This is a genomic window from Pseudoalteromonas sp. SA25, assembly GCF_011378705.1.
Taxonomy (GTDB): domain Bacteria; phylum Pseudomonadota; class Gammaproteobacteria; order Enterobacterales; family Alteromonadaceae; genus Pseudoalteromonas; species Pseudoalteromonas arctica.
In genome coordinates this window covers 1-115,343 of the sequence record NZ_WTKV01000014.1, presented here as the reverse complement: position 1 = coordinate 115,343, position 115,343 = coordinate 1, and the positions used below count along the sequence as shown (strand labels likewise).

The following is a 115,343-nucleotide window of genomic DNA, read 5'->3' as shown; positions in this document are numbered from 1 at the left end:
ATTATACCGATCCTGAAATTCAAGCACTTGCAGAAGAAACCGGCGGCTGCGTTGCCGATTCGCTAGAAATGGCACGTTTTGGTGCACGTCACGATGCAGATATGATCATCGTCGCGGGCGTGAAATTTATGGGCGAAACAGCCAAAATTTTAACGCCAAATAAAACGGTTGTAATGCCAACGCTTGAAGCGACGTGTTCGCTAGATATTGGTTGCCCGATAGACGAGTTCTCAGCGTTTTGTGATGAGCACCCTGACCGTAAAGTGGTTGTGTATGCAAACACCTCTACGGCTGTTAAAGCACGTGCAGATTGGATTGTAACCTCATCATGTGCACTTGAAATAGTAGAGCACCTTGATGAGCAAGGCGAAAAAATCATTTGGGGCCCAGATAAGCACCTTGGTAGTTATATTCAAAAAAATACCGGTGCTGATATGCTTATGTGGAATGGTGCATGTATCGTACATGACGAATTTAAAACTAAAGCCTTAAAAGATATGAAGGCGCTACACCCAGATGCAGGCGTATTAGTTCATCCTGAGTCACCAGCAGAAATTGTTGCACTTGCCGATTCGGTTGGATCTACGAGCCAATTAATTAAAGCTGCGCAAACAATGGACAATAAAAAGTTTATTGTAGCAACCGATCGCGGCATCTTTTATAAAATGCAGCAACTATGTCCAGATAAAGAGTTTTTTGCGGCTCCAACGGCAGGTGAGGGCGCTTCATGTAAAAGTTGCGCACATTGCCCTTGGATGGCAATGAATGGCTTAAAAGCGATTGAGGAAGCCCTCATAAGCCCTAAAGGTAAAGAAATATTCGTTGATATGGATTTACGCGAAGGCGCACTTAAGTCGCTTAATCGCATGCTTGAATTTACTGCGAGCATGGCTAAGTAATTTTAAAAGTATAAATTAAAACGGTTAGGTCTTAGATTTAGCCGTTTTTTGTGCCTATAGATAAGCTATTGCTTGATAAGTAAGCATTTAAAGGCTCATATTTAAAAATGCCTTGCACCTTAAGGGTCTATTTCATACTATAGCGCGCTGTTGCATTACACAATTGCAGCACTGTGGAGGGATGGCTGAGTGGCTGAAGGCGCACGCCTGGAAAGTGTGTTTAGGTTTATCCCTAACGAGGGTTCGAATCCCTCTCCCTCCACCATTATTCTTAGAACCCAGTTACTAATATCGAAAGGTATTAGTAACTGGGTTTTTTAATGCCTCCGTAATGACTAACTATTAACTAAATAGAGTGTTGATAACATGCCTACAAGTTCATGTTTTTCAATTGGCTTTGAAACGTAACCATCAAATAACTGCCTGTATATTTCTTTTTGCTCTGTAAAAACATTAGCGGTTAATGCGATAACAATTTGTTCGCTATTAAGCGCCTTAATTTTTTTACATGCCTGAAGACCATCCATTTTAGGCATTTGAATGTCCATAAAAATAATGTCTGGCTTGTGTGACTCGTATAATGAGATTGCTTCTAAACCATTGTTAGCAATAATAATGGTGGCTTTTGTAGGCTCAAGCATCGCAGATGCAACAAGCTGATTTATTTTATTATCTTCAGCTAATAAAATAGTTTTTCCAGATAGGTCAGGAAGCTCAACATTTTTTGTTATTAATGTGCTTTCATCAATCTGTGCTTGTTTTAATGGTAAGTACACATAAAACTGACTACCTGAATCTAATTGGCTGGTTACTTTAATTTCGCCATTCATTAAACCTATTAATGATTTAGTAATAGGTAAGCCAAGACCTGTACCGCCATATTCACGCGTAGTTGATTGCTCTGCTTGTTCAAAGCGCTCAAACAATCGCTCTATAGCCTGCTCAGAAATTCCAATTCCGGTGTCTGATATACAACAACATATTTTGTTTTCGTCGGTTAGCCTAAACGTTACTGTAACGCCACCTTGCGACGTAAACTTAATCGCATTAGATATTAGGTTTAAAAATATCTGTCTTAGTCTAACCGGGTCGCCCACCCAGTACTTATGCTCAATATTAATTATAAATTTAAGGTATATATTATTATCACTGGCTTGCAGGCCAAGATCAGAGTCTAAGTGGTGAATAAGTTCAAAAAGGTCGAATGATTTATATTCTAATGAAAGCTTCCCAGCTTCAATTTTAGAAAAGTCGAGGATATCATTAATAATAGTGGTGAGTGAGCGGGTCGAATAAAGTGATTTTTTTAAATACTCTTTTGATTTTTCATTCAATGGCTGCTCTTGCAGTAACTGTAATGTACCTAGTATGCCGTTCATAGGTGTGCGTATTTCGTGACTCATATTTGCTAAAAATTCAGATTTAGCTTGTGATGCCTGTTCAGCTAATTCTTTAGCATGTCCGAGAGCTTGTTCGTGATTAATTTGTTCGGTCAAATCGTATGCTACACCCAAATAGCCAACAATTTCATTTTCGTTATTTAATAAAGAGGTGACACTTATATTAACTTGTATGTGCTCGCCTGTAGAAGAAATGTATGTCCACTGATTGATATCAGGCTCTGTAGCCGTTGCTTTTAAGATAAACACTTCAAAACCAGGGAAAACAGGTTCATTTAACTCTGCACTAAGCTGTTTGGCTTTTTTTATAATTTCTTCTTTTAAATGAAAAATACCCGGGTTTTCAATTCCAATAACGTCTTGCGCTTTATAGCCTAATAACTTTTCAGAGGCGGGATTAAACAAAGTAATTAAGCCATTTATGTCGGTCGCAATAATAGAGTAACTGGCACTGTTTAAAATACTTTGTTGAAGCATACTTATATCGGCAATTTCTTTAGTACGTAATTTTACTTCTTTTTCTAATTTTAAATTTGTTTGCTGCAGCATATGCTTATTTTGTTTAGCTTTGATAATTCTTCGCTGTGTTCTTTGTGCTCTACGGTAAAAAAACAGCTGAATTATTAAAGTTATAAACATACAAATAAGGGTATAAAAAACACCATTGACAATAGCTTGATATTTACTCGGTAAGTGTAGTGATTCAATAAATGTGTCTGAAGCACTAAGTGTGATTTCCCATGTTCTTCCCATCACTTTAATTACTTTATTTAACTGATAATCAGCCGAGTTGCTTTTAATGCCGTAGCTAAAAAAGTCAGTTTTAACGTTGTTACCTATGTCGCTAATGACTAGCTTATTTTCATCAGCTTGGGAAAGAGAGTCTAAAATATTGTCTATTAATAAAGGGGAGTAAGTCCATCCAATTAATTGCTCTAAACGCTGGATTTTATCAGTTGGAATAATAATATTTTTATAAACTGGTAGTAAAATTAAAAAGCCTTGTTGCGATTTGTTATCCGCTTGGATTAACGTAATAGGCGCCGATAATTGAACTTGGTTATTAATTGCAGAATTTAATGCTGCTTTTTTACGTGTACTTTCCGATGCAATATCGAGTCCTAGAGCCCGTGAATTACTTTGCTCAGGAAATATATACTGAATAATAAAGTGCTCATCACTTTCGTTAGCTAGTTTATTTAGTTTGAATATTTGGTTAGGTCGATCGGATTTTGCAGTTTTTAAGAATTGAGCTAAGTTTTCGGCATTCACTTTTCTTATAAAACCAATACCATTTGCTCCAGGGAATTCTTGGGCGTAGTTGCGACTGTTAGAGTAATTAGAAATTGTTTGGTAGCTTAAATTATTAACGCCAATGCCGTGTATAAATCCTTTTAAACCGTATAGCCCATATTTATATAAGGCGAATCTGCTAGTAACGCCTGTTGAGAGTGAAGAAAGGCGGTTGTTGAGGGCTTCATTTATTTTGTTATTAACAGCATCTTGATGTGCAGCGTGGGCAAAGTAAGTTAATACAATACCACTGATGAAAAAAATAGCATGAGTAAGCACCGAGATTAATAACCTTTTACTAACCGGTCGTCCTGAAAACATTAACCCATCCTTTATTATTAATATACTGACAGTATATCTGTTTTATCATCGAAATAAATATAGCACTTATTATTCAGGATACAACTTTGTTATTAATTAGAATATATATATTTTATAAAGGTTTAGAGTGGATGTAATATAAAAAGTTGATTTTACTCACCAAGATAAGACGAACATGTATATAAATATAATAATTTTTATGTTTTTTGCTACTTTATAGCGAACAACAAAAGTATTAGCTAAAGGTGCTGATTTTTATATTTATCGATTTTTTAGTGAATATTAGGTGCTCAAAAAACAACGGATAGCTTTTAGTTTTTGCTTATAACTTTACTTTGTTAAGTTTAAATAAAGTAAAATTTAACCAATATTATGACGCTTTTAAAGGGAACTATCGGTATAGGTTCGAGCGAGCAAGAGACGATGCTCACCTTACTTTTATAATTCATCCGAAACAAAACAAACACTTAATATTTTATAATATGAAAATTAAAACATTAAAAACTTATATTGTTCTATATTTTAGTAGCGTGAAAGAAAACGTGATTACTTAAAATGTAATTATGACATGTTTACCGTGTAGGTCGAAAAAATACACGCTGCTATGCACTGCACAGTTAAAACTTAAACAAAACAAGGTAACGGAGATAACTATGGCTCACCGAGTATCTAAATTACTTGCGGCAACAGGCGCAGTATTAACATGTATTTCTATTCCTTCGTATGCCGCTGTTAATGGGCTGACAGAACAAGATGAATTTAATATAAAACTTAGATCAATTTATTTTGACCGTGACTACGATAACGACGCAAGTGACGATTCAACTTTTGCTCAAGGTATAGAGCTCAATTACACATCGGGTTATATAAACGATTTAGTGAGTGTGGGTGTATCGACGTACACCGTGATGGATATTAATTCTACGGGTTCAGCCGCAGGTAATATTTTGCCAGCAGGTAATGAGAGCGGTGGAGTTGACGATAGCTTTTCTAAATTTGGACAATATTTTTTAGATTTTAAATTGGGCAACAACGGTCACGTTAAAGTGGGCGGGCAAAAAACCAAAAGTATGTTGCTTAAAAGCTCTGGGAGTCGGGCTATTCCTAATACTTTTAGAGGCGTTTTTGGCGATTACAAAATTGGTAACACTAAATTATACGGTTACGTTTACGATAAATGGAGCCGTCGACACGATGATAGATGGGAAGACTTTTCTACCGATCAATCGGCAACTGGTGCTATTAGCGTAATTTGGGGCGTAGGTGCTACGCATAAAAAAGACAATCTAATATTAGAAGCTGAATATTTAAATTCGCACAATTATTTAAGTAAAATCGGGTTAAAAATCAGTTACGACATTAAGCTTGAGCAAAGTAAGTTAACCCTTTCAACTGGCATATTTACCTCACAAGATGATGGTGATTTATTTGTAACAGGCGCAGAGGGTGGTGATTTAGATGATGAAGATGCACCTGGTGCATTAACAGGTTTAACCAAAAGTGAAAACGATGGATTTGCCTATTACCTAGATGCTGATTGGAAAAAAGATATTTGGAGTGTAGGTGCGGCATTTACTAAAGTAAGTGATGCTTGGATTGAAGATAATTTCAGTGGCGACCATGGTACAAACCCATTTCCAACTCGCTCATTAATTGGTGCCGATTTAACAAACCAAAATGAAACATCATGGCAAGCTCGTTTAGGAATTGATTTGAAAGCAGTATCGCCTGGCTTAACAACTAAATTTTACTACACAGACGGCAGCGATGCTGAAAACTCTGCATTGGGTAAGTTAGGTGGTACAGCCGACGAAAAATATTGGGCTGTAGATACTCGCTATAAAGTTGAGAAAATAAAAGGCTTAAGCTTACGTTGGTTATTTGTAGATTATACAACCGAAAAATCAGGCAGTGTTGATGGTGTTAAAGGCGATAGAGCTGACCATCGAGTTTATGTAGATTACACTATTAAATTTTAACATGACTTTTAATAAGCCAATGCAAATTTTATGCATTGGTTTTGTTTCCTTTTTTCATTATCTTTATGATAAAACTAACAAATCAATAATAAAAATTAAGCTAATATATGTTTTCTCTTCAACAGTGGCAATCACAGGGTCAATTTACTCAAATTAGTGGCCATCAAATTTTTACTAAAACAGCTGGTGATATAACTAAGCCTGCGCTGCTTTTAATACATGGCTTTCCAAGTGCTAGTTGGGACTGGGAAGGTATGTGGCAAACCCTTAGTGAACATTATTTTGTAATTACACTCGATATGCTAGGTTTTGGTTTGTCAGATAAACCTAAAAATGCAGGCTATAAAATTACTGAACAAGCCGACTTATATACTCAATTTTTAAAAACGTTAAATATTAATGATATACATATTTTAGCTCATGACTATGGCGATACTGTGGCTCAAGAGCTATTAGCAAGACAAGTCGTTAGCCAAAGTGACTTTAAAATAAACAGTGTGTGCTTTTTAAATGGTGGGTTATTTCCTGAGGTGCATAAACCCTTATTTATACAAAAGCTTTTACTTTCAAAGCTAGGTTGGATAGTGCCAAAATTAATGAATAAACAAAAATTTGCCAATAATCTAGTTACTATTTTTGGTAAAAGTACACCGCCTTCAAAACAAGTGGTAGACACCCTTTGGGAGTTGCTAATTTATAAAGATGGTTTAGCCGTTATGCCTAAACTCATTAGTTATATAAAGCAGAGGCAGCAAAACAGAGAACGCTGGGTTGGTGCCATCATAAATAACAATATACCACTTACGTTTATAGCAGGCGCAGAAGACCCCATCTCTGGTAAGCATATGATTGAGCATTATAAAAAGCTGATCCCCAATGCGCGCGTACAAGAGTTTGTAGGGCTTGGGCATTATCCGCAAGTAGAAAATCCAGATGCAATTACGCAGGCTTATTTGAATTTTAGATATTGCCAATAAAAACGCGGCTACTAAATTAAGTGCCGCGTTTATAAATTTTAGAACTCTGAGTATTTAGGCTTTGAACCTTAATATTTTTGCTTTGGTGCTTTTAATTGTTTTTCAAACTCATCTGAAAACAATATCGTGCCATCATCTTCCTCTGTAGGGAAGGCAGCAATAAGTAAGTCATCTTCCTCAAGGCCTGGTGTCCAGCGACTAAACCAATCTGCAAGTGGAATTGCTTTAGCTGTGCAACCAACCCATTCGCCAGTAGCCCATGCTTCTGCAAATTCGCGAGTTGGCCAAACTGGCACACAGTCGTCATCTTCGTTGGCAAGCATAACGCAGCCATCATCATCGTTTAAAATCCATACTTGCTTGAACTGTTGTACGGTTTCGAACATATAGGCTAGGCGTTTTTTTGCTCCAAGTCCTAAAATTACTGCGTGTTCTTCGCTTAAATTTGGCGTTGTCATAATTAGCTCACTTTTAATTACTATCGATATTAATATATCTAAATTATATGCACACAAGTATATCGAGTTATATGACAGAGTGTTGAAAAGTTGCTATTTAATTTCAGCAATGCAGATCTAATTTGTAGATTGATCAGTATAATTTCTCACTAATTTGAGCGATCATTCAAAATAAGCTTGAATGTTTGTAAAAAGGCCACATTGTAGTAAGCATATACTTAATGAAGGATTGAAAAATGACAACTGATCTACTTGCTCCGTTTAAATTAAATAACACGATTGAGCTTAAAAACCGCGTACTTATGGCGCCATTAACGCGTTGTATGGCTGACGATAACTTAGTGCCAACACAAGATATGGTTGAATATTATGCTCGCCGTGCCGAAACCGGTTTAATTATTAGTGAAGCAACTATTATTCGTCCAGATGGACAAGGTTACCCAAATACTCCGGGTTTATTTACCAGCGAGCAAATTCAAGGTTGGAAAAAAGTAACTGACGCTGTGCACGCTAATGGCGGCAAAATGTTTGCACAGCTATGGCATGTTGGCCGTGTTGCACACCCTCACTTTTTTGATGGCGATGTACTTGCTCCATCAGCAATTGGCGTTGAAGGCTCTGTCCCTCGTATGCGTGAGCTTACATACATCACACCAAAAGCAGCCACTACTGATGATATTAAAAGTCTAGTTGCTGATTTCGCAAAAGCTGCTGAAAACGCAATTGAAGCAGGCTTTGATGGGGTAGAGATTCACGGTGCTAACGGTTATTTAGTTGACCAATTTTTACATTACGCTGCAAATACACGCAGCGACGAATATGGTCAAACGCCTGAAAACATGTCGCGTTTTGCACTAGAAGTAACCGATGCGGTTATTGCTGCTGTAGGCAGTGATCGTACTGCACTTAGATTAACACCGGGTGCTTACTTTAATATGAGCGAAGATAGCCGCGATAAAGCGGTATTTGATTACTTATTGACAGAACTTGAAAGCAGAGAATTAGCGTACTTACACGGCGGTATTTTTGACGACAGCATGCGCTTTGACTCGCTTGAAGGCAAAAGCATCTCTGAATTTTTACGAGCAGGCTACAAAGGTACATTAGTAGGCGTAGGTAGTTATAGTTTTGAGTCAGCAAAAGAAGCTATTAACGATGCTAAGTTTGACTTAATCGCTATTGGTCGCCCACTTATTGCAAACCCAGATTATATTAGCAAAATTGCAAACGGTGAAGAGTTAGTACCATACAGCGATGAAATGCTTGCACAATTGAAATAAATTACTATTTGTAATAAGTTCTAGAAAATAATTAAGACACCCAAAGTTAAACCTTTGTGTGTCTTTTTTTGTACATATTCCCGCCATAAATCTTCCATATTTGTTTAATTTTTATGTAAATAAAGTTCATCCTCGTTGTCATATTTAAAATTCATACTGTCCGCGTTTTCATATTTCATAATTAAAATCAAACGGGACAACAATGTACGCTTTAAAAAACAAATCGCTTTTGAGCATGGCAATTGCCATGGCTGTATCAACATCTAGTTATGCTAACGACAACACCATAGAAGAAGTAACCGTGGTTGCTAAACCAACGAGCTACGCTAACAATGTTATTGAGCCTGCAATGCTTGAGCAACAAAGTTCGGTATCGAGCATATTATCGGTTATTGATAATTTACCGGGTATTAGCATAAATGAAGGTGATGCATTTGGTGGCGACGATTGGTCTACTACAATCACCATGCGTGGTTTTAGTATTGATGGAAACCAACAACAATTAGGTATGACCGTTGATGGCATTCCCAATGGTGGCTCTAATTATGGAGGTGGTGCTAAAGCTAACCGTTACTTGGAGAGTGAAAATTTAGCAACGGTAGAAGTAGGTCAAGGTACCTCTGATATTAAGTCGGCTTCACTTGAAGCACTAGGCGGGACATTTAACTTTGTAAGTAAAGACCCAAGCCTTGAAAAAGGCACTACCTTTGCTTATACATCAGGCAGCCACGATGCCACGCGTTATTACTTTAAACACGAAACAGGCACTGTTTTTAATAACACACAAGCGTATGTAAGTTACTCGCAAACAGATACAAGCCGCTGGATTGGTTCTGGCAGTAATGGCGGTAAAGACAACCAACACGCAGAGCTTAAGTTTGTATCTAATTTTGACGATTTAACACTTACTGGTCGTTTATCTTACGATGATGTAAGCGAGACAAACTATAACAGCGTAAGCCTTGAGCAGTTTGAACAAACACCCGATTGGGATCAGCTAACATGGAATTGGACGGGAGTTCCGCACTTTGACCAAATGTTTGCAGAAGGTTGGGGAACGCTTCGTGAAAATACCTTAGGCTATTTAAAATTTGAATACGCGATTTCGCCAACTTCATTATTAACCGTTAGTCCTTATTATCATAAAAATTCAGGTCGCGGCGATTGGATCCCACCTTATTTAACAACGCCGGTTGATGAAAATGGCAACCCAACAACCGAGGGTGGCACTAATGCAGGCTCTTATGGTTTTGCTGATAGTGAAGGCAACCCGCTTGCACCAAATGCCGATTGTACGCAAAGTTTGAGCTGGCCATGGGAGTCGGGTCCTGGTTTAAATCCTGCGTGTTACGATGCAACAGCAACGCCGGTTATGTCTTACCGCCATACGCATTACAACAAAGATCGTTTAGGTGTAACGGCAAATTACCAAGCTACATTTGGTGATCACGATATCGAAGCGGGCTTTTGGTATGAGCAAAGCGAACGTGATGAATCGCGTGATTGGCACAAAGTAATTGACGCGCGTATTTATCATCACTTTGATAGCACGCCTTACTGGACACAATACAAAAACACTTTTGATACCGATACATTCAAATGGTACCTACAAGACTCGATTAATTTTGGTGACTTAACATTAAATATTGGTGCAAAACAGTATTTAGTTGAATTACAAAAGTACGACCACTTTGCTAACGAAAGATCAGATAAAGTAGATAGCGACTCAGACGTGTTATTTAGCGGGGGTGTATTGTATCAGCTAAATAACAGCACAGAATTATTTGCCAGTTACAGCGAGAATTTTTCAGCAATAAAAGACGGTGTACTTGAGCGAGATAGCTCAACACTTACAAACATAGAGCCAGAAACTGCCGACAATATAGACTTTGGTGTACGTTATCAAGCCGACAGACTAACGCTTACAGCAACGGCTTACAGTGTTAAGTTTGATAACCGCATTACCTTTATTGCCCCTGGTAGTGGTACAGACGGCATTGATTACACAATTGGTACAAATGGCTCGTACGTAAATGTAGGAGGTATTGACTCAAATGGGCTCGAGCTTGCAGCAAGCTATATGTTAACACCAAGCTGGAGCGTCTACTCGTCGTATACGAATAGCAGTTCTGAGTATTCATCCGATGATCCAAATGCATACGATTCACAAGGCGTAATATTAAGAGATGAAAGTGGTAATGAGGTAGCACCAAGCTTTAGAAAAGGCGACAGCATAATAGATTCATCAGAGGATTTATTTGTGGTATCTACCGATTACTTTAGCGATGGCTTTCGTGTTGGTTTATCGGCTAAATACACCGGTGAGCGCTTAGGCGCATGGCAAGACGAAGACACTCGCACGCGCAATAAAGTAGACGGCTACACCGTACTTGATTTCAATGCAGGTTATTCAACTGACGTAGATGCAGGCCCGTTTAAAGCCATTGACGTATCGTTTGTTGTTTATAACGTTACCGACAAAAGCTACTTAGCAGGTGGTACAGGTAACGGCTCTACTTATTACATTGGTGCGCCTCGCACCGCAGCAGTTACATTTACCGCTGACTTTTAATTAGGTTTTAGTAATTGAATTTAAATAAAGCCCGTCATTGATGGGCTTTATTATATGAAAGGGCGCAAAACGCGATGAAAACGATTTTAAAAGTAACACTATTTAGCTTAAGTGTATTAGCGAGTAATTTTGCAACAGCAGCGCAAAATGTAGTGCTGGTAACGCTTGATGGAGTACGCTGGCAAGAAGTATTTAATGGGGCTGATAATAGCTTAATTAATAATACTGATTTTGTTAAAAAGCCAGAGCAATTAAAGACCCAGTTTTGGGTAAAAACAGCAAATGAGCGCCAGCAATTACTAATGCCTTTTTTAACGCAAGTAGTGGCTAAAAAAGGGATTATAATTGGCGATAGAGCTAACGGCTCTACTATGTCGGTAAGTAACCCGTGGTATTTTTCATACCCTGGTTATAACGAAATACTCACCGGTGAAGTTGACGAAAATATAAATAGTAACAACAAAGTGCTCAACCCAAATAAAACTATTTTAGAGCGTTTAGATAAGTTACCTGAGTTTAAAGATAGCACTGCCTTATTTGGCAGTTGGGATGTATTCCCATACATTGTAAATACTAAGCGCAGTAACGTGTATGTAAATGCAGGTTTTATGTCAATTGAAGAGAATTTATTCACCGATGCGCCACTCTTAAATGCGCTACAAAATGAAATTCCCAGTCCTTGGTATAACGTACGACTAGATAGTTTTACATATCGCTTTGCTAAAGCGTATATGTTGGCTAAAAAGCCTAAGTTGTTAGTGATAAGTTTAGGCGAAACCGATGACTTTGCGCATGATGGACATTACGATCAATACCTTAAATCGGCAAGGCAAAGTGACGCTTTTATAAAAGACTTATGGGCAACTATTCAAACTACAGCGGGTTATAAAAATAACACCACACTAATTATTACTACTGATCACGGCCGTGGCAATAATGCCAATGATTGGCAACATCACAGCTCTAAACGTGCACTTGCTGAGCTAGAGCTAGGTGAAAATACCTACCCAGAAGGAATTGTCGGCTCTGAACATATTTGGCTTGCAGCCATCGGCCCCGCAATAAAAGGACGTGGCTTAATTAAAACTGAAAATGAGCTTAAACAAGTACAAATAGCAGCGACCGTTTTAAAGGCTCTTGGGCAGAATCCAAATGAAATAAATTCAAATATGGCGCCAGCTATTAGCGAGATTTTAAAATGAAGAACCTATTAAAACCATTAACCCTATCTGCCTTGGCGCTGAGTTTGGTTATTAGCGCGAGTGTTACTGCCGCGCCATCTAAAATTCTATTTGGTTCGTGTGGTCATCAAGATAAAAACATACCCATATTTAATACAATTAACAAAGAGCAGGGGGATTTGTTTATATTTTTGGGTGACAATATTTACGGCGATACCAACGATATGGATGTACTTGCCGAAAAATACCAACGTTTAGGGGCAAAGGCGGGTTTTAAAATCTTGAAAGAGCAAACGCCTATTATTGCTATGTGGGATGACCACGATTATGGCCAAAACGATGCAGGTAAAGAGTATCCGCATAAAGAGCAATCACGCCAAATTATGCTTAATTTTTGGGATGAACCTGTAAACTCAGCGCGTCGCACTCGTCCTGATGGAATTTATACCTCGTACATGTATGGTGAAAATGAGCAAACCATACAAGTAATAATGCCTGATTTACGTTGGAACCGTGATGCGCTAAACCATGTAGGTGAGCTTGAATACTACACTAAGCGCAAACTTAATAACCAAGGCCCGTATAGTCCTAGTGAAGTGAATGGCGCATCAATGCTAGGTGAAGCCCAGTGGCAATGGCTTGAACAAGAGCTTAAAAAGCCTGCTGCAATAAAATTGATTGCCTCAAGCTTACAGCTTTTACCCGATTTTACAGGTTGGGAGTCATGGGCAAACTTTCCTGAAGATAGAAACCGTTTATTTGCATTGATTAAAAAGCATAAGGTAAATGGGGTAGTGATCATCAGCGGCGATACGCACTGGGGTGAAATATCAAAGTATCAGCAAAACCTTGATTACCCATTAATTGAGATGACCAGCTCTGGCTTAACTGAAAAGTGGAAAGATGTAAGCCCTAACAAACACCGAGTAGGGAATTTTACTCATAACGTAAATTATGGTGATTTAAGCATAGACTGGCAGCAAATTGACCCCACTATTTCACTTAAATTAAAAGGCATTGATGGCGAAGTAATAATGCAAAGTGACTTTAGTTTATCAAGTATTAGCCCTTATAAATAAACTCACTACTACGCACAGTATATAAAATAGATGCTGTGCGTATAAAATCTGTAAGTTAGTTCTTAACTCTCTGATTTATTAAAGCCAATTACCCGTTTGCGCTACCCCTAATATTGAAAATATCTTACACTGGTTTTATCTCAAGCAAGGTCAGTGTTATATGCTAAATATTATTCAATCAAACCGGATGGAAGCCCTGCAAGCGCAGTTCCACCAGCTGTTAAAAGTAAACCCATTGCAAAGCCCGTTCGACAAAGAAGTAGTGCTAGTGCAATCGCCGGGTATGTCGCAGTGGTTAAAAATAGGTTTGAGCGAAAACTTAGGGGTTGCGGCGCAGGTAGATTTTCCGCTGCCGTCGAGCTTTATTTGGCAGTTGTATCAGCAATTGCTGCCAAATGTCCCTAAAGAGTCGGCATTTAATAAGCCCAACCTTGCTTGGAAGCTGTTTGCCATTTTACCCATCTGTATTGATGAGCCGCTATATTTACCGCTAAAAACCTATTTAGAGGGCGATATTGATGGGCAAAAAACCTTTGCGCTGTGCGAAAAAATAGCCGATGTGTACGACCAATATTTAATGTACCGACCGCACTGGATAGCCACATGGGATAGCGGCAAAGATGACCTTGATGACGTAGATGTAGCCATTGCCCCATGGCAACCTGATTTATGGCGACGCATTGTAAAACTAAGCCAAGAACTTGGGCAAAGCCAATTTCATCGCGCTAATATGCAAGGGCAGTTACTTGCAGCACTTGAGACTATGGACAATAGCATACTGCCACAACGCATTAGCTTATTTGGTATATCGGCGATTGCCAGCTCCCAGCTAGACGTATTTGAAGCGCTGAGTAAAAAAACAGAGGTTATATTATTCTTTTTTAACCCGAGTGAGCATTACTGGGGCGATATTATAGATGAAAAAACAGCAGCTAAAATAAGCGCTAAATACGCTAAAATGCCGCTGGTGGAAGCGCAACAAAAAAAACACACCAACCCAGATGAAGAATACTACTTTATTGGTAATCCGTTGTTATCGTCGTGGGGTAAATTAGGTCGCGACTATTTTGAGCAACTCGTACAGTTAGATGCCCGTTGGATTGACGGTTTTATTGATGTGTTTGACGACACCTTACTAGGGCAAGTACAAAGCGAGATTTATCAGCTTGCGTTTAAAGGCGAATCGCTGACCGATAACAAAGAGTGGTTTATAAACGACGAAGGTAAGTTACCAATAAGTGCAACCGACACCAGTATTACGCTAAGCGATTGCCATACACCGCTCAGAGAAGTTGAGCGCTTGCACGACTACTTACTTAACTTATTTAATCAAAACCCAACGCTTACCCCCAAAGATATAATTGTCATGATGCCCGATGTAGGCACTTACAGCCCTTACATTGAAGCCGTATTTGGCGGGGCACAAGGCAGCCGCTTTATTCCTTACGCATTGGCCGATTTAGCCATAGAGCAAGAAAAGCCTGTCCTTAGTTCATTTGCGAGTTTAGCTAACTTACCGTTTTCGCGCTTTGGTGTGTCGGATATTCTCGATTTATTACAAGTGACGCAAATAGCCGAAAAATTTGGGCTTGAAGCACACGAATACGAGCAAATTCAATACTGGCTTGAACGTGTAGGCGTTAAATGGGGTATAAACGCAGCGCATAAAAGCAGTTTTGATTTACCTGCTATCGATTTAAATACCTGGCAACACGGGCTCAACCGTTTACTGCTTGGCATTGCCATGCGCGACGAACAATGCCCGTTTAACGGTATTTACAGCGCTGATGAAGTAGAAGGCATGGCGCTTGATACACTCAATAAGCTCGTACACTTTATTGATGTACTGCAAAGCTTTAAAGAGCAGCTAACGCCGGATGACACGCTCACTAATAAAGCGCATATTTTAAGCGAGCTATTAAACGCCATATACGAAAGTGAAAGCGATGACAGTTGGGATTTATTAGTACTTCAAAACGTGCTCGAAGAGTTACAAAAGCACCACGACAACGGCGATTACAGCAAAGCGGTTTCGCAGCGTATTGTTAGTTACTTAGTTAAACAAGGCATTCAAGAAAAAGGCGTAGGGCAGCGATTTTTGGTTGGGCAAGTAAACTTTTGTACGCTTATGCCCATGCGCGCCGTACCATTCAAAGTGGTATGCATGCTGGGCTTAAACGATGCCGACTACCCGCGTAACGTACAGCCTATTGGTTTTGACTTAGTGCCTTATTCTAAAAAGCAAAAAGGTGACCGATCACGTAAATTAGATGACCGTTACTTATTTTTAGAAGCGCTATTAAGTGCTCGCGACAACTTATACATGAGTTACATTGGTCGCTCGTGTTTTGATAACCAACCGCGCATGCCATCAACGCTTGTAAGTGAGCTGTTAGAATATATTGGGCGTAGTTTTGTATTAAGCGATAAAAGTGAAAAAACGCTGCCCGCATGTCTAATTAATCAGCAGCATTTACAGCCCTTTAATAGCCATTACTATTTAGCCGATGAGCAAGCCAATACTGTGCTGAGCAACCACAGCTACAATCCAATTTGGCTGCCAAGTGAGTCAATTAAACCACAACCGGTTATTGCGCTTGATGTGAGTGTACCAGATCAGTTAGATCTTGATGTGTTTATTAGAAGTGTGTGCAGCGCACAAGAGAGCTTTTATCAACAAACATTAGGTTTACGTCTGCCACAATTTAACGAAGTAGCAAAAGACGAAGAGCCATTTAGTTTAGATGCGCTGCGCCGTTATTTTTACCTTGATGAAATACTTAAAGCCAATATAAACGAGCAACCACTGAGTACCGAGCAAATACTGCAGCGGGGTGAGTTACCTCAAGCTAATGTTGGCAGCCTTATATTTGAGAGTATGGAGCACCGAGTTGATGCGCTTGCAGGGCAAGTTAAAGAGCACATTAAAGGCGGGAAAAGTGAGCCAATAGAAGTTTTGCTTACCATTGAAGGCACCAAAATAGAGGGCTGGCTCAATCATGTGTATTTGCAAAAACAAGTGTTTTACCGCAGTGCGAGTATTAAAGCGAAGGATTTAATTAAAGGCTTTATTTATCACCTCGCAGCGCAAAGTATGGATCAACAAGTAGAAACATTGTTACTTGGGCTTGATAAGCAAATTACTTTTGCGCCAATTAATAAAGCTGATGCCGATGCATTGCTACTTGATTGGTTTGAGTTATACAAAGCGCTGCGCGCAGAGCCTGTGCCGTTTTTTCCGGTAAGTGGTTATGAGTACGTTAAAAGCGGCGGCGATATAACAAAAGCAATAAGCAAATTTAGCCCGCAATACATAGGGCGAGGCGAGGGCGAAAACCCGTATATTCGCTTAACGGTGCAATCGCTAAATGACTGCCAAGAAGAATTTATAAAATGGAGTGATAAATTGCTCACGCCTTTATTTGAACACGCAAAGGAGAGTGATCATGCAAGCGCTTAATCCTCTTACTATGCCGCTCATTGGTCAAAGTTTAATAGAAGCCAGTGCGGGTACCGGCAAAACCTATACCATTACGGGGCTGTATTTACGTTACTTACTAGGTATGCAAATAGAAGGTGAGTTAAATACGCCGCTCAGCGTAGAGCAAATCCTGGTAGTAACGTTTACCGACGCCGCCACCCAAGAAATTAAAGACCGCGTGCGCAGCCGAATTATTGCTGCACGCGACGCACTGCTTGGGCAAGACCCAAATGACGAACTCATTGAAGGCGTAATTGCCAAAATTGATGATAAACACCGTGCTTTTAATTTACTCGATGCAGCTGCTAAATCAATGGACGAAGCCGCTATTTTTACCATTCATGGCTTTTGTCAGCGGATGCTAAAACAACATGCGTTTGAGTCGGGAGTGGCGTTTAATCTCGAATTTATTTTAGATGAGCGCGACATATTACTTGAAACCATTAAAGATTTTTGGCGGGCGTTTGTATATCCACTGAATAAAGAACGCACCGATGCTATTTTAGATGTATTTGCCGCACCAGAGGCTTTATTCGCTCAAGTGGCGAGTATTTTAAACAAAGCTAATGCGCACATTACGCCACAAATAAATTTAGATGATGTATGGAAGGCGCGTGACGAGTATATAACCCGTGTACCTGCATTTAAAAAAGCGGTGTTAGAGCAAGAGTTTATAGGTGCTATTAAAGGCTCGGGTTTAAGCGGGTCTAAAACGCCAGCACGAAAAGGCAGCCTTAGTGCGCTTGAGGCATTTTGTTTAGGCGGCGATTTGTTTTTTGAATTTGGCACTAGCAAGTATTCGTTTGAAGTATGGAGTACAGAAAACTTAAGCGATGCAGGCAACTATAAAAAGAATCAGCCATTATTTGTGCATCCATTACTGAGTCAGTTTGACGAGCTTGCCGCCCTTAATAACACCATAAACCAAGGGCTTAAAATAGCAGTTATACAACATGCAGCACGCTGGGTAAAAGCCGCAATAGTTAAGCGCAAGCAAGAGCAAAGCGTGATCACCCCAGATGACTTACTGACCAATTTACACAGTGCGCTTAATAACGAGCAAGGCGACGTACTGGCGCAAAAAATTGCGCAGTTGTTTCCGGTTGCCATGATTGATGAATTCCAAGATACCGATCCGATTCAGTACGGTATTTTTAGTAAAATTTATGGGCAACAAAATACCACGCTTGCCATGATAGGCGACCCTAAACAGGCTATTTATGGCTTTAGGGGCGCGGATATTTTTACGTATATTGGCGCAAAAGAAGCTGTACGGACTGATCAGCAATTTACGCTGGGTACTAACTTTCGCTCAAGCACCGATATAGTAAATAGCGTTAATAGTTTATTTGGCAAACACGTTAACAGCTTTATTTATAACGACGCTATACCCTTTAACGCAGTAGCTGCTAAAGGCAAAAAAGCGGATGACTCTTTTTTAATTGATGGCAAACCCGCTACCGCATTCGAATTTAATGTATTTGTAGATGAAGCCGCCGATGAAAAAAACAAACCAACCAACAAAGGTGTAGGGCAAGCGCATTTAGCCACCCACTTTGCTAATAAAATAGTGACCCTGCTTGAAAAAGCAAAACAAGGGGACGCGTGCATTGGCAGTAACCCTGTAAGCGCTGCCGATATTTGTATATTAGTGCGCGACCGTGTTGAAGCGCAAATAATGAAAAAAGCGCTTAGCGAAGCCAAAATAGCCAGCGTGTATTTATCGCGAGAAAGCGTTTTTAGCCAAGAGCTTAGCCATCACCTACTTAACTTTTTAACAGCGCTGCATGGACAATATGATGAGTCATTGCTGCGCGGTGTTTTAGCTGGTCCACTATTTTGTTTAAGTTATAACGAAATACATGCACTCGCCGATGATGAAAATAAATGGCAAGACTACTTAAACTTTTTTGCACAACTTAGCCACATTTGGAACAAGCAAGGCGCTATGGCAATGCTTGAGCGTTTAATGAGCCACAATCAGCTAAGCGCTAAATGGCAAGGGTTAGGATATAACGTTGAGCGTTGGCTGACAGACTTTAGGCACTTGGGCGAAATACTTCAGCAAAAACAAATAGAGCTTGAAGGTACGCTGCGTTTACTGCGATGGTTTGCACAAAAGGTAAGCCAACAAGACGGTGAAGCAGTACAGGTACGCCTAGAAAGTGACGCCAACCTAGTTAAAATTGTCACTATGCATGCCTCAAAGGGGCTTGAATACCCTTTGGTATTTATGCCGTTTGCCAGTGGCTATCGCGAAACAAAAGAAGCGCTTTATCATAATAATGGCAAGCTAGTTTACGATTTAAGTAAAGACGAAGATGCACTGCAAAAAGCAGAACAAGAACGCCTAGCTGAAGATTTACGCCTGCTTTATGTAGCACTTACTCGCGCCGTACATTTTTGTGCGCTTGGTGTTTATAACATAGGGCAAGGACAAAGTAGCCGCTTGGCTATGCAAAGTAGTGCACTTGGGCATGTTTTATTTGCAGGGCTTGAACTTGCCAGTAGCCAAACATGGCGCACGCATTTAAGTGAGTTTTGCGACGCTAACAGCGCGATGAGCTATCAGCAATTTACCTCACAAACATTATTAGAGCAGGGAACACTTTGTCTTAATAACAGTGAAAGTGCGCAGCAAACGTTAAGTGTTAATAAAGTAACGGCAAATATTGAGCGTAACTGGCGAGCAACTAGCTTTAGTGCATTGAGCTTTAAAAAGCACAGCGACCAATTAGCCCCAGGGCGAAGTGATGAAGATCACGAAAAAGACGAGTTTGCAGTGCAAGAGGACGAACTACCATCACCTTATAGCTTTCCTAAAGGGGCAAAGCCTGGTAGCTGTTTACACGAAATATTTGAACAAATAGATTTTACTAGCCCAATAGTTCACCCAACTAATACTGAGCAAAACTTATCTGAAGTAGTTAAGCGCAGCCTTGAAAAGTACCATATAGGTGAGCAATGGCGAGAAGTGGCTGAAAAATGGGTGCTTGATGTTCTTACGTGCCCCCTAGATAACGGCTCTTTAGAAAACAGCCTTCTTTCATTGGGTGTGCTTACACCCAATGATTGCCTAGTCGAAATGGAATTTAATTTACCACTTGAGAGCTTAAGTGCACCAAAGCTAAACGAAATGCTGGTTAAACATTTTGGCTTTACGCAAAGTAAGCTTGAATTTTCGCACGTAAAGGGCTTGTTAAAAGGCTTTGTCGATTTAATATTTTGCTACCAAGGCAAATATTATATTTTAGATTATAAGTCTAATTATTTAGGCAGTACGCCAGCTGATTACGAAGGCGATATGCTTGAGCAAGCAATGAGCAGTCATCAGTATCATTTACAGTATTTAATTTACACCGTAGCACTGCATCGTTTATTAAAACAACGTATAGCTGATTACTCAATAGAAACCCATTTAGGCGGTGTGTATTATACTTTTTTACGGGGAATGCCAGCAGGGCAAGGCGTGTACTTTAAAAAGCTAACTGAAGAACAAGTGATTATTTTAGATGGCTTATTTAGCCAAGGAGCCATGCTATGAGCGATTTAAATGAGCAACCTGGCTTATTTGACGATATAGACGAGACACTTAATAATGAAGCCGCAGAGCCTCTTACTTCAAAAAATGTAGCACAAGATGCCCCATTAGAGGACATTGTGTTAAACAATGCGATTATCGAAGTCCCGCTACTTGAGTATTTATTAGCGCAAAACCGACTACGTGTAGTTGATGTTAAACTCGCAGAATTACTGTGTGCTAATGACATTGAGCAAACTCACAATGAACTATTTTATATTATTTTATTACTGTGCTTATCGCAGCAAAGCCAGCATAGCTGCCTAACCTTAAATGAAGTTGATTGGAGTAACCCTTTTAACTTGCGCAAAAGCGACTTTAATAAACTCGATGGCAATGTACCCAGTACGCTAAGCCCGTTTAGTGATGACTTTAATGTACACACAGCGCTTAGTTATTTACAAAGCCATGAAAGCGTAGGCGAAAATAAACCACTGCAACTGTTTAACGAGCGACTTTATTTTGCGCGCCTTGCCGGTTATGAGCAAACGCTCGCGGACAGGCTATTAAGTATGAGCGAGCGAAAGCTCAATATTAATAATGAAGTATTGGCTGAACTTTTAAATACCTATTTTCCTGCTGATTCAACAATTGAAACTAATTGGCAAAAAGTGGCGTGTGCGATTGCCGCCACCAAAGGCTTTAGTGTGATCACGGGTGGCCCAGGTACAGGTAAAACTACCACAGTGACTAAGTTGCTGGCTATTTTACAGTCACTTTATAAAACCGCGCCGCTTAGCATTAAGCTGGTGGCACCGACTGGTAAAGCCGCTGCACGTTTAAGTGAGTCTATTTTGGGCGCTAAAAATAAGCTCACAACGATTCCTGATGATATAAAAACGCTGATACCGCAAAGCGCTCAAACGATTCATCGCTTATTGGGCGTAAAACCGTTTACTAATAAATTCAGACATAACAAAAGCAATCCGCTGCATTTAGATGTGCTGATTATTGACGAAGCCAGTATGGTTGATTTATCGCTGATGGCTAAATTAATAGAAGCATTGCCTACGCACGCGAGATTAATACTCCTAGGTGATAAAGATCAGCTTGCCTCGGTAGATACCGGCAGCGTAATGAGCGATTTATGCCAAGGTTTAACACTTGGGCAAACGCCAAGCTACTCGCAAGCACGTTGTGATGAGCTAAATAGCTTATGTTTTAATAATGAGCCTAAGCTCGTAGCGCAAAGCGTGAGTGAATTTAAACTCGCAGATTGCATTGCCTTTTTACAACACAGTTATCGATTTGATGCACAAAGCGGCATTGGTCAACTCGCACTTGCGGTAAACACCAATAACACCGGTATTTTAAATTACGTAGAGCAAGAAAGTAGTGAAGGGCGCTTTAACGATGTAATTTTAGATTACGACTTTGTAGCAAAACCAATTGAAAAGCTCGTTAAAAGTGCAGCAAGTCATTATGCAAAGTACCTTAACTTAATAGCTCAAGGTGCAGATGTTGCACAGGTACATACTGCTTTTGCTAGTTATCAGCTTTTAGCTGCGGTACGAGAGGGCGATTACGGCGTTCATAGCTTAAATCAACGAATAGAGCGCGTGTTGCAACAGCAAGGTTTAATTACCGTAAGTCCTAATACTCACCACTACACGGGTATGCCTATTATGGTGAGCCAAAACGATTATCAACTTAAGTTATTTAACGGTGATATTGGTATTTTAATGCCCGATGAAAGTAATCAACTCAAAGCCATATTTATTGATGAGCAAGGTAACCAACGAGCATTTTCGCCAGCACGACTCCCTGCACACGATAAAGTATACGTAATGACTATTCATAAATCACAAGGTTCTGAGTTTAGTTACACCGCTATGGTACTGCCACCGCTAAAACAAGCGCGCATGGGTATTAACAGGCAATTAGTGTATACGGGAATAACCCGCGCTAAAAATAAGTTTGAGCTGGTGGCTGACAAAAAAGTACTACTACTTGCAATGAATAAAAGTGTATCAAGAGCATCTGGTTTGTATGAAAGGTTACAATTTTAAGCTTAGTTTGTATTTTAGATTAATAATTTAGCTTCAAACTGCTTGTTATTTATCGCGTTATAATAAATGTCTTCTATACTAAAATTAATTTTATATTGAATGTATTAGTAAGGATATTAATGTTTTTTTCTAAAAATAAACAAAACGAAATAGCTTCTCTAAAAGCTGAACTTTACCCATTACAACAAGTGTGGGAAGGGCTTTACCGAGAGATGTTAGTACTAAACATTCTTTATGATGGCCGAATTTCGCACGCCAATGATAAGTTTTTAGAAAACCTAGGCTACAGTGAAGACGATCTAACTAATAATTCTTTTGACGATTTTATTACAGATTCGTCTCGTCAATCTTCAGAATTTAAAAGCCTACAGCAAGCTATTAAAAAAGAAGGGCATTGGGGCGGTGCATTGCAAGTTATGCGCAGCGATGGTAAAGCTGAATGGTTACGTTTAATAGTACATCCAGTAAAAGGGGAGCAAGATCAGTTGCTCTATTTTTCTATATTCGGAAGTGTACTTACAAAAACAATTACGGCTTCTCGCGAGCAAAGCGATACTATTAAAGCGATATATCGCTCTATGGCGGTAATTGAATTTGATTTAGAAGGCCATGTATTAAAAGCAAATGATCAGTTTTTAGCTGCAATGGGTTATCAAGAAAGTGAAATACTAGGTAAACATCACCGTACGTTTTGTGAGGCTTCAGAGTATAATTCCCAAGAGTATCTGCAATTTTGGGCTAAATTAAGAGAAGGTAAGTTTATTGCTGAGCGTTTTAAGCGTGTAGATAAACATGGCAACATTGTTTGGCTAGAAGCGTCATATAACCCAATCTCAAATGACGCGAATGAGCTTTATAAAGTGATGAAGTTTGCAACTGTTATCACTGATCAAGTAAATCAAGAAATTGCGATATCACAAGCTGCCGAAATTGCTTATAGCACCTCAACCCAAACTGATAAAAAAGCAGAGCAAGGCGCGAGCGTTATACAAGATACAGTCGCAGTAATGACTGAGCTGGCTATTAACATGGAGCAAGCTGCAAATGAAATTTCAGCGCTTGATCAGCAGTCGCAACAAATATCGAGTATTGTACAAAGCATTAGTAGTATTGCTGAGCAAACAAATTTATTAGCATTAAATGCCGCAATTGAAGCGGCAAGAGCTGGCGAGCAGGGGCGAGGCTTTGCTGTGGTTGCAGATGAAGTGCGATTGCTTGCATCGCGTACCTCAAAAGCAACAGAAGAAATTGTAGAAGTTGTACAGCGCAACCAATCACAAACCCAAAATACGGTGGCTGTAATAGAAAAAGGTAAAGAGAAGGCAGAGCAAGGCTTGGCGTTATCTAAAGAATCTGGTGAAGTGATGCAAGAGATCCAGCAAGGTGCACAAGAAGTTGTAAATGCGATTGGGCAATTTACCAGTGAACTTAAAGCTAACGGTTAGATTAGCTTCGTCCTTATTCTAAAGCGGGCACTTTCAATGGTATCCGCTTTAATCTTACTACCCTCAATATACCCCTTGAAACCCATCTAATAATTTCAAATATAACAACTATACCTCTATTAACTCATTAATCGGTATGAAATAAGTTTCTTCTCTTCCCTAAATGATAATAAGTTGTTGCATTTTTGTTCGTTGTTCCTAATACTAGAATCTGTTGATCTTTCAAGGTTAAATTTGCAGCAGTCTGTTTGGTATTTAGGCAAGGCAGAGCCTAAGTAGTGTGGTTGTTCCCCATAAATAGGCGATAACGTAGCATTAATGCCAAACAGACGCTGCCCCAAGGGTACTTCCTAGAGGCTATTTACTCTTTGTTGCTCGTTTTTTACTTATTCTTACATGGATGTAAGCCAGTAGAGTAACGCAGGAGCAGTTACCGAGCCCACTAGGTTACAAATCTCGCGCCGTGATTAAATAGCCTCTAGTTTGAACAAATTTTAATCCGCAAAGAACAACAGACCCTAGTGAACACCTAAGCTGACAAGCTTATGTAAACCAACATGAATACCTTAAATGATAATAAAATATTAAGTACACAACATTGAGGAATTGTATGAACAACACAAAGCGCACACACAAATTAATTAAGCCAAGCCACCTAATTGGTGCGGGGTTAGCTATGTTAATGAGCTTTTCTGCAGCGAGTAAAGACTACAAAATTATATTAATTCATGGGTTACAAACTTCGCAAATAACAAATAAGTCGGGTAGTGATGTAATCAATGATGGTGAAACATATTGGCAATCGTACTGGAATAATCGTGCAGATGAGCGAATTGATTGGCCTGCTTATGAGCGTATTGAAGGTAAAATTGCTACCGATTGGGTGTGGCCAAAGCTAAAGCAAATTTCACGCTCTAATTTATGCAGTGATGGCTGTGTATTTGTAACACATTCAACAGGAGACTTAGTTGCACGCCATATTATTGATAATCAAGAAAACTGGTTAGAAAACGAAGGCTTAGAGCCGCTTAATATTGTTGCTACGTTTGATTTGGCAGGCGCGGGTGGTGGAAGTGAGCTGGCTGACGTAGCTGTTAGTGCTTTAACTGGCGCATCATGGAACTTTGCGGTCGATGCAGCACTCAAATGGTGGCTAGGAAGTGATGTAACCGAGGCCGTTGGTGTATTACACGATTTAAAAGTGAATAATGCACGTAAAATATCTCCATTTCCTGATGCACGTACGCCACGTTTACGCTTTGTTGCCGATGGAAATGCATATTTGGGTTTAACGGGTGGTTTTTTAAAAGGCAATGATGATTCGGTTGTTGCATCGCACTCTTCATGTGGTGCCAGTTCGGCTGGCTCGTTTGGAAGTTGTAGCAGCAGTGTTGATACAAATGGCCATTTAAAATCGCAAGGTGATGCAGTAAGTAGCTTTATGCCAAACCATTATCCAATGATGATGAGTGACAGTTATAGCCATAACGAAATACATAACGCGCAGCGAAAAGGTAATGTAACAATAGCCATGAATAACGTAAATGTGGAAGGTGACACTGTAGGTTTTAATACGTTTGATAAAACTACAGGTAGTTGGTTTTGGAAAAAACAATATCGTTATATTAAGGATTCAAATAATTTAAGCGCATCAGCACTTATTTATAATGTGATTCCATAACATACAAGGCGTGTAGTTAAAAACTATACGCCTTATAAAAGATTGAAATATAAAAATGAAAAAATTTTATGTCGTTGCTTTAATTATTAGCACTATTTTATTCTCGCTATGGTTTACAGGTAAAAATGATGCTCATAAAGTTGTTGAGTCAATAACACCTCAGGTTAAACACAGTGCGAGCGTAGCTGATTTATCGCCTGTAAAAGTGATCCCTATAGATGTACCTACAGCAAAAAAAACACAATCAAAAAAACAAATCGCGTTTAATGAAGACTTAACAAAAGCAGCGCAGCAAGTGGTTATGCAATATGAAAGTGCACTTAAATTTCCTCCTTATTCTCAGCCATTGAGTCCATTAGATGAAGATCGATTAAAGCCAAATCAATTCTACCCGGTATCGAGCCCTATTGATGAAAGTGGCGATGCTTTAACGTTAAGTCTTAAACAATATCGTTTTGTATACCCAGAAGAAATAACAATAAAGATAAGCGCCCAAGGGCTTGGAAAAGTGGTCGTTGAGCTTGCAAATACAGATACAAAAGAAGTGTTAAATACCCATACAGGCAATGCGCGTGACGGTGAAGCAATTATTACATTTGAAGAGGATGAAGATTACCCTCGTAGCTTACAAGTGTTTGTAGAGGGTGATGTTGCGGGTAAAAAAGTTCCCGTAGTTGCGCAAATTCAATATATGCCGCCGAGTGCAACTTTAACAGGTTTTGAAACTGCTTATGCACAAAACGAAAACATGATTTTGCCAGCTAACATAGTGGTAGTAAAAAGTGGTTTGTATCGTGTTAGGGCTAATTTATACAGTGGCGATACACCACTTGCTCATTTAGTATCTAAAGAGCGGTTAACGAAGGGAAGCCAAACTCTTAATTTGAAAGCTCATTGGTCGGTGCTACCACAAGGCATTACAGATATGCGCTTAAGCGACTTTGTTATTGAGAGAATGTCGCCAAGCCCAGGTGAGCGAAATAGCTTTGGGAATAGTGAAATAAGTCATTTTGATATTAACGATTTTTCGTACGATAGCTTGCAGCAATTACCATATCAGGCTAATGCACAAGAAAAGTTAAGTTTGGAATTTTTACAAGGCTTAGCTGAGAGTTAAAAATAGAACGCAATGCTGAATTGGTAAATTTAAGGGGATTGTACATAAATACAACCCCCTTAAATTTGTTAGCTTAGATTTATAGTAACTACACTTGGCGCTTCTTGTTCATCAAGCTCATTAGCAACAGGCACTTTAGGAATATCTGGTTTATCAAGGGCTATATCGCCACCATCAATTACTTCACCGGTTTGTAAGTTTTTAAAATCAAACAAGTCGGCGTCAGCTAAATGTGAAGGCACTATGTTTTGCATTGCCGTAAAAATGCTTTCAATACGACCTGGGTGCTCCGCATCCCATTTAGCGAGCATTGTTTTTGTATGTTTACGCTGTAAGTTTTCTTGCGAGCCACATAGGTTACACGGAATGATAGGGTAACCTTGTACAAATGCGTATTGGCTTATGTCGCTTTCTTTACAGTATGCAAGTGGGCGAATAACCATATGCTCGCCGTTATCACTCATTAATTTAGCCGGCATACTTTTTAGCTTTCCGCCGTAAAACATATTTAAAAACAATGTTTCAATCATGTCGTCACGGTGATGACCAAGGGCTATTTTAGTAGCGCCTAGTTCTTTTGCTGTGCGGTATAAAATACCACGACGTAAGCGTGAGCAAAGTGAACACGTTGTTTTACCTTCAGGGATAATATCGGTAACAATACTGTAAGTATCTTCTTCTACAATTTTGTATTCAACATTCAATTTATCAAGATACTGGGGTAAAACATGCTCAGGAAAATCAGGTTGTTTTTGATCAAGATTTACAACAACTAGGTCAAACTTTATAGGTGCTACACGTTTTAAATGTTGAAGCATTTCAAGCATTGTGTAGCTATCTTTGCCGCCAGAAAGGCATACCATTATACGGTCACCTTCTTCAATCATATTGAAGTCCATAACGGCTTGACCAGTTTGGCGACGTAAACGCTTTTGCAGCTTATTTAAGTTAAATTGAGCTTTAGCTTGATCTGAGTGTGACAATTACGCCCCCTAGTAAAACAATACAGCAAAGTTATTTGCTAAAAATAAAGGGGCGTATTATACCCAAACCACCTGAATATGCGAGTTTAGGATGTAATTAAAATTGATTTAAACATGCCTTATTAACACGTAAAAATAACTCGCTTATAACTTGTACATAAGGCTTAAAATTAATCCTTTGCCATAGGGCTCACGTAACCATCGGGTTTGAGTGCCAGTACATCACAGTCTAGGCTATCAATTACATGCTCTGCTGTATTACCTACAAGAGCGGCACTTAAGCCCGTACGGCCTACAGTACCAATAACAACTAATTCGCTATTTAACCGCTTCGCTACATCAGGGATTACATCCTCTGGCAGGCCTTCTTCAATAAAACATTGCTCTGGGTTTAAATTAAACTCTGCAGCAAGTGCATTGGTTGATTCATGATGATGCTTTTTAACTGATTCGTTATAAAGTCCTGGGTTAAACTCAGGAATTTCGATGGCAATATTAATAGGAGTTGCAGGGTAGGCATTAATTAAATTAAGTTTTGCGTTGGCAAGCTCACATAAATATTGTGCGTCTTTAATAACACGTTTATTAAGTGCTACATGTTCTTCATTTTCACTAACCGCATTTACAGCAGCTAAAATATTACCGTTTGCTGGCCATGCCATTTCTTTTACAAATAATACCGGAGCGGGGCATTTGCGTACTAAGTGCCAATCGGTCGGGGTAAAAATAACTGATTTAAGTGCACCATGTTGATGTGTGCCTTTAATTACTAAATCGTACTTTTCATCAATGACAGTATCGATTATAGCTTCGTAAGGGCGATTATGCCAAACCACTTGGGTTTCAATATTTATATCTTTGTAAGGGGAAACTAAATCGTTTAGCCATAGCTGGCGATCTTTTAGTACGGCATCGCGCATTGCTTCGCGTTCATCGCCAGATAGCATTGTCGTCATTTCGTAAGAGAAGTCGTAAACCGTCATAAAGGCGGTAATACTTGCGCCAGATTTTTTAGCTAAATCTATTGAACGTGCTAAACCGTGTTGATCATCTTTGGTGGGGTCAATAACCGCAATAATGCGTTTAATAGTGTTCATATGCTACTCCATTTACCTAACGGGTGTACATTTAGTGTAACGTAAATATAAAACAGTTAAAGGGGTAGCATATAAATTGTTGTTCTAAATCAAACTATTTAATTTAGCGAGGCTTAACTATCGCCGCTGTTTTAGCCAAGGCATCATTATCTAAAATTGTAATAAATTTACCCTCTACTTTAATTAAGTCAGCTTTTTGAAAACGACTCAATAAACGACTAATGGTTTCTACTGTTAGACCTAAGTAATTACCAATTTCACCGCGAGTCATCGTAAATCTAAATTCTTTACGCGAAAAACCACGCTCACCAAAACGCTCTGACAGGTTATAAATGAAACTAGCTAAGCGTTCCTCTGCTGATTTTTTATTGAGTAATAGCAGCATTTCTTGATCGTATGTAATTTCACTGCTCATTAAGCGCATTATTTGTTGGCGAAGCTTTGGTAATTTTCCTGATAGTTCATCAAGAGTATCGAATGGGATTTCGCACACCATTGACGTTTCAAGTGCTTGCGAAAAACTTGGATGAGTCATTTTACTTATTGCGTCAAAACCAACTAGGTCGCCCGCTAAATGAAAGCCGGTAATTTGCTCATCACCTCGCTCCGATAACGTGTACGATTTAAATGAACCAGAACGAACCGCATAAATAGCCTGTAAAGGTGCACCTGATTCAAATAGATAGTCGCCTTTATGGAGTGGTTTTTTTCGCTCAATAATTTCGTCAAGCTTGTCCATTTCTTGGCCATTGAGTGAAAATGGCAAACACAATTGACTAATACTGCAGTTATTACAGCTAATAGCACAATTACCTTTAGCGCGACTTTGAGAGAAATCCATAATTTAATCCGTTTAAATTTTTATACACGACTGCAAAATAACCTTAAAGGTTAATAATGCGAATAGATTAATGTACCAGTTTGTCAGTTGCAATAATCAATAAGTAGATACCATACCAAATTATAACACTGCCTAATACAATTCGGGTCCATGGATGGTTAATAATAGTATTTAGTTTTTGCGCGGTAACGCCTAATGTGATCATCGCGGGAAAAGTACCCAAAGCAAAGCAAAGCATAACTAAGGCACCGTCAAGGGCACTTGGGCTAGTCATCGCCCATGTAAGCGCTGAGTAAACAAGTCCGCATGGCAGCCATCCCCACAAAGCACCGTAACCTAGGGCTTTAAAAGGAGAGTTAATAGGCATTAAATATTTATTTAACTTAACAATGTGTTGCCACACTAAGGTTTTACCTATTTTCTCTAACCATTGCAAAGTAGGGCCCAAGCGCATTATATAAACGCCAACGAGGAGCATAAAAATAGCTGCAATGAACGAAAGTACTAAAGAGAAGGAGGTGTTTTGCCTTGCAAATTGGCTGCTAATACCAGCAACAAGTGCGCCTGCAGCCATATAGCTCAGTGCACGTCCAATATTATAAGCAAATGAATAGGTAAATGTTTTACGTTTGTCACTTGCCAGTTGTAATGAGCTTGCAATACCACCACACATAGCAATGCAATGACCGCTACCGATTAGCCCCATTAGAAATGCGCTGGTATAAAGAGGGTCAATCATTACTTTTGTTATGTTGCTCTTTGTCATCTTCAAACAAAATACTATGACCTTGCTTGTTTAAGTCAGAAAACTGCTCGCTTTTTACAGCCCAGAAAAACACGCCAATAGCAATAATGACGAACAAAATGGCGATAGGGATCAAAATGTAAATTATGCTCATAACTTTAATAGCCTTAGTGAATTACTAATCACAATAATTGAGCTGGCAGACATGCCAATAACAGCCATCCAAGGAGCAACTAAGCCCAACGCTGCCAGTGGTAATATTGAAGCATTATACAATAAAGACAGCGCAAGATTTTGCTTAATAATACGTCTGGTTTGTTTTGCTACATTAAGTAAGTGACCAATGGAGGCTAAATCGCTATTAAGAAGCACTACATCGGCGCTATTTTTTGATATGTCTGCACCGGTTTCCATAGCAATAGATAAGTGCGCACTAGCAAATACCGGGCTGTCGTTTACACCATCACCTACCATTGCAACGACTTCATTTTGTGAAGACCATTGCTCAACGGCGGTTTGTTTATCTTGTGGAGAACATCCAGATTGCACACTTTCAAGTTTAAGTTGCTTAGCTACTTTTTGCCCAGCATCTGACGCGTCACCGGTTAACATGTGACAGGTTAAGTTTTGCGATTGAAGTGAGTCTATGAGCTTTTTAGCATCGCTTTTTACTTTATCAACAAAGTAAAAGCGTGCAACAACTTGCTCATTTATATACAAGCTCGCTTGTGCATTTGATTTTTTGCTATTAAACCAACCACTTTTACCAATTGCGTAATGATTAGTTGCATCTTGTGCGCTAATTCCCAGCCCTGGATGTACTTCAACGTTATTAAGACTGCGGTGAGCTGGCGTAAACTCATCAAATGCACTGGCGATAGGGTGCTCAGAGTAACGTTCTAGCATGGCTGCCATATCTAGCACTTGCGCTTTTGTATATTGTTTATCGATTATATCTACTTCATCAAGGCTAAATTTACCTTGCGTAAGTGTGCCTGTTTTATCAAATGCAAATAAAGTAATTTGTGAGAGCGTTTCGAGCACATGCGCTTGTTTTATTAATACGCCTTTGCGGGTAAGCGTTGCCACTGCACATGTAAGCGCGGTAGGTATGGCTAAACTCAGGGCACACGGGCAGGTAGCAACTAAAACCGAAATAGTGATCCAAAATGCATGTTCTGGGTCAATTTGATACCAGCCAATAGCTGTAAGTGAAGCAAATATAAGTAAAGACGCAATAAACCATTGCGCTACTTTATCTGTAATTTCAACCAGTTTAGGGCGCTTGGTTAAAGCGTTGTGTTGCAAGCGTATAATTTGATTTAAAAGTGTATTTTGGCCAATTTTATTAATTTTTATTTCAATAACGCCGTCGTGGTTAACGCACCCGGCATAGACATTATGGCCAATAAATTTAGTTACTGGTTGATGTTCGCCGGTCATCATTGACTCATCAACCGTGGTTTTGCCTTTAATGAGTTCGCCATCGGCAGGAATTGTCTCACCTGCTTTAATAAGTACTACGTCATTAAGTTTTAGTTTTTTGGCTGCAATTATAAGCTCTTCGCCACTTTCGTTAATGGTGCGGGCTGTTAATGGTAATAACTTTTGTAAATTGGCAGTAAACTCGCTCGCTTTTAAACGCGCTCTAAACTCAAGATATTTACCTAATAACAGTAAAAAGGTAAACATGCATACAGATTCAAAATACACTTCGCCGACTTGCATAAATGTGGCGTAACAACTTGCACCAAATGCGCCAAAAATAGCCAGTGATACGGGTAAATCCATATTGAGCTGTTTTGCTTTTAAGCCATTTATAGCATTGGTTAAAAAGGGCAGTGCGCTATATAAAATAACCGGGGAGGCCAGTACCAAGCTGATCCATCTAAAATACTGCTCAAAGTTACTGTCCATGCCTGAAAACATGCCAAAGTACATGGCGAACGCAAACATCATTACTTGCATGGTCATTAAGCCTGCAACACCTAAGCGGCGAATATAGGCTTTGGCAGTTTGTTGCTTTTGCTTAGCTTCAATATCTGATTGAAACGGGTAGGCTTTGTAGCCAATTTTAGCTAGGGAAGTAATAACTTCACTCAATGGGGTGGTGGTTTTGTCCCATTGAATCATCGCGCGGTTGGTCGATGTATTTACATCAACACGTTTTACTGTGTTTAAGTTTAAGAGTTGTTTTTCTATAAGCCATGCACAAGCGGCACAGGTTATACCTTCAACGCTCAATAATACCTCTGAGATATTATCGTTAGTGGCTATAAATTCGTCTTGTATGTCTTCGTTGTCATAACTTTTTATAAATGCGAGTTGCTCAGGTACCAGCTGTTCGACCTTTCCAGCACGAACCGTTCGGTATTTATAATAATCGGTCATACCTTGATCAACAATATTTTGCGCAACTGCTTGGCAGCCAATGCAACACATTGGCTGGGCAATATCGTCAATTATAACGTTTGCGCTAAATCCGTTTGGCACACTTTCAAGGCAATGAAAGCAAGAGTTAGACATAGTTATTACTACTTATAATTAGGAGTAACTAAAACGGTTTGTTCAGTTGGTAACGTTATATTTTCTTTCATTTTCCAACTGCCATCGATTGGCTCAATAAAGACTGAGTAGGCGCCTTGTGTATACTCATTAAGTAATGCAGTAAATTCCTGATTGGCATTAGGAGTAAGTGTTGCTTCAAAGTCATGCGCTTTAATGGTGCGATGATAAAACGAGAGCTTTAATACATGCACGTTACTGCTGTCGCCTTTTGTAAACTTAAAGCTTACGCGGTCGTTGGTTACATTTAATTCGCCATGTAAATAAAGTGCTTTTGCTTTTTCAAACTTAGTCAGTTCTAAGTTTATTGCTTTACCTTTTTTGTAGTAGTCGTCAACAACCATATCTGGACCGTTACCTATTGCCGTAATAAATAAGCTAATACAGCCAATAATGGCAACTAACGGAAAAAAGATTAAAAACCAAGGCCAAAAATTTTTATACCACGGAGTAGGTTGCATAGTGTCTCTAAAATTAGTTTAGGAAGCGTTATTTTATAGGAATTATACGTAAAAGACTAAAAAAAAGCCTCACAGTGGAGGCTTTTTTGATCTGGATTAATCTATTGAATTAAATAAATTAATTTATAAACATTTTATTAACCGCGTGCTTATTTATCTTGCGATAAACTGTAAACATAGGCAGTTAATAAGTGAATCTTATCTTCACCTAAAATGTCTTTCCATGCAGGCATTACACCGGCACGGCCGTGGTTAAGAGTTTCTTCAACAGCACGTTGAGAACCACCATATAACCAAATGTTATCAGTCAGGTTAGGCGCGCCAAACGGTAGGTTATGTGCAACCGACCCTTTACCGTCAGCACCATGACATGCGGCACACATTGCAAACTTAGCGGCACCTGCGTCTGCGTCTTTTTGGTTAACAGTACGACCAGAAAGGCTCAGCACATGTGCTGTCATTTCTTTAACGCCTTGTTCGCCAAGAGCAGGACCCCAAGCTGGCATTGCTGCAATACGACCATAAAGAAGTGTTTCTTTAATTTTGTCAGGTGTTCCGCCATATAACCAATCTTTATCAGTTAGGTTAGGGAAGCCAGTACCACCACGTGCATCAGAGCCATGACATTGCGCACAGTTTTGTGAAAATAAACGCTGACCAATTTCAATGGCGACTTGACCATCTGTTTGCTCATGTTTATTACCATTATCAAGCGCTATTTGCTGTGCTGCATCACCTTCAAATTTAGAACTAACTAAATCTAAAACGGGTACTTGTGCAAGTTTATTAAAAATAGGACCAAAGCGCTCTTCTGCAGCTTCGTACTCTTTATCAAGTTTCACAAAGCGTCCATCCGCTTTTGCCTCTGCAACTGCTTTTTTAGATTCAGCTAAAGATGTAATACCTTGATTAGAACTAGTCCATTTACCTAAACCTTCCCAGTTGCCTAAACCTGGGAAAGCTGCAAGGTAATATACCGACCAAGCAAAAGTTGCGAAAAACATGTAAGTCCACCATTTTGGTAGTGGATTATTTAGCTCTTCAATACCGTCAAATTCATGTCCACAGCTTTCACCTTCTTCTACGCCTGCATAGTTTTTTAAGTTCCAAACTAATAAGCCAAAGATGATGCATAAGCATGCAAGGGTTAATACAATAACCCAAATACTCCAAAAGCTAGTCATTTTTCAGACTCCTTTTCCTCGTTAGAGAGCGTGTTGTCATGTTTTTTTTCATCTTCAAAAATGGCATTAGCTGCGCTGTCAAAACGAGTTTTGCTTCGCTTGCTATATGCCCATGCAACAATCACAATAAACAATACTAAAATTACCAGAGTCAAAATACCTCTGTATGTTCCGTAATCCATAATTTTTTACTTCAAGTGGGTACCAAGTTGCTGTAAATACGCGATGAGAGCTTGGATTTCTGTTGCGCCTTTGCCATCATTCATAGCATTAACTTTATCAACATCTGCTTGAAGCTCTGCATCATCGCCATAACCTAAACCCGGATGTTTTGGGTTTTCTGGGTTAATAGCAAAAGTATCACGGAAAAGTTGTAGTTTTTTCAGAGTAAGGCTTGTATCAACCGTATTCTCTGCTAACCAAGGAAAGCCTGGCATGTTTGACTCAGGAACCACAGCACGTGGATCAACTAAGTGAGCATAATGCCAATCGTCCGAGTAGCGCTTACCAACACGAGCCAAGTCAGGACCAGTACGTTTAGAACCCCATAAAAAAGGATGATCCCATACTGATTCGCCTGCTACAGAGTAGTGACCATAACGCTCAACTTCATCACGAAAAGGACGAATCATTTGTGAGTGGCAGTTAGAACAACCTTCACGCACGTAAAGGTCGCGGCCTTCCATTTCTAAAGCGTTAAGAGGGCGTAAACCCTCCACTGGTTTAGTTGTATCGTCTTGAAACATTAGCGGAGTGATCTCAACTAGTGCGCCAAAGCTAATAGCAAAAACAGTCAGAATAGCCATAAGGCCAACGTTCTTTTCTACTATTTCATGTTTGTTTTGTGAATTTTTCTTGCTCATCATCTCACTCCGTTATGCTAATTGTGCTTGCGCGTCTAATTTCAGAGATTCTTTCTCAGCTGAAATAGTGCGGTAAACGTTATAAGCCATAACTAACATACCCGTTACGATGAATACACCGCCTACAAAGCGCATGATATAGAAAGGATGCGACGCTTCTAAAGACTGCACAAAGCTGTACATTAATGTACCGTCAGCATTCACTGCACGCCACATTAGACCTTGCATTACACCTGAAATCCACATTGCAACAATGTATAAAACAACACCTACAGTGTGTAACCAGAAGTGGGTATTAACCAATTTAACGCTATACATACGACCTTGCGCGAATAACGCAGGAATTAAGTGGTAAATAGCACCAATTGAAATCATAGCAACCCAACCTAGTGCACCTGAGTGTACGTGGCCGATTGTCCAATCTGTGTAGTGAGATAACGCATTTACAGATTTAATTGCCATCATTGGGCCTTCAAACGTAGACATACCGTAGAAAGACAATGAAACAACTAAGAAGCGTAGTACTGGATCAGTACGTAGTTTATGCCACGCGCCAGATAGCGTCATAATACCGTTGATCATACCACCCCAAGACGGTACGAATAGGATAATAGACATAACCATACCTAAACTTTGCGTCCAATCAGGAAGCGCTGTGTAGTGAAGGTGATGAGGACCAGCCCAGATATATAATGAAATTAGAGCCCAAAAGTGAACTACCGATAAACGGTATGAGTACACTGGACGACCTGCTTGTTTAGGTACAAAGTAATACATCATACCCAAGAAACCAGCAGTAAGTAGGAAACCTACAGCGTTATGACCGTACCACCACTGAACCATAGCATCTACGGCACCTGCATAGATTGAATATGATTTAGTTAACGATACAGGCACTGCCATGCTGTTTACAATGTGTAGTACTGCAACAGTAATAATAAAGCCAGCATAGAACCAGTTAGCAACATAAATGTGCGACACTTTACGCTTGATTAAAGTACCAAAGAATACAATAGCGTAAACAATCCAAACCACAGCGATTAAAATATCGATTGGCCATTCAAGTTCTGCGTATTCTTTTGAGCTAGTAATACCAAGTGGTAATGTAATTACTGCTAATACAATAACTAGCTGCCAGCCCCAAAAAGAAAAGGCGGCGAGTTTGTCTGAGAAAAGACGCGTTTGACAAGTACGTTGTACGACGTAATAAGACGTCGCAAAAAGTGCACTGGTACCAAATGCGAAAATTACTGCGTTCGTGTGTAACGGACGTAGTCGAGAGTAAGTTAACCATGGTGTATCAAAGTTAAGTGCTGGCCAAGCTAATTGGGCAGCAATCAGAACCCCAATACTCATGCCAACGATGCCCCAAATCACTGTCATAATAGCGAATTGGCGTACAACCTTATAGTTATACTCAGTTTGTGATGCTACTGTTTGGCTCATTTTCTGGCTTCCGCTGCAATAAATGCGTTTAGAAATGAATTACCCACCTTTAAAAGTGGGGCCTACTATTTTCTCAAGCGTGTTATCTAAAACTTTCAATACATGAAAGCTTCAGAAAAAAAACTTGAGAAACCCTTATTTTTTGCGGGTGAAATGATAAATTTTTTGGCCTAAAAAAGATAGGTCAATTACATAAAATTATGACATCAATCAATGTTTGTGAGCTTGTTGTTTATTTTTTGATACAGTTTGTGCCTAATTTGGCTTAATAGTAACACTCGCACTTGTTATTTGCAGTCGCGATTATTAGTATTTGTTTTTCTTTAGTGCGAAATTGTTATGCTTATATATAGATTAAGTTTATTCACGGCGGTATTTTTTTTATTAACAGCATGTGATTTTTCCAAAAATACAGATGAAAAGTTTCTAGAAAATGCCACATGCACAGCCAATTTGCCTTGTACTTTTTCAAATGATGTTAAAGTATGGTTAAGCGAGAAAACTCTTTCTCCCGAAACTCCATTTACTATTTTTAGTGATTTGCCAACAAACCTTACAATTGAAGATGCCAAGCTTAAAGGCATTACTATGTATATGGGTTACATTCCTCAGCAATTTAAAAAACATGATGGCCTGTGGCAGAGTAATACCATGGTTGGCATTTGTTCTGAGCAAAATATGCTCTGGAATTTAGAGCTAACAGTTAAAGATAATACAACCTCTTTAATACAAACACTAAATTACTCTTTTTATGTAACGTATTAAAGTTGCGACTGCAAACTCTTGCATACAGCTTACATTTTTGATGTGAGTTCGTTTTCTTATACATACGATTATTTGAGTGACAAGATCAATAAAATTGCCTTTTTCGGTTTTTATACTGATAAAACTTCAACAGTGAATAAGTGCTCTCAAAAAGTTCAACTTTAATTGCGACTGAATAAAAAATCTAATCAAAAAACCTTCCAAATAGGTTAAATAAGACTATTTGAGCACCAAGTATGCATAAATATGGTTATTAATTAACATTTAGTTTTGCGGTTTTAATAATGTGCTGTGATTAAGTTGTTAATTTGTCTGTTTTTGGTACGTAGCTCGATTAATTACATTTGATTACAAAGTGAATCACTTTGGTTTCAGGTGTGTTTCTAATGTTTCTGTATTTTGTCAAGTTTCTGTTTTTAAGGTGTATTTATTAATTAACACTGAAACATAATGTAACCTATGTACCCGATATAGTTATTTCATTTTATTGCTTGATATAAATTGAGCTTCTGTTAAGTTTTCGTTCAGTTAAAGGCGCCTAAGTTGCCCATCTGACTCACTATTCTTATAACAAGTGAGCATTACCAATAAAGGTAAACTTCAACAAGTAGGGTTCTTTCATGAAAAAATCAACTCTTGGCTTAGCTGTAATTACAGCAATACCAATGTTTTCAAGTGTGCAAGTTTTAGCGGCTGACGAAGCAGTAAAATCAATCGAAAAAATTCAAGTAACGGGTTCTCGTATTAAGCGTTCTGACATGGAAACCGCTAGCCCAGTTACACTTATTGGTGCAGATGAGATCAGAGCTTCTGGCGCTACATCAGTTGATAGTGTGCTTCAGCAAATGACTGCTACTGGCGGCGCTATGACTAACCCAGGCGTAAATAACGGTTCTGGTGGTAACGCATCAATCGATCTACGTGGTTTAGGCTCGCAACGTACATTAGTACTTGTAAACGGCCGTCGTATGATTAATTCAGGTACTGGTGCAGCTTCTACAGTTGATTTAAACACTATCCCAGTTTCTATGATTAAACAGATTGAAGTACTTAAAGATGGTGCATCTGCTGTTTATGGTACGGATGCTGTTGCTGGTGTTGTGAACATCATTCTAAAAAATGATTTTGAAGGTTTAGATTTAAACGTTAATTCTGCAATGACATCAAAGCATGATGCATCAGAAACGTCGATCGACTTTACAGTGGGTACTTCATTCGATAAAGGTAATATTGTATTTGGCGCCCAGTACACGAATCGTGGCGAAGCTAGCCAAGGCGATCGTGGATTTTCAAATTGTCCTTTATTTGAAGGTGAAAACGGCCTTTTCTGTGGTGGTTCATCATTTAGTGAAGGCGGCCATATCTATAATGTAAACACCGCTGGTATTACTAACAGTGATGGTGAAGTAGAACAACAAGGTGTGGCAAACGACAGCGGTTTAAGTAACCTTGGTGGTAGTTTACATCGCTTTACTGATGAAGCTGATGCTTATAACTACGCAGAACAAAGCTACTTATACACGCCAATGGAACGTTTGAACCTTACTGGTATGGGAACTTATGAGTTAAGCGACGATACTAGTCTTTTCAGTGAGTTTACTTACACTAAACGTTGGTCAGAGCAGCAATTAGCACCGCAACCAATTAACTTTGGTTTTAACTATAATGAAAGCATGGGCGATAGCTTATTAAGCCAAACTTATGATAAACGCCAAGTTGTCGATGGTGCGTTTGTAGAAGATGCTAATGGTAATTATGTTACAACACCAACTAACTATGGTTACGGTGATGAAATTAGTTACCGTCGTCGTATGACAGAAAGTGGTGCACGTGGTTTATCTCAAACAGTAGATACAGTCCGTATTGTTGTTGGTGCAGAAGGTGTGATCAGTGATTACTCTTGGGATTTCTCTGCTAACTTTGGTCGTAATGACTCAGTAGATAAACTAAGTAACCTTCATAATGTTTCTGCTATTAATACAGCAATTGCAGCGGGAACATTTAACCCATTAGAGGAAGCTGATTGGGCTTTATCTAATGTACAAGACTACATTTACACAGAGCAAAACTCAGGTGGTAGTCAGTTATTCATTTTAGCAGCATCACTTTCAGGTGAAATGTTTGAAATGCCAGCTGGCTATGCTGCGTTTGCGGCAGGTGTTGAGCACCGTCAAGAAAAAGCATGGTACACACCAGATTCAATAGCAGCACAAGGTTTAGGTAATGATCCTCGCGTTGATGCTACTAGCGGTGGATTTGATGTAAATGAAGCTTACGTTGAATTTGCAATCCCATTACTTGCTGATGCACCTTTTGCTGATGCAGTTGAGCTAAGTGCAGCTGTTCGTGCATTCGATTACAGTACGTTCGGTTCAGACGAAACTTGGAAGCTAGGTCTAACTTGGCGTGTAAATGACGAACTAATGCTACGTGGTGTTCGTTCAACAGCATTCCGTGCTCCAACAGTTGATGAGCTTTACTCTGGTAATGCGCCATCGTACGAGCAAGTTAGTTACCCAGGTGCAGATAGCCAAGCTGAAGTAACAGTTGGTGGTAACAGCAACTTAACTCCAGAAGAAGCAGATACGCTTACTGTTGGTGTCGTTTATGAGCCAGAATGGTTTGAAGGCTTTTCAATGACGTTAGATTACTACGACATTGAAATTGAAAATGCTATTTCTACTTACAACAACCAATATGTAGTTGATCAATGTATTGGTAATGCAAATAGCAGCACTAATGCAATTTGTACAAGTACCTCAGCTGTATTCCAAGCTGATGGCCGTATTGTGTTTAACAACCAATTACGTAACATTGGTTCTGAGAAAACATCAGGTATCGATTTAAACCTTACTTATGCATTTGAAGCATTAGGTTTAAGCTGGAAAACAGGCTTAGATACAACTTATTTAGATGAGTATGTTGTTGATACCGGTGCAGTAGTAGATTACTCAGGCTTTATCACTGGTGGTGCTGGCGGTTACGCAGACATTAAATCTAACTTTAACTTAAATGTTAAAGGCGACAACTGGGATGCTACATATGAAGCCCGCTATATTGCTGGGATGGATAGCTTTGCATGTATCGGCGATGACACGTGTTTAGCTCCTACAACACCTTCTATCGTATATCACGATATTAGTGCTTCTTACATGATCAATGACGTGTTAACTGTTTCTGCAGGCGTTAATAACATGTTTGATAAAGAGCCACCGTACTACTCAGGTAATAACGATTCAAATACTGACCCGTACACTTATGACACATTAGGTCGTCGTTTATTTGCTGGTATCAATATTAAACTTTAACTAGCACATTAATCGTATTAAGGCTCAGTATTTACTGAGCCTTTTTTATTGAACAAAACAAAGGAGACAAGTACACTAAAACGATATTTTAGAAGGAGAACTGATTGTTAAAACAAGATGAAAACTTATCTTTTGTCATTGAACCAGAACTAACTCCTCGTTCTGAACAGCGCATAGATCTGTATTTTTCTATCCCTAATGAAATGGGGATTAATCCGCAAACGCTTACCGAAGAATCTTACTTTAATAACCACTTTAAATCGCATTTAGCTTACAACGCTAACAATATACACTTGCCATTAGTACGAAGCCGTTTTGTGAGTAAAAACAAAGGTGAGCAGCAAGATTACCGTCAAAACCTTAATTTATTTTGTTACCAAGTGCGTTTAGCCCTTGATGCCGACATTAAAGACGCGTTAAAAATTGATGAAGCAGAAGACTTTTATAAACGCGCTAACGAAGTATATGAACAAAGTGAAGGGCTTTTAAAAAAGCTGCGTCGCTACACACCAGATGACGAAAAACTACTTCCATTTTTTACCAATGCTGACAACTATTTAAGTTGGCATGTTGAGCAATCATTTTTAAAGCTTTTAGATGAAGGCCCACGTAGTAGCGATTATGCAAAAGAGCGTAACGATTTACTGCAGTTTTGTAAAAACGAAAATACGTACCGAGCAGAGAAAAGCTACAATTCTGAAACCACCATGCAAGACGCAAATCGAATAACAAATAAAATGCGCTTGTTACAACGTTTAATTGAGCATGGCGTTATATTACAGCGCCAAACGCGTTTTCTTAACAGCTACCTTAAACGATTAGTTAAAGGCACTGTAACAGCTGTTATCATGGCATTTGTGATGGTTGTGATACTTAATGCCCGCTCAACGTTTACTGAAGTCACCGCGACGCTTATTTTAATTTTGGGGGTCATTTACGGACTACGTGAAATATTTAAAGAAGACATTACACGTATGATCTGGCGAGCTATTGTACAAGGGCGACCTAAGTGGCGATTTAGTTTTAAAAATAGTATTACCAAAGACAAAATAGCGAGTCAGCTAATTTGGCTTGAATACACACGCTTTAAAAAAATACCTAAAGAAGTTAGATCTATTTTTTCAAAGCGTCGTCAGCAAAATAAACAAGCCGCGCAGTGGTTACACTTTGCAAGTGAGACACGTGTTAGTGCAAAAGAATTTTTACCCGGTTACGATACACTGCAACAAACACTGCAATTTAGTCTTGCACCATTTGCGCGTTATTTAAAGCGTGGTGAAGGGAAGTTATATCATTTAGATAGTAATAAAATTTCTAAGCAGGCGGTTGAACGGCGCTATCAACTTAACATGGTGCTTGTGCTAACTGAGGAAGATAGAACACTCTACCAACGCTATAAAATAACGTTAAATCGTAGTAAAATCGTTAATATTGAGCTTATCTACTCCAAAAAATGAATTTTAGTAATTAAAAAAGGGACTGATAAAATCAGTCCCTTTTTTAAATTTATTTATTAGCTAAACCATGTTTACTATATAAAGTTACTTTGTTTGATACTAGCGTGATCTCGATATTTTTTGCTTCGTCGCCCCACACACAATTAGTATGCAGTGTTTTTTCAACACAATTATCTGCACTTCCCAAAATGGTTTCAACTTCAGTCTTGTCCATACCTACTTTGATTTTTTCGTAACTCTCAAGACTTACCTTAGAACAAGCCGCAAGGCTTAGTGTAGCTGCGATGATAAGGAGTTTTTTCATTGTTATATCCTACTTAGTATTAATGTTTGAATTTTCTGATTTGGACGATCATGCCCATTCGTGGGTGGTCAAAGTAATGTACTTCACCACTTATTACACGTCTAAACTGAGAAAAGCGGGCTGACTCTATATCGCCATTTTCTAGTTTTTGGCTAATATCAAAATTAGCTGTAATGTATAAATAATGTCGTAAGTGTATTTTAAATAAACCGTCTAGTTCCCATTCTGCTTTTGATTGGTTTGGGTCGTTAAACAGTTCAGGTTGTGAGTTTAATAAACTTACAAAATCAGGATTTAAATAGCTAGGGGTTACGTTGGAATCACTTTTAAGGTGTTTACCTGCTATTAAATGCATACTTGGAGCACGCGATTTAATTGCGCCTTCAAAGCGCCAGCCAGTATGTAGAATAGGTGTTAATCCTTTGCGATCTAGCTGTCGGTACTGCGCTTTAAATTGCAGTTGTTCTGGCGCTAATAAATAAGTTTGCTGCATATCATCTTTAGCGGGTGCTAGAGGTGTTACAGGTAGCTCATCGTAGCTTTGTAGGTAGTTTGTACTGTCACCGCATACACCCGATTGTGGGTTTGAATTAACTAATGAGTCGGTAAAAGAGCGTTTTTGAAAACGCTCATCACCATCTATACAGGCTTGCATTGCTTGCTCTGTATAAAGAGGGGTCATTAAATCTAGAGAGTTTTTATCCTCAATAGCTTTGTGCTTAAGTGTAAAATCTTCTTGCAAATACGGAGCAGGGCGCTGCTTAAATACAAGCACCTCAACCTCAAACCAGCGTTCTGCAAATGCAGTGCTGCTAAACAAGCAGCATAAAATAACTAGCGATTTTTTTAGCAACATTAATGGCTAACCTTTTTTTCGAAATCTGCAATCATTGCAGTGACCATTTTTAAGCGTTCGCGAGCGTTAGCTTCACTAATTGCAAAGCGCAGTTTATTTGCGCCATCCATTTTGTACACCTTAGGCGCACTTTGTATCAAACCAATGATGAAGCTAGGGTTAACCTTAGTATCTTGGCTAAACTCAAAGTAACCACCTTTTGGATTTGCCTCAATTTTTGTTATCCCTAAATTACTTGCCTGCATTTTTAATAATTGTAGGCTAAATAGGTTTTTAGCGGCATCAGGCAGTAAACCAAAGCGGTCTATAAGTTCTACCTGTAGTTCATCCATATCATCAAGGTTAGCACAACTAGCAACTCGCTTGTACATACCTAGGCGTGCATTAACATCGTGTATGTAATCATCAGGTAATAGTGCAGCCAGTTTTAAATCTACTTCGGTTTGTTTTTTAAGTAGATCTTCAAGCGTTGGCTCTTTTCCTTCACGTAGCGCATTTACGGCTTGCTCAAGCATTTCCATGTACAAACTAAAGCCGATTGTTTGCATTTGACCTGATTGATCGTCGCCAAGTAACTCACCAGCGCCACGAATTTCTAAATCGTGTGTAGCAAGGGCAAAACCCGCGCCTAAATCTTCCAACGATTCGATTGCTTGTAAGCGTTTACTCGCGTCTTTAGAGAGTGCTTTAGGGTCACCTGTGAGTAAATAGGCATACGCTTGATGATGGCTTCGACCAACTCGTCCACGTAATTGGTGTAATTGCGCAAGGCCAAGTTTATCGGCTCTATCCATAATAATGGTGTTGGCTGTCGGTACATCAATACCGGTCTCGATAATCGTGGTACATACCAGCACGTTGTATTTTTGATGATAAAAGTCAGTCATTATTTGCTCAAGCTCTTGCTCGCGCATTTGACCATGGGCTGAGGTGACGCTTGCTTCAGGGACCCATTCACTAATTTCTTGCGCAACACGGTCAATAGTTTCCACATTGTTATGCAAAAAGTAAACTTGGCCACCGCGTTTAATTTCACGCAGTACAGCTTCGCGTATTAGTTCTACATCGCGTTGGCGTACAAAGGTTTTTACCGCTAAACGTTTAGCCGGTGGCGTTGCGATTATTGATAAATCGCGCATTCCGCTCATGGCCATGTTAAGTGTACGCGGTATTGGCGTTGCAGTTAGTGTGAGTATGTCTACATCGGCACGCAGGGCTTTAATTTTCTCTTTTTGGCGAACACCAAAGCGATGCTCTTCATCAACAATGAGTAAGCCTAAATCGTTAAATTTAATGTCATGCTGAATAAGTTTATGTGTGCCAATAACTATATCGAGCTTACCGTTTGCCATTTTCTCAAGCGTGTCTTTTTGCTCTTTAGTGGAGTTAAAGCGCGAAAGTACACCAACTTCAATAGGAAAATCAGCAAAACGGTCTTTAAAGTTTTCATAGTGCTGCTGAGCCAGCAAGGTGGTAGGCACTAAAATTGCCACTTGTTTATCATCGTTAACCGCTACAAAAGCAGCGCGCATGGCCACTTCTGTTTTACCAAAGCCTACGTCACCACACACTAAGCGGTCCATGGCTTGCTTTGATTGCATATCACCTAACACCGCTTCTATGGCGTTGCGCTGATCGTCAGTTTCTTCAAACGGGAAGCTATCGCTAAATTGGCGATATGCAGGGGCGTCTAGAGTAAACTTATTACCCGGTTTTGCTTGGCGCTGTGCATAAATGTCGAGTAATTCGGCTGCTACATCGCGAACTTTTTCAGCCGCACGTTTTTTTGCTTTTTCCCATGCATCTGAGCCAAGCTTATGCAGCGGGGCGCTGGCTTCTTCACCGCCAGAGTAACGACTCAGCATATGCAGTGCAGACACTGGCACGTAAAGTTTAGCTTCACTTGCGTAAGTAATCGTAACAAACTCAGTAATTACACCTGCAGCATCAATTGTTTGCAAACCTTGGTAACGCCCAACACCATGATCGAGATGCACAACAGGTTGGCCTTCTTTAAGCTCAGCTAAATTACGGATTAGCGCATCTTGGCTGGCTTCGTACTTGTGCTTGCGGCGTCTGCGCTGAGATACTTTTATACCAAGCAGTTCTTGCTCGGTAATAATAGAAAGGCTTGGTTTAGTACCAAGTACGACACTTTGTTCAAGCGGGCTTACTATTAAACCTACATCACTCGCGCTTTTTGTAAATTGTTCGAGTGTTTCAAATTCTTTAAATTTTAAACCGCTTGGCTTTAGAATGCTCAGTAATGATTCGCGACGACCATCGGATTCAACACTGAGTAATATGCGGCCTTTTTTCTTTTTTTGCTCTGCTACATAATTTATAAACGCGGCATAAGGTTCATGCTGCTTATGATCAATTCGAATAGCAGGCAGCTCGCTAACGCTTAAGTTTTTATTGCCCGCTTTAGTACCAAGCTTTGCAAGGGATAAACGAATACGTGCAAAATTGCCTAAATTAGAAAACAGCTCTTCAATAGGCTGATAAAGCGCATTGGGTTCAAGTAATGGACGAAGTGGGTCAACTCTGCGGTTCTCATAGCGTACATTTACATCGTGCCAAAAGGTGTCTGCCGCGTGCTCTAAATCACCCAGCTGCATAACAGTTGTCGTATCTGGCAAGTAGTCAAAAATAGTTGCTAGCTTTTCAAAAAACAACGGCATGTAGTATTCGATACCGGCAGGCCAGTTACCTTTGCTTACTTGCATGTATACAGAGTCTTGCTGCGAGCTTGCACCAAATTTTTCGCGGTAGCTTATTCTAAAACGTTCAATATCAGCGTCGTTAGTAGGAAATTCATGCGCTGGAAGTAGCTCAATTTTATCTACTTTTTCATCAGAACGCTGCGTTTCTACATCAAATAAGCGAATTGTGTCGAGTTCGTCATCAAAAAAATCGAGTCTAAATGGATGCGGGCTACCCATTGGGTATAAGTCAACGATAGAGCCGCGTATAGCGTATTCGCCGTGCTCCATTACTTGTTGAACATTTAAATAACCAGCTTGTTCTAAGTTGTCACGAAAGTTATGTGTGTCTAGCTTGTCGCCCACTTTAAAGTTTATTGTTGAACCGTAAATAAAGGAGGCCGGGGCTGTGCGCAACATTAAGGTAGATACAGGCACAATTAACACACTTTGTTGTTCTTTTTTTAAGGTATTTAAAGTGGCTAAACGGGCTGAAATAATATCTTGATGGGGAGAAAAGTGATCGTATGGCAGAGTTTCCCAATCAGGAAATACCATTACTGGGTTATCGGGTAATAAATATTCTAATTCTGTTTCAAGGCGTAGTGCGCTTGGTGTATCAGGCGTAACAATTAAGACTAAGTTGTCTTGTTGTTTAACGCCTTCAGCAATGGCAATACTTAAACCACTTCCGCTTAGCTGGCCCCATTGAATTTTATCTTTTTGAGATTTTACCCAAGGCAAGGCTGCCCATTGCTCAAACGCCATTTATTACTCCATTTATAGTTGGCTCTTAGCAAGTAAGAGCCATCTTGAGTTAAGATTTCTTAGTCTCGGTATATTTTTGTTAGGTCTTTATAGTGATCAATTCTACGGTCACGCAAGAACGGCCAGATACGTCTTACGTTTTCTGAGCGTTTTTGATCAATTTCAACAACTAAAATTTGCTCATCAGTATTATTAGCCTCAGCTAATAATTCACCTTGTGGGCCTGCAATGAACGAATTCCCCCAAAACGCAATACCATCGCTTTGCGCACTTGGGTCACTTTCATGGCCGACACGGTTACAGCTAATTACTGGTACACCATTGGCAACAGCATGGGCACGCTGACTAATAACCCACGCATCTTTTTGACGAGTTTGCTCAGCAATGTCGTCGTTAGGATCCCAACCAATAGCGGTTGGGTAAATTAACACTTCAGCGCCTGCCATTGCCATTAAGCGGGCAGCTTCAGGAAACCATTGATCCCAACATACTAGCACGCCTAATTTACCCACCGAGGTTTGAATAGGCTCAAAACCGATATCACCAGGGGTAAAGTAGAATTTTTCGTAAAAACCTGGATCATCAGGAATATGCATTTTGCGGTATTTACCCGCAATACTGCCATCTTGTTCTAATACAACCGCGGTGTTGTGATAAAGGCCCGTAGCGCGTTTTTCAAATAAAGAGGCCACAATAACAATGCTTAGCTCTTTAGCAAGCTCACCTAAGGCGTTACTGCTAGGGCCTGGAATGGTTTCGGCTAAATCAAATACGTCAACATTTTCGGTTTGGCAAAAATAGAGGCTTCGGTGTAGCTCTTGAAGTACAACCAGTTTTGCACCTTTTTGAGCGGCTTCACGAATGGCACTCATTGATTTTGCCATATTGTGCTGAGCGTTATCGGTATTGCTTTGTTGCACTAACGCAACGGTTAATTTTGCAGGGCTTGTCATTGTGCTGCTCCAGCTAAAAATCCACGAGGTAATTGCATTGTAATACAGTGCAGGCTGCCAAATTGTTCAATTATTGGTTGGCAATTAACGCCAATAATAGTGTGTTGTGGGTATGCTTTTTGAACTTGTGCTAGAGCACGTTCATCATTGGCATCATTATACGTTGGCACAAGCACAGTATTATTAATAATTAAGTAGTTAGCGTAGGTAGCCGGTAAGCGTGTTTGCTCATCGTCATAAGCGGCTTTTGGCCACGGTAACTCAATTAAGTTATATGGGGTGTTATCGGCAGTTTTAAAGGTTTTTAGTTGTTTTTCCATTGCATCAAGTGCGCTAAAGTGCTCATCAGTTTTATCGTCACACTGCACATATACAAGGGTATTATTTGGAGCAAAGCGCACTAAGGTATCAATGTGGCTGTCGGTGTCATCACCCGCTAAATAGCCATGATCAACCCATAAAAAATGTGTTGCGCCCAAGTGCTCTTTTAAAAGTACTTCTATGTCAGCAGGGTTTAAATCTGAGTTACGGTTTTTGTTAAGCAAACATTCGCTGGTTGTTAGCAACACACCATGCTCGTTTATTTCAATACCGCCACCTTCAAGTACCATATCGAGCGCTTGATATTGGTTGTTTGTGCTACTTAGCTCTTTTACCAAAGTACGATTAATTTGATTGTCTAATGCGCTTTCAAATTTATTGCCCCAACCATTAAAAGTAAAATCATATACTTTTAGTTGTTCTGGTGAATCAATAGCGGCGCAAGTAAGCGGACCATGATCGCGCGCCCAGGTATCGTTGGTAGGCGTTACTACAAAATGAACACGTTTAAGAGAGATGTTAGCGCTATTTAGCAATGCTGTAATATGCATTTTTAAGGCACTATTATGCGCCACAATAACAAGCTGTTGCTGCGTTGTTATATGCTTAGCAAGCTCAATATATACAGGTTCTACACGTGCTAAATTATCAGCCCAATCTGTGTCTTTATGAGGCCATGTAAGCATAACAGCGTCTTGCTCGGCCCATTCTGGTAAAAGTCTAAAGTTCATGAATTTTATATACTAATTAAGATGACGCTAGTTTAGCATTTTACATAAAGATGTCAGCTAATTATCACTGTTTAGGTCGGCTTGGTTTTGATCAAGTTCTTGACGTTTTTTAAGTTGACGGGTTTGAGCATGTAAACTCGCTCTAACAATAAGTTCTTGGTCAGTGGTTCTAATTGCGGTAAAGAGCATGGTGTATTGGTAATGTTCGCTATCTTGTTTTTCTACTGCCACAACTTCGGTGTAACAATAAACCGCAGAGGCTTCGTGGTGCAAAAACAGTTTTGTTCTAAATGCTTGGCCAATTGAGTGTACTTCGGGTGATGTAAAGCGAATACCGCCCCCGCCGTAGCTATCACATTGAATTGCATTATCTTGGGCTTGTTCTGAGGCCAAAATATGGCTCATTATTAAATCTATTTTACGTGACTGCGCTTGTAAAAATGTAGCTAGTTCTTGTGCTATATCGCCTAAGTTACGCAGCGGGCGTAACGAGCTTTGCTCAAGTTCACTTACTTCATTTGCTAATCTAAATAGTGGGGGGATATCGTCTTCTAGCTCAAGCTGCGATTTAGGAACTTGTCCGTTCGATACGGCGAATAAATTCACTCTTATACTTTCATTAATTTGAAAGTACTGCTCAAACTCACCTAATCTTTCACTATTCATTATGTTCTCCACCACGTATTTATTTAATAGTAGCGTTGTGAGTACTAAATTGCTAGCAGATAAAGTAACTCATAGCGGGCTAAATGCTTTGTTTACATTCAATTTTTTAACATGTTTTTTATGAAAATAAATACACTAAAATTCTAAATTATTAGGGTTAGGTATAAAAAAGCGGCCAATGTCATCCTAACATTGGCCGCTTGGGTATTGATTCATCAGCGCATACTTATTTAAGTAGAGCGGCTAATTCATGTAAATCTTTCACAACGTGATCTGGTTTTTTAGCTAATGGATAAAGTGCTTTACCTGGGCGTGCAATGAAAGTGGTTTGTAAACCCGCTTCTTTTGCGCCAGCAACATCCCAGCCATGGGCTGCAACCATCATTGCTTCATTTGGTGCTACATTTAGCTTTTTAAGTACCCATTCATAAGCACGTAAGTCTGGTTTGTAAATTTTAATATCTTCAATGCTGTAACGTGCATCAAAGTAAGACATTAAACCAGCGCTTTCAAACTGTGCCTTTACACCTTTGTTTGAAGAATTTGTAAGGCTTACTAATTTATAGCCCTGTGCTCTAAGTTTTGCCAGTCCTTCTTTAACATCGCTGTGTGGAGGAAGCGTTAAAAGAGGCGTAACAATAGCTGTTTTAGCTTGTTCACTAGTAATATCAATATTGTTATTTTGAGCAACCATAAGAAGTGATGCCACCCCAATTTGCCCAAAGTCGTGATAACTACCGCTTACTGTATCTACTAATGAATGGTGCAGCATAGTCGAAAACCAAAGTGGTAATAAATCTTCACGCCCGCCTAGTGCTTTACCAATAGAGGTACGCATTGACGTTAAATCAAGTAGGGTTTCGTTTACATCAAAAATAAGCACTTTGGGCTTTGTTTGTTCTTTTGGTTCATCAGCGACTGCATAACCAGATACAAGGCTTGTGCCTACAAGTAGTGAAAGAGTAAGTGTTTTTAACGATTTTAAAATAGACATTAGTTATTCTCCGATTCAAGTGCTGCCATAATATCAGTAGGTTCTGCGCGTAGGGTGTAGTCTTCGTTTAAAAATGCGTATGTAATAACACCTTCTTGGTTTATCACATAAGTAGCCGGTAGCGGCAATTTAAAGCTTTTATCGCCGTAGTAGTGTTCAAAATCAATACCAAATTGTGTGTATAACGCTTGAATACGCTCATCAAGTGTAAACAATAAACCAAATTGCTCAGCTACTTTATTACTAACATCTGAAAGCACGTCAAACTCAAGATCGTTTTTTTGTGCAGTTGAGAGAGTTTCATCAGGCAGTTGTGGTGATATTGCGACTAACTGAGCATTTTGAGTTTTAAATTGCGGTAAGTAGTCATTAAGTGCTTTTAGCTCTAAATTACAATATGGGCACCAGCCACCACGATAAAAGCTAATAATTACCGGGCCTTTTTTTAATAAATCCGCAAGCTCAATGTTTTCGCCGTTATGGTTGGCTAGGCTGAAGTTTTCTACCTTTTGACCAATTTGCAACGCATTGTCTTTAATATGCTGTGCAATAAGCTCTTCGTTTGTAGTGTTCATTAATGCTAAAACGTCAGCCGGTAACTTGGCATCTTTTTGTACGTTATAGGCATCTATTTGCGCTTTTAAACTCATGATTGAACCTCAATAATTAGATTATTTGCAATTATAGTGTTTTACATATTTAAATAAACATTGCAAAACTGAAAGCTTCATTCGAAAATGTTAAACATTGAAAAGTGCACAATGGCATCTTTATGTATAATTTAAGCGACCTAGAAACATTTATAGCAGTAGTTGAAAATAAAGGGGTGCTTGCTGCTGCACGAGAGCAGCGTTTATCGCCTGCAACGGTAAGCCATCGCTTAAGTAAATTAGAACGTGAGCTTGCAACAGTACTTGTTTTTAGAGATAGCCGACGAGTACGGTTATCTCCCGCAGGTGAAATATTTTATACGCGAGTTGGCGCTATAATGGAGGCGCTGCACGACGCTGAGCATAGCATTGGTGCGCGTAGTTCATCTGTGAGTGGTTTATTACGCGTGACTATGCCCCCTTGGATTTTTTCAAAATACGTAATGCCAAGGCTTAATGAGTTAGAGCAGGCCTATCCTGAACTAAAACTTGATTTTTTAATTACAGATCATTTTGTAAATGTGGTTGATGACGCACAAGATGTGGCAATTCGTGTAGGACAATTAAATGATTCCGGTTTACTGTCACGAAAAATAGTAAACAACAAACGTATACTTTGCGCAGCTCCTAGCTACATAAAAAAATATGGCATGCCTAAAAGCTTAGCTCAATTGAGCGAACACTATTGGGTTTGCCTGCCGTGGCAGCGCCAATTAAAGCTTTTTGATGAACAAGGTAAAACACATACTTTTAATGCAAGAACACGCTTTACTATTTCTAATTCCGACAATATGACTCAAGCAGCCATTGCAGGTCATGGCATTGCAATTAAATCAATGATAGCTATTCATGAAGATATTAAAAATGGCATTTTAGTTGAAGTTATGCCCGGTGTCATGGCACAAGATGATGCACCAGTTTGGTTTTTGCGTCCGCAAAATAGCTTAACTACCCGCAAAACCGATGTATTTTATGACTTTATGAAATCACTATTTTTGAGCTGCGAATAAGCGTTTAAATGAGCGTTTTACTCCAGTTAAAAACAAATAACCAGTAAGCTCGGCAAGTAAGGCAACTATAATAGCTGCAACAATGGCGGCTATAATAGAGTCTTTTTTTAAAATGATTTGACCTTCAAAGCGTTGCCACACTTGTTGCTTTACATCGCTCATGCCACTGATCATAGTAAAAATATATGGAGATTGCGCAAACCTATTTACAGCGATTTGTAAGTCTTGTTGTCGTGTGTAAAGTGTACTGATATTACTTGCACCTTTATTCACAATCCCATCATCAATATTTTTATAGTGTTTAATTAGCTTACTTAAATCATTATTAAAATACTTAGCTGCATCGCTTTTAAAAGGCGCAATGGCATTATTAGCTTCAATTAATTGGGCTGATAATGCTTGGCCAAAATCGCTTACAAATGCAGGAATTTGCACTCCAAGTAGTAAACCAAATGCAAAGAAACTAAGCCGGATATAATCTAAAAATTTACTCATTTATCTTCCTATCCATTTAAATAACCCATAATTAACATTTGAGCTTGTTTTTATATCAAAAACTCGTAATCTATTGGGGCGTGTTTACCTTTGTGGATTGAAATTTGTTCAATCTAGGGTCGATTTAATCGCGGCGCGAGGTTTGTAACCTAGCGGGCTAAGTCAAAACCGTGCAACAAAGAGTTAATCGTCCCTAGATCGAGCTCAAAGGGCAGCGCATGTTTGGCATTTATGCTGCGTTATCACCTATTTATGGGGAATAACCACACTACATAGGCTCTGCCTTGCCTAAATACCAAACGTACTGCTGTAAATTCAACCACGAAAGGTCAACACGGCCTAGTAATAAAAATAACAACAGGTGGATGTTAAGGATGACGAAAAAAGTAAAATTCACGTCAACATTTGTTGATATATCTAAACAGCTCAAACGTTTTGTATCGCGCATTGTTCAACCCGACGATGTAGAAGATATTGTGCAAGAAACCTTTGTAAAAAGCTACGAAGCTGATTTAAAGCAAGATATACAGTTTACCCGCAGTTACATGCTTAAAACAGCAAAACACCTAGCACTTAACCATATAGCTAAGTGGGACAACAAATTTAATGATTCGTTAGAAAATGATAACGAATTACCCGTATTACTTAAATCAATGAAGCTTGAGGATGAATACACATCTAAAGAGCGCTTTTTACTTTTTTGTAGAGCTACTGAGCAACTAAGCTCATCGATTCGTAAATGCTTTATATTAAAAAAAGTTTACGGCATGAGCCAAAAAGAGATCGCAGACCAAATGCAGTTAAGCCAAAGCACTGTTGAAAAACACATTGCCAAAGGATTGTTACAAACCATGTTGTACATGCGTGAACATGAGCAAAGCCCTCAAACAAACCCTAAAGCTCAAGCACACCCTATATCAGTTAAGAGGGTCGCAGAATGAGTAATGTTCATCAATTTAATTCAAAAGATTTAATTTTAGAAAAGTCATGTGATTGGATAAGCGCGATTGATCGTGGTTTAACTGATGATGAAAAAGAGCAATTTAAATTATGGATGATGCAAAGCATCGCCCATCAAGACTCTATATACGAGCTTGCTCAGCTTTGGGATGAGCTTTCGGTGTTAAATGAATTAAGTCATTTATTTCCTCAGCGTAACAATACTAAAGCATCAAAAAATAAGTGGATGTTTTCTTACTCAATTGCAGCGAGTTTATTTGCAGCACTAATGGTATGCAGCTACTTATTAATTAATTTAGAAAACGGCTATAACCAAGAGCTTGCAAAAGTTAACTACACTAAAATTTACAAAACAAAAGTAGGCGAGCAAGCAACGTATGTATTGCCAGACGGCACTATAGTGCAGCTTAATACTAATAGCTTACTAGAAGTTGCTTATAGCAAAGGCCGCAGGCAGTTGTTACTTAGTCGAGGAGAAGGGCGTTTTAATGTAGCAAAAGATGCCACGCGTCCGTTTAGTGTTATGGCCGGCGACAAAAGCTTTACCGCACTCGGTACCGTGTTTAATGTACAGCGTAATACCTCATCAGATTTAGAGCTTGTTGTTACCGAAGGCAAAGTGATGATCACCGACCCTAGTGTAGCGGTTGATGCAAATGACTTTAAAGATTATCAGCTTGCAGATAACAGCACGCAAAAAATTCGTCTAATTAATGCCAATATTGTTACCTCAGGCGAAAAAGTAATTATAGAGCAGAGTGTTACAAAGCCAATTACCCAGCTTTCAATGAACGACGTACAACGCGATTTGGCATGGCAAAATGGCATGCTTATTTTTAATGGAGAAGAGCTAAGCGATGCTTTAAATGAAGTAAGTCGCTATACCGCCACACGTTTTGAGCTTTCATCAGCCGAGCTTGCCAGTATTAAAGTAGCTGGGGTATTTAAAGCGGGTGACGTTGAAGGTTTACTAGAAAGTTTACAAACTAATTTTTCGATTGATCATGAGCGTTTAGGTGAGCATGTAGTAACGCTAAAACACCATACAGAATCATAAGTAGACGTTATGCAAATCAAACTAATGTTAGATAAAGTTGCATCAATAAAGATTGAACGTAAAAAAAATATTAAAAAAAAGAAACAAAACCATAGAGGATTTTTGTTTGTCAGCTGTTTATATAAGTTGCGCAGTAACCAAACGCATTTATTGAGTGGATTTAGTGTGCTTGTACCGGCTATTTTTAGCTTGAGTGTACAAGCAGCAACTCAAACCACTGGGCAAATGGTGCAATTTGATATAAAAGCGCAGCGAGCAGACAAAGCCTTAATTGAATATGCTAAACAAACAGAGCAAACCGTGGTGTTTTCTTATGAGTTGGCAAAGCAGTATGACGCAAATTCAGTTTATGGATTTTACACTCAGCTAGATGCTCTAGAGGCATTATTAGGTGGGACTGAACTCGATGCGGTTGTTGATCAAAATGGTTTACTGAGTATAAAACTCAAACAAATCAACAGGAATGATAACAACATGATGAAGCTTTCAGCGGTCAGTGCAGCAGTATTACCAGCTTTACTTGCAGTAAATTCGCAAGGTGTAAACGCAGCAGAAGAAGTCGCTCAAGAAAAAATTGAAAAAATTGCTATAGTCGGTAGCCGTGTAGCAGGACGTTCAGTTGAAGATTTACCCGTTCCAGTAGATATCTTAAGTGCAGAAGCGCTTGAAAATACGGGCCAAACAGAAGTTGGTCGTATGCTACAGTCTATCGCCCCTTCATTTAACTTTTCAAGCTCTGCAATTAGTGACGGTACTGATGCTTTAAGACCTGCGACACTTCGCGGTTTGGGCCCCGATCAAACATTGGTGTTAATTAACGGCAAACGTCGTCACCAAGCAAGTATTATTCATATTAATGGCTCTGTTGGGCGTGGTACCGCAGGTACTGACATGAATGCAATTCCAGCCTCTGCAATTAAACGCATTGAAGTATTACGTGATGGCGCTGCTGCTCAGTATGGTTCTGATGCAATTGCAGGTGTTATTAATATTGTGCTTAAAGATGGTAGCGAAGGTGGCAAAGCGGCTATTAACTACGGTCAATATTCTGAAGGCGATGGCGAAACCATTAACCTTGATTTTAATAAAGGCTTTGCGCTAGGTGATGACGGTTATTTAAATACAACTATCAATTACCGTGACCGTGCACCTACTAACCGTGCAGGTTTACATGGCTCTTGTCAGTTTTATGGTTGTACAGAACTAAGTGACGGCACTTTACTTGCTGGCGATCCGCGTGAGCTGACAGCCGATCGTGATACATTCAGAATTGGTGATGCTGATTCTCAGCAGTTTGGTTTAACAATTAATACCGGTTACGAGTTAGGTGATGGCGAGCTTTACGGCTTTATTACTTACTCAACACGTGAAAATGAGTCGGCTGCATTTTTCCGTCATAATGCAAATGCAGGTGGTAACCCAGTACTACAAGATAATGATGCGACGATTCCGCTAGGTTTCTTACCAAAAATTAATACAACTATCGACGATATCTCGTACAACTTTGGTTATAAAACTGAGTTTGATAACGATGCAAGCCTTGATTTATCATACACTTATGGTGAAAACAGCATTGATTACACGACAAGTGACACTATCAATGCCTCATACGCTAACTTTTTACGTTATGACCAAGGTTTAAGTGCTGCTGATATTCGTACAACTATCCCACGTGAAGCGTACGCTTACGGCATGGAATTATCACTGCAAACAATCAATATTGATTTTACGCAAAACTTTGATGATTATTCTTTAGCAATGGGTGCTGAAATCCGTACTGACGAATATCGCATTTTAGAAGGCAATGAGTACGCATACCGCGATTACGATACAACCAACGGGGTAAGTATTTACAACGGCTTAAGTGGTGGTGTTGGTTCTGAAGATGCATCAGGTGGTTCACAAGGTTTTGGTGGTTCAGCTCCTGCGTCATCAGTTGATGAATCGCGTGATGTAATTTCATTTTACATAGATGCAGAAGCTTATGTGATTGAAGATGTAATTTTATCGGGTGCACTTCGCTACGATAACTACAAAGGCTTTGGTGATACAGTAAACTTTAAGCTTGCTGGTAACTGGTCTGTAACCGACGATATTTCACTACGTGGTGCATTAAGCTCAGGTTTTAGAGCGCCTTCAATGCAGCAGCTTTACTTTAATAACGTAAGTACGCAATTTGTTGTTGGTACTAATGGTAATTTAGTTGCAGAAGAGGTTGGTACATTTAGAAATGATTCAACACTTGCGCAAAGCTTAGGTATTCCAAAGCTTAAAGAAGAAAAATCACAAAACCGTAGTTTAGGTATTGTATATAACGTTACAGATAATATTAATGTAACCGTTGATTACTACTCAATTGATATTGACGACCGTATTGTAATTAGTGACCGCTTAGGTAAAGGTTTATCTACAAGCCTTGATGCTGCACTAAATAGTGCGGGTGCTGGCGTAGGTCAGTTCTTCTTAAATGGTGCTGATACAGAAACTCGTGGTGTTGATTTTGTAGCAACGTGGAACACTGAAGGTTTAGGCGGCACGCTTGATTTTACACTTGCAGCTAACTTTACTAAAACAGATGTTGTATCGTTATTTTCGCCTGCTGGCTCAAGCCTTGAGACAGTAAACGTAGAAGATATATTTTCAGCTGAAGACATCTCTATTATTGAAGAGTGGCAACCAGAGGATCGTATTAACTTAAGTGCACTTTATCAACGTGATGATTGGACAGTTAACCTGTCACTTAATCGCTTTGGTGAGTACACAGTAGAAGACGGTGGTCGTCAAACGTATGGCGCAGAAATTTTAACTGACGTTAAAGTTAACTACTTCGTTACTGAAGATTTATCGGTAAATATTGGTGCAAATAACTTGTTTGATGTTTACCCAGATAAAAACGAAATAGGTAACTCTCGCTCAGGTACTATTGTGGATGCTAGTGGCAACACAGTAATAAGTAGCTCAGGTGTGTTTGACTACTCACGTCGTTCTGCTCCATTTGGATTTAACGGTGCCTACTACTACATAGGCGCAGAATACCGTTTTTAATTAATAACCTCCCTTTCGTTATTTAACTCAAAGGGCCGTAAGGCCCTTTTTTTGGTTTTATATTGGGCTGTTTTATTTAGAAATCAAACTTATTGAATAATCATCGTATTGCTTAATATTATTCATTACACTCATTAAAGTATTATGAGTACTGTTTTCGTCTGCGGTTATAAGTACCGAACTTATTTCATATTTAGCCGCGAATATCGCTAAATTAGTCGCAACTTGCTCTAAATCAATTAACCTCCCTGAAAAATATACTGCGTTACTTTCATCAATTCTAAATAAAGCATTTTTAACAGGCTTATCTATTTGAGGGCTGTCGAGTGGTCGGTTTAATTCAATAGCCACAGGTTTTACAAAAGATGTAGTTACAATAAAGAAAATTAGTAATATGAACACTATGTCTAACATCGAGGTCATATCTACATCAGCATTATTTTGCAGTTTAGTTAGTTTACTTTTCATATTGGACCTTATTTTTAATTAAATGCTGCGGCGCCACAGCAAGGTTTTAGGTACCTACTAACAAAATTAGCACAGCAAAAATAAAGCGTGGTTAAATAAATATTCTAATAACATTAAATATTTGTATTCATTATGTATTTAAAATGTGGCGAAATAAGGTGGTGTTTATACCAATTTGCTTATATATGGGGTCTATATGGCATCGTTATAGTGTGATTTAATTCGTTAAATTGCTTAAAGATTTATGCAGATTGGTATTAGAGGCAATAAAAAACCCAGCGCTAGGCTGGGTTGTATTTATGCGTTATGTAAGCTTACTGCTTTTGCATACGGCTCATTTCTGCATGGCAGCTTTGCATTGTTAATAATGTTTTAGCCAGTGCAGCTTCGCAATCAGCCGGTTGTGGTTTATCCATAGCGGCTTTAATTTCTACAAGCGTTTTATCTTCTACTTCTTCAAGCTCTTTTACATACGTGCTGTCGTTATGTGAGGTGAATGTAGTAAGTAAGGCTGTGTATGCACGTCGTGCTTCAACTGCGAAAGATGAACCATCTTCGCGTTCGCCTTTTTCATTAATTGCATATGGCTGCAAGCGCTCAACACTCACTTTTCGGGCATCTATCATACGCTGAAAAAGTGCGCCAATAGCAGGGTCTTCAACTTTTTCCTGTGCTTTTTGATAAAAGTCGATGCCGCTGTTCATAACTTGAATGATGTCAGTAATATGATTTACTTCTGATCCTTGATGGGTGTTCATAATGACCTCTTTTATTAAATGAATGTATAGTTCAATTTAATAAAGCAATGTATGTTCCACGTTTTTATTTTATGTAATTATTTGATTTTATTGATTTAATTTAATTGCAGAAAGGGGCTAAGTTAATGAGGGAAGTATTAACCTAGCAATTTTTACATTATATTGTGTAATAAAGTTATTTTAGCTCTTCAGCTACTTCGGCTACTTTTTGGCGTAACCAGATATGGCTCGCATCGCGATGCAACAGTGGGCTCCAAATCATATCAAGCTCAAAAGGAGGAATTGGAAACGGTGGCTCTAAAATTTTAAGCCCCGGATCATCTAAGTATATATTTGCAGCTTTTGAAGGAAGGGTCGCAATCAAATTTTTCTCTTTAGCTAAATGAATCGCTACATGGTAGTTACGCGTAAAAGTGGCAATGTTACGATGTTTACCAAAGTGGGCAAGTGCTTCGTCAACCCAACCAAGTTTTTGCACATCTTTAGGGTCCATGCCCACACCTACACCAAAACCTGTTTTACTCACCCATATATGGCGCGCTTTTAAGTAGCTGTCGAGGCTAAAGTTTTCAATAATAGGGTTGTCGGCCTTAACTAAGCAGCAAAAACTGTCTTTCCAAATACGTTTATGATGAAAAGACTGAGGTAAGTTTTCAAAACGGTTGATTGCCATATCTACTTTACCGTTTTCTACGTCATGAAAGGTTACATCACTTGGTGTGAGTATATCTAAAGTAGTATCGGGGGCTTCTTCGTGTAGTTTACTTAAGAGCTTTGGCGCTAACGTACTTGCAGCGTAATCACTGGCCATTATTCTAAATACACGTTTACTCTGGCTTGCCTCAAATTCTCTATTAGGTGCTAGGGTTTCTTCAAGCGTCATTAATATGCCACGAATAACGGGTTGTAACTCTAAAGCGCGCTCTGTCGGGACCATACCATCGCTGGTACGAACTAAAATAGGGTCGTTAAATAAGTTACGAAGACGTTTAAGGCCATTACTCATTGCGGGCTGCGTAATACTCAATTGATTAGCAGCGCGTGTTACGTTGCATTCTCGAAGCAATGTATCGAGATAAACGAGTAAATTTAAATCTATTTTACTTATATTCATTGTGTGTCCTTTGCGTCTACCAGTGATGGATAAATCGCTGTGCTGTCGGGTATGGGTAAATATGACTTACCTGCCCATTTTTTATATTTTGTTGCGCCTGCTTCCAAAAGCTAACATCTATAAGCTCTGGATGAGTGCTGAGGAAAAACTTTTTATACATAGGATTAGGCATTACAAATGTACATAACTGCTCTGGGAATACATCTTGTGGTGCAACAGAGTAACTTTGTTCATCCATTAAATAATCGTCGTAGCTCTTTGCTTTCGGTAATGCTCTAAAGTTCATATCTGTTAGGTATTGAACTTCATCGTAATCGTAAAAAATAATACGTTTGTGCTTACTTACACCAAAGTTTTTTAAGAGCATATCGCCAGGAAATATATTAACGGCAATCATTTCTTTTAGAGCTTGCCCGTATTCTTCAATCGCGTCTGCGGCACTTTCTTCATCAGCATTTTCTAAAAATAAATTGAGTGGTGTCATGCGCCGTTCAATATATAAATGCTTGATGATCAACCATTCGCCTTCAATTACCATTGATGAGCCAATTGTTTTATGTAATTGCGCAAGTAAATTACTATCAAAACGCGCCAAAGGAAATACGACGTTAGAATACTCTATGGTATCGGCCATTCTGCCAACGCGATCATGGTTTTTTACTAGTTGATAACGCTTTAATACGGTATCACGGCCGAAGGGCTTACTTTCACCAAATTTGTCTTTTATTACTTTAAAAACATAACCAAATGAGGGAAGGGTAAATACCATCATCACCATACCGGGAGTACCCGGTGCAATTGTAAACTCATCACTTGAGTGAGATAAGTGATTTAAAAACTCTCGATAAAACTCAGTTTTACCCTGCTTATGAAAACCCACTGCGTTATAGAGCTCAGCAAGTGTTTTGTTTGGCATAAGCTGATTCAAAAACCGGACAAGTGCTGAAGGTGCATGAGTCTCTACCATAAAGTAGGCGCGGGCAAAGCCAAAAATGACACGCATTTGAGATGATTTAGTTAAAAGTGCATCTAAATATAATCCGTTATCTTCATCGTGCAATACGGCGATTATAAAAGGCTGAACACCACTTTTTGAAACAACACGACCAACAATATAAGCTGCTTTATTACGATAAAAAGGTGTGTGCAAAATATCAAAGCGCATTTGCCAAGGTTGGTGATGTGTATCGGGTGCTTGTTTATAAAAAGCTTTAACAAGAAGGCGAATATCACGCTCTAAATTTACAAATGGGGCTTTAAAATCAAAATGATTAATAATGCGTTTTATTGTTGGCTTTAGGCCATCAACTACTGGAAAGTATGTCCTATATTCGGCCTCAACAGGTACTGAAGGAGCATCTTTCAAAGTTGCTTCTACAAATATAAAGTCATTATGAAAATAGCGCCTATGGTACAGCCGGCAAAATACAGAATTATAAAAGGTTTCGGCGAGTTCTGCTTGAGGGTGGAAACATAAAAAGTGCTGATATATCTTTTTAACTTCGAGCCATAGGCTTTCATCTAATTGCTCTGTTGGGGTTTCTTTTTTTAGCGCTTGTGTGGTTTCGTTAACACGATCATCATAATAGCTGATACGCAAACGGCTGATATCATTAATTGCTTGCCAATCTTTTTTTGCAAAGGCGAGAGGGGCTTTGGCCGTTGTTTTTTGAAATAGCTGATAGTGCCTTTTAAAACCCGTTAAAATTAATTCAGCAATATGGCGAGGCTGCATTTGCACTCCTTAATAGTCCCTAGAGCTTATACTCTATTGTGTTAAGGGTATGTTATTTTAAGTTTAAAACCAAGATAAATATTACTTGCTAATTAAGAGTGATTTATTGGTATTGAGCTATCTTTTTTTCGAGAATTTTAATTTGTTTAGTAATAACCAATACATCTTTTTTGTACTCTTTATTAATTATTTTTAATTTTTTAGTAATATCTTTGGTAATACGCTTTTTATCTTCAATGGCTAGAATATGATTTAACCGCTCTTGTTGTTTGTATTCAGCACGCTGCTTATTACGATCAAGTATTGTTAGCTTATGGTTATTACTGCGAAGCTCTGCCTGTAAGCCAGATAGAAGCCTTTCACGCTCAAGTTCGTTTAGTTGTTTAGTGTAGTCAACCTTAGGACCAGAATACTGATTACCCGTCGTGTTAACTTTATAAGTCGTTGCTTCGTCGTCACACGGCAGTTGAGAAAAGATTGTGCCTTTTTCTGTTACACATTTGTAGTAAGTGGTATCGCTAAAGCTAAAAAAACTGATAAGTAAAAAGCTAGAATGGAGAATATAACAAGAAGTTTTAAACATACATGTCATCCTTGGTTTTTATATCTAACAACAATATAAAACTATAACCTAGCTTGGTGGTATATCAAGCTAGGTTAGGATAACTGTTATTGGGTAAAGGTTTTGAGCTTTTTAATACTCTGTACTAAAAATGGTATATCTAAACCTTGTTCAATAGAAAAACCTTCAGCAGCGGAAATGTTTTTAAAGTTACCATCTGAATCTATTAAGGTAATCCTATCTTTTTTATAGGCTATAACGACACCCTGAGAGTAGTTCACGCCCATATCATCTTTTTTCTTGTATAAATTAACGCCCAGCATTGTTTGCTTAGCAATGGCTTTACAATTTAAATATTGGCCAACACTTGTTGCAATTAAATCGCTAGGTTGAATAAGTCCATCTACTTTAGAAATACGTTTGTCGGAGCTATATAAAGTTGATGTTGTTACTACTTCTTGCTTGTTATTGGCAAGACTAAAAGCAAAAACCTGTGTTTTATCATCTCGTACAACGGCGTTATCGCTACTTTTAATAACTCTAATTGCGCTAGAACTATGTGCTTGATCATTTATAAAACTAAGTTCTTCCACGCCGGTTACTTCAATGCTGCGGCGCTGACTTTGCCATGCGGGAAGAGTTTGATCTCTTAAAATTGCTGCTTTATAAAAAGCTGGCAAACCATACACTAAGCTAAATAGCATATCGTCGTGATTAGTTGGCTGTAAAAACTGCTCTGTTTTGTGTAAGTTTTTATTATCGGCAACAAATTTAGCGAGTTGTTGCTGGGTTTCAAATACAAAAATATCTACATTGGCTTGTGTGTAGTCTTCACACTTATCAAGCGGGCTTGGCATTTGATAACTAATGTTTTGGTTATTAATTTTTACGTTATGTGCTTGCTTATAGCTTTCTATATCAAGCAGGTCATTTTTAGCTAATAAACTTTTAGCGGTAGTAGGGTATGACAGTGGTAGTACATTATCTTGCTTCGTTACGTCAAAGTTTAAATTTGCGTCAGCCCAAATATGAATACTGTGACTAAGTGAAAAACACACTATTAAAAATGAAATTGCGTAACGTGCAAATTTATATTGTTTTAAGCGCTCAAGGTGTTGCCATGTGTAATTACTCACAAGTAGCTGAAAGCCTAAAATAAGTAATACAATCCCACTGGCTAAAATGGTTGTTAAAGCAGGTGAACTGGTTAAACGATGCCACAGTAGAGAAATAATCTCAGGTAAGGCAGATATACTTAGATGATAACCCAAATTAACGTAAACATAAGCATCAAGGGTAAGCAGTGAAGCGCCTAGTGTGGCTATAACAGCCGCCATGCCTCGTATATGTCGTGGGTAGGGGAATATTAAACTAAGCGGAAATACCGTCAGCACAAACGCTAAAAAGGCGATAAAACTAGTGTGGCTTAACCACGTTACTAGCATATAAGTAATGCCCATAAAGCTTGTTGGTGGCGAGTCGGCAAATAAGTAGCTTAAGCTAATAAATAGCGCCAAACCAATATTGGCAAAAGTAAACCAATGGCCCCAGCTTAATAGCTGACTCGCTTTTGATGAAAACTGATTGTGCTGCGATAAATTCATAGAGTTTATTTAACCGACTGTGATAGAGCTTTTGCAAAGTTCTCAGTTACGGCTTGTCTTTTCCCTGTTGGTACATGCTCTTTTAAGATATGCGTGATAGAATTTCCTAAACACATAAGGCTTAAATCTACCGGCGCATTGTGTTTAGTTAGCACATCAATAAGCTGATCGACGATTTGTTCTACTTCTTCATTAGAGTATTTTGATAAGATTGGCATCAGTTGGTTCAATAAAATAGTTATATTCTCGTATTTTAACACTAGAGGCGTGAAAAACAAAGATGACAACAGACGTTAAAAAATTAGTCGTTCATTATGTAGACAAAAAAGACGACGATACGCAAATTCACCTTCGAAATGATGAGATGGTAATTAACGATAAAGTAGCCGTTTTTATCGAACAATTACATCATGCATATAATGGTAAGCCAGGTAAAGGTTACTGTGCTTTCAGTGGTGATAAAAACAGCGTTGTAGCATCTGCAATGCAAAGCTACCGTAACGATGAGCTAGGCTTTTGGCATATGACCGAGCAAGCCTCAACGGTTTTAAAAGAAGAGCTTGATAAGTATGCATTTAGTGAAACAGGCTATTTAGTATTTTGTCATTATCAGTATGTTGCTACCGATTACATGTTAATTGCGATGATTAACATTAAAGAGCATTACTCTATGACCTCTGAGCTTGATTTAGCGGCTTCTCGCCATTTAGATATATCTCGCATGCAACTTGCTGCTCGTATCGATTTAACAGCATGGGATACGCAAGCAGAAGATAATCGTTATATTTCGTTTATCAAAGGTCGTGCGGGTCGTAAAGTTGCTGACTTTTTCTTAGACTTTTTAGGCTGTGAAGAGGGTATTGATTCAAAACAGCAAAGCCAAGTAATGCTTAGCGCAGTAGAGGATTATTTATCAGAGCAGCAGTTTGATAAATCAGAAAAAGACGATTTACGTAAACAAGTATTTGATTACTGTAATGATTGCGTAACCACAGGCGAAGATGCAAGTGTGAGCGATCTATCTGCAACGCTTACAAAAGGCGATGACAGTCCGTTTGATAGTTTTTGCAAAGAGCAAAGCTATGACTTGGAAGAAACTTTCCCCGTTGATAAAAAAACAGTAACCAGTATGGTTAAGTTTTCAGGCCTTGGTGGTGGTGTAAGTGTAAGTTTTGAACGTAAACACTTAGGCGAGCGCGTAACGTACAACGAAGCAACCGATACACTAGTGATTAAAGGCATTCCGCCAAACTTAAAAGATCAGTTACAACGTTTTATGGAAAATGAAAAAGAGTAGTGTTTAAGTACCTAAATTAAAAGAAAAAGCCGTGTTATAACGCGGCTTTATTAATTAGATAACGATAATAACTATTTGTTCGTCTTACAAGTGATTTTCAAACCAATAATTGAACTTTTCGGGTTAAAGTCAGATCGAGCATGACAGGCGAAATTACGATGAGTCCATCTCCAATTACCTCTTCCATAGCGAAGAGTGTTCTCAGTCTGGTCTTCTAATCCCATCTCCATCATTCGTTTATTGATATCAGAAAAAGTAGCATTGAAAAAGCCATTGCTATCAGTTCTAGAAGAAAAATCTTTTGTGTATATTTTCCCTTGGTAAATAATTTCACCCAAACCATTAATAAATCTTGCTGTCACACTATGGATAGGAACAGTTGAGTATTGATAACGACTAGGTGCTAAAAAGGAATGTTCAAAGTTGAAGCTTTTTTTAGGAGTTATATATTGCTGTTCAATTAAGTCTAAATTTAATAACACTATTTGGTTCCAACCCACATAGTTTAGGGCTTCTTTAATAGAATTAACCTCTTTTGGAGTCTTGTTAATTATTGGACTTTGCGAAGTGCTGTTGTTCTGTTGAGGATTGCCTGATTCATCATCTTGCTCACAAGGGATATCGGTAAACGATACTTTGCCCAGTTCGTCTTCACACTTGTATACTTTTGCTTGTAAAACGAAACTTGAAAATAAAAGTATCGTGAACATAATTTTGATCATATCAATCCTTGGTTATTATAGTGAATTTATTTTTTTTTGAATGAGTTCCATATAGCGTAAATGGACTTGGATCTCACATTTATTTTCAGCTATCTGGTCCAGCGAGTTATCAATGGCATATTTAATTGATTCATTTTTTTTATAGTACTCTTGTTGTTTTTCAAGGTGAGTTTGTAACCTCTGGTTTTCTTTTTTTAATTTTTCTTTAGTATTTTCGTGCATTCTTAACCCTACTAGGGCTTTTCTTTTTGGAGTGTCAGAATCATGGAATTTTGAACGAGTAATGCCTTGAAATATATTCCCTTTATATGCAATAAGCTTATTACAGCTGAGCCTAGCTCCTGTTCCTTTAATTATTACTTCAGAGCCCGGAATATGTTCTTCAGGCTCATCTTCAAAGCCATGAATACGGTTATTAGTTTTAACTACAACTTTTTGTACAGTAGGTGTAGATTCAATTCCTTCAACTACTTCTGCTCTTTGATCTGTTGGAACATCTGAGAAATGACGTACACCATTTTTATCGACCCAACTGTAAACTTGTTGTGAACTGGCTGTTGCTGAAAATAATATAAGACCAAAAAGTAACTTCTGTTTCATTTGGTTATTGGGCATGTTGCCTTCTTATGGATTGACTCAAATATGTATTTAATTATAGTGTTATATTAGGCTAAAAACCCATTACTATGTCAAGGAGGAATTATCAATATGAGAGGAGTTATTTATTGTTTATTGGCTACTTTTTTACTATTTGTTTGCTACAGCAAATTAACAGAGAAGAAAATAGTGAGTGACTATTACAAAATGAGCGAACAAATTCAAATTGACGCAAAGCTCAAGAGCTTAACGGCAGATCAAGAGTTCCACCAGCAAATGTTAGACGCTGGCAAGAAAAGTGAAAAGCATTTTTTACTCTATAGTATTGATCCAACCATGCCTAAAGTTGAGGAGTTAGAGCAACGCTGCACAGATCTAACTTTAAAGTCATATAGATCAGAATCTATTTATGATAAAAATATTGCAGAACTTGAATGTGATAAATATGAAGCGTACAAATTGGCGAATGAAAGCTAACTATTAATAGTTTAAGTTGGTATTAAACAAAAAAGCCCCACTATTTATTAAATAGCGGGGCTTTTTAATAAGTGTTAGTTATTAATCAACACTCAATGTTTTAGTCATTGCAGAACTTGCACGACCAGCAGGTTTGATAGAACCCGCACGTAAACCACTATCTGGCACTAGTTCACGTTTATCGTGAGCCATTGCTACAGATGTGTGTTTTACTTCGCTATCAGCTACAGGAGTAGGCTGTGCCATTGGCGCACTTGCAGACCCTTGAGTAACCGCTGTTTTAACATGCGGTGCTGATTTTTCAGTTTTCACTTTTGCTTCAACTTTAGCGGGCTCTTCAGTTACTACTGGCGTTTCAACTTTAGCTGGCTCTTCAGTTACTACTGGAGTTTCAACTTTAGCTGGTTCTTCAGTTACTACTGGCGCTTCAACTTTAGCTGGCTCTTCAGTCACTACTGGCGTTTCAACTTTAGCTGGCTCTTCAGTTACTACTGGCGCTTCAGCTTTAGCTGGCTCTTCAGTTGCTACTGGAGTTTCAACTTTAGCTGGCTCTTCAGTTACTACAGGAGTTTCAACTTTAGCTGGCTCTTCAGTTACTACTGGAGTTTCAACTTTAGCTGGCTCTTCTACAGCTTCAACTTTTGCTAAGTCTTCAACTGCAACGGCTTGTTCAATTTGCTGCGCTGCATCCACAGGTGTTTCTTCAGATTTAGCTTTAAGCTCTGCTTCATATTCTGCAGCAGCTTGATCAGCAACTGGAACAAATGCAGGGGCTTCGTCAGATTTAACTTCTGCTTCACCTTCAGGACGTCGACGACGTTGACCTGATGCACGAAGATGACGAGGAGAACGGCGTGAACGTGTACGTGTTTGCTCTTGCTCGTCTTCAGTCGTTGCTGCTTCATCGTTAGAATCAACAACGTCAACTTTCTCTTCTTTAATGTGAGCTGTTTTTTCTGCCGGAGCTTGTGTTTGCTTTTCTACAACAGGTGCTTGCTCTTGAACTTGTGGAGTATCAATAACTACAGCTTGTTCAGGTGTTTGCTCTGTTGAGTTAGCTTGCTCAGCGTTTTCATCTTGCAGACGTACTTTTTTACGTATGTTACGACGTTGACGGCGAACTTTAGGCTTTTGCTCTTTAGGCTCTACAGCTTGAGCTGGCTTAGAATCAGTTTCTACTTCTACTTCTGCTTTTACAGGGGCTTCAGTTTTAACTTGATCTTTTTCTTCGCTTTTATGCTCTGGGCGCTTACGAGAGTTAGGGTTACGACGACGCTTATTGCGGTTCTCGTTTCTCTCTTGAGTCTCGGTACTTGTTGCTGCTGGTGAGTCTGTTTTAACTTCCTCTTCAGCTGCAGGGCGCTCATTGCGTGGTTTATTAGTGCGCGGGTTATTATTACGACGACGTTGGTTGTTATTACGACGACGATTATCGTTACCACGGCGAGCGTTATTACGCGCTTCTTGCTGCTCTTTTTCTACAGCTTCTTTTTTCTCTTCTACTGTTTCGCTTGCAAATAACGATTTAAACCATTTAGTGATTGCTTCAAACAAGCCACCTTCAGTTTTAGTCTCTGTTACTACAGGCTGAGCTACTGGTGTAGGCGCTGCTTGTGGAGCCGGTGTAGAAGGCATTACAACACCTTTTAGCATTGGCTCTTCACGTACTGGTGCACTTGGTGATTTTGACATCTCAAATGCTTCAGGTTCTGGCGCAACAACTTGTCCGTAACTTACCGTTTCAAGTGTTTCGTCTTTACGTAAACGCATAACTTCGTAATGTGGTGTTTCCATATGTTGATTAGGAATAATCACTACGTCACATTTATGATGTTTTTCAATGCGATGAACACTACGACGTTGCTCATTTAATAAATAAGCAGCAACGGCAACAGGCACTTGTGCATTTACTTGTGCTGTGTTGTCTTTAATTGCTTCTTCTTCAATTAAACGAAGTATAGAAAGCGCAATTGATTCGTTTGAACGAATAGTACCTTGGCCACTACAACGTGGACATGGGCCTTGGCTTGCTTCACCTAATGAAGGACGCAAACGCTGACGCGACATTTCAAGTAAACCAAAGCGCGAGATTTTACCAATTTGAACACGAGCACGATCTGGACGAGCAGCATCTTTTAAACGATTCTCTACTTCACGCTGATGGCGTGGAGGCGTCATATCGATAAAGTCGATTACAATTAAACCGCCTAAGTCACGCAGACGTAATTGACGTGCAATCTCATCGGCCGCTTCTAAGTTAGTATTAAGTGCTGTTTCTTCAATATCGCCGCCTTTAGTTGCTTTAGACGAGTTGATATCGATAGACGTTAGTGCTTCAGTTGGGTCAATTACAATTGAACCACCAGAAGGCAGACGTACTTCACGCTGGAACGCAGACTCAATTTGGCTTTCAATTTGGTAATGCGTAAATAAAGGAGTGTCGCCTTGATAAAGCTTAACACGGCTCATAAAGTCAGGACGAAAACGCTCAATGTGCGCTTTAGCTTCTTCAAAAACACGTGGTTTATCAATTAAAATTTCGCCAATATCACGACGTAAATAATCGCGTATCGCACGGAATATTACATTGCTTTCTTGGTGTATTAAAAATGGCGCTTTAGCACTATCGGCTGCTTGTCTAATTGCTTCCCAATGTACTAATAATGCTTTTAAATCGTAGTTTAATTCTTCAAAGGATTTACCAACACCCGCTGTACGAACAATTAAGCCCATACCTTTAGGAAGTTCTAAACGACCCAATGCTTCTTTAAGTTCAGTACGTTCATCACCTTCAATGCGACGAGAAATACCGCCAGCACGAGGGTTGTTAGGCATAAGCACTAAGTAGCTACCAGCAACACTGATAAAAGTAGTTAACGCAGCGCCTTTTTGGCCACGCTCTTCTTTATCAACTTGTACTATAACTTCTTGACCTTCTTTGATCACGTCGCGAATGTTAGGGCGACCATGAAAAGTGTAACCTGTAGGGAAGTAAGTACGGGCAATTTCTTTTAAAGGAAGGAAACCATGGCGGTCAGCACCGTAATCAACAAATGCTGCTTCAAGAGATGGTTCAATGCGAGTTATTTTGCCTTTATAAATATTGGCTTTTTTCTGTTCGTGACCTGGGCTTTCGATATCTAAATCATAAAGGCGCTGGCCATCAACCAGTGCTACGCGCATTTCTTCTTGCTGCGTTGCATTGATTAGCATACGTTTCATATTGTTACTCTACTTATTTATGTCGCTGACATGACGATGTTTTTCTCGCCTGTTCAGTTGTCCCTATTTTTAGAATGTGCAGCCTCACGACTGGGTCTTTAACGGAACGGCTCTGTTTCTCGTATGCAGTATTTTAAATGCTGGCAAACAATAGCAATTATTATCGCTATTAAATTCTTAATGGTGCTAAAACTGTCGGCTTTTCAGCTACGTTTACAAGTTTTACCCAGAAGTCGGCCTGTCATATTAATCTTACTAAATATCATTCATATTAGGCGCGTAGGGCTCATTAAGTTGGTGAGCAATACATACTGATGTATCGCTAATATCCGTTTTAAGAGCAAAAATCGCTGCCGATGTTAATGAACGCTTATTTATTAGATTTTTTTAGTTCTAAATAAGCTGCTATACGGTACTACAATAATTGAGCTAGTGCTGAACGACGTTTTTTACGTCGTCACTATCAGACAAATTATCTGTTCATTGCTTTCTCTAGCACGTTAAAAATCGCTTCATGTTCAAACTTAACCAGCAATATATTACGCGCATTGCCGTTAATTGATCGCACGTGTCAACTGAGGAGGCATAAAAGCTTTGGAAAACTTAACTCGGATCTGTATGATCGGCTACCCAGAATGTGCATCACGAATGTTTTAATGTGTTAAAAAGCACCGTTGTTATTTGCAAATACTAAATATTTGCGCTGCTGATTATCCCACTATTATTACAGTGTTAGCAACTAAATTATTTTACTTAAATTAGTGATTAGGCAATGTCAGAAAAAAACGACTTACAAGTAACTTATGTCACGATCAACGAAGACCATTTAGGTCAGCGTATTGATAACTTTCTTATTACCCATTTAAAAGGGGTGCCTAAAAGCGCTATTTATAAACTTTTGCGCAAAGGTGAGGTACGCGTTAATAAAAAGCGTATTAAGCCTGTATATAAACTACAGCTTGAAGATGTACTTCGTATTGCACCTATCAGGGTTGCTGAGCGTGAAGAATTTGTTCCATCAAAATTAGACAAAGTAACTCGCCTTGAAAACGATATTTTATTTGAAGATAAATACCTTATCGTAATAAATAAACCATCAGGTATGGCTGTTCATGGCGGCAGTGGTTTAAGTTATGGCTTAATTGAAGCTTTGCGAGCACTTCGCCCAGAGGAACGTAGCCTTGAGCTAGTTCATAGGCTTGACCGTGATACATCGGGTTGTTTACTTATAGCGAAGCGTCGTTCGGTGTTAACAGCATTGCATGAACAGCTTCGCGAAAAAACAATGGAAAAAAATTACTGGGCACTTGTAGAAGGGCAGTGGGATTCTAAAACTAAAAACGTTACCGAAGGGCTGCGTAAAAATACACTTAAATCGGGCGAGCGCGTAGTACGCGTAGATAACACTGAGGGAAAACCTTCACATACTCGTTTTAAAGTACTTGAACGTTTTAATGATTGCTCGCTTGTACAAGCATCGCCTGTTACAGGGCGTACGCACCAAATTCGTGTGCATACGCAATGTAAAGGTCACCCAATAGCGTGCGACGATAAATATGGCGATCAGGGTTTTGACGATTCTATGCGTAAAGTTGGGTTAAACCGATTGTTTTTACACGCACATGATTTAAGTTTTTATCACCCTAAAAACGAAACAACGATGCGTATTGAAGCACCGCTAGATAAAACGCTTAAAAATACATTACTAAAATTACGAGATGCAAAACTGTGATTGCAGTGACTCCAATTAAAAAATATAAGCTCGTCATTTTTGATTGGGACGGCACTGTTATGGATTCAGTGACTAAAATAGTTAACTGTATTCGTAGTAGCGCCGAGTCACTTAATTTAGTGTCGCCAAGTGATTTAGCCATTAAAAACATTATTGGTATGTCGCTTGAAAAAGCAATTGACGTTTTATTTCCTAATAATGTAGCGCAGCATCAAGCGTTAATTTCAGGTTATAAATATCAATACAGTGTGGATACTACTCCCACGCCTATATTTGCTAATGTTGTCAGCGTTTTAGCTGCCTTAAAAGAGCAGGGCATTGTTTTAGCGGTTGCAACAGGTAAAGGTAGGGGTGGGTTAGAGCGCTTGCTTGAACAAAGTCAATTGCGCCATTTTTTTAGTGCAACACGTACAAGCGATGAAGCGCAATCAAAGCCCTCTCCAGATATGTTGTATCAATTACTTGAAGAACTTGGCATAAGTGCTCAAGACGCTGTAATGATTGGCGACACTCAAATAGACATGACAATGGCAAAAGCAGCTGGCATGGATAGAATTGGCGTAACAATGGGTGTCCATAACGCACAGCAGCTAAATAAGCTTAGCCCTGTTGCAACAGTAGATAGCTATCTGCAGCTGCAACAGGTTCTGCTTGGTTAATTTATTTAACTAGAACTTGTTTTGAGCAGTAAGTACATCAATACCAAACTCAGCCAGTAGCTGGCTGAGTTTAATTAATGGTAATCCAATTAAGCTGTTAGGATCGTCTCCGCTTAACTTTTCAAATAAACAAATACCCAACCCTTCACTCTTAAAGCTGCCAGCACAGTTATAAGGCTGCTCAGCATCGCAATAAGCACTAATTTGTGCATCACTGAGTGTTTTAAACGACACATTAAAAGGTTCTACGCAGGTTTTTTTAGTGCCAGTTACAATATCGTAAACACAAAGCCCAGTTAAAAATGTTACAGTATTACCGCTAAATAAATTTAGTTGTTTTACGGCATTTTGTTTATTATGTGGTTTACCTAAAATTTGATTATTAAACACAGCGACTTGGTCTGATCCAATAGCTAACCCTTTGTTAAAGTGTTTATTAGCCGCTGAGGCTTTTAATTCACTTAAACGCTTAACCAGTTTGGTAGGTGTTTCGCATTCAAGTGCTGATTCGTCAACGTCTGGTGAAAACGTATCAAATGGTAAATTAAATTTTTGTAATAAAGACTGCCTAAAAGGCGAGCTTGACGCTAAAATGAGTGGATGCTTCACGGACTGTTTTCCTACGATAATTCAGATTGAGTTAGGATAAATCAGATCCGAGAGTAAAACACGTTAAAAACCAAGTAAAAATGGTTTTTTACTTTGACTAACAAACTAACTATCTATATGATGCAGCCCCTATGCAAAAGGTGAAAATTCCCATCACTCTTCATCCAGGCAAAGCAGCGCAGCACCGTTTAAAGTATGACGGAATTGTACCGCTTGAAAAACTTACTCGTTTAGAGAAAGTTGTGCAGGAAGAAGTAGGTGAAATAGCGGTAAAAATACATTGCAAAAACGATGATCAAGGTTTCGCTGTGATTAGAGGCAATTTGTCCACACACGTTACTGTCATTTGTCAACGTTGTAATGGTGATTTAGGGTTGGATTTGGTTCAAGACTTTGCATATTCACCAGTAGGTGAAGATACAGAGTTAGATATTTTTCCAGAAGACTACGATGAAGTAGCGCTTGATGAAAATGGTGAAGTTAACGTTTTTAATTTAATTGAAGACGAACTAATTTTAGCAATTCCATTAGTGGCTACCCACAACGAAGCTTCATGCAGTTATTCAGCAAAGCCTGCCAGCTTTGGTGTATTAAAGGCGGAAGATGATAAACCTAATCCATTTGATATTTTGAAACAACTTAAGAAAGATTCTTAGGAGAAGACTATGGCTGTACAAAAAAGCAAAAAGTCTCGTGCAAGACGCGGCATGCGCCGTTCACACGATGCGATCAGTGGTCCAACTTTAACTGTAGATCAAACATCTGGTGAGACTCATCGTCGTCACCATGTGACTGCAGATGGTTACTACAAAGGCGTTCAAGTAATTTCTAAATAAGAGATTACTTATATGCTGAAAGATCTAACCATAGCGTTAGATATGATGGGGGGCGATTACGGCCCCCGTTCATCTATTCCTGCTGCCGTTTGTGCAGTAAATGCTCATGCCAATCTAACTCTCATTTTATGTGGCAATGAACACGTTATATCTAAAGAACTCGAATCCCTCGATTCTCTACCTCATCCTAGACTCATAATTCGTCACTGTAGTGAAATAGTCACCAATGCCTGTGAACCTGCAATTGCTGTGCGTTCAAAAAAAGATTCATCTATGCGTGTTGCCCTAGATTTAGTTAAATCGGGCGAAGCTCAAGCATGTGTTAGCTCAGGTAATACCGGCGCTCTATTTTTTATGGCTCACTATGTATTAAAAATGCTGCCAGGTGTTAAACGTGCCGCACTCATTTCATCTGTTCCTACAGAGCTTAAAAACCCAGTATATTTACTCGACTTAGGTGCTAATGTGCATTGTGATGCGCAAATGCTCTATCAGTTTGGCATTATGGGCTCTATAGTTGCAGGACAAGCACTTGGTTTGGATAATCCTCGCGTTAGTTTATTAAATATTGGCGCTGAGGACATTAAAGGCCACGACGACATTAAACAAGCTGCACAATTAATGCAGCAAAGCCCACATATAAATTATATTGGTTACAGCGAAGGAAGTGATATTTTTTCGGGTAAGGCTGATGTCATTGTATGCGAAGGGTTTGTTGGCAACGTAGCACTTAAAACATGTGAAGGCATTGCCAAGCTTATTATGAATAAGTTTACAACCGCGCTCGAAAAGCACCTTTTATATAAATGTATGGCGTTTATATTGCGCCCAATAATAAAAAAACTCTATAAAAGGGTGAACCCCGACCAGTATAACGGTGCTTCTCTGGTAGGATTGCGCGGTATTGTCGTTAAAAGTCATGGAAATGCGTCAGCTAAAGCATTTCAAGCAGCAATTGATGAAGCGGTAAAAGAGGTTGAACGTCAACTTCCTGATAAAATAGCCGCTATTTTCGAAAAAACACATTCTAAAGACACGGCGGTTAATCAATAATTGATGTGCCGTGTATTTCATTATTTATTTGTTTAATTAAAAAGAGCAAAGTATGGCACAAAAAATTGCACTTCTATTCCCAGGTCAAGGCTCGCAAAGCGTTGGTATGTTACAAGAACTACTAGAGAGTTCTGACATTGTTAAAGCAACATTTGCAGAAGCGTCAAATGCACTGGGTTACGACTTAGCAGAGCTAGTTCTTAATGGCCCAGAAGAAAAATTAAATCAAACCCACCGCACACAACCTGCATTACTAACTTCAAGTGTTGCTATTTACCGTGATTGGTTAGCAGCTAACCCTGATGCAGACGTTGTTATGGCGGGTCACAGCTTAGGTGAATACTCAGCGTTAGTATGTAGCGATGTATTAAGCTTGAGCGAAGCCGTAAAGCTTGTTGAAAACCGTGGTTTATACATGCAAGAAGCCGTGCCAGCAGGCGTAGGTTCAATGGCTGCTATTATTGGCTTAGGCGATGAAGAAATTAAAGCGGCGTGTGCTGCCTCAGCGCAAGGTGAGGTTGTATCTCCAGTTAACTACAACTCTCCTGGTCAAGTTGTTATCGCAGGCCATAAAGCGGCAGTAGATAGAGCATCGCAAGCATGTAAAGATGCCGGTGCTAAACGTGCATTACCACTTTCTGTTAGCGTACCTTCACATTGTGAGTTAATGAAGCCAGCAGCTGACAAGCTAGCAGCAGACTTAGCCGCTTTAACATTTAATACACCTAAGTGTGATGTAATTAATAATGTTGATGTAAAAGCTGAAACGTCAGCTGATGCAATTAAAGACGCACTAGTACGTCAGCTTTATAGTCCAGTTCGCTGGACAGAAACAGTACAAGCCTTGGTTGCGCAAGATGTAACACAAAGCTACGAATTTGGTCCTGGTAAAGTATTAACAGGACTTGCTAAACGAATTGATAAAGCAATGATCTGTGGCTCAGTAAACGACGCCGCTTCAATTGATGCAGCTAAATAAGAGTATATAAAATGTCTAATTTATTTTCATTAGAGGGCAAAATTGTCCTAATTACTGGCGCCAGCCGTGGTATTGGTAAAGCAATTGCAACAACATTAGTTGCACAAGGTGCAAAAGTTGCAGGTACTGCGACAAGTGAGTCAGGCGCTGCTAAAATCAGTGAATACTTAGGTGACAATGGTAAAGGTTATGCATTAAACGTAACCGATCCTGCATCTATTGAAGCAACACTTGCTGCAATAAAAGCTGATTTAGGCGATATTGACGTACTTGTAAATAACGCAGGTATTACACGCGATAACTTATTAATGCGTATGAAAGAGACTGAGTGGGACGATATTATTGACACTAATTTAAGCTCAGTTTTCCGTTTATCTAAAGCAGTACTTCGTCCAATGATGAAGAAAAAGAAAGGCCGTATTATTAACATTGGCTCAGTAGTGGGTACTATGGGCAATGCAGGTCAAGCTAATTATGCAGCGGCTAAAGCGGGTGTAATTGGTTTTTCTAAGTCACTTGCGCGCGAAGTTGCATCACGTGGTATTACAGTTAACGTAATCGCACCTGGTTTTATTCAAACAGACATGACTGATAATTTAACTGATGAGCAAAAAGCAGCAACACTTGCAAATGTTCCAGCAGGGCGTTTAGGCCAACCAGACGAAATTGCTGCTGCGGTATGTTATTTAGCATCTGACGCGGCTGCGTATGTATCAGGCGAAACTTTGCATGTAAATGGCGCGATGTACATGGTTTAATCGCCATTGTACCTAGATTACTACTTAATAAAGTTAAGTAAGTTACCTCAAAAACATTGAATTATTTGTGAACTTGCTTTAAACATACTTGAAATCGCTGCGAAAATAAGCGATAAAAGACAAAACACACACTCAGAGGTTTGACCAGACAATTATTTATGGTCAAATCATTGAATCAGAGAATTATGCGGCGTAAACTACGCCGCAATCTGAAAATAACGCATTGGCGTTTTTAATAAAGGAAAGAAGAATGAGCGATATCCAAGAACGCGTAAAGAAAATTATCATTGAACAACTAGGTGTTAAAGAAGAAGAAGTTAAAAATGAATCTTCTTTCGTAGATGACCTAGGTGCAGATTCTCTTGATACTGTTGAACTAGTAATGGCTCTTGAAGAAGAGTTTGATACTGAGATCCCAGATGAAGAAGCTGAGAAGATCACTACAGTACAAACTGCTATCGATTACGTTACAGCACACGCTGAGTAATTAATCGCACGTTAAAGGCAGCATCCGCTGCCTTTAATTTTTTATATCCAAACCACCTCAAAGTTCGTGATTCAAAACTTAAATCTCTATGCTCAATTTTAGCTAAAAATTAATTTTGATAGTGTTATGCGTTTTTAATCTATTTTGGGACTAGCACTTTGAGGTAGCTTGGGTATGATCATCCCCTTGTAAAATATCCCTTATTGGAGGCAAACCGTGGCTAAACGTCGAGTCGTCGTAACTGGCTTAGGAATGTTGACGCCGCTAGGTAATGATGTTCAATCAACCTGGCAAGGCTTATTAGATGGTAAAAGTGGCATTCAAACAATAACGCACTTTGATACATCAAAATTTGGTACTAAATTCGCTGGTTTAATAAATGATTTTGATGCAACTGCATACATGTCAGCGAAAGATACTAAAAAAATGGACTTGTTTATTCAGTACGGCATTGCAGCGGGTGTTCAAGCCTTTAAAGATTCAGGCCTTGAAATCACTGAGCAAAACGCAGCACGCATTGGTGTAGCTGTAGGTTCAGGTATTGGTGGGCTTACGTTAATTGAAGAAAACCACATTAAGCTATTAAATAGTGGTCCGCGCAAGTTATCGCCATTTTATGTGCCGTCTACCATTATTAATATGATCTCAGGTCATTTATCAATGATGCATGGACTTCGTGGTCCAAATATTTCAATTGTAACTGCCTGTACTACTGGCTTGCATAATATTGGCCATGCAGCCCGCATGATTGCCTACGGTGATGCAGATGCAATGGTTGCTGGCGGTGCAGAAAAAGCGTGTACCCCAATTGGTATGGGTGGCTTTAATGCTGCGCGTGCACTTTCAACCCGTAACGACGATCCACAAGCGGCTTCTCGCCCTTGGGATAAAGACCGCGATGGCTTTGTGCTTTCTGACGGCGCGGGTGTTGTTGTAGTTGAAGAGTACGAACATGCTAAAGCACGTGGCGCTAAAATTTATGCTGAGCTAGTAGGCTTTGGTATGAGTGGCGATGCGTACCACATGACTTCACCACCAGAAGATGGTGCGGGCGCTGCACTTGCAATGCAAAACGCACTAAACGATGCGCAAGTAAACGCTGAGCAAATTGGTTACATTAACGCACACGGAACATCTACAAATGCAGGCGATAAAGCAGAAACTGCCGCTGTTAAGTCTATTTTTGGTAATGCAGCTAAAGATGTAATGGTAGGCTCGTCTAAATCGATGATGGGTCACTTGTTAGGTGCTGCAGGTTCAGTTGAATCGATTATTTCGATTTTATCACTGACAGATCAAAAAGTGTCGCCAACTATCAACCTTGATAACCCAGACGAAGGGTGTGACTTAGATTATATTGCTCACACTGCACGTGATGCAAAGTTAGACTTTGCACTGTGTAACTCGTTCGGTTTTGGTGGTACTAATGGCTCGTTGCTATTTAAAAAGGTATAATCTTTTTTAACAACGAATCAAATTATAAGAGCTCAGTTGTTTAACTGGGCTTTTTTTATATGCCAAACAAAATGCAAACAATAATAGCAGTAGATCAAAACAGCACTTTAAGCACGCGTGACAGGGGCTTAAATTACGGTGATGGCTTTTTTACAACCGCTAAGGTTGTTGATGGGCAAGTACAGTATTGGGCTCATCATAAAGCGCGTTTGATTGAATGCGCACAGCGCTTGGGTTTTCCTGAGTTAGACTTTAATAGCCTTGAAAATCGAATTGCTTTGCATATAAACGCTGCACCACTAAACGTGCTTAAAATACTTGTAACGCGAGGCGAAGGGGGGCGTGGTTATGGGCTGCCAAGTGAGTGTAATGTCACTATTTTATTGAGCGTGTTGGACTACCCTAGTAATTACGAAGCGCTTACTAAAAAGGGTGTAAATCTCGAAATAAGCCCGATTAAATTAGCGGCACAGCCTTATTTAGCGGGCCTTAAAACATTAAATCGACTTGAACAAGTGCTAATTAAAAAAGCGATGCAAACGCAAAACTGCGATGATGTGTTAGTGCTTGATTACAATAACAATGTAATTGAAGCTTCAGCAGCTAATATTTTTGCGATTAAAAATAAGTGTGTGTTTACGCCATTGCTTGATGAGTGCGGAATAAAGGGCGTTTATCTACAATCGTTATGTGATAAATTGCCTGTTGAATTTAAGCGCGTGAAAGTAGAAGACTTAACCCAAGCAGACGCCGTATTTGTGTGCAATAGCTTAATGGGAGCAGTACCTGTAAAACGTATTGAGCAACAGGTATTTAATACAGACGACAGCCACGCATTACTAACTAAATTATTAGCCAAGGAGGCTGAGTGTTAAAAGTTATTTTATCGGTACTTTTTTTAGCTGTTATAACCACTGCTATTGGTTACCAGCAATTACAAGCAACAATAAATAGCCCGCTAAAAGTAGCGCAAAACACACAATTTGAAGTTAAGCATGGCACTGGCTTTAATAAGTTATGTCAGCAGTGGCAAGCTAATAACTGGGTGGAAGGCTGCTGGCGTTATCAAGTAATTGCCAAATTAGATCCCACACTTACCGACTTAAAAGCGGGCCTTTACGAGCTAACAGCCGATAGCGTTATCAACAACGTAAAAAAAATTAATCAAGGCCAGCAAATCAACTTTAGTTTTACCATAATCGAAGGGCAAAACTTACGTGAAGTACTAAGTGCTATTAAAAAAGCTGATAATTTACAAAACGATTTAAAAACTGACGAACTAAGTACTCAAATACTGGGTAATGACACGCACTTAGAAGGCTGGTTATTCCCCGACACTTACCATTATCATAATAACGATACTGCAAGCAGTGTATTAAAACGTGCAGCACAAAAAATGCAGCAAACGTTAGACGACGCTTGGCAGCAGCGCGCTGTTAATCTGCCCTACAAAACAGCATACGAAGCACTTATAATGGCTTCAATTATTGAAAAAGAAACAGGCCTTGCCAGCGAGCGTCCGTTAATTGCATCAGCGTTTGTTAATCGATTAAACACCAATATGCGCCTACAGACCGATCCAACCGTAATATACGGATTAGGCGCTGATTTTGATGGCGATATTAAACGCAAAGATTTACGCGATTATACGCCTTACAATACGTATCGTATTAATGGTTTACCGCCAACACCGATTGCAATGCCATCAAAAGCCGCTATTTTAGCTGCAGTTAATCCGCCACAAAGTGAATACGTTTACTTTGTATCAAAAGGCGATGGTAGCCACCAGTTTTCAACCACGTTAAAGCAGCATAACGCGGCAGTTAAAACGTATATATTAAATAAAAAGAATTAATTTTTATGAAATCAAAATTTATAGTAATAGAAGGGCTAGAAGGCGCGGGTAAATCAACCGCTATTTCGTTATGCCAAGACTTTTTAAACAAACAAAAAATAGACTTCATTAACGTCCGCGAACCTGGCGGCACACCGCTTGCTGAATCGCTTCGTACGCTTGTAAAAGCAGAGCACGAAGAAGAAATTGCCTTTGAAACCGAGTTGCTTATTATGTACGCAGCTCGCTCACAGCTAATGCACAATGTTATTACCCCAGCGCTAGATAAAGGCCAGTGGGTGCTTGCCGATCGTCATGATTTATCGTCTCAGGCGTATCAAGGTGGCGGGCGTGGTATTAGCTCAAATACATTAGCTTCACTTTCGTCAATGGTATTAAAGGGCTTAAAGCCTGATTTAACTATTTACCTTGATATTGACCCAGTGATAGGCCTTGAACGTGCAAAAGGGCGTGGTGAGCTTGACCGTATTGAACAAGAAGCCATTGAGTTTTTTCAGCGTACACGTATGCGTTATGTTGAACTTGCTAATGACGACAACACAATTAAAACGGTTGATGCAAACCAAAGTATTGATAAAGTACATCGCGATATAACCAATGTACTGCATTCATTTTTTGAAGGCCTAAAATAATATGCCATTGCCGTGGCTACACGATACCCAAGCACGTTTAGCGCAAAGTTATCGTGCAGAGCGTTTTCATCATGCGCAATTATTTTGTGGGCCTGTTGGCGTAGGTAAGTTTGAGTTAAGTGATGAGCTTGGTAATGCTTTGTTATGCCAAAATATAGCTAAGCAGGTAGCTGCGCAAAACAGTATGCTAAAACCTTGCGGACATTGTAAAAGCTGCTTACTTACTCTTGCGGGTACTCATCCCGACAAGCGCTTAACGCAAGTTGATGGGCAAAGCATAGGCGTAGATGATATACGCGGCATTAGTGATTTTATGAATCACTCAGCAGCGCAAAATGGCAATAAAGTAGCAATAATCGAAAATTGCGAAAAAATGACCACAGCAGCAGCTAACGCATTATTAAAAACACTTGAAGAGCCAACTAATAGCCGCTTTTTAATATTAACTACAAGTCAACCAGCACAGCTCCCTGCAACTATTTTAAGTCGATGCGCTAAAAGTGACGTAAAAATAACAAATACAGCACTTGCTCAGCAATGGCTAGAGACATTAGATATACCTAGCTATAGTTGGTTAGCACTTTTTTATAACCAACCGCTGCAAGTAAAGCATTGGCAACAGCAAGACCAGCTAAAAAATATTGATACACTGTATAAGTTTGCAACTGAGTTTAAACAAAGCCATAATTTCAAAGCGTTAGTCGATATAATAAATAAACAGCCTGAACTTGTTCGCATATTTACTTTATTTTTAAGCGTGCAACTAAAGCAACAATTGCTGCAAGGTATGAGTTTTGACGCTTATCAAAGTGCGCAAAATGCATTAGGCGAGTTTTTACAAAATAACACACAAGTACTTGGCCTTAATTTACCGCTAGCTGTATCACGATTAGCATACACATTGCGAAATTCTTAAAAGGATTAATCATGCAAGAACTACTAGTAGACATAGACGATTTAGACGAGTTATACCGTTGTTATATGCCTTACTTAAAAAAAGGTGGCTTATTTGTACGTACTAATATGCGCTACGAAGCAGGGCATTCATTAGCCCTTAGAGTTACCTTGCCCGATGCCTTAGAAGATGACGTAGTAACAGGTAAAGTGTCGTGGATCACGCCACAAGGGGCACAAAGCTCTAACCCTCCAGGTATTGGTATTAGCTTTTTAGACGATAAAACAAACCTAAACGCTAAAATCGAAAAGCTACTTGGGACTATGTTAAACTCAGTCGATCAAACATATACCATGTAGTTATAGGGTCGGTTTTTCATTGAGATTAACGCCGCCCTATATTGGGTTCTTTTAATTGCTAACATAATAAATTAAACGAACAAATTTAAACCCTGAACATAATACAGGCCTTATAGTGATTGTAGATTCTCATTGCCATTTAGATCGTCTTGATTTTGATAAATTAGACTTAAACCTTGACCAAGTTCTTGATAAAGCGCGTGCAAAGCAAATAGAGCACTTTTTATGTGTAAGCGTAACGCTTGATCAGTTTCCAAGCATGCTTGATAAAATTAAGCATTACGACGATGTTTCAGCCTCATGCGGTGTACATCCACTTGATCAAAAAGACGCCCTTAATAAACAGCAACTAATCGACTTAGCTTCACACGAAAAAGTCGTCGCTATTGGCGAAACGGGTCTTGATTACTACTATTCAAAAGATACTCATGCAGTGCAGCAAGCAAGCTTTGTTGGGCATATTGAAGTAGCTAACGAATTACAAAAGCCGTTAATTATTCACACTCGTGATGCCCGCGCCGACACAATTAACTTGATGCGTGAGCACAAAGCCGAAAACTGCGGTGGTGTACTACATTGCTTTACTGAAGATTGGGATATGGCTAAAAAAGCCATAGACATGGGCTTTTATATTTCTATTTCGGGCATTGTTACCTTTAAAAATGCTATTGAGCTAAAAGAAGTAGTAAAACAAATACCGCTAGATAGATTACTAATAGAAACAGACTCGCCTTATTTAGCACCAGTACCGTATCGTGGGCAAACGAATCAGCCAGCGTACGTAGAAGACGTTGCTTACTACATTAGCGAACTTAAAGGCATTAGCTTTAATGAACTAGCTAAAGCGACTACCGAAAACTTTTATTCTTTATTTAAATTAGCAGCTAAAGGCTAAATACATGATTACTCACACGGCAAACCTTCCTATTTTACTAATGGGGCCAATGGTGCGCCGTGTAGAGCAAACTGGAGTCTGTATTCAGTTTGCTACCTCCAAGCCTGCAAACTGCCAAATAAACTTATTAAATGTTGAGTGTTATAGTGATCAATACACTGTTTCTCTAGGGGAACATTTATACCTGCATTTCGTTATTATAAAGCCAATAGACAACAAACTCCCTCTAGATAGCTTATTAAGCTATGAGCTTGTAATTGACGACACAGCAATCGATTTGTCGCCTTGGTGCTATAGCAATCAAACAACGCCTGCATTTGTAATCCCCGATAAACTCAGTGATATTTTGCATGGCTCGTGCCGTAATGCACATCATCCAGCAAAAGATAGCTTAGTGTCTGCAAGTCACTGGCAAAATACTCAGCGTGGTAATAATACTCAAGGCGCACAATTGTTATTACTGAGCGGTGACCAGGTTTACGCCGATGATGTAGCAGGCCCCATGTTATTAGCTATTCATCAGTTAATTAAAGCGTTAGGTATCTATAAAGAGCAACCACTTGCCATTGAGCTACCGGATGATATAAATGAGCAACTTTATAATCGCCATTTGTTTTTACCAAAAACGCCTTGGCAAAAACGCTCAAAGTTAGGTGTTGGTTACTGGCTAAAAAAAGACGAACCTCATTTTTCAAGCGTAAAAGCCTACAATCACCTTATTCATTTTGAAGAATACATTGCACTGTATTTATTAAATTTTAGTGCTGCTGCTTGGCAATGCGTTGATATACAAAACACAACGTATTTAGGTCAAAGCGAGCAAAACAAAACTATTTTTAACGCTGAAAAAACAGCACTGATTGATTATGCAAAAGGCTTAAGTGAAGTAGAGCGATTGTTTGCCAATGTATCTACGCTAATGATGTTTGACGATCACGATGTAACCGATGATTGGAATCTCACCGCTGGGTGGGAGCAAGCTATAAATGAAAACCCAAGTAGTAAACGAATCATTAATAACGGCTTAATTAGTTATTGGCTTTTTCAGGGAATGGGGAACGATGCACTAAATAAAACAGGCGAGTTACTAACACCTTTTAAGCAAAGCCGTACTGCTAATAATTTATGGCAGTTTAAAGCATTTGATAAACCACTAAACGATTTTAGTTTTTGGCATTATGAGTTAACTACAACCCCAAAAGTAGTGGTGCTAGATACACGTACGCACCGTTGGCGAAATGAGCAAAACTTTAATGAGCCTTCAGGTCTACTTGATTGGGAGCGCCTCACAGAGCTTGAAGAAAGCCTACTAAGCCACGATCAGGTTATTATTGTATCGCCAGCACCCGTATTTGGTGTTAAATCAATAGAAGCCATTCAAGCCATGTTTAATATTTGCGGGCAACCGCTCATGGTGGATGTAGAAAACTGGATGGCGCACGAAGGCTCAGCCAAAAAGCTACTCGATACCTTTAGACGCACCGACACCCCAAACGAGACCCTTATTTTATCGGGTGATGTACATTACTCATTTTGCTTTTCAGTGCAAAAGCGTTTTGGCGATCATCCCAATCGAATTTGGCAACTTACCGCCAGTGGTATTAAAAACGAGTTCCCGCGTAAATTAATAAACATACTCGATAAACTAGATTCAATTCTATACGGCCCAAAAAGCCCATTAAACTTTTTTACCAAACGCTGGCACATGGAAGTAGATAAACACCAAACTATAGGTGAAGGGCAAAAATACTTAGTAAGCGACTCAGCTATTAGTTTAATAACACTAGAGCAAGGAAATTTAGCCCGCTATCAACTTATACACGGTGAAGGGCATTTAACCGAGTTTGATTTAGAAGAACAGTAAGTTGCTCATCTACAAGTCAATTGTAGATGAGCACTCTTGGTAAGGGGTTTGAAAAAGTAAGAAATAGTACTGTCTATAGAAGAAGCTGCAAATAAAAACGCCCAAAGGCTTATAAAAACCTCTGGGCTATAAAGTGACTCTAAATTGAGCCTAGCGTTAACTAAAAACTTTCTGGTTCGTTAGGGAGAAGAAGAAAGTACTTAAAACTATAGTAAAGGTACTCAATAAAGCATAACTAATTTTGCCACCTGGTTACATTTGATAACAAAGGATTAGATTAATTATGCGTAATTTGTACTTTAGTTTAACCCCAGCTTATTAACTGCGTATTTTGCACTAGATCTCGGGGTAGTGAATTTTTGATCTTATTTTTTTGCCATTTCCCGAGCCCAATAGGGCAACCACACAGTGTTAATACTACTTCACCTATTGTTTGAGTTGCCTCAGCTAAGCGTATATCTTTACCTTGAAAATAATCATTTGCTTGCTCGTTATTTAACGCGTAAATATTAGTTTTACACTCATTGCCAAATACGGTTGCAAATTCGTGCGTTAGTCTCACGCCATTTTTATGAATAATGCCAATTTGAATACCTAAACGTGCGTACTTAATTTTATTTTGCACAGCTTCAAATCCTTGTGGAAATAACCAAAGTTCTTTATCGCGCTGCATTAAGTTGCCAGGTAGGTTAGTTAACCCAAAGTGCTTTTTAAGCGATTGCATAAACGCGACGCTTTGTTTTTTATCAAACTCGTTAAACGGAAACGCACCTTTTTTAACTGTTTGATTTGGGTTGTTGCAACTTGCGTGCTTTTTAAATTTAGCAATAAAAAAGCCTTCGCTATCGAATGTTTGCGGCCATACATGCAAATAGCCTTCACTTGTAGTGGCTTTGCTGGCACCTTCAAATAAATCACTTAGTGACTCAGGCGCTATATAGTCGCCAAATTCACTCAGTAAATAATCACACACTTGTTGGTTTTCGAGCGGGGTAAGTGTGCAGGTTGAATACACTAATGTGCCACCTGGTTTTAATGCATAAAAAGCGCTTTTAATTAAGTCTTTTTGTACTTGGGCTATTTTGATATTTGATTCTATTGACCAATTTTTTAGTGCGTCGGCGTCTTTACGTACTGTGCCTTCGCCAGAGCATGGCGCGTCTAGGAGTATGCTATCAAAGCATTCAAACATGTAGTTGCCAAATATAACGCCATCAAAGTGCGAAAGTGCACAGTTACCAACCCCCATGCGTTTTAATGTAGCGCTGAGTACCTTTAAACGAGATGACGAAAGCTCGTTTGCAACAAGCACGCCTTGGTTATCCATAAGAGCTGCTAGCTGCGATGTTTTAGAACCTGGCGCTGATGCCATATCAAGCACGGTGTTATTTTGCGAGTTAGCGAGTTTAATACTTTGCTTTAATGCGATAGGCGGCAGCATTGAACTTGCTTCTTGTACGTACATCGCACCGCTTAGGTGTAAGTCGGTATTACCAAGGGCTAGGTTTTGCTCTTCATCTTCGGGACGTTCTAACCAAAAACCTTCACTGCACCAAGGTATGGGGGTTAGCAGCCAATTTTTTTCAGTTGCACGTTCTACAAATTCTTCAATGCTAATTTTTAATGTATTAACGCGGATAGATTTTCTGAGGGGCCTACGACACGCATTTAAAAAGTCATCTAAGTTTAGATGCGCTGGTAAATAGGTTTTTACGTCATCAATAAAGTGCTCAGGAATAAAAGTGTTGGCGTTCACGCGTTAGCTCATACTATAAAAATAAAGCACGATAATAGCATTTATGCGAGGTGTTTTCAGCGCTAAAAAGCGTAACATCTGATTTATTACGCTGTCGACACTTCACTGTTTTAGTCCATTTTAAACCCATTTTTATGCGACTTTAGGTTAATAGTGTCGACAATAAGCGTGTTTTTTAGCCATTGTGATGTGTTTAAGGGTTGACATGATTTTTTAATAAGCCCATAGTAACCACATTAATTGTCGACAATCTAAAAAATAACTTATGACACACACATTTTTAAACGAAGCGCCTATAACTACCGCATCAGATCAAGTATTTGTAGATATGCGCCGTGAGATTGTTGAAGGCAGTATAGTTCAAGGCAGTAAAATATCAGAGCCTGAGCTTGCCAAACGTTATGGTGTAAGCCGTGCAACGCTTAGAGAGGCGTTAAATCGCCTAGAAAGTTGCTACCTTGTTGAGCGTAAAGCTAACGTAGGTTGCCGAGTAGTTGCCCTTACCGCTGAACGCTTGATTGAAGTTTACCAAGTTCGTAGTTCGCTTGAAGGCTTGGCATGTAGGCTTGCTGCCGACAATATGGAACCCGAAGAAGTAAAAGGCTTAAAGCAATTACTTAATCAGCACCTACAAACACAGCGTGTTAAAGAGGGCGAATCTTATTATCAAGAAGCCGGCGATTTAGATTTTCATTACCGTATTATTCAAGGCAGTAAAAACGCGCATTTAATTCATTTACTGTGTAATGAGCTTTATCAACTAATACGCATGTACCGTGTACAAATGGGCATGGTGGGGCCGCGTGTATCAAAAGCGTTTGATGAGCATTTAGCTATTATTAACGCGATTGAAAACCACGATGGCGAACTGGCCGAAATGCTTATGAAGCGCCACATAAGTGCATCGCAAGCAAATATTCAAACCAAATTTGATTTATTAGCTAAGCAGAAAGCATAAGCTGTTAAAAGCTAAAAGCTAGCAAAAGCAGTCAAACAGTCATAATTACAGATTAAAACTATAAGTTACTCCACGTAGCAACCGTTCAAAGTGAGGAGAAAGTAATGTCAGCAGGATTAAAATTTAAACACGCTATTGCCAATAACCGCCCGTTACAAGTAGTAGGTACTATTAACGCCTACACAGCGATGATGGCTGAAAAAATGGGTCACCAAGCTATTTACCTCTCAGGTGCCGGTGTTGCAAACGCTTCGTTTGGTATGCCTGATTTGGGTATGACAAGTCTTGATAACGTGCTTGAAGATATTCGTCGTATTACGGGTGCTAGCGATTTACCACTACTTGTTGATGCCGATACCGGTTGGGGTGGGGCGTTTAACATTGCACGCACAGTAAAAGAAATGACTAAAGCCGGTGCGGCGGGTTTTCATATAGAAGACCAAGTAGCGCAAAAGCGCTGTGGCCATCGCCCTAATAAAGAAATTGTAAGCCAAGGTGAAATGGTTGACCGCATTAAAGCGGCGGTTGATGCAAAAACCGATAGCGATTTTTATATTATGGCGCGTACCGATGCATTTCAAAAAGAAGGTTTAAACGCCGCGATAGACCGTGCAGCTGCCTGTGTTGAAGCCGGTGCTGACGCTATTTTTGCAGAAGCCGTACACGACCTTGCTGATTACCAAGCATTTGCAAAAGCGATTAACGTTCCAATTTTGGCAAACATTACTGAGTTTGGCCAAACACCTATTTACACAAAAGAGCAGTTAAGCGATGTAGGTGTTGAAATGGTGCTTTACCCACTAAGTGCATTTAGAGCCATGAACAAAGCAGCATTAAGCGTGTATTCAGCAATTTTAAATGAAGGCTCGCAACAAAGCCAAATTGAAAATATGCAAACGCGTTCTGAGCTTTACGACTTTTTAGATTACCACACGTACGAGAACACACTCGACACCCTTTTTTCATCAAAATCTGACAAATAATAATTTGGGCGTATTAATCTTTAGTGGTTGAATTTACAGCAGTATGTTTGGTGTTTAGGCAAGGCAGAGCCTATGCTGTGTGGTTATTCCCCATAAATTGGCGATAACGCAGCATAAATACCAAACATGCGCTGCCCGTCGGGTTCTTTCTAGGGACGATTATCTCTTTGTTGCTCGGTTTTTACTTAGTCCACTAGGTTACAAACCTCGCGCCGCGATTTAATCGCCCCTAGATTGAACAAATTCCAATCTACAAAGTTCAATACGCCCAACAATCACACACAAATTTAAGATAGGAGAAGATCATGGTAGATAAAGCATTAGGCGGCGCGGGTTTACGCGGACAAGTGGCTGGTCAAACAGCATTGTGTACTGTTGGGCAAAGTGGTTCTGGTTTAACGTATTGTGGTTACGATATTAGCGAACTTGCCGAAAAAGCGCAGTTTGAAGAAGTGTCTTTTTTACTTTCACGCGGTGAGTTACCAACAACTAGCGAATTGGCTGAATATAAAGCTAAACTTAAAAGCTTACGCGGCTTACCAGATGCACTTAAAACTGTGCTTGAAAATATTCCTAAAGATGCGCATCCAATGGATGTAATGCGCACAGGTTGCTCAATGTTGGGTAACCTTGAAATGGAGCTTGATTTTAGCCAAGCCAATGATGCAATCGACCGTATGGTTGCTGTATTCCCAAGTATTATTTGTTACTGGTACCGCTTTACACATGATGGCGTACGCATTGAAACACAAACTGATGACGACTCAGTTGGCGCACATTTTTTAACACTGTTACATGACAAAGCACCTAGTGATTTATTTGCACAAGTGATGAACGTATCACTAATTTTATACGCAGAGCATGAGTTTAATGCTTCTACATTTGCGGGTCGTGTGTGTGCATCAACGCTTTCTGATATTCACTCTTGTGTAACAGGTGCGATTGGTACGCTACGTGGCCCACTTCATGGTGGTGCTAACGAAGCAGCTATGGATATGATTCAAGGCTTTACAAGTGCTGAGCATGCTGAGCAAGAAGTAATGGGCATGCTTGAGCGTAAAGACAAAATAATGGGTTTTGGCCATGCGATTTATCGCGAGTCTGATCCACGCAATGTAATTATTAAAAAATGGTCTGAAAAACTAGCGGCAGAGGTGGGCGATACCGTGCTTTACCCTGTGTCTGTTCGTTGTGAGGAGATTATGTGGCGCGAGAAAAAACTGTTTTGTAACGCCGATTTTTTCCATGCATCTGCTTATCACTTTATGGATATTCCGACTAAATTATTTACGCCAATATTTGTAATGAGCCGCGTTACTGGTTGGACTGCGCATGTAAAAGAGCAACGCGCTAACAACCGTATTATTCGCCCAAGTGCCGATTACACAGGCCCTGATGCACGTAGTTACCCACCAATAGAGTCACGTTAAAAAATGAGTGAGCACGCATGTGCTCACTTTTTTATTGCACATAGCCACTAGCGAGCAGTTTTTCTCAAACTTTTCATTAAACACGCTAGCTGTGAGCAAACACCGTCACCAAATTAGCGAACCCTTATTATGACCATAATTAATAATACCCAATACCGTAAACCTCTGCCGGGCTCAAATGCCGACTATTACGATACGCAAGAAGCCGTAGATGCAATTAAGCCAGGTGCATACGCCACACTACCTTATTCATCACGTGTATTTGCCGAAAACCTAGTACGCCGATGCGACCCTGCCATGTTAACCGATGCACTTAATCAGCTAATTGAGCGAAAGCAAGACTTGGATTTTCCGTGGTATCCGGCGCGCGTAGTATGCCACGATATTTTAGGCCAAACGGCACTTGTTGATTTAGCAGGTTTGCGTGATGCAATTGCAGCCAAAGGCGGCGATCCCGCAAAAGTGAATCCTGTGGTACCCACGCAGTTAATAGTTGATCATTCGTTAGCGGTAGAGCATGCCGGTTTTGATCCTGACGCATTTGACAAAAACCGCGCGATTGAAGACAGACGAAATGATGACCGTTTTCACTTTATCAACTGGACAAAAACTGCCTTTAAAAATATTGACGTTATTCCACCGGGTAATGGCATTATGCATCAAATTAACCTTGAAAAAATGTCGCCGGTTATTCAAAACCGAGATGGCATTGCATTCCCAGATACACTAGTTGGCACCGACAGTCACACACCACATGTTGATGCGCTGGGCGTTATTGCTGTGGGCGTAGGTGGGCTTGAAGCTGAAAGCGTAATGCTTGGCCGTGCTTCTTATATTCGCTTGCCTGATATTGTAGGTGTTGAGCTAACAGGCAAGCGCCAACCCGGTATTACCGCAACCGATATTGTGTTGGCTATTACTGAATTTTTACGTGAGCAACGTGTTGTTTCTACTTATTTAGAGTTTTACGGTGAAGGTGCCGACGCGCTTACTCTTGGCGACAGAGCAACCATTTCGAACATGACGCCTGAATTTGGCGCAACTGCAGCCATGTTTTATATCGATGATAAAACAATAGATTACTTGCGTTTAACAGGCCGTGAAGAAGAACAAATAGCCCTTGTAGAAAACTACGCTAAAACAGCAGGCCTTTGGAGCGATAGCTTAAAAACCGCAAAATATGAGCGTGTGCTTAAGTTTGATTTATCAAGCGTGGGGCGCAATATTGCCGGTCCATCTAATCCACACCGCCGTGTATCGACAAGCGATTTAGCTAAAGAAGGTATTTCGGGCGTTGTTGAAAATGAAGAAGGCTTAATGCCAGACGGCGCGTGTATTATTGCCGCTATTACTAGCTGTACTAATACGAGTAATCCACGCAATGTAATTGCCGCTGCACTCCTTGCCCGTAACGCAAATGCTAGGGGTTTAATGCGTAAACCTTGGGTTAAAACTTCATTAGCACCAGGCTCAAAAGCGGTGCAATCATACCTTGAAGATGCAAACTTACTAACAGAGCTTGAGCAACTTGGCTTTGGTATTGTTGGTTTTGCGTGTACAACGTGTAACGGTATGAGCGGTGCCCTTGACCCTGTTATTCAAAAAGAAGTGATCGATCGCGATTTATACACTACCGCGGTGCTTTCGGGTAATCGTAACTTTGATGGGCGTATTCATCCTTATGCTAAACAAGCATTTTTAGCGTCACCTCCTTTAGTTGTTGCGTACGCCATTGCAGGTACTATTCGCTTTGATATTGAAAAAGGGATACTAGGGCAAGATCAACAAGGCAACGATATTACGCTTAAAGATTTATGGCCGTCAGACGAAGAGATTGATGCAGTAATTAAGCAAAGCGTTAAGCCAGAGCAGTTTAGAAAAGTATACGAGCCGATGTTTAATTTAACCGTAGATTACGGTGAAGATAACGATCCACTTTACGACTGGCGCCCAGAAAGTACGTACATTCGTCGCCCTCCTTATTGGGAAGGTGCACTTGCGGGTGAGCGCACAATGACCGGTATGCGTGCGCTTGCAGTTCTTGGCGATAACATTACAACCGATCATTTATCGCCATCAAACGCAATTATGGCAAGTAGTGCTGCTGGTGAATACCTGACCAAAATGAACGTGCCAGAGGAAGACTACAACTCGTATGCAACGCACCGGGGCGATCATTTAACAGCGCAGCGCGCAACATTTGCAAACCCAAAACTACTTAATGAAATGGTACTGGACGAAAACGGCGAAGTTAAGCAAGGCTCTTACGCACGCTTAGAACCACAAGGCACTAATACCCGTATGTGGGAAGCAATCGAAGCCTACATGGAGCGTAAACAACCGCTTATTATTGTAGCTGGTGCCGATTACGGGCAAGGTTCGTCGCGCGATTGGGCAGCAAAAGGCGTAAGACTTGCAGGCGTTGAAGTAATAGCAGCTGAAGGTTTTGAGCGTATTCACCGTACTAACCTAATTGGTATGGGTGTTTTACCGCTTGAGTTTAAAGCAGGCACAACGCGTAAAACTCTAAAGCTGGATGGCAGTGAAACGTACGATGTAGCAGGCGATTTAAAACCAGGTGCCACCGTTAATTTAAGTATTACTCGTAAAGACGGTGAAGTACTCACTGTGCCTATGAAGTGCCGTATCGATACCCAAGAAGAGCTTTCTATTTACGCGGCTGGTGGTGTGTTACAACGCTTTGCACAAGACTTTTTAGAAGCAACGAAATCTGCATAAGGGCAAGCATTATGTTTAAACCGCAAATTAAAGTGCCTGCAACTTATATGCGTGGCGGCACCAGTAAAGGTGTGTTTTTTAATTTAACTGATTTGCCAAAGCCTGCTCAAGTAGCAGGCGAGGCGCGCGATAATTTATTACTACGCGTTATTGGCAGCCCCGATCCGTATGCTAAGCAAACGGATGGCATGGGCGGTGCTACATCAAGTACCAGTAAAACCGTAATCTTAAGTAAAAGTGAGCAAACTGACCACGATGTTGATTACTTGTTTGGTCAAGTGGCAATAGATAAACCTTTTGTAGATTGGAGCGGTAACTGCGGCAACTTAACGTCAGCAGTCGGTGCTTTTGCCATTAGTAATGGTTTGGTCGATAAAAGCAGAGTACCTAATAACGGTGTTGCTATTGTGCGTGTGTGGCAGGCTAATATTAAAAAAAGCATATTAGTGCATGTCCCCATGACAAATGGCGAAGTACAAGAAACCGGCGACTTTGAGCTCGATGGCGTTACTTTTGCTGCAGCTGAAGTAAAACTTGAATTTATTGACCCCGCTGATGGCGATGGCGCGTTATTTCCAACAGGTAACGTAGTTGATGACTTAGAGGTTCCAGGTGTTGGTACTTTAAAAGCAACAATGATAAATGCAGGTATTCCTACCATATTTATTAACGCCACTGATATTGGTTATACCGGCACAGAGCTGCAAGACGATATAAATAACGATGTTGCAGCGCTTGAAAAGCTTGAAACCATTCGTGCTTATGGCGCTGTTAAAATGGGTTTAATCACTAACATTAGTGAAGCGCAAGCTCGCCAACATACGCCTAAAGTTGCGTTTGTTGCATCACCTTTAGATTACAAAGCATCTAGCGGTAAAATTATTGAAGCTGCAAATATCAACTTGTTAGTACGCGCTATGTCGATGGGTAAACTGCACCATGCCATGATGGGCACAGCTGCTGTTGCTATTGGCACGGCCGCAGCAATCGAAGGCACACTCGTAAATATAGCCGCTGGTGGCGGCGCATTGAGTGAAGTTAACTTTGGTCATCCGTCGGGCACGCTAAAAGTAGGTGCTGAGGCTAAAAATAATGCTGGCAACTGGCTAGTTACCAAAGCGAGTATGAGCCGAAGTGCACGGGTATTAATGGAAGGGGTTGTAAGAGTCCCTCAGTAGTTCCTCATTAATAACTATCGTACAGCCATCGCATAAGTATTGTGATTAATTTACAGCATCAAAATACTTATGCGCTTTGTGCTTTCTTTATTGTCATAATTAATAACAAAACAGCACTAACTCATAGTGCCTGAATCTAGGTAGCTGCCAATCCCGAGTGTGAACATCCATATCCCCCATAAACTATGCTCAATAACACACACGACGGTTGAGCGGCTTTGTGCATAGGTATAAGCAAACAGTAAGCCACCTAAAAATGCTAAGGCTACTGCAATCCAATTTGCATACACAATATGCGCCAACGCAAATACACTCGCACTAACTACAATACGCACTGCTTTTTTGGGCATGATGCGTTTATAACGATGAAAAAAATACGTTCTGAATATTAACTCTTGAGGAATAACCGACAGTATTGGGTAGAGTAGCAACAGTAAAAGCCAATCATTAAACGAGTTGCGGGGAAGGGTAAACCAGTTGCCCTGATGAATAATCCCGTAAAACATACCTGAGAACAGTGCACCTAAAAAAAAGAAGCTAAACACACGTTTTTTAACAGCAGAAAATTGCCCAAGGCTTGTAAGCCTAAAACGTTTAAAGTGGGGATCGCCCAGTAGCAACATACAACACACGCTCATTAAAATAATAAGCGCAGGAATAAGCCAGTTAGCTAAATACTCGCGTAATACAAAACCCGATAAGGGTAGTAACACAAAAATGAGGGTAAATTCAAACCAGCGATATTGATTGGCGTTCAAGGTCGTCTCAACTTGTTTTTTTAATAAGCTATCAAGCTAAGACGACATTTTTATGACGAGATTAGTAATCTACAAAGTGATCTATAAAATTATTTTGCAGGTTCTTCTTCACTAGGGAGGTATTTGTACAAGGCAATAATAGTGGCAAAAATACTCACAAAGGTAATACCCATTAAACCAAACACTTTAAAATTAACCCAAAAGTCGAGCGAGAAATTATATGCAATATAAATGTTTAGTGCTGCGATGCCAGCAGTTATAGCAACCCACATTAGGTTAAGCTTATCCCATAATGGTTCTGGGACTACAATGGCTTGTTTTGTATCATTAGCATTTTCGAGGATTGAGCTAAGCGCTTTTTTAACGAGATTTTTCTTAAGTACATAACGGCTAACAAGTAACGTTAAGCTTAAACCTGCGTATATGAGTGTTGCTTTCCATTTTATGTATTGCTCATCATGAAGTACCAGCGTTAACGTACCAAACACGGCAGCAATGCCAAAAAATATCCACTGACGAGTTGGCACAGAGCCATGTTTAAAGTAGCTATAAGCAACTTGAATGAGCGTAGTTGCCATTAATAAACCGGTAGCCCAGTAAATATCGACTAGCTTAAAAACTGCAAAAAACAGTATGAGTGGGATGTATTCAATTAATGCGTGCATAGCTTACCTAAATTATACAAAAAAGAGTCAAAGGCTTTTTACCACATAAAGCTTAACAACTACAAGGTTGACTTGTTGCCCTGTAACCCTTAGCCTGCGTGGCTTTATTGCCAACTTGGTTTGGTATTTTTTATATCATCATATTCCCACGCTTAACCAACACTGATTTGGCGTGTATTTAGGAGCCTAAAATGAATAAAGCAGAACTCGTTGCTGCCATTGCACACAAAAGTGAATTAACAAAAAAAGATTCTCAAGCGGCACTTTCAAGCTTGCAAAAAGTAATTACTAAATCGCTTTCTGAGGGCGATCAAGTTCAAATAAATGGCTTTGGTACGTTTGCACTAAGTTACTATCCAGCGCGTACTGGGCGTAACCCACAAACAGGCGCTGCAATTGAAATAGAAGGCGCTAATAAAGCGGTTTTTAAGCCTGCTAAAGCGTTAAAAGATCTACTTTAATTCTATTTAAGGTTTTAAACCCCGTATTGATAGATAAGTTACATGAGCGCGAAGTAAATTCGCACCTACGGGTATATGTTGTAGGTGAGGTTTTACACCTCGCGTTTGGTGGCTTTAAATTATATGAGCTGGAAATAAATTCGCACCTATGTAGATTATTCATAATCTCTAAATGATTTACATGGCATTACAAATCCCTCTTACATTAAATCCTTTACTTTCAATTACTTGTTATCGGCATGCATTATGCTATTTAACTGTGTGTTTCGAACATATTTTTAAACAATACCAGTCCGCTTATATATGGGGTCTATTGAACGTTAAGAAAATTACGCTAGAACTAGGCAAAAATTTTTCGTATTTAGTTGTTCTAAATGAAAGGTTTTTAACGACGTTATAGTGCGATTTAATTCGTTAAATTGCTCAAAGATTTATGCATATTGGTATAATATAAGGAGAACTCAATGAGTACATTACAAACAAGCACACGTTTACAAGGCAAAAAAATTGCAATTTTAGCCACTGATGGGTTTGAGCAAAGTGAGCTTTTATCTCCACGCAGCGCATTACTTGATGCCGGTGCAAACATCGAAATAGTATCAATTAAAGAAGGCCAAATTACGGGCTGGGATGAAGATAAGTGGGGCGATAAAGTAACAGTAGATAAACTAGTTACAAACGCAGACCCTGCTGATTACGACGCGCTTATGCTTCCTGGTGGTTTATTTAACCCAGACAGTTTACGCCAAGATAAAGATGCTAAAGCCTTTATTGATGGCTTTTTTGGCGCAGAAAAAAACAAACCCGTTGCTGCTATTTGCCATGCGCCGTGGCTGTTAGCTGAAATTAATAAACTGCGCGACCGTACTATTACCTCTTTTCCAAGTATTAAAAGCGATTTAATTAATGCAGGTGCTAATTGGATTGACCAAGAAGTATGTGTAGATAAAGGCTTAGTAACAAGCCGTAGCCCAGCCGATTTAGAAGCATTTAATGCTAAATTTATTGAAGAGATTTTAGAGGGTAAACACCAAGCTCACTAATTTTTTTAAAACGTTTGGATATTGCTATAGCGTTTGATTTTTAAAAAACAAAAAAGGGCATTTTAAATGCCCTTTTTTAATGCGTATAAAACACGCCCTAGTTAACTTATAGCGATGTCGCTGCTTTCATATCAGCTACAAATGCTTTTAGTTGCGCGGTCATTGCTGGTAAATCATTAAGGTTAGCTTCAATAATTTTAACTACAGCAGAGCCTGAAATAGCACCGGCTGCTCCTGCATTAAGAGCCGCTTTTACATCATCTGGCGTTGAAATACCAAACCCTAAAAGAGCAGGGGCTGCATGGTATTCTTTTAATTTAGTAACAATATTACCAGCAGGCATTTGTGCTTTAGTATCGGTACCGGTAACACCTGCGCGCGATAGTAAATACGTGTAACCACGACCGTAAGAGGCACACTGGCGAAGTGTGTCGTCATCTGCATTTGGTGTTGCAATAAAGATTGGGTCTACACCGTTATCCATTGCTGACTTTCTAAACATTTTAGATTCATGTAAAGGCACATCAGCCACTAAAATTGAGTCTACGCCTACTGCTTTTGCATCTTTATAAAATGCTTCAATACCACGTTTAAACACAAGGTTTGAATACAATAATAAGCCAATTGGAATATCGGCGTTATACTCACGTATTTCTTTAATAATATCAAAGCAATCTTGTGTGTTAATGTGCACATCGAGGGCGCGAATATTAGCTTTTTGAATTACTGGACCATCTGCAATTGGGTCAGAAAACGGAATACCAAGCTCAAGCGCATCAGCGCCGCCGTCAATTAGACTTTTAATAATCGCAATACTTTGCTCTTTACCTGGGTCGCCAATCGTTACAAATGGTACAAACGCACCTTGTTTTTGCTCGTTAAGCGCTGCAAACATTTTGCCGTAACGATCCGTTTTTACTTGGCTCATAGCTGACCTCTTTCAGTTAGTACATTGTGAACGTGTGCTAAATCTTTATCGCCACGACCACTTAAATTAATCACTATAACACTTTCCTCGGTTAGCTCCTCTGCGTACTTAAGCGCATAAGCTAACGCATGGCTTGATTCAAGCGCCGGAATAATCCCTTCATTTTTAGCAAGCGACTGAAACGCATCAAGCGCTTCTGTATCGGTAATACCCACGTATTGAGCGCGACCAGTTTCGTGCAAAAATGCATGTTGAGGACCAACAGCTGGGTAATCAAGACCCGCTGATACAGAGTAAGACTCTTCAATTTGGCCATCATCATTTTGCATAATGTACGTATAAGTACCGTGCAATATGCCTTTTGTGCCTTTACAAATTGTTGCACCGTGCTCATTTGTATCAAGCCCTTTACCAGCAGGCTCAACACCAATTAATTTAACGCCTGGCTCGTCAATAAAGTCAGTAAACATACCAATCGCGTTTGAACCACCACCAACACAGGCAATAACAGCGTCAGGTAAACGACCTTCTGCTTTAAGTACTTGTTGCTTAGCTTCCTCACCAATAATTTTTTGATACTCGCGTACAATTGTTGGGAATGGGTGAGGACCTGCAGCTGTACCTAGTAGGTAGTGCGCGTCTTGGTAATTTGCTGACCAGTCACGCAGCGCTTCATTTACTGCATCTTTTAATGTGCCAGAACCCGCTGTTACCGGAATAACCTCTGCGCCCATTAACTTCATTCTAAATACGTTAGGTTGCTGACGTTCAACGTCTTTTGCTCCCATATAAATACGACATTTTAAACCCAGTAGTGCACATGCAAGCGCGGTTGCAACGCCGTGTTGACCGGCACCTGTTTCAGCAATGACTTGTTTTTTACCCATACGCTTAGTAAGTAACGCTTGGCCAAGTACTTGGTTCGTTTTATGTGCGCCGCCGTGTAGTAAGTCTTCACGCTTTAGATACAGTTTTACTTTTGGGTTTTTAACTAAATTACGCGTTAAAGTAAGTGGGGTAGGACGACCCGCATACTCGTTTAATAATTTACTTAGCTCTGCCTGAAACTCAGGGTCTTTTTGTGCTTTGTTAAATTCATTTTCTAACTGCTTAAGCGCAGGGACAAGTAACTCGGGTACAAACATACCGCCAAACTCGCCAAAATAAGCTGGATTTTGCATTTTAACCTCAATAATTTCTGATGCTTGTAAAAGCATTATGTAATTTGTTAGGGCACTTTTTACCCGCAGATTCTTCAACGCCTGAGTTTAAATCAAGGCCTAAGGCACCTTTAAAAAGCGCATCTTTAATATTGTCTGGATTTAAGCCTCCAGCGAGCATAAATGGTGTAGTTGCGCCGCTAAGCACCGACCAATCAAATGCTTTACCAGTACCGCCAGCTTGTGTATCACTGTGCGTATCGTAAAGGTGTCGATCAACCCCATTTACAGGCGTTGGCAATGCATCTTTTATTGCTTGGGCTTTCCAAATTTCGCAATTAGTTGGTAACTGTGTACGCAAGTCAGCAATGTAATCGTCACTTTCTTGGCCATGTAATTGAACTGCCGCTAATTTTAGCACACTTGCGTATTGAGCAACTTGCTCAATGAGAGCATCTACAAATACACCAACAAAGTTAAGTGGTGCGCTTTGGCTCAGCTCTCTTGCACAATCTAAATCGACATAGCGAGGCGATTTAGGATGAAAAATTAAACCACCATAAACAGCACCGTTTTGATATGCCGCTTGTGCATCTTGGCTACGTGTTAAACCACATACTTTATTGTCGCCTAAAATAACACGGCGACATGCTTGCTCTAAATCACGCTCGCCCATAAGTGAGCTGCCAATTAAAAAGCCATCGCATAATGGAGCTAAACGTTTTACGTCTTGATGGGTGTAAATACCCGATTCCGAAATAACCACTTTATCAGCCGGAATAAGCTTTCGTAGTTTTTCAGTAGTGGCTAAATCGGTGCTTAAATCGCGTAAATCACGGTTATTAATACCAATAATTTGTGCATCAAGCGCAAGTGCGCGGTGTACTTCTTCTTCATTACTTACTTCGGTTAATACCGACATATTAAGTGAATCGGCAACGGCATGCAGTGCTTTATAGCTTTCGTCATCGAGTACCGAAAGCATTAATAATATAGCGTCACCGCCATAAATACGTGCCATGTACACTTGGTACTCATCTATAAAAAAGTCTTTACAGATAAGCGGTTGTTCTACTTGGCTGCGCACAAATTCGAGGTAGTCAAAACTGCCTTGAAAATATTTAGCATCAGTTAACACACTCATGCAGGTAGCATATTTTTTATAAACTGAAGTAATTTCAGTTAAATCAAAAGGCTCTCTAATTAACCCTTTTGAAGGCGATGCTTTTTTACACTCTAAAATAAACTGTGTGCCAGGTGCTGCAAGTGCTTTATAAAAGCTACGGCTTGTAGGCACTGCAAGGTGCTTAAAGCTTTCAAGCGGGCGTGCAGCTTTTCTTTCAATTAGTTCTAATTTTTTATCAGCAACAATTTTGTCTAATACATTAGCCATTACTTACCTCAATAATTGCATTTAGTGTGTTCATGGCTTGCCCTGAACTTAATAATGTTTGTACTTGCTTTGCCCCTTCTTTCAACGTTTCTGCTTTACCTGTTAGGTATAAAAGGGCAGCTACGTTAACCACAATGGCAGCATTATGTGCATCTGTGCCTTTGCCTTGTAAGATGGCAAGGCTAGCATTTGCGTTGTATTGTGGGCCTTCACCAGCGAGTTGTTCAAGTGAATAGTTTGCAAGGTCAAAGTCGCTTGGGTTTAGCGTGTACTGTGTAAGCTCGCCATTATTTAGCTCAACTACCGTTGTTGGGCCGTGTAGGGCTATTTCGTCAGTGCCCGAGCCGTGAACAATCATAGCGCGCTTTGTGCCAAGGGTTTTAAGTGTTTGTGCCATTGGCATACACAACGCTTCGTTATACACGCCGAGTAATTGCACTTCAGGTGCTGCAGGGTTAGCAAGCGGACCTAAAATATTAAAAATAGTGCGTGTTTTAAGCGATGTTCGTACGCCCATCGCATGGCGTACGCCACTGTGATAGTGCGGTGCAAACAAAAAGGTAAAATTGGTTTGCTCAAGACATCTTGCAGCTTGCTCTGGGCTCATATCTATATTAATGCCCAGGGCTTTGAGTAAATCGGCTGAGCCTGAATTACTCGATACACTGCGATTACCATGTTTTACCATGTTAATACCGGCAGCAGCGGCAACAATTGCAGCCGTTGTACTTATATTAATTGTGTTTGAACCATCGCCACCAGTGCCACAGCTATCGGCAAGTTGCGTACTGCTGGTAGTAAAAGCAACGGCGTTTTCGCGCATTGAAGCTGCAGCGCCTGCAATCTCGTCGCTTACTTCGCCTTTAATTTTAAGGCTTATAAGTAGGGCGGTTAGTTCAATTTCACTCATATTACCTTGCATTATTTCATCAAAAAGCGCTTTGGCGTCTGCGTAGCTTAATGATTGCCCCGTAATTAGTTGATCAATCGCGTGTTGAACATTTATGGGTTGTTCTGGTTGTGTACTCATAATGTCCTCTTTTATTTAGCGCGTGTTAAGTAAGCGACACTTTGCTGGAGTAGCATTGCGCCGTTTGGCGTTAGTATTGACTCTGGATGAAACTGGTAACCCAATGCGTTGTCACCATGATGATAAATAGCCATTGGGATATCTTCGTACTGGGCAATAACCTCAATATTATCAGACACTTTTGTTGCCATTAATGAATGGTAACGTGCAACAGGCATTGTATTTCCCATACCATCAAATACAGGGTGCTCGCCTAAATTAATAATTGAAGACTTACCATGTACGGTTTCACCCGCGTGACCGATTACTCCACCGTAACTTTGTGTTAATGCTTGTTGGCCTAAACAAATGCCTAGCATTGGGAAGTGGCCTTTAGAGAGCTCAATAAGCTCCATTAAACAGCCTGCATCGCTTGGTGTTCCAGGGCCTGGCGAAAGTACTAATAGCACTTGGCCTTGCTCTTGGCGCATTTTGTTAAAAATAACCTCAGCGCTAATATTGTTTCTGTAAACAACCAGTTCGCAGCCAAGCATCGTTAGCTCATCAACTAAGTTATATGTAAATGAGTCAAAGTTATCTAAAAAATAGATTTTAATAGGATTCGCTTTACTCATTTTATACCGCCTTATACGTAGATTTTATGGCGGTGATAACCGCTTGTGCTTTAGCGCGAGTTTCGTTTGCTTCTGAAATAGGATCTGAGTCAAACACCACACCGGCACCTGCTTGCACATACGCTTTGTTATTTTTAACAAAAGCTGAGCGAATAACAATACAGCTATCCATTGCGCCATCACCGGTTAAGTAACCTACTGCGCCGCCATAGCTGCCACGGCGCTTACCTTCAGTTTGACGAACAAGCTCAGCAGCACGAACCTTTGGTGCACCAACAAGCGTGCCCATGTTCATACATGCTTGGTAAGCGTGCAGTGCATCAAGCTCGGGTTTTAGTGTGCCAACAACTCGTGACACTAAATGCATTACTTGTGAATAGCGGTCTACTTTTAATAGCTCTTTGGCAAAACGAGTACCTGCAACACTAATACGTGCTACGTCGTTACGGGCTAAATCGACAAGCATTAAATGCTCGGCGCGCTCTTTTTGATCGTTTCTAAGTTCAAGCTCAATGCGGCTGTCTAGGTCTGGGTTTATTTGCCCATTAGCAAATTTGCCACGTGGGCGAGTGCCAGCAATTGGGTATACTTCAACTTGCTGAGATTGCACTGTGTATTTAAGTGCTGATTCAGGCGATGCGCCAAATAAAGCAAAGTCTTCATCGCGCATATAAAACATATAGGGACTTGGGTTTTGCTTTTTAAGCTGGCTATAAGCGTGCAGAGGATCAGGACAAGGTAGTGAAAATGTACGCGACGGCACTACCTGAAAAATATCACCATCTACAATATTCTTTTTAAGCTTAACTACTTGCTCGCAATAAGTGTCATCGTCTATATCAACGCTTACCTCACATTCGCCACTTTGCATTGGTGCGCTAAATTCTGAAGCGTTATCGCACAGCGTATTTAAGCGCTCTAGCTCTTTACCTACTTCAAAGCAGTTAGCGTGTACGTCTGGGCCGTTAAATACATTACCAATGAGTTCGGTTGTTTGTTTTTGATGATCAATAACAACTAAGGTTTCGGCTAAATAAAATACGTAATCTGGGCAGGTGTTTTCGCCATCTGGTACATCACTTAACTGCTCAAAGTTTGCTACCATATCGTAGGCAAATACACCGCCTAAAAACAACGAAAATGGATTATTAGTTGTGCTTTTTATACTGTTAATACAAGTGCGCAGAGCGCTAAATGCATTATCTGCAATTAGTTTACTTGCTTCGTCAGTATCGCCGCTTGTGTCTAAATAACACAGGGTAAGCGTTGCGCCGTCTAAAGTGGCATCACAGCTTTTAACATTTGCCTGCAAGTAGCTAAGTAGTTGTTGCCCATTATTAGATTGAGCAGTAATAGTAACTGTTTTACCTTGGCATACAATGCGCAATGCACAGTCGACTAAAATTAAACTTTTTACACTGTCTTTAGAATCAATCTCAGCCGATTCAAGCAGTAGTGAGTTAGGCTTATCAAGTGCCGCGTATAATGCAAGAGGACTACTAATATAGTCGCGTACTTGCGTAATGCTTGTTACTTCGCCTGGTGTGGTAGTTATATGACTAAAAATCAAACCTCATTCCCTCAAAAAATTAAACCCCGCAGTGCTTTAGCAATGCGGGGTTTGAATAACGATATCTAAATTACAAACAGATCATTACCGTCCCGCTATATCAGGCGCCACCACCAACGATGTGTAAGAGTAAGACCGTTATTCATGTTTTTCTGCCTCAAAATTTATTAAATATTTTTAACGTATACGTTTCATAAAATTTAGTTATAAAAAAACCCGCATAGTTGCGGGTTTTGAATTTTTGTTAGACACGACAATTCATCACCCGATAATTACGAGTGCCACCACCAAATAGTGTTTAAGTTTGAATTGATCATTATTGTTAATTCTTAATATGTCTGAAAGTGGCTACAGTAAAACGTATCTTATGCTTTTGTGTCAAGTGTTTATTTAAAACAATTTAGTCAAAAAAGTTGTTATACTTACATAAACACCAGTAACCCTTAATTTTAAGCAGTTTTCTTTTGATAAAATATGATTTACATAGCCATACCACACATTCAGACGGGCGTTTAACGGTTGAAGAATTATTGCATCGCGCTGTTGATAAAAATATTGATGTGTTTGCTATTACCGATCATGACACTGTGGCGGCTATTAAGCCTGCGCAGCAATTTATTAAAACCGAAAACTTACCGCTTTCATTGATAACGGGTACCGAAGTGTCTACTAAATGGGAAAGCTTCGAAATTCATATTGTAGGTTTAAATATTGATATTAATAATATTGACCTTATCTCTTTATTATCAGCTCAGCAGCAAAAGCGAGAAGAGCGTGCACTAGAGATTGGTGTTCGCCTTGCAAAAAATGGCTTTGATGGCATTTACGAGCAAGCTAAAGAGCTGGCAAAAGACGCGCAAATAACGCGTGCACATTTTGCACGCGCCCTTATTGAGCGCGGTGTTGCTAAAAATTTCCCGGGTGTTTTTAAAAAGTACTTAGGGCGTGGCAAAACAGGCTACGTACCAAGTTGCTGGTGCACCATGCAAACCGCTATTGAGGCCATACATGCCGCTGGTGGTGTTGCTGTACTAGCGCATCCAAGTAGCTATCAAATGTCAAACAAGTGGCTACGCAAATTATTAGTAGAATTTAAAAGTGTAGGAGGGGACGCAATGGAAGTTGCACAACCTCAACAGGCGCCAAGCGAACGTCAATTTTTAGGTGAACTCAGCCGTGAGTACGAACTACTTTGCTCGCAAGGGTCTGATTTTCATTTTCCGACAAGCTATTTAGAGCTTGGCAAAAATTTATACCTACCAAAAGACTGCCAAGGTGTTTGGCAAGCTTGGGAAGGAGAAGAAGGGGCATTAACATGAGTCAATTATTTCATATTCATCCTGATAACCCGCAACCGAGACTAATTAGTCAAGCCGTTGATATTATTAAACAAGGCGGCGTTGTTGTTTACCCAACAGATTCGGGCTACGCCATCGGTTGTAACATTGGTAATAAGCAAGCCAAAGAGCGCATAGAGCGTATTCGTGGTATTGAAAAAAACGATAATTTTACGCTAGTTTGCCGTGATTTATCGGAGCTATCTACTTACGCACGTGTAGATAATCAGCTATTTAGGTTAATAAAAAATAATACGCCAGGGCCATATACCTTTATTTTTAAAGGCACAAAAGAAGTCCCTAAACGTTTATTAAACGACAAGAAAAAAACCATTGGCATGCGTGTAATTGAGCACCCAATAGCCTGTGCGTTACTTGCCGAACTTGGTGAGCCGTTAATGTCGTGTTCTTTAATTTTACCAGGTGAGCAGTTTACAGAATCAGATCCTGATGAAATATTAGAGCGTTTAGATAAACACGTTGATTTAATTATTCACGGTGGCCACTTAGCCGAGCAAGCAACCACGGTAATCGATTTGTCGGAAGATGAAGTCAAGATTTTGCGTGTTGGCTGTGGTGATACAAGCCCGTTTGAGTAATAGCGAGTGAGTGAAAGCACTGCGAATACAAAAAATAGTGAAAAGCCAGTGCAGCAAAAGCTGCCACTGGCTTTTTTGCATGGTAAAGCGGTTGTAGACAAACCAGAAGATTTATACATTCCACCTGACGCGCTCGAAATAATATTAGAAACCTTTGAAGGCCCGCTCGATTTACTGCTCTATTTAATTAAAAAGCATAAGCTTGATGTACTCGAACTTTCTATTTTTAGTATTACAGAGCAGTACGTAAGTTATGTAGAAATGATGACCGAGTTTCAACTCGAACTTGCTGGCGAATATTTAGTAATGGCTGCGTTACTTGCGCAAATTAAGTCGCGCTTATTATTACCTGTACACGAAGAGCTTGAAGAGGAAGAAGATCCTCGCGCTGAGCTTATTAAACGCCTGCAAGAGTATGAGCTGTTTAAACAAGCCGCCGAAAACCTCGACGATATTCCCCGTGTTGGTCGTGATATTTTTATAGCGCATGCCGTTATGCCAATAAGTGAAGACACAAGTCAAAATCTCCCCGATATTGAACTTAAAGACTTAATGCTGGCGCTGAGTGATGTAATGGCGCGTGCAAAAACGTTTGAGCATCATCAAATTACTGCTGAAGTACTCTCAACTCGAGAGAGAATGAGTCAAATATTACAGCAATTATCGCAAGCAAAGGCAGCGGTTGTATTTAATGCACTTTTTACCCCAGATGAAGGGCGAAGTGGTGTAGTAGTTAGTTTTATTGCCATGCTTGAGCTTATTAAAGAAGGGCTTGTTACCTGTCTGCAAGTAAACCCTGAAAGCTTAATTTATGTCAGCTTAAGCGAACAATCCACCCTATAAAACTATCTGTTTAATCATCTCATACCAACCTGCATGAATATTTGAGCAATTTAACGAATTAAATTGCACTATTACGTTGTTAAAAACTTTTTATTTACGACTGCATGGATGCAGGAGGTAGAGCAATGCAGGGAGCAATTGCCGAGAACAACTAGATACAAAAATTTCTGCCTAGTTCTAGCGTGATTTTCTTAACGTTAAATAGACCCAATATACAAGCAGAACTTTATTATTTGCAAAACTGACTTTAAATAATAAAGTTCTGTGCGTATACGCACGTAAAGTGTTTGTAAATGTTATTTTCATTTACGGCTGTGCACTATATTGTAACGTCATAGCATTATAGGACGTTACACATGTTTAAAAATACACCTTCATCTTACGGACTTGTCGCCATTATTTTACATTGGCTCATGGCGCTGACTATTTTTGGCCTGTTTGGTTTAGGTTTATATATGGTTGAGCTTACTTATTACGATAGCTGGTATAAAGGTTCACTCGATTTACATAAGAGTATCGGTATTACGCTTGTGGCCGTATTTTTATTTAGAGTTTTATGGCGTGCTTTATCTACACAACCTAAGCCATTAGGTGAGAGTAAAGGCATGAACCAATTAGCGCATACGGCGCATATTGCTATGTATATTATTTTGGCTGTTATTGTTGTTGCAGGGTATTTAATATCAACCGCAGACGGGCGTCCAATAGAAGTATTTACTTTATTTAATGTATCAGCGCTTGATTTTGCCTTTGATGACCAAGCCGATATTGCAGGAAAAGTACATTATTACGGCGCGTGCACATTAATCGGGTTTGCAGTATTGCATGCACTAGGGGCGTTAAAACATCACTTTATCGATAAAGATAAAACCTTAATTAGAATGATCAAACCATTAAAGGATGATTAAAATGAAAAAATTATTAGTAAGCACAGCCATTTCGGCTGCAATGATGTTATCGGCAACAGCCGCCAATGCAGCTGATTATGTAATTGATACAAAAGGCGGGCACGCATCTGTTAACTTTAAAATTAAACACTTAGGTTACAGCTGGTTATATGGTCGTTTTAATACTTTTGACGGCACATTTAGTTACGATGCTAAAAACCCTGATGCGTCAAAAATTATGGTAAACATTGATACCACAAGTCTTGACTCTAACCATGCAGAGCGCGATAAGCATTTACATGGTAAAGATTTTTTAAATGTAGATAAATACCCAAAAGCGACATTTAAAAGCACGAGTATTAAATTCGATGAAGACGGCGAAGAGGCTGATGTAACCGGTGAGTTTACGCTGCACGGCGTAACTAACACTATTACCTTTGAAATAGATAAAGTGGGCGAAGGTAAAGATCCGTGGGGCGGCTACCGCGTAGGTTTTGAGGGCGAAACCAGCCTTAAACTTACCGACTACGGTATTGATTATAACTTAGGACCTGCATCTACTCATGTTGATATTATTTTATCAATAGAAGGCGTTCGTCAGTAATACCATTATTAAATATAAAAACGCCACTTACTGTGGCGTTTTTTTTGCTTAACAGAAACTCAAATTAAGCGACTTCGAATTTGCTTATTTTGCGCTATTAATACGTGACTGTAATAGCGGCCTTAAATGCTCGGGCAACCAGCGCATGAGTAAATCATTATAAGCCTGCGTTTTTTTAATAACTTTAAGCTGCTCATTAAGAATAGCAATGTCTTCTGCGCCTTGCTCGTTTTTAGTACAGCCAATAAAACCATAACTTAGCGCGGGTGATTCGGTTAATGGACGCTGCGTTAAGTTTTCTTCAAAGTGCATTGATTTAGCTAAATAGTAATGCTCGCTTGGGTAACCCAGCAAAATATCAATTCGTTTTAGGTTAAGCATATATGTGAGGCTCGCTAGGCTATCGCGAGTGGGTCTAATTACTAAATCTATATTAGGCGTACTGTTTATCAATGTATCTATCTCTTGGCCATAAGAGCGGCTCATAGAGATCCCAAGAGTTAGTTTTTTATCTTGTATTAAATCTAATAGTGATACTTCTTTTGATTCCGCTATATTTAGCGCTTTGGCGAGTCTTTTGTGCATTGCTATTGAAGGCGAGAGGCCCGTTGTTGAGCTCTCCTCTGTAAAATAAATATGCTCTTTTCTGTAATCATTTTTATAAAGCGATAACGCACAAACATTATTTGAAGTATTAGATAGCTCTTGGATTACTTTACCTGAAGGGATAAGCATGCGGTTAAAGGTAATATTAGGAAGTTGTTTTTCAAGTAATGAAATTATGCTTTCGTCACGGCCTTGGTGTTGATATTGACCATTTAAAATATAATAGGGTGCAAAGTCGTGCGCTAGCCAGTTTATGCTTCTAGCATTGCCTATTGAGGTCAGACAGAAAAAAAGTAAGAAAGTTAAAAATATACGGAGCATTACAACAGCTGCCAGTAATTATTATTGTAAAACTATTGTAACCAATAAAGAGCTAAAAAGTAAAATGCCAGCAACGAGGCTGGCATAATATCTTATCAATAATTGCAATAATAAAAGGGCAATTAAAGTTATGTGTTGCTTAGTTAGCTTTTAGCCACTTAACAAACTGGCGTGCATCACTCGCTTTTTGAAACAATGCATTTTTTAAACCTTGTGTATCACTAAAGATTACACGATGTTTGTTTACTGAAATTGATTGCACTGGATGTGCGATTTGGATCATAGACCCATTATATTTATAAGACATAATAAAACTCACTTTATTCTTGTTATTTATTCTGCGCTATATTTTTATAGCAAATTGCAGTTAATAAATTAACGATGTTGTGTTTAGCTTCATTACAGTGTTGACGATCTTTATGACACTTTTGCGATGATAGTAAAAAATCATCTCGGTATTATTCAAGGGGTTCTCGCCGTACAATAACTTAGCTTTCAAATATACGTTTTGCGGGGCTTACTGGATCAGGGTAAATGGTTAACCGCGGCGGTTTCTTTAAACCAGAGAGGGAAGGTAACTTATATATAAATTGCGCGCAAGCTATTTTTGTAAAAATATTTATAATAAATCTTATCAACTGCTTACAAAGCCCATTTTTAGTTACCAAAGGATAAGTATGAATTACCTAATAGTGAGTGATATTTATGGTTTAACCCCTGCTTTAAGGAGGTTATCACAGGCAATTAGTTCAAATTTAGTGATTGTTGACCCTTACAATAACAAGTTTCAAGCTATTGAAAGTGAACAAGATAGTTACAACAATTTTATACAGCAGTGTGGCCATGATAAATACACCGACAAAGTTCAAAAATGCTTTGAGAGTTTAAAATTGCCAACGACGTGTATTGCTTTTAGTGCAGGGGCAAGTGCAGCATGGCGGGCACAGTTATTAACAGGCAATACACACCTTAAAAAGTTAATTGGCTTTTACCCGTCGCAAATTAGACATAATTTAAATTTAAGCGCAAAAGTACCCTGTGAGTTCATATTTCCAGCAAGTGAGAGTCACTTTAATGTTGATGAAGTTATTAAAGCTTTAAGCACCAAAGCGAATGTTAAGTGCTATAAAACCAATTTTTTGCATGGTTTTATGAACGAGTACTCAACCAATTTTAACGCGCAAGGGCTTGTTGAATATAGTAACTATATAAAACAGAGCAGCCGTTAAAGCGTGTTTAGCTGCTCTTTACTAATATCAGGAAAATCGGTGCGGGTATTATATTTTGCATACAGCGTTGTAAAAACGCTACTACCGGATAGCTTATCTAATTCTTTTATAAAGGTTTTAGCACTAGAGCGAGCGGGTCTACAGCATACTTGATACTGTTTTATTATACCCGCGACAGATAAACCTTGTTTTTGTAGCTTCAAATCGGCCTGTGCAAAAAAAGCCGCACCCGTCCAATAAACACGTTGCTGGGCTCGTTGTTTCCACATATCGGCAGAGAGCTTATTAAGTGGCTGTGTTTTAGTTTTAGTTTGCAGGCGGGCACGATCAAATCCTGCATTTAAACGTTGTACAAATTGCGGCTGGGTAATTATACCGCTGTCACGCATTATTACGTTTTGCATATAACTGGCAAAACCCTCGCTTAGCCAAAAACCGGAGTAGGGAAGTAGCGGCAAATATAAATGCGAAAGTTCATGGTATAGCGTCCAATCTTTAGTGAATGCATTTAAACTGGCATAGCGATCTATATGTAGTTCAAGCCCATCGGGGTTATTGCGCTTAACTGTAGCCCAAGGTACAGGCTCAAAAGCAAAGTATTGCGGTTTTAAATAAATAGGCAATGTGGTTTGTTTTAAAGGTCCCAGTGTATTTTGTGTTTTTTCAGCACTTTGATTAACCCATATAGACACCGTATTTTGAGCATTACTTGAGAGCGAGCTAAGGTTACGTATGACTACTTCAACGGCTAATGCGTTAAAAGAGCTGATTAATAGTAGCAGTACAAAAAATAATTTCATTAAAATGCTCCACTGTAATTTAATAATTGGTACGAAAATTCTAATATACAAGACCAACTAAATGGATAAATAATCACGCCTAATTCTTTATTTTTTAAAATGATAGTAACTATAAAAGTACAAATACAGACACTCCTAGCTAAGCATGGTTTAATCAATTAATCGTTATTTTAAGTTAGGTTTAGCCATGACGTATCAGCATATTCAAGTTCCTGATAACGGCCAAAATATCACTATTGATGCACAAGGACACTGGCAAATACCGTTAGAACCTATCATTGCTTTTATTGATGGCGATGGCGTGGGTCTAGATGTTATGCCGGTAATGCGCCATGTTGTTGATAGTGCAATTGAGCATTGTTATAAAAGCGCACGGAAAATTCATTGGATGCAGGTTTATAATGGCGAGCAGGCCGCAAAGCTGTACGACGGTGATTGGTTTCCACAAGAAACAATTAACGCGGTACGTGCCTGTAAAATTGCCATAAAAGGGCCGTTAACCACACCACTAGGTGGTGGCTTTCGATCTCTTAATGTTGCACTCAGGCAAGAAATGGATTTGTTTGTAAATATGCGCACTATAAAAGGTTTTAGTGCACTCCCTTCTCCTTTAAAAAACCCTTTTTTAACAAACATAACAGTTCTTCGTGATAGTAGCGAAGACGTGTACTCAGGTATTGAGTGGCAAGCAGGCAGTGTAGAGAGCGAAAAAATGCTCGATTTTTTATGTGAGGAAATGGGCGTAACCCGCCTAAGGTTTTCACAAGAGTGCGGAATTGGTATTAAAAATATATCTAAAGAAGGCTCTGAGCGACTAATGCGCTTTGCAATTAACTATGCACTTAAAAACGATAGTGAGTCATTAACGCTAGTGCACAAAGGTAATGTACTTAAATTTACCGATGGTGCATTTAAGCGTTGGGGGTTTGCACTTTCACAAAACGAGTTTAATGCCACCGCACATGAAAATGGGCGTTGGTTGCAAATAGAGCGAACACACCAAGGGCCCTTAATTATTAAAGAAGTCATAGCTGACAACATGCTGCAGCAATGTTTAATGCATCCAGAGCAATTTGATGTAGTGGTTACGACTAACCAAAACGGCGACTTTTTAGCGGATATGCTCAGTGCACAAGTTGGTGGTGTTGGTATAATGCCTGCTGCAAATTTAAATAACGATGTCGCATTTTTTGAGCCTACACACGGCACGTTTGAACGTATAGCAGGGCAAAATAAAGCAAACCCAAGTAGCAGTATTTTAAGTGCGGTATTAATGCTTAAATTTATGGGATGGGACGAGGCCGCATTACTCATAGAAAATGCGTTAGAGCAAACATTTAAAAGCGGTGAAGTAACCTTTGATTTAGCGCAAGAGCAGAGCGATAACTCAAGTATTCATAACTCGACAACCTTAACTTGTACTGGCTTTGCAAAGAAGGTTATCGAGCACTTTTAAATACATTCATTATTAAGCTGCTGAGGCAGTTTTTACTCTGTGCATACAAGGGCGGTTGGTTAACTGCGCTGCACGATGGTAAATCTCATGTGCTTGGGGTTCATCGCACTGTGTACCACTAAGCGTATCCATTAACGCAACAACAATAATTGCAGGAACTTGGCAGCAATATTCGTCTAAAACGGCTTCCGTAGTTTGTGCATCAACATGGCAAAGTGGATGATTTTTAAGTTGGTATGCATTTAATAATGTATCAACTTCTAATACATCATCTGGTTGATGTTTTGTTTTACGGCATTTACAACCAAACTCATCAACTAAAGTAGCTAACGCTTGGTAAGTTTCAGTGGTGTTAGCTTTAGTGCATAACTGCTCTTCGATGAACTGATGTAAGTTAGCATCGATGAATAATCCGTCTTGGCGTGTGAAAGAAGCTGTTGTCATAATAATTACTCTTAGTTTGTTGGCTTAACTTCACTCTAGCGCTAAGTGTATTATTAATAAAATTGTTGTTTTCAATAACTGATATTGATTTTATCAATAGTAAGATTTAATGGTTAATAGAACGCAGAAAACAATCTTAAATAATACTAATTAATTTGGTGCAATGCGGTGAAAGTGTGCACAAAACTGGAACAAAGGGAGGAGTTGAGGAATAAAGAAGGAATCTTAGTTAATTGTTTTTATTGAATTTTAATTATTTTATGAAGTTGGTACTAAGCTTGCTAATAATACGCTGTAGGTAGATTCCTATATCGACGATTTCCAAAAGCGCCACGGTATTTTCCCAAAGTTGAATACCGTGGCGCTTTTTTATTTTTCGCGTGTATTTTATTTAGCCGTCACAATAGCAATAACAATGTTAAATTTTAATAAAGTAGGGAATAGCCACTAAAATAGCTGTCTCTTATACACAAATCCCTGCTAAGAAATTAGCGGGGATTTTTTTGAACTAAATCTCAATGTCATGATCAGATCTTCAAATCTTGTTTGAGGGCACATTATGATTAACGAACATACTCATTGGGCAAAACAACAATTCGGTAAATCGGACTTAGGTGATCCAAGAAGAACAGCGCGTCTGGTAAAGTTAGCATCAACGCTTGCAAATGAACCAGGAAAACCACTTGTGAACATCACTCAATCCCCCGCCGATATGGAAGGTGCCTACCGCTTTATTCGCAACGAGAATATTGACGCAACGGCTATAGCAGAGTCAGGCTTTAAAGCCACGGTTGAACAAGCAAAAAGTCATAACTTATTACTCGCATTAGAAGACACGACCACACTAATTTATAAACATTCCTCCATTCGAGATGATTTGGGTCATGTCGGACGAGGAGCAAAACAACGAGGCTTGTTAGCTCATAGCGTATTACTGTTTGCGCCAGACACAAAGCAAGTTGTGGGATTAATTGAACAGTCTCGCTGGAGTCGTGATATCAACACGATTGGAAAAAGAGAAAAACACGCGACGACTTCTTACGAAGAAAAAGAAAGTTACAAGTGGGAGTCAGCGTCACGAGCGATGGCAGAGCGGCTGCAAGGACAAATGGCGAACGTGATATCGGTGTGTGACCGCGAAGCGGACATCTACGAATACTTGCAGTATAAACTGAGCGAGCAGCAACGATTCGTCGTACGCTCGATGCAAAGTCGTCATATTGAAGAAGGTGAGGATAAGCTCTATGCGTTTGCAAGCGAGCTGATGAGTGCAGGCACCAAACACATCCACATTGCACAAAAAGGAGGAAGAAAAGCCCGAAGCGCAACACTGGATATCACCTATGCGCCAGTGACACTCAAAGCGCCTTACAATAAGAAAGGACACTCCCTCCCAGTTTACTATGTCGGCTGTGCAGAGCGAGGAAACGCTGAGAACGGCTTAAGCTGGCACCTATTAACCAGTGAACCAGTCACCAGCAAAGAAGACGCTTTAGCTATCATCACCTACTATGAGCACCGTTGGCTTGTAGAGGAATACCATAAAGTCTGGAAAAGTGATGGTACGGATATCGAAAGTTTACGCCTTCAAAGCCAAGATAACATGGAAAGATTGGTGACGATTAATGGCTTTATTGCGACGCGAATATTGCAACTAAAGTTCACCAATGAGCAGCCTGATTCTCCAAGTTGTGAACAACTGTTATCTCCCAAAGCATGGAAGTTATTGTGGTTAAAGAGAATAAAAACACCATTGCCTGAAACTGCTCCAAATATGTCATGGGCGTATCAGGAACTGGCAAAGTTAGGAGGCTGGAAAGATACCAAGCGCACAGGGCGTGCATCTGTGAAAGTGTTATGGCAAGGATGGCTTAAGTTACAAGCCATCCTGGAAGGCTACGATTTAGCAAAATCTCTTGAGTCAGACTTGTGATCAAGAGACAGC

99 protein-coding genes and 1 tRNA gene (1 of these 100 running past the window's edge) are annotated in these 115,343 nt (G+C 39.6%); 54 read left to right on the top strand and 46 right to left on the bottom strand.

Annotation, left to right across the window (positions count from 1 at the left end):
- Together nadA and GQR45_RS12880 are read left to right on the top strand one after the other, a co-directional pair.
- Window positions 1-899, top strand: partial view of a quinolinate synthase NadA gene (gene nadA / locus GQR45_RS12885; protein WP_165726148.1) — the 3' portion only. 142 nt of this gene lie to the left of the window's left edge; 899 of the gene's 1,041 nt are visible here — the last part of the coding sequence; the start codon falls outside the window, past its left edge; the stop codon is at window positions 897-899.
- A 175-nt stretch (window positions 900-1,074) separates the two neighbouring features.
- Window positions 1,075-1,164, top strand: a tRNA-Ser gene (locus GQR45_RS12880).
- Window positions 1,165-1,234: 70 nt separating this feature from the next.
- Here GQR45_RS12880 and GQR45_RS12875 read toward each other — a convergent pair.
- Window positions 1,235-3,913 carry a CHASE domain-containing protein gene (locus GQR45_RS12875; protein WP_165726147.1) on the bottom strand — a complete coding sequence of 893 codons (2,679 nt, stop codon included), beginning with the start codon at window positions 3,911-3,913 and terminating at the stop codon, window positions 1,235-1,237.
- Window positions 3,914-4,566: 653 nt separating this feature from the next.
- Between GQR45_RS12875 and GQR45_RS12870 the strand changes: the two genes are divergently transcribed.
- Window positions 4,567-5,892, top strand: coding sequence for an OprD family outer membrane porin (locus GQR45_RS12870; RefSeq protein ID WP_165726146.1), 1,326 nt, complete (start codon window positions 4,567-4,569; stop codon window positions 5,890-5,892).
- A 107-nt stretch (window positions 5,893-5,999) separates the two neighbouring features.
- Entirely contained in the window at window positions 6,000-6,869 is an 870-nt protein-coding gene (locus GQR45_RS12865) for an alpha/beta hydrolase (protein WP_165726145.1), read from the top strand.
- Window positions 6,870-6,937: 68 nt separating this feature from the next.
- On the opposite strand, the gene GQR45_RS12860 is transcribed toward GQR45_RS12865, so the two are convergent.
- Complete coding sequence (locus GQR45_RS12860; RefSeq protein ID WP_165726144.1) at window positions 6,938-7,327, bottom strand: DUF2750 domain-containing protein; 390 nt, start codon at window positions 7,325-7,327, stop codon at window positions 6,938-6,940.
- A 236-nt stretch (window positions 7,328-7,563) separates the two neighbouring features.
- On the opposite strand from GQR45_RS12860, the gene GQR45_RS12855 reads away from it, so the two are divergent.
- From GQR45_RS12855 to GQR45_RS12810, 10 genes are all read left to right on the top strand, one after another.
- Window positions 7,564-8,607, top strand: coding sequence for an alkene reductase (locus GQR45_RS12855; protein ID WP_007585611.1), 1,044 nt, complete (start codon window positions 7,564-7,566; stop codon window positions 8,605-8,607).
- A gap of 202 nt (window positions 8,608-8,809) precedes the next feature.
- Window positions 8,810-11,179, top strand: coding sequence for a TonB-dependent receptor (locus tag GQR45_RS12850; protein WP_165726143.1), 2,370 nt, complete (start codon window positions 8,810-8,812; stop codon window positions 11,177-11,179).
- 74 nt (window positions 11,180-11,253) lie between these two features.
- Window positions 11,254-12,381, top strand: coding sequence for an alkaline phosphatase family protein (locus tag GQR45_RS12845; RefSeq protein ID WP_165726142.1), 1,128 nt, complete (start codon window positions 11,254-11,256; stop codon window positions 12,379-12,381).
- Window positions 12,378-13,439 (top strand): alkaline phosphatase D family protein, encoded by a 1,062-nt coding sequence (locus tag GQR45_RS12840; protein ID WP_165726141.1) that lies wholly within the window; start codon window positions 12,378-12,380, stop codon window positions 13,437-13,439. Before GQR45_RS12845 ends, GQR45_RS12840 begins: the two co-directional genes overlap by 4 nt.
- A gap of 160 nt (window positions 13,440-13,599) precedes the next feature.
- Window positions 13,600-16,899, top strand: a complete 3,300-nt coding sequence (recC, locus tag GQR45_RS12835; RefSeq protein WP_165726140.1) for an exodeoxyribonuclease V subunit gamma — start codon at window positions 13,600-13,602, stop codon at window positions 16,897-16,899.
- Window positions 16,886-20,464, top strand: a complete 3,579-nt coding sequence (gene recB / locus GQR45_RS12830) for an exodeoxyribonuclease V subunit beta (RefSeq protein ID WP_165726139.1) — start codon at window positions 16,886-16,888, stop codon at window positions 20,462-20,464. The genes recC and recB overlap by 14 nt, the downstream gene beginning before the upstream one ends.
- On the top strand, window positions 20,461-22,509 hold the full coding sequence (recD, locus tag GQR45_RS12825) for an exodeoxyribonuclease V subunit alpha (protein ID WP_165726138.1): 2,049 nt from the start codon (window positions 20,461-20,463) through the stop codon (window positions 22,507-22,509). The genes recB and recD overlap by 4 nt, the downstream gene beginning before the upstream one ends.
- A gap of 119 nt (window positions 22,510-22,628) precedes the next feature.
- Entirely contained in the window at window positions 22,629-23,954 is a 1,326-nt protein-coding gene (locus GQR45_RS12820; RefSeq protein ID WP_007585625.1) for a PAS domain-containing methyl-accepting chemotaxis protein, read from the top strand.
- A 610-nt stretch (window positions 23,955-24,564) separates the two neighbouring features.
- Window positions 24,565-25,635 carry a hypothetical protein gene (locus tag GQR45_RS12815; RefSeq protein ID WP_165722281.1) on the top strand — a complete coding sequence of 357 codons (1,071 nt, stop codon included), beginning with the start codon at window positions 24,565-24,567 and terminating at the stop codon, window positions 25,633-25,635.
- Between the two features lie 55 nt (window positions 25,636-25,690).
- Entirely contained in the window at window positions 25,691-26,752 is a 1,062-nt protein-coding gene (locus tag GQR45_RS12810) for a hypothetical protein (protein WP_165726137.1), read from the top strand.
- 68 nt (window positions 26,753-26,820) lie between these two features.
- Here the strand turns inward: GQR45_RS12810 and ttcA are convergent, their stop codons facing one another.
- The 11 genes from ttcA to ccoN all read right to left on the bottom strand — a co-directional run bounded on the left by ttcA (window position 26,821) and on the right by ccoN (window position 36,937).
- Window positions 26,821-27,735 carry a tRNA 2-thiocytidine(32) synthetase TtcA gene (gene ttcA / locus GQR45_RS12805; RefSeq protein WP_007585631.1) on the bottom strand — a complete coding sequence of 305 codons (915 nt, stop codon included), beginning with the start codon at window positions 27,733-27,735 and terminating at the stop codon, window positions 26,821-26,823.
- 170 nt (window positions 27,736-27,905) lie between these two features.
- Entirely contained in the window at window positions 27,906-28,832 is a 927-nt protein-coding gene (uspE, locus tag GQR45_RS12800; protein WP_024594368.1) for a universal stress protein UspE, read from the bottom strand.
- Between the two features lie 103 nt (window positions 28,833-28,935).
- Window positions 28,936-29,673, bottom strand: a complete 738-nt coding sequence (locus GQR45_RS12795) for an FNR family transcription factor (protein WP_007585636.1) — start codon at window positions 29,671-29,673, stop codon at window positions 28,936-28,938.
- Between the two features lie 67 nt (window positions 29,674-29,740).
- On the bottom strand, window positions 29,741-30,412 hold the full coding sequence (locus GQR45_RS12790; RefSeq protein WP_024594369.1) for a sulfite exporter TauE/SafE family protein: 672 nt from the start codon (window positions 30,410-30,412) through the stop codon (window positions 29,741-29,743).
- Window positions 30,405-30,572 carry a cbb3-type cytochrome oxidase assembly protein CcoS gene (gene ccoS, locus GQR45_RS12785; RefSeq protein WP_002963071.1) on the bottom strand — a complete coding sequence of 56 codons (168 nt, stop codon included), beginning with the start codon at window positions 30,570-30,572 and terminating at the stop codon, window positions 30,405-30,407. The genes GQR45_RS12790 and ccoS overlap by 8 nt, the downstream gene beginning before the upstream one ends.
- Entirely contained in the window at window positions 30,569-32,944 is a 2,376-nt protein-coding gene (locus tag GQR45_RS12780) for a heavy metal translocating P-type ATPase (RefSeq protein ID WP_165726136.1), read from the bottom strand. Before GQR45_RS12780 ends, ccoS begins: the two co-directional genes overlap by 4 nt.
- Before the next feature lie 8 nt (window positions 32,945-32,952).
- Complete coding sequence (locus tag GQR45_RS12775; protein ID WP_101216175.1) at window positions 32,953-33,444, bottom strand: FixH family protein; 492 nt, start codon at window positions 33,442-33,444, stop codon at window positions 32,953-32,955.
- 149 nt (window positions 33,445-33,593) lie between these two features.
- Window positions 33,594-34,628: a cytochrome-c oxidase, cbb3-type subunit III gene (gene ccoP, locus GQR45_RS12770; RefSeq protein WP_007585643.1), complete on the bottom strand. Its 1,035-nt coding sequence runs from the start codon at window positions 34,626-34,628 to the stop codon at window positions 33,594-33,596.
- Window positions 34,625-34,810, bottom strand: a complete 186-nt coding sequence (locus tag GQR45_RS12765) for a cbb3-type cytochrome c oxidase subunit 3 (RefSeq protein ID WP_010554061.1) — start codon at window positions 34,808-34,810, stop codon at window positions 34,625-34,627. The genes ccoP and GQR45_RS12765 overlap by 4 nt, the downstream gene beginning before the upstream one ends.
- A 6-nt stretch (window positions 34,811-34,816) precedes the next feature.
- Entirely contained in the window at window positions 34,817-35,491 is a 675-nt protein-coding gene (ccoO, locus tag GQR45_RS12760; RefSeq protein WP_010554062.1) for a cytochrome-c oxidase, cbb3-type subunit II, read from the bottom strand.
- A gap of 12 nt (window positions 35,492-35,503) precedes the next feature.
- On the bottom strand, window positions 35,504-36,937 hold the full coding sequence (gene ccoN / locus GQR45_RS12755; RefSeq protein ID WP_007585649.1) for a cytochrome-c oxidase, cbb3-type subunit I: 1,434 nt from the start codon (window positions 36,935-36,937) through the stop codon (window positions 35,504-35,506).
- A 339-nt stretch (window positions 36,938-37,276) separates the two neighbouring features.
- Here ccoN and GQR45_RS12750 point away from each other — a divergent pair, with 339 nt between their 5' ends.
- From GQR45_RS12750 to GQR45_RS12740, 3 genes are all read left to right on the top strand, one after another.
- Window positions 37,277-37,702, top strand: a complete 426-nt coding sequence (locus tag GQR45_RS12750) for a hypothetical protein (RefSeq protein ID WP_165726135.1) — start codon at window positions 37,277-37,279, stop codon at window positions 37,700-37,702.
- Between the two features lie 620 nt (window positions 37,703-38,322).
- Window positions 38,323-41,010 carry a TonB-dependent receptor gene (locus GQR45_RS12745; RefSeq protein WP_165726134.1) on the top strand — a complete coding sequence of 896 codons (2,688 nt, stop codon included), beginning with the start codon at window positions 38,323-38,325 and terminating at the stop codon, window positions 41,008-41,010.
- A gap of 104 nt (window positions 41,011-41,114) precedes the next feature.
- Window positions 41,115-42,467 carry a hypothetical protein gene (locus tag GQR45_RS12740; protein WP_007585662.1) on the top strand — a complete coding sequence of 451 codons (1,353 nt, stop codon included), beginning with the start codon at window positions 41,115-41,117 and terminating at the stop codon, window positions 42,465-42,467.
- Between the two features lie 49 nt (window positions 42,468-42,516).
- On the opposite strand, the gene GQR45_RS12735 is transcribed toward GQR45_RS12740, so the two are convergent.
- The 8 genes from GQR45_RS12735 to GQR45_RS12700 all read right to left on the bottom strand — a co-directional run bounded on the left by GQR45_RS12735 (window position 42,517) and on the right by GQR45_RS12700 (window position 51,415).
- Window positions 42,517-42,771: a hypothetical protein gene (locus GQR45_RS12735; RefSeq protein ID WP_007585664.1), complete on the bottom strand. Its 255-nt coding sequence runs from the start codon at window positions 42,769-42,771 to the stop codon at window positions 42,517-42,519.
- 19 nt (window positions 42,772-42,790) lie between these two features.
- The gene (locus GQR45_RS12730; RefSeq protein ID WP_165726133.1) at window positions 42,791-43,627 is read right to left on the bottom strand and encodes a peptidoglycan binding protein CsiV; all 837 of its coding nucleotides are present in this window, start codon (window positions 43,625-43,627) and stop codon (window positions 42,791-42,793) included.
- Window positions 43,627-47,100 (bottom strand): transcription-repair coupling factor, encoded by a 3,474-nt coding sequence (gene mfd / locus GQR45_RS12725; protein ID WP_165726132.1) that lies wholly within the window; start codon window positions 47,098-47,100, stop codon window positions 43,627-43,629. Before mfd ends, GQR45_RS12730 begins: the two co-directional genes overlap by 1 nt.
- A 59-nt stretch (window positions 47,101-47,159) precedes the next feature.
- Window positions 47,160-48,053: a carbon-nitrogen hydrolase gene (locus GQR45_RS12720; RefSeq protein WP_024608294.1), complete on the bottom strand. Its 894-nt coding sequence runs from the start codon at window positions 48,051-48,053 to the stop codon at window positions 47,160-47,162.
- Window positions 48,050-49,105, bottom strand: a complete 1,056-nt coding sequence (locus GQR45_RS12715) for an agmatine deiminase family protein (protein WP_165726131.1) — start codon at window positions 49,103-49,105, stop codon at window positions 48,050-48,052. The genes GQR45_RS12720 and GQR45_RS12715 overlap by 4 nt, the downstream gene beginning before the upstream one ends.
- Before the next feature lie 57 nt (window positions 49,106-49,162).
- Window positions 49,163-49,771: a PilZ domain-containing protein gene (locus tag GQR45_RS12710; protein ID WP_007585675.1), complete on the bottom strand. Its 609-nt coding sequence runs from the start codon at window positions 49,769-49,771 to the stop codon at window positions 49,163-49,165.
- A gap of 226 nt (window positions 49,772-49,997) precedes the next feature.
- Window positions 49,998-50,765 (bottom strand): haloacid dehalogenase type II, encoded by a 768-nt coding sequence (locus GQR45_RS12705; protein ID WP_010554072.1) that lies wholly within the window; start codon window positions 50,763-50,765, stop codon window positions 49,998-50,000.
- Entirely contained in the window at window positions 50,765-51,415 is a 651-nt protein-coding gene (locus GQR45_RS12700) for a peroxiredoxin-like family protein (RefSeq protein ID WP_007585680.1), read from the bottom strand. Before GQR45_RS12700 ends, GQR45_RS12705 begins: the two co-directional genes overlap by 1 nt.
- A 122-nt stretch (window positions 51,416-51,537) precedes the next feature.
- Between GQR45_RS12700 and GQR45_RS12695 the strand changes: the two genes are divergently transcribed.
- Complete coding sequence (locus GQR45_RS12695) at window positions 51,538-52,425, top strand: LysR family transcriptional regulator (protein ID WP_007585683.1); 888 nt, start codon at window positions 51,538-51,540, stop codon at window positions 52,423-52,425.
- Here GQR45_RS12695 and GQR45_RS12690 read toward each other — a convergent pair.
- The gene (locus GQR45_RS12690; RefSeq protein WP_024608298.1) at window positions 52,405-52,920 is read right to left on the bottom strand and encodes a DUF2937 family protein; all 516 of its coding nucleotides are present in this window, start codon (window positions 52,918-52,920) and stop codon (window positions 52,405-52,407) included. The genes GQR45_RS12695 and GQR45_RS12690 overlap by 21 nt on opposite strands.
- 374 nt (window positions 52,921-53,294) lie before the next feature.
- Between GQR45_RS12690 and GQR45_RS12685 the strand changes: the two genes are divergently transcribed.
- Genes GQR45_RS12685 through GQR45_RS12675 form a run of 3 tightly spaced genes read left to right on the top strand, consistent with a single transcriptional unit; the run spans window position 53,295 to window position 57,982 of the window.
- Window positions 53,295-53,861 (top strand): RNA polymerase sigma factor, encoded by a 567-nt coding sequence (locus tag GQR45_RS12685; protein WP_002961494.1) that lies wholly within the window; start codon window positions 53,295-53,297, stop codon window positions 53,859-53,861.
- Window positions 53,858-54,937 (top strand): FecR domain-containing protein, encoded by a 1,080-nt coding sequence (locus GQR45_RS12680; RefSeq protein WP_165726130.1) that lies wholly within the window; start codon window positions 53,858-53,860, stop codon window positions 54,935-54,937. Before GQR45_RS12685 ends, GQR45_RS12680 begins: the two co-directional genes overlap by 4 nt.
- 9 nt (window positions 54,938-54,946) lie before the next feature.
- Window positions 54,947-57,982 carry a TonB-dependent receptor gene (locus GQR45_RS12675; protein WP_033027055.1) on the top strand — a complete coding sequence of 1,012 codons (3,036 nt, stop codon included), beginning with the start codon at window positions 54,947-54,949 and terminating at the stop codon, window positions 57,980-57,982.
- A gap of 72 nt (window positions 57,983-58,054) precedes the next feature.
- On the opposite strand, the gene GQR45_RS12670 is transcribed toward GQR45_RS12675, so the two are convergent.
- From GQR45_RS12670 to GQR45_RS12640, 7 genes are all read right to left on the bottom strand, one after another.
- On the bottom strand, window positions 58,055-58,450 hold the full coding sequence (locus tag GQR45_RS12670; protein ID WP_165726129.1) for a biopolymer transporter ExbD: 396 nt from the start codon (window positions 58,448-58,450) through the stop codon (window positions 58,055-58,057).
- Between the two features lie 314 nt (window positions 58,451-58,764).
- Window positions 58,765-59,208, bottom strand: a complete 444-nt coding sequence (locus GQR45_RS12665; protein WP_007585695.1) for a PA2169 family four-helix-bundle protein — start codon at window positions 59,206-59,208, stop codon at window positions 58,765-58,767.
- 175 nt (window positions 59,209-59,383) lie between these two features.
- Entirely contained in the window at window positions 59,384-60,322 is a 939-nt protein-coding gene (locus tag GQR45_RS12660) for a LysR family transcriptional regulator (RefSeq protein ID WP_002961484.1), read from the bottom strand.
- Window positions 60,323-60,338: 16 nt separating this feature from the next.
- Window positions 60,339-62,057: a bifunctional isocitrate dehydrogenase kinase/phosphatase gene (gene aceK, locus GQR45_RS12655; protein ID WP_007585698.1), complete on the bottom strand. Its 1,719-nt coding sequence runs from the start codon at window positions 62,055-62,057 to the stop codon at window positions 60,339-60,341.
- Window positions 62,058-62,160: 103 nt separating this feature from the next.
- Window positions 62,161-62,640: a hypothetical protein gene (locus GQR45_RS12650; protein ID WP_007585700.1), complete on the bottom strand. Its 480-nt coding sequence runs from the start codon at window positions 62,638-62,640 to the stop codon at window positions 62,161-62,163.
- Between the two features lie 86 nt (window positions 62,641-62,726).
- Window positions 62,727-64,223 carry a DUF3413 domain-containing protein gene (locus GQR45_RS12645; RefSeq protein ID WP_007585701.1) on the bottom strand — a complete coding sequence of 499 codons (1,497 nt, stop codon included), beginning with the start codon at window positions 64,221-64,223 and terminating at the stop codon, window positions 62,727-62,729.
- A 5-nt stretch (window positions 64,224-64,228) separates the two neighbouring features.
- Window positions 64,229-64,441, bottom strand: a complete 213-nt coding sequence (locus tag GQR45_RS12640; RefSeq protein WP_007375276.1) for a DUF1414 domain-containing protein — start codon at window positions 64,439-64,441, stop codon at window positions 64,229-64,231.
- Between the two features lie 62 nt (window positions 64,442-64,503).
- On the opposite strand from GQR45_RS12640, the gene yejK reads away from it, so the two are divergent.
- Window positions 64,504-65,520 carry a nucleoid-associated protein YejK gene (gene yejK / locus GQR45_RS12635; protein ID WP_121955650.1) on the top strand — a complete coding sequence of 339 codons (1,017 nt, stop codon included), beginning with the start codon at window positions 64,504-64,506 and terminating at the stop codon, window positions 65,518-65,520.
- A gap of 71 nt (window positions 65,521-65,591) precedes the next feature.
- Here yejK and GQR45_RS12630 read toward each other — a convergent pair whose 3' ends face one another.
- Window positions 65,592-66,242, bottom strand: a complete 651-nt coding sequence (locus GQR45_RS12630; protein WP_165726128.1) for a DUF4124 domain-containing protein — start codon at window positions 66,240-66,242, stop codon at window positions 65,592-65,594.
- Window positions 66,243-66,257: 15 nt separating this feature from the next.
- Window positions 66,258-66,857: a DUF4124 domain-containing protein gene (locus GQR45_RS12625; RefSeq protein WP_165726127.1), complete on the bottom strand. Its 600-nt coding sequence runs from the start codon at window positions 66,855-66,857 to the stop codon at window positions 66,258-66,260.
- Window positions 66,858-66,950: 93 nt separating this feature from the next.
- Between GQR45_RS12625 and GQR45_RS12620 the strand changes: the two genes are divergently transcribed.
- Window positions 66,951-67,316, top strand: a complete 366-nt coding sequence (locus GQR45_RS12620) for a hypothetical protein (protein WP_007585713.1) — start codon at window positions 66,951-66,953, stop codon at window positions 67,314-67,316.
- A gap of 81 nt (window positions 67,317-67,397) precedes the next feature.
- Here the strand turns inward: GQR45_RS12620 and rne are convergent, their stop codons facing one another.
- Window positions 67,398-70,538 (bottom strand): ribonuclease E, encoded by a 3,141-nt coding sequence (rne, locus tag GQR45_RS12615; RefSeq protein ID WP_165726126.1) that lies wholly within the window; start codon window positions 70,536-70,538, stop codon window positions 67,398-67,400.
- Between the two features lie 772 nt (window positions 70,539-71,310).
- Between rne and rluC the strand changes: the two genes are divergently transcribed.
- Together rluC and GQR45_RS12605 are read left to right on the top strand one after the other, a co-directional pair.
- On the top strand, window positions 71,311-72,270 hold the full coding sequence (rluC, locus tag GQR45_RS12610) for a 23S rRNA pseudouridine(955/2504/2580) synthase RluC (protein ID WP_010554171.1): 960 nt from the start codon (window positions 71,311-71,313) through the stop codon (window positions 72,268-72,270).
- Window positions 72,267-72,929 carry an HAD-IA family hydrolase gene (locus GQR45_RS12605; RefSeq protein WP_346774202.1) on the top strand — a complete coding sequence of 221 codons (663 nt, stop codon included), beginning with the start codon at window positions 72,267-72,269 and terminating at the stop codon, window positions 72,927-72,929. Before rluC ends, GQR45_RS12605 begins: the two co-directional genes overlap by 4 nt.
- 9 nt (window positions 72,930-72,938) lie before the next feature.
- Here the strand turns inward: GQR45_RS12605 and GQR45_RS12600 are convergent, their stop codons facing one another.
- Window positions 72,939-73,538 (bottom strand): Maf family nucleotide pyrophosphatase, encoded by a 600-nt coding sequence (locus GQR45_RS12600; protein WP_165726125.1) that lies wholly within the window; start codon window positions 73,536-73,538, stop codon window positions 72,939-72,941.
- 131 nt (window positions 73,539-73,669) lie between these two features.
- Here GQR45_RS12600 and yceD point away from each other — a divergent pair, with 131 nt between their 5' ends.
- The 14 genes from yceD to GQR45_RS12530 all read left to right on the top strand — a co-directional run bounded on the left by yceD (window position 73,670) and on the right by GQR45_RS12530 (window position 85,606).
- On the top strand, window positions 73,670-74,194 hold the full coding sequence (gene yceD / locus GQR45_RS12595; RefSeq protein ID WP_007585727.1) for a 23S rRNA accumulation protein YceD: 525 nt from the start codon (window positions 73,670-73,672) through the stop codon (window positions 74,192-74,194).
- 9 nt (window positions 74,195-74,203) lie between these two features.
- On the top strand, window positions 74,204-74,374 hold the full coding sequence (gene rpmF / locus GQR45_RS12590) for a 50S ribosomal protein L32 (protein WP_002962381.1): 171 nt from the start codon (window positions 74,204-74,206) through the stop codon (window positions 74,372-74,374).
- 12 nt (window positions 74,375-74,386) lie between these two features.
- Window positions 74,387-75,427, top strand: coding sequence for a phosphate acyltransferase PlsX (plsX, locus tag GQR45_RS12585; protein WP_007585728.1), 1,041 nt, complete (start codon window positions 74,387-74,389; stop codon window positions 75,425-75,427).
- 52 nt (window positions 75,428-75,479) lie between these two features.
- A complete protein-coding gene (gene fabD / locus GQR45_RS12580; RefSeq protein ID WP_165726124.1) occupies window positions 75,480-76,406 on the top strand; it encodes an ACP S-malonyltransferase in 927 nt (308 codons plus the stop codon).
- Window positions 76,407-76,417: 11 nt separating this feature from the next.
- Window positions 76,418-77,164 (top strand): 3-oxoacyl-ACP reductase FabG, encoded by a 747-nt coding sequence (gene fabG, locus GQR45_RS12575; RefSeq protein ID WP_007585730.1) that lies wholly within the window; start codon window positions 76,418-76,420, stop codon window positions 77,162-77,164.
- A gap of 250 nt (window positions 77,165-77,414) precedes the next feature.
- The gene (acpP, locus tag GQR45_RS12570; RefSeq protein ID WP_002962377.1) at window positions 77,415-77,651 is read left to right on the top strand and encodes an acyl carrier protein; all 237 of its coding nucleotides are present in this window, start codon (window positions 77,415-77,417) and stop codon (window positions 77,649-77,651) included.
- Between the two features lie 216 nt (window positions 77,652-77,867).
- Complete coding sequence (gene fabF, locus GQR45_RS12565; RefSeq protein WP_007585731.1) at window positions 77,868-79,106, top strand: beta-ketoacyl-ACP synthase II; 1,239 nt, start codon at window positions 77,868-77,870, stop codon at window positions 79,104-79,106.
- A 59-nt stretch (window positions 79,107-79,165) separates the two neighbouring features.
- A complete protein-coding gene (gene pabC / locus GQR45_RS12560) occupies window positions 79,166-79,981 on the top strand; it encodes an aminodeoxychorismate lyase (RefSeq protein WP_165726123.1) in 816 nt (271 codons plus the stop codon).
- Complete coding sequence (mltG, locus tag GQR45_RS12555) at window positions 79,975-80,961, top strand: endolytic transglycosylase MltG (RefSeq protein ID WP_121954228.1); 987 nt, start codon at window positions 79,975-79,977, stop codon at window positions 80,959-80,961. The genes pabC and mltG overlap by 7 nt, the downstream gene beginning before the upstream one ends.
- 5 nt (window positions 80,962-80,966) lie before the next feature.
- Window positions 80,967-81,593: a dTMP kinase gene (tmk, locus tag GQR45_RS12550; protein WP_007585737.1), complete on the top strand. Its 627-nt coding sequence runs from the start codon at window positions 80,967-80,969 to the stop codon at window positions 81,591-81,593.
- A gap of 1 nt (window position 81,594) precedes the next feature.
- Window positions 81,595-82,509, top strand: coding sequence for a DNA polymerase III subunit delta' (locus GQR45_RS12545; protein ID WP_165726122.1), 915 nt, complete (start codon window positions 81,595-81,597; stop codon window positions 82,507-82,509).
- Window positions 82,510-82,520: 11 nt separating this feature from the next.
- The gene (locus GQR45_RS12540) at window positions 82,521-82,847 is read left to right on the top strand and encodes a PilZ domain-containing protein (protein ID WP_165726121.1); all 327 of its coding nucleotides are present in this window, start codon (window positions 82,521-82,523) and stop codon (window positions 82,845-82,847) included.
- Between the two features lie 115 nt (window positions 82,848-82,962).
- Window positions 82,963-83,742, top strand: a complete 780-nt coding sequence (locus tag GQR45_RS12535; RefSeq protein ID WP_007585741.1) for a YchF/TatD family DNA exonuclease — start codon at window positions 82,963-82,965, stop codon at window positions 83,740-83,742.
- A gap of 4 nt (window positions 83,743-83,746) precedes the next feature.
- A complete protein-coding gene (locus GQR45_RS12530) occupies window positions 83,747-85,606 on the top strand; it encodes an alkaline phosphatase D family protein (RefSeq protein WP_165726120.1) in 1,860 nt (619 codons plus the stop codon).
- A 304-nt stretch (window positions 85,607-85,910) separates the two neighbouring features.
- On the opposite strand, the gene rsmF is transcribed toward GQR45_RS12530, so the two are convergent.
- On the bottom strand, window positions 85,911-87,362 hold the full coding sequence (rsmF, locus tag GQR45_RS12525; protein ID WP_165726119.1) for a 16S rRNA (cytosine(1407)-C(5))-methyltransferase RsmF: 1,452 nt from the start codon (window positions 87,360-87,362) through the stop codon (window positions 85,911-85,913).
- Window positions 87,363-87,627: 265 nt separating this feature from the next.
- On the opposite strand from rsmF, the gene GQR45_RS12520 reads away from it, so the two are divergent.
- From GQR45_RS12520 to prpF, 5 genes are all read left to right on the top strand, one after another.
- Window positions 87,628-88,320 carry a GntR family transcriptional regulator gene (locus GQR45_RS12520; protein WP_002962362.1) on the top strand — a complete coding sequence of 231 codons (693 nt, stop codon included), beginning with the start codon at window positions 87,628-87,630 and terminating at the stop codon, window positions 88,318-88,320.
- Window positions 88,321-88,424: 104 nt separating this feature from the next.
- Entirely contained in the window at window positions 88,425-89,303 is an 879-nt protein-coding gene (gene prpB / locus GQR45_RS12515; RefSeq protein ID WP_024590402.1) for a methylisocitrate lyase, read from the top strand.
- Window positions 89,304-89,608: 305 nt separating this feature from the next.
- Window positions 89,609-90,733, top strand: coding sequence for a 2-methylcitrate synthase (gene prpC / locus GQR45_RS12510; protein WP_165726118.1), 1,125 nt, complete (start codon window positions 89,609-89,611; stop codon window positions 90,731-90,733).
- A 129-nt stretch (window positions 90,734-90,862) separates the two neighbouring features.
- Window positions 90,863-93,472 (top strand): Fe/S-dependent 2-methylisocitrate dehydratase AcnD, encoded by a 2,610-nt coding sequence (acnD, locus tag GQR45_RS12505; protein WP_165726117.1) that lies wholly within the window; start codon window positions 90,863-90,865, stop codon window positions 93,470-93,472.
- An 11-nt stretch (window positions 93,473-93,483) separates the two neighbouring features.
- Window positions 93,484-94,650 (top strand): 2-methylaconitate cis-trans isomerase PrpF, encoded by a 1,167-nt coding sequence (prpF, locus tag GQR45_RS12500; RefSeq protein WP_165726116.1) that lies wholly within the window; start codon window positions 93,484-93,486, stop codon window positions 94,648-94,650.
- Between the two features lie 116 nt (window positions 94,651-94,766).
- Here prpF and GQR45_RS12495 read toward each other — a convergent pair whose 3' ends face one another.
- Window positions 94,767-95,408: a CPBP family intramembrane glutamic endopeptidase gene (locus GQR45_RS12495; RefSeq protein ID WP_165726115.1), complete on the bottom strand. Its 642-nt coding sequence runs from the start codon at window positions 95,406-95,408 to the stop codon at window positions 94,767-94,769.
- Between the two features lie 89 nt (window positions 95,409-95,497).
- Window positions 95,498-96,073, bottom strand: a complete 576-nt coding sequence (locus GQR45_RS12490; protein ID WP_165726114.1) for an inner membrane-spanning protein YciB — start codon at window positions 96,071-96,073, stop codon at window positions 95,498-95,500.
- A 191-nt stretch (window positions 96,074-96,264) separates the two neighbouring features.
- Between GQR45_RS12490 and GQR45_RS12485 the strand changes: the two genes are divergently transcribed.
- Both GQR45_RS12485 and GQR45_RS12480 read left to right on the top strand, forming a co-directional pair.
- Window positions 96,265-96,534, top strand: coding sequence for an HU family DNA-binding protein (locus GQR45_RS12485; protein ID WP_007375441.1), 270 nt, complete (start codon window positions 96,265-96,267; stop codon window positions 96,532-96,534).
- A gap of 464 nt (window positions 96,535-96,998) precedes the next feature.
- Window positions 96,999-97,577 (top strand): type 1 glutamine amidotransferase domain-containing protein, encoded by a 579-nt coding sequence (locus GQR45_RS12480; protein ID WP_165726113.1) that lies wholly within the window; start codon window positions 96,999-97,001, stop codon window positions 97,575-97,577.
- Window positions 97,578-97,683: 106 nt separating this feature from the next.
- Here GQR45_RS12480 and trpA read toward each other — a convergent pair whose 3' ends face one another.
- The 6 genes from trpA to GQR45_RS12450 are packed head-to-tail and all read right to left on the bottom strand — an operon-like array spanning window position 97,684 to window position 104,272.
- Window positions 97,684-98,505, bottom strand: coding sequence for a tryptophan synthase subunit alpha (gene trpA / locus GQR45_RS12475; RefSeq protein ID WP_024593372.1), 822 nt, complete (start codon window positions 98,503-98,505; stop codon window positions 97,684-97,686).
- Window positions 98,502-99,686, bottom strand: a complete 1,185-nt coding sequence (gene trpB / locus GQR45_RS12470; RefSeq protein WP_010554212.1) for a tryptophan synthase subunit beta — start codon at window positions 99,684-99,686, stop codon at window positions 98,502-98,504. The genes trpA and trpB overlap by 4 nt, the downstream gene beginning before the upstream one ends.
- Before the next feature lie 7 nt (window positions 99,687-99,693).
- Window positions 99,694-101,058 carry a bifunctional indole-3-glycerol-phosphate synthase TrpC/phosphoribosylanthranilate isomerase TrpF gene (gene trpCF, locus GQR45_RS12465; RefSeq protein ID WP_165726112.1) on the bottom strand — a complete coding sequence of 455 codons (1,365 nt, stop codon included), beginning with the start codon at window positions 101,056-101,058 and terminating at the stop codon, window positions 99,694-99,696.
- A complete protein-coding gene (gene trpD, locus GQR45_RS12460; RefSeq protein WP_165726111.1) occupies window positions 101,051-102,088 on the bottom strand; it encodes an anthranilate phosphoribosyltransferase in 1,038 nt (345 codons plus the stop codon). The genes trpCF and trpD overlap by 8 nt, the downstream gene beginning before the upstream one ends.
- An 11-nt stretch (window positions 102,089-102,099) precedes the next feature.
- Complete coding sequence (locus GQR45_RS12455) at window positions 102,100-102,702, bottom strand: aminodeoxychorismate/anthranilate synthase component II (protein ID WP_165726110.1); 603 nt, start codon at window positions 102,700-102,702, stop codon at window positions 102,100-102,102.
- Between the two features lies 1 nt (window position 102,703).
- A complete protein-coding gene (locus tag GQR45_RS12450) occupies window positions 102,704-104,272 on the bottom strand; it encodes an anthranilate synthase component 1 (protein ID WP_165726109.1) in 1,569 nt (522 codons plus the stop codon).
- A gap of 464 nt (window positions 104,273-104,736) precedes the next feature.
- On the opposite strand from GQR45_RS12450, the gene GQR45_RS12445 reads away from it, so the two are divergent.
- From GQR45_RS12445 to GQR45_RS12425, 5 genes are all read left to right on the top strand, one after another.
- A complete protein-coding gene (locus GQR45_RS12445) occupies window positions 104,737-105,591 on the top strand; it encodes a PHP domain-containing protein (RefSeq protein ID WP_165726108.1) in 855 nt (284 codons plus the stop codon).
- Complete coding sequence (locus GQR45_RS12440; protein ID WP_024590418.1) at window positions 105,588-106,208, top strand: L-threonylcarbamoyladenylate synthase; 621 nt, start codon at window positions 105,588-105,590, stop codon at window positions 106,206-106,208. The genes GQR45_RS12445 and GQR45_RS12440 overlap by 4 nt, the downstream gene beginning before the upstream one ends.
- 6 nt (window positions 106,209-106,214) lie before the next feature.
- Window positions 106,215-107,051 carry a ScpA family protein gene (locus GQR45_RS12435; RefSeq protein ID WP_165726107.1) on the top strand — a complete coding sequence of 279 codons (837 nt, stop codon included), beginning with the start codon at window positions 106,215-106,217 and terminating at the stop codon, window positions 107,049-107,051.
- Between the two features lie 356 nt (window positions 107,052-107,407).
- Window positions 107,408-107,959: a cytochrome b gene (locus GQR45_RS12430; protein WP_165721489.1), complete on the top strand. Its 552-nt coding sequence runs from the start codon at window positions 107,408-107,410 to the stop codon at window positions 107,957-107,959.
- Between the two features lies 1 nt (window position 107,960).
- Window positions 107,961-108,542: a YceI family protein gene (locus GQR45_RS12425; protein WP_165726106.1), complete on the top strand. Its 582-nt coding sequence runs from the start codon at window positions 107,961-107,963 to the stop codon at window positions 108,540-108,542.
- A gap of 84 nt (window positions 108,543-108,626) precedes the next feature.
- On the opposite strand, the gene GQR45_RS12420 is transcribed toward GQR45_RS12425, so the two are convergent.
- Both GQR45_RS12420 and GQR45_RS12415 read right to left on the bottom strand, forming a co-directional pair.
- Entirely contained in the window at window positions 108,627-109,469 is an 843-nt protein-coding gene (locus GQR45_RS12420) for a transporter substrate-binding domain-containing protein (protein WP_165726105.1), read from the bottom strand.
- Between the two features lie 139 nt (window positions 109,470-109,608).
- Window positions 109,609-109,776, bottom strand: a complete 168-nt coding sequence (locus GQR45_RS12415; protein ID WP_002961566.1) for a hypothetical protein — start codon at window positions 109,774-109,776, stop codon at window positions 109,609-109,611.
- Window positions 109,777-110,146: 370 nt separating this feature from the next.
- On the opposite strand from GQR45_RS12415, the gene GQR45_RS12410 reads away from it, so the two are divergent.
- Entirely contained in the window at window positions 110,147-110,698 is a 552-nt protein-coding gene (locus GQR45_RS12410; RefSeq protein ID WP_165726104.1) for a hypothetical protein, read from the top strand.
- On the opposite strand, the gene GQR45_RS12405 is transcribed toward GQR45_RS12410, so the two are convergent.
- Entirely contained in the window at window positions 110,695-111,498 is an 804-nt protein-coding gene (locus GQR45_RS12405) for a hypothetical protein (RefSeq protein ID WP_165726103.1), read from the bottom strand. The genes GQR45_RS12410 and GQR45_RS12405 overlap by 4 nt on opposite strands.
- Window positions 111,499-111,685: 187 nt before the next feature.
- Here GQR45_RS12405 and icd point away from each other — a divergent pair, with 187 nt between their 5' ends.
- Window positions 111,686-112,954: an NADP-dependent isocitrate dehydrogenase gene (gene icd, locus GQR45_RS12400; RefSeq protein WP_165726102.1), complete on the top strand. Its 1,269-nt coding sequence runs from the start codon at window positions 111,686-111,688 to the stop codon at window positions 112,952-112,954.
- A 12-nt stretch (window positions 112,955-112,966) separates the two neighbouring features.
- On the opposite strand, the gene GQR45_RS12395 is transcribed toward icd, so the two are convergent.
- Complete coding sequence (locus GQR45_RS12395; RefSeq protein WP_010554222.1) at window positions 112,967-113,398, bottom strand: hypothetical protein; 432 nt, start codon at window positions 113,396-113,398, stop codon at window positions 112,967-112,969.
- 559 nt (window positions 113,399-113,957) lie between these two features.
- Between GQR45_RS12395 and GQR45_RS12390 the strand changes: the two genes are divergently transcribed.
- Window positions 113,958-115,331 carry an IS4 family transposase gene (locus tag GQR45_RS12390; protein ID WP_096058041.1) on the top strand — a complete coding sequence of 458 codons (1,374 nt, stop codon included), beginning with the start codon at window positions 113,958-113,960 and terminating at the stop codon, window positions 115,329-115,331.
- Window positions 115,332-115,343 lie beyond the last annotated feature (12 nt).

What these genes read in the sequence shown, in the direction of transcription:
- GQR45_RS12875 (WP_165726147.1), bottom strand. Translation starts at nt 3,913, where the DNA reads ATGTTTTCAGGACGACCGGTTAGTAAAAGGTTATTAATCTCGGTGCTT.
- GQR45_RS12870 (WP_165726146.1), top strand. Translation starts at nt 4,567, where the DNA reads ATGGCTCACCGAGTATCTAAATTACTTGCGGCAACAGGCGCAGTATTA.
- GQR45_RS12865 (WP_165726145.1), top strand. Translation starts at nt 6,000, where the DNA reads ATGTTTTCTCTTCAACAGTGGCAATCACAGGGTCAATTTACTCAAATT.
- GQR45_RS12860 (WP_165726144.1), bottom strand. Translation starts at nt 7,327, where the DNA reads ATGACAACGCCAAATTTAAGCGAAGAACACGCAGTAATTTTAGGACTT.
- GQR45_RS12855 (WP_007585611.1), top strand. Translation starts at nt 7,564, where the DNA reads ATGACAACTGATCTACTTGCTCCGTTTAAATTAAATAACACGATTGAG.
- GQR45_RS12850 (WP_165726143.1), top strand. Translation starts at nt 8,810, where the DNA reads ATGTACGCTTTAAAAAACAAATCGCTTTTGAGCATGGCAATTGCCATG.
- GQR45_RS12845 (WP_165726142.1), top strand. Translation starts at nt 11,254, where the DNA reads ATGAAAACGATTTTAAAAGTAACACTATTTAGCTTAAGTGTATTAGCG.
- GQR45_RS12840 (WP_165726141.1), top strand. Translation starts at nt 12,378, where the DNA reads ATGAAGAACCTATTAAAACCATTAACCCTATCTGCCTTGGCGCTGAGT.
- recC (WP_165726140.1), top strand. Translation starts at nt 13,600, where the DNA reads ATGCTAAATATTATTCAATCAAACCGGATGGAAGCCCTGCAAGCGCAG.
- recB (WP_165726139.1), top strand. Translation starts at nt 16,886, where the DNA reads ATGCAAGCGCTTAATCCTCTTACTATGCCGCTCATTGGTCAAAGTTTA.
- recD (WP_165726138.1), top strand. Translation starts at nt 20,461, where the DNA reads ATGAGCGATTTAAATGAGCAACCTGGCTTATTTGACGATATAGACGAG.
- GQR45_RS12820 (WP_007585625.1), top strand. Translation starts at nt 22,629, where the DNA reads ATGTTTTTTTCTAAAAATAAACAAAACGAAATAGCTTCTCTAAAAGCT.
- GQR45_RS12815 (WP_165722281.1), top strand. Translation starts at nt 24,565, where the DNA reads ATGAACAACACAAAGCGCACACACAAATTAATTAAGCCAAGCCACCTA.
- GQR45_RS12810 (WP_165726137.1), top strand. Translation starts at nt 25,691, where the DNA reads ATGAAAAAATTTTATGTCGTTGCTTTAATTATTAGCACTATTTTATTC.
- uspE (WP_024594368.1), bottom strand. Translation starts at nt 28,832, where the DNA reads ATGAACACTATTAAACGCATTATTGCGGTTATTGACCCCACCAAAGAT.
- GQR45_RS12795 (WP_007585636.1), bottom strand. Translation starts at nt 29,673, where the DNA reads ATGGATTTCTCTCAAAGTCGCGCTAAAGGTAATTGTGCTATTAGCTGT.
- GQR45_RS12790 (WP_024594369.1), bottom strand. Translation starts at nt 30,412, where the DNA reads ATGATTGACCCTCTTTATACCAGCGCATTTCTAATGGGGCTAATCGGT.
- ccoS (WP_002963071.1), bottom strand. Translation starts at nt 30,572, where the DNA reads ATGAGCATAATTTACATTTTGATCCCTATCGCCATTTTGTTCGTCATT.
- GQR45_RS12780 (WP_165726136.1), bottom strand. Translation starts at nt 32,944, where the DNA reads ATGTCTAACTCTTGCTTTCATTGCCTTGAAAGTGTGCCAAACGGATTT.
- GQR45_RS12775 (WP_101216175.1), bottom strand. Translation starts at nt 33,444, where the DNA reads ATGCAACCTACTCCGTGGTATAAAAATTTTTGGCCTTGGTTTTTAATC.
- ccoP (WP_007585643.1), bottom strand. Translation starts at nt 34,628, where the DNA reads ATGACTAGCTTTTGGAGTATTTGGGTTATTGTATTAACCCTTGCATGC.
- GQR45_RS12765 (WP_010554061.1), bottom strand. Translation starts at nt 34,810, where the DNA reads ATGGATTACGGAACATACAGAGGTATTTTGACTCTGGTAATTTTAGTA.
- ccoO (WP_010554062.1), bottom strand. Translation starts at nt 35,491, where the DNA reads ATGAGCAAGAAAAATTCACAAAACAAACATGAAATAGTAGAAAAGAAC.
- ccoN (WP_007585649.1), bottom strand. Translation starts at nt 36,937, where the DNA reads ATGAGCCAAACAGTAGCATCACAAACTGAGTATAACTATAAGGTTGTA.
- GQR45_RS12750 (WP_165726135.1), top strand. Translation starts at nt 37,277, where the DNA reads ATGCTTATATATAGATTAAGTTTATTCACGGCGGTATTTTTTTTATTA.
- GQR45_RS12745 (WP_165726134.1), top strand. Translation starts at nt 38,323, where the DNA reads ATGAAAAAATCAACTCTTGGCTTAGCTGTAATTACAGCAATACCAATG.
- GQR45_RS12735 (WP_007585664.1), bottom strand. Translation starts at nt 42,771, where the DNA reads ATGAAAAAACTCCTTATCATCGCAGCTACACTAAGCCTTGCGGCTTGT.
- GQR45_RS12730 (WP_165726133.1), bottom strand. Translation starts at nt 43,627, where the DNA reads ATGTTGCTAAAAAAATCGCTAGTTATTTTATGCTGCTTGTTTAGCAGC.
- mfd (WP_165726132.1), bottom strand. Translation starts at nt 47,100, where the DNA reads ATGGCGTTTGAGCAATGGGCAGCCTTGCCTTGGGTAAAATCTCAAAAA.
- GQR45_RS12720 (WP_024608294.1), bottom strand. Translation starts at nt 48,053, where the DNA reads ATGACAAGCCCTGCAAAATTAACCGTTGCGTTAGTGCAACAAAGCAAT.
- GQR45_RS12715 (WP_165726131.1), bottom strand. Translation starts at nt 49,105, where the DNA reads ATGAACTTTAGACTTTTACCAGAATGGGCCGAGCAAGACGCTGTTATG.
- GQR45_RS12710 (WP_007585675.1), bottom strand. Translation starts at nt 49,771, where the DNA reads ATGAATAGTGAAAGATTAGGTGAGTTTGAGCAGTACTTTCAAATTAAT.
- GQR45_RS12705 (WP_010554072.1), bottom strand. Translation starts at nt 50,765, where the DNA reads ATGTCTATTTTAAAATCGTTAAAAACACTTACTCTTTCACTACTTGTA.
- GQR45_RS12700 (WP_007585680.1), bottom strand. Translation starts at nt 51,415, where the DNA reads ATGAGTTTAAAAGCGCAAATAGATGCCTATAACGTACAAAAAGATGCC.
- GQR45_RS12695 (WP_007585683.1), top strand. Translation starts at nt 51,538, where the DNA reads ATGTATAATTTAAGCGACCTAGAAACATTTATAGCAGTAGTTGAAAAT.
- GQR45_RS12690 (WP_024608298.1), bottom strand. Translation starts at nt 52,920, where the DNA reads ATGAGTAAATTTTTAGATTATATCCGGCTTAGTTTCTTTGCATTTGGT.
- GQR45_RS12685 (WP_002961494.1), top strand. Translation starts at nt 53,295, where the DNA reads ATGACGAAAAAAGTAAAATTCACGTCAACATTTGTTGATATATCTAAA.
- GQR45_RS12680 (WP_165726130.1), top strand. Translation starts at nt 53,858, where the DNA reads ATGAGTAATGTTCATCAATTTAATTCAAAAGATTTAATTTTAGAAAAG.
- GQR45_RS12675 (WP_033027055.1), top strand. Translation starts at nt 54,947, where the DNA reads ATGCAAATCAAACTAATGTTAGATAAAGTTGCATCAATAAAGATTGAA.
- GQR45_RS12670 (WP_165726129.1), bottom strand. Translation starts at nt 58,450, where the DNA reads ATGAAAAGTAAACTAACTAAACTGCAAAATAATGCTGATGTAGATATG.
- GQR45_RS12665 (WP_007585695.1), bottom strand. Translation starts at nt 59,208, where the DNA reads ATGAACACCCATCAAGGATCAGAAGTAAATCATATTACTGACATCATT.
- GQR45_RS12660 (WP_002961484.1), bottom strand. Translation starts at nt 60,322, where the DNA reads ATGAATATAAGTAAAATAGATTTAAATTTACTCGTTTATCTCGATACA.
- aceK (WP_007585698.1), bottom strand. Translation starts at nt 62,057, where the DNA reads ATGCAGCCTCGCCATATTGCTGAATTAATTTTAACGGGTTTTAAAAGG.
- GQR45_RS12650 (WP_007585700.1), bottom strand. Translation starts at nt 62,640, where the DNA reads ATGTTTAAAACTTCTTGTTATATTCTCCATTCTAGCTTTTTACTTATC.
- GQR45_RS12645 (WP_007585701.1), bottom strand. Translation starts at nt 64,223, where the DNA reads ATGAATTTATCGCAGCACAATCAGTTTTCATCAAAAGCGAGTCAGCTA.
- GQR45_RS12640 (WP_007375276.1), bottom strand. Translation starts at nt 64,441, where the DNA reads ATGCCAATCTTATCAAAATACTCTAATGAAGAAGTAGAACAAATCGTC.
- yejK (WP_121955650.1), top strand. Translation starts at nt 64,504, where the DNA reads ATGACAACAGACGTTAAAAAATTAGTCGTTCATTATGTAGACAAAAAA.
- GQR45_RS12630 (WP_165726128.1), bottom strand. Translation starts at nt 66,242, where the DNA reads ATGATCAAAATTATGTTCACGATACTTTTATTTTCAAGTTTCGTTTTA.
- GQR45_RS12625 (WP_165726127.1), bottom strand. Translation starts at nt 66,857, where the DNA reads ATGCCCAATAACCAAATGAAACAGAAGTTACTTTTTGGTCTTATATTA.
- GQR45_RS12620 (WP_007585713.1), top strand. Translation starts at nt 66,951, where the DNA reads ATGAGAGGAGTTATTTATTGTTTATTGGCTACTTTTTTACTATTTGTT.
- rne (WP_165726126.1), bottom strand. Translation starts at nt 70,538, where the DNA reads ATGAAACGTATGCTAATCAATGCAACGCAGCAAGAAGAAATGCGCGTA.
- rluC (WP_010554171.1), top strand. Translation starts at nt 71,311, where the DNA reads ATGTCAGAAAAAAACGACTTACAAGTAACTTATGTCACGATCAACGAA.
- yceD (WP_007585727.1), top strand. Translation starts at nt 73,670, where the DNA reads ATGCAAAAGGTGAAAATTCCCATCACTCTTCATCCAGGCAAAGCAGCG.
- rpmF (WP_002962381.1), top strand. Translation starts at nt 74,204, where the DNA reads ATGGCTGTACAAAAAAGCAAAAAGTCTCGTGCAAGACGCGGCATGCGC.
- plsX (WP_007585728.1), top strand. Translation starts at nt 74,387, where the DNA reads ATGCTGAAAGATCTAACCATAGCGTTAGATATGATGGGGGGCGATTAC.
- fabD (WP_165726124.1), top strand. Translation starts at nt 75,480, where the DNA reads ATGGCACAAAAAATTGCACTTCTATTCCCAGGTCAAGGCTCGCAAAGC.
- fabG (WP_007585730.1), top strand. Translation starts at nt 76,418, where the DNA reads ATGTCTAATTTATTTTCATTAGAGGGCAAAATTGTCCTAATTACTGGC.
- acpP (WP_002962377.1), top strand. Translation starts at nt 77,415, where the DNA reads ATGAGCGATATCCAAGAACGCGTAAAGAAAATTATCATTGAACAACTA.
- pabC (WP_165726123.1), top strand. Translation starts at nt 79,166, where the DNA reads ATGCCAAACAAAATGCAAACAATAATAGCAGTAGATCAAAACAGCACT.
- tmk (WP_007585737.1), top strand. Translation starts at nt 80,967, where the DNA reads ATGAAATCAAAATTTATAGTAATAGAAGGGCTAGAAGGCGCGGGTAAA.
- GQR45_RS12545 (WP_165726122.1), top strand. Translation starts at nt 81,595, where the DNA reads ATGCCATTGCCGTGGCTACACGATACCCAAGCACGTTTAGCGCAAAGT.
- GQR45_RS12540 (WP_165726121.1), top strand. Translation starts at nt 82,521, where the DNA reads ATGCAAGAACTACTAGTAGACATAGACGATTTAGACGAGTTATACCGT.
- GQR45_RS12530 (WP_165726120.1), top strand. Translation starts at nt 83,747, where the DNA reads ATGATTACTCACACGGCAAACCTTCCTATTTTACTAATGGGGCCAATG.
- GQR45_RS12520 (WP_002962362.1), top strand. Translation starts at nt 87,628, where the DNA reads ATGACACACACATTTTTAAACGAAGCGCCTATAACTACCGCATCAGAT.
- prpB (WP_024590402.1), top strand. Translation starts at nt 88,425, where the DNA reads ATGTCAGCAGGATTAAAATTTAAACACGCTATTGCCAATAACCGCCCG.
- prpC (WP_165726118.1), top strand. Translation starts at nt 89,609, where the DNA reads ATGGTAGATAAAGCATTAGGCGGCGCGGGTTTACGCGGACAAGTGGCT.
- acnD (WP_165726117.1), top strand. Translation starts at nt 90,863, where the DNA reads ATGACCATAATTAATAATACCCAATACCGTAAACCTCTGCCGGGCTCA.
- prpF (WP_165726116.1), top strand. Translation starts at nt 93,484, where the DNA reads ATGTTTAAACCGCAAATTAAAGTGCCTGCAACTTATATGCGTGGCGGC.
- GQR45_RS12490 (WP_165726114.1), bottom strand. Translation starts at nt 96,073, where the DNA reads ATGCACGCATTAATTGAATACATCCCACTCATACTGTTTTTTGCAGTT.
- GQR45_RS12485 (WP_007375441.1), top strand. Translation starts at nt 96,265, where the DNA reads ATGAATAAAGCAGAACTCGTTGCTGCCATTGCACACAAAAGTGAATTA.
- GQR45_RS12480 (WP_165726113.1), top strand. Translation starts at nt 96,999, where the DNA reads ATGAGTACATTACAAACAAGCACACGTTTACAAGGCAAAAAAATTGCA.
- trpA (WP_024593372.1), bottom strand. Translation starts at nt 98,505, where the DNA reads ATGAGCCAAGTAAAAACGGATCGTTACGGCAAAATGTTTGCAGCGCTT.
- trpB (WP_010554212.1), bottom strand. Translation starts at nt 99,686, where the DNA reads ATGCAAAATCCAGCTTATTTTGGCGAGTTTGGCGGTATGTTTGTACCC.
- trpCF (WP_165726112.1), bottom strand. Translation starts at nt 101,058, where the DNA reads ATGGCTAATGTATTAGACAAAATTGTTGCTGATAAAAAATTAGAACTA.
- trpD (WP_165726111.1), bottom strand. Translation starts at nt 102,088, where the DNA reads ATGAGTACACAACCAGAACAACCCATAAATGTTCAACACGCGATTGAT.
- GQR45_RS12455 (WP_165726110.1), bottom strand. Translation starts at nt 102,702, where the DNA reads ATGAGTAAAGCGAATCCTATTAAAATCTATTTTTTAGATAACTTTGAC.
- GQR45_RS12440 (WP_024590418.1), top strand. Translation starts at nt 105,588, where the DNA reads ATGAGTCAATTATTTCATATTCATCCTGATAACCCGCAACCGAGACTA.
- GQR45_RS12430 (WP_165721489.1), top strand. Translation starts at nt 107,408, where the DNA reads ATGTTTAAAAATACACCTTCATCTTACGGACTTGTCGCCATTATTTTA.
- GQR45_RS12425 (WP_165726106.1), top strand. Translation starts at nt 107,961, where the DNA reads ATGAAAAAATTATTAGTAAGCACAGCCATTTCGGCTGCAATGATGTTA.
- GQR45_RS12420 (WP_165726105.1), bottom strand. Translation starts at nt 109,469, where the DNA reads ATGCTCCGTATATTTTTAACTTTCTTACTTTTTTTCTGTCTGACCTCA.
- GQR45_RS12415 (WP_002961566.1), bottom strand. Translation starts at nt 109,776, where the DNA reads ATGTCTTATAAATATAATGGGTCTATGATCCAAATCGCACATCCAGTG.
- GQR45_RS12410 (WP_165726104.1), top strand. Translation starts at nt 110,147, where the DNA reads ATGAATTACCTAATAGTGAGTGATATTTATGGTTTAACCCCTGCTTTA.
- GQR45_RS12405 (WP_165726103.1), bottom strand. Translation starts at nt 111,498, where the DNA reads ATGAAATTATTTTTTGTACTGCTACTATTAATCAGCTCTTTTAACGCA.
- icd (WP_165726102.1), top strand. Translation starts at nt 111,686, where the DNA reads ATGACGTATCAGCATATTCAAGTTCCTGATAACGGCCAAAATATCACT.
- GQR45_RS12395 (WP_010554222.1), bottom strand. Translation starts at nt 113,398, where the DNA reads ATGACAACAGCTTCTTTCACACGCCAAGACGGATTATTCATCGATGCT.
- GQR45_RS12390 (WP_096058041.1), top strand. Translation starts at nt 113,958, where the DNA reads ATGATTAACGAACATACTCATTGGGCAAAACAACAATTCGGTAAATCG.